Genomic DNA, 113,403 nt, shown 5'->3' with positions numbered 1-113,403 from the left:
TATCGACGATGATATCCGCCTGGCCGGCGGCCGGCGCGCCTTCCGTGGCGCCGAGGCTTTCGACGATACGGTAGAGCTGGATGCCATGCTGGCTCGAAAAGAACTGCTGGGTGAGTCGCCAGTATTTGGTGGCGATGGCCAGCCGCCGGCCATGGCGGGCGCGAAAGTCCGCCGCCACGTCGCCAAGGTCGGCCATGGTTTCGACGTCGAGCCAGATTTCCGGCACGGCGACGACCACATCCGCGTGGCCGAAGCCGAGGCGGGCGCAGAATTCGACCCGTCCGTCGGCACCGGCCATGCCTTCGCGCACCAGGTCTTCGCCGGTGACGCCGAAATCGACGGCGCCGCTCGCAAGCTCGCGGGCAATCTCCGAGGCCGAGAGATAGGCGATCTCGACGCCTTCCATTCCCTCGATACGGCCGCGATAGGAACGGTCGTTGCCGACCGCGGAAATGGCAAGCCCGGCACGCTCGAAGATCTCGGCTGTCTCTTCCTTGATACGGCCCTTGGAGGGCAGAGCGATGGTGATCGTGCTCATCTGGATGCCCTCGCAGCTTCGATCCGGTCGAGCCAGAGCGAGAAACCGACCGCCGGAATATGCTCCCTGGCGCCGAGCAGGGTCAGCAGCCGGTCGAAGCGGCCGCCGCCGGCAAGCACCGCCGACGAACCCGCCTCGGTCACTTCGAAAACGAGGCCGGTATAATAATCGAGCGGACGGCCGAAGGCGGCGCGGTAGGTCATGGCGGAGAGATCGGCGCCGGCATTGGCGAGCGCTGCCAGCCGGGCGTCGAAGCGGGAAACCGCCGCGCCGAGCTTCAGGCCGGCGGCATCGGCAAAGCCGGCCAAGGCGGCGGGCGCTTCGGCGAGCGGCAATTGCAGCGTCAGGAATTCGCGCAGCAGCAGCAGCGCGGTGCCGTCGAGCCGCGTCTCGGCCAATTCCAGCTTCTCCTTCAGCCTTCTCGCGATCTCGGTCGGTGAACGGCTGGCATTGGTGGAATAACCGGTTTCCTGCATGGTGCGGTCGATGCGGGCGACGAGATCCGTCTCGTTGTCCGAAGCGATAAGTTCGGCGATCTGCGGATCGAGGCCGGTGACCGGCTGCGGCCTGGCGAGCCGTTCCAGCAGAGCTTCGAGATGCGCCATGTCGCCAAACGCATGGATCAGCCGCCGCTGCCAGCCGAACGGCAGGCCGAGCGCCTTGACCACCGCCTCGAACACCGCCTGGTCGCCGAGCGTGAGCGAGAGCTTGCGACCGGGCAGCAGCGCTTTCAGGATGCCGGTGGCATCGCCGATGGCGCGGGCGTCGGAGCTGGCGATATCCTTATTCCCGAGATCCTCGATGCCGGCCTGATAGAATTCGTGGGAACCCTCACGGCGCTGGCGGAACACTTCGCCGAGATAGGAATACCGTTTTGGCGTGCCGGTCGCCGTTTCGATATGGCGCAGGCAGACGGGAATGGTGAATTCCGGCCGCAGGCAGAGATTGGCGCCGGTCTCGCTTTCGGTGAGGAAAATCCGGCGGCGCAGATCCTCCCCGGCCATATCGAGGAACGGTTCGGCCGGCTGGATGACCGGCGTGTTGACCCGCTCGGTGCGGCGGGCGGCGAATTCGGCGAGGAGGTCGCTGGAGAAATCGGGCATGTCGATCAGGGGCATGGGACCGCTCCCCAGGAATACCCCCCTCTGCCCTGCCGGGCATCTCCCCCACAAGGGGGGAGATCACAAGCGGCATGACCGACGCCCCCGAAGGAGCGCTGCAAAGGACGCGACGTTAGATAGGGAGTGGTGAGCAGGAGCCCAGCCAATCTCCCCCCTTGTGGGGGAGATGTCCGGCAGGACAGAGGGGGGTAGCACTCAAGCATTGCCCGCCCTTTTCCGATCCTCCGCCTGAGCCGCGAGAATCTCCTTCACCTTGGCGACCAAGTCCGCCTCGGGAACGGTTTCCTGCGCTACACGCGCCTCGCGCCAGCTCGCATTATCCTCGATCTCGCCGGAAAGGCGCTTGCCCTCGATCAGGTCCTTCAACTGCACCACGCCCTGCGCCCGCTCGTCGCCGCCCTGGATGATGGCGATCGGGCAGCCGCGGCGGTCGGCGTATTTCAGCTGGTTGCCGAACTTCTTCCAGTTGCCCTGGTACATCTCGGCGCGGATGCCCTCGTTGCGCAGCGCCTGGGTGAAGCGCTGGTACCGGCCCATGCTCTCGACATCGCCATCCATGACGGTGATCAGAACCGGAGCGATCACCTCGTCCTGGCCAAGCTTGCCGAGGTTTTTCAGCGCCGTCATCAGGCGCGAAACGCCGATCGAGAAGCCGGTCGCCGGAACCGGCTGGCCCATGAAGCGCGACACGAGGCCATCATAACGCCCGCCGCCGCCGACCGAGCCGAACACGACCTTTTCGCCTTTTTCATTGGTGACGTCGAAGAGAAGTTCGGCTTCGAAAACCGGACCGGTGTAATATTCGAGGCCGCGGACGCAAGACGGGTCAATTTTGACCCGGCCGTCACTATAGCCAGCCTCTGTGATAAGCGACTCTATCAGCTTGAGTTCGGCAAAGCCTTCCGTGGCGGCAGTACTTGCTTGAAGGCGGACATTTATTTCGTCAATTTTGGGTTTCGAACCTAACCCCAGCAAAAAGGGTTGGCTGGTAACGACCGCGATTACAAACTCAATAGTTTCATCGTCCAATCCGACCCCTTTGGTGAAGTCGCCGGATTCATCCTTGCGGCCAGAACCGAGCAGAAGCTCGACGCCCTTAGGACCAAACTTGTCGAGCTTGTCGATCGCCCGCAGCACATTCAACCGCTGTCCAGCCTTATCCTCGCCGCCAAGCCCGATCGCCTCCATGACGCCGTCCAGAACCTTGCGGTTGTTGACGCGGATCACGTAGTCGCCGCGCTTGATGCCAAGCGCTTCCATCGTATCGGCCATCATCATGCACATTTCGGCATCCGCCTGGACGCCCGGTGCGCCGACCGTATCGGCGTCGAACTGCATGAACTGGCGGAAACGGCCCGGACCCGGCTTTTCGTTGCGGAAGACGTAGCCGGCGCGATAGGTGCGGAACGGCAGCTGGATTTCGTTGAAATTTTCCGCGACATGGCGGGCGAGCGGCGCCGTCAGGTCATAGCGCAGGCTCATCCATTGGTCGTCGTCGTCCTGCAGCGAGAAAACGCCCTCGTTCGGACGGTCGCTGTCGGGCAGGAATTTTCCAAGCGCATCTGTGTACTCGAACAGCGGCGTCTCGACCGGGTCGAAACCGTAGCGCTCATAGACTTCGCGGATCTTCGCGGTCATCTCGTTGGTGGCGTGGATATCGGCGGCAGAACGATCGACGAAGCCGCGCGGCAGGCGGGCTTTCAGTTTCTGAGGTTTTTTGCTCTTGTCGTTCATGATCGGAATTCCATTGCCAAGGCCCCGGAGAGGCCGGATTTGTGTGCGGTTTCTTAGAGGATAGAGGCCGGAGCGGCAAGGGCGGCGTCATGCCGGATACTGGAAGGTGCGGACATAAAGTGCTATACGGACGAAGTCCCCGCTACAAAGGAATGCGCCGTGGGTAAGCACGCTCCCATTGAGCTCCCTGATGAGACGATCGAACGGCTCGAAGCATTGGCTGAGCGGACCGGAAAAGATCCTTCTGTTTATGTCACCGAGGCTGTGGAGCAGTTGTTGGAAGATATGGAAGATCTGCGTCTGGCCGAAGAGGCTACGCTCAGAATCCAGCGCGGAGAATCCGAACTGATCAGCAGCGAGGAGTTCTGGCGTGGCTTGGTCGATTGAATTCGACAAGCTGGTCCGAAAACAAGTCGAAAAGCTCGATCCTCAAGTCCAAAAACGTATCCATTCCTTTCTTTATAACCGTCTGGCAAAGCTCGATAACCCGCGCCAGGCAGGCGAAGCCTTACACGGATCCGAACTGGGCAAGTTCTGGCGCTACAAGGTCGGCGATTACCGCATCATTTGCGACATCCAGGACCACAAGCTCGTCGTGCTGGTGATCGAGATCGGCCACCGCAGCAAGGTCTATCGCTAATTCATGCTCACCGAAGCTCTCCAATACGCAGCGACCTCACTGGTCACGCCGAAGAAATTCCGTCCCTTCATCCATTCATCGGTCAGCCTATGGTCGCGGGCCGGGCGGTGTGCGAAGGATTGGGCGGCGCATGAAGAGAATTGCAAAGCGTTCATTCGCGAGACGGTGGCCGGAATGAAGCAGCGGCGGACCTGCGTCGTGCTGGGTTCGGGCTTGCTGCGGGACGTGCCGATCGACGATCTCTCGGCGAAATTCGATACGGTGGTGCTGGTCGATCTCGTGCATCTGGCGAGCGTGCAGATGAGGCTGAAGGCGAAGCGGTTCGCGAATGTCCGGCTGATTTCTCGCGACCTCTCCGGCTTCGACGATGCGGTCGCAGCCAAAAATCCCGAGCCGCTGTCGTTCCTGCGGCAGGTGCCGTATCTCGATCTCGTCGTCTCGGCCAATATCCTGTCGCAGATCGGGGTGGGATCGAAACGCCGGCTGGAGGCCGAGAACAATCCCGCGCGCGACGAGATCCTGCAGCGACTGGTCCGGACGCATCTCGACGGCCTCACCGCACTGCCCTGCAAGACGGCTCTGATCACCGATACCGCCTATCGCGTCGCCGATCGGGAGGGCCAGGTGCTGGAAGAGTCCGACCTGCTCTGCGGCGTGCCGGCGCCGGCGGCGAAACGGGCTTGGACCTGGCCGGTCGCGCCTTATGGCGAACTCAGCAAGGTGTATCAGGCGGTGCACGACGTGATCGCCTTGTGATCTCGGCGCGGTTGATTTCCGCAAAGACGACCGTAGATTCGGAACCATGCCGCGCCGCTGACGCCCCTCCCCGCGCGTGACGTCATCATCAAAACTCGGTCGGACACGGAAAGGAAAACCTATGTCTGCAAAAATCATTCTCATGACCGCCGCCCTCTCCGCTCTCATGACCGGCCCGCTCGCAGCGCAGGAGACGAAGGGGATGGACCATTCCAAGATGAGCATGCCGACGGGCGGCAGCCCCTCCACCAAGGCATTCGAAGATGCGAACGCCAAAATGCACAAGGACATGGCGATCCAGTATTCCGGTGATACGGATGCGGATTTCGTGCGCAGCATGATCCCGCATCACCAGGGCGCAATCGGCATGGCCAAGGTCGAGCTTGCGTATGGCAAGGATCCGGAAATCCGCAAGCTCGCTGAAGCCGTCATCAAGGCGCAGGAGGCGGAAATCGCCGAGATGCAGGCCTGGCTGAAGGCGCACGGCAAGTAACAACCCTTGATGCAGACCGGCGCCGGGCAGGCTTTCATCTTGCCCGGCGCCCTCTTTTTCGCCATATCAGCGGATGGAGGCAGATCCATGCGCCCGATTACCGCCATCGGCTTCGATGCCGACGATACGCTCTGGCAGAACGAACAGTATTACCGGCTGACGGAGGAACACTTCGCCAAGCTGCTCGGCGGGTTCGCCGAAGGCACGCATATTGCCGAGCGGCTGCTGGAAGCGGAAAAGCGCAATCTTTCCCATTACGGTTTCGGCATCAAAGGGTTCACCCTGTCGATGATCGAGACGGCGATCGAGATCACCAACGGCAAGGTGCCGACCAGGACGATCACCGAGATCCTCGATATCGGCCGCGACCTGCTGCGCCATCCGGTCGAAACCCTGCCGCATGTAGAAGAGACGCTGGAGGCCCTGAACGGCGAATATCTGCTGGTGCTGATCACCAAGGGCGACCTGTTCGACCAGGAGCGCAAGCTCGCCCAGTCGGGCCTCGGCGATTTCTTCGATGCGGTGGAGATCGTCAGCGAGAAGAACGCCACCACCTATCGCCGCATCTTCTCGAAGGTCGCGGACGGACCTGAACGGGCGATGATGGTCGGCAATTCGCTGAAATCCGACATCGTGCCGGCAATCGCGGCCGGGAGCTACGGCGTATTCGTGCCGCATGCGCTGACCTGGGTTCTGGAACATGTGGACGCGCCGACCGACGCGCCGCGCTTCCGCCAGATCGAACATCTGGGCGAACTGGAATCGGTGCTGTCGGAAATTACGGGCGCCTAAACTTCAGCCTGAGTTCATCGACTTCGCGCTGGCAGAAACAGCCGTCGAGATGGTCGTTGACCATGCCCATCGCCTGCATGAAAGCGTAGACGGTGGTCGGCCCAACGAAGGTCCAGCCGCGTTTTTTCAGGGCTTTGGACAACGTCACCGACACCGGCGTGGTGGGGTTGGCCCTGAGCGTCGCAAGATCCATCACCTCCGGACGCTGGTGCGGACCCGGCTCGAAACTCCAGAAGAACTTTGCGAGCGAACCGAACTCGCGCTTCAGTTCGATGGCGCGGGCGGCATTGTTAATGGTCGAGACGATCTTGCCGCGATGGCGGATGATGCCGGCGTCGGCGAGGCAGCGGGCGATATCCTCCTCACCGAATTGCGCGATTTTCTCGAAATCGAAACCGGCAAAGGCGGCGCGGAAATTCTCGCGCTTCCTCAGGATCGTCAGCCAGGACAGGCCGGACTGGAAACCTTCCAGGCAAATCTTCTCGAACAGGCGGATATCGTCCGTCACCGGCCGGCCCCATTCCTCGTCGTGATAACGCCGGTAGTCTTCGAGACCGCCATGCCAGGCGCAACGCCCCTTGCCGTCTTCGCCGACGATGATTCCCGCCTTTTCCATTCCCGATTCCTTTTGGCCCAGTCCCCTTGGTTAAAGGGCTTTGGCCGGCTTTAACATTGGTCAACCATGTTTCAAAACCGGGCGGTAACCCTGCCAAAAGGTTTATAGGCTGGCCGGCTTGGAATGTTCCACCCGTTTACCATTCGCTTTCACCTCGCGGTCACCATGTTCGTCAACACCGACGCCAAATTATCCAAAAGTTTGAGGGGCGTCCGGTCGGTGATTTGTAACGTATGGATCCGATCATGAAGAAAACCCTTTTCCTGGCCTTCGGCCTTGCCGCCGCCTTTTCCAGTTCCGCCACGCTTGCCCAGGACCGCTATCGCGAGCGTCCGCCCGTGGTCGTCAGCCCCGATCTCGCAGCCCCATGGGTGATGCAGCTCGCCGGACCGAACGGCCGCCCGGTCGTCTATCCGCGCCAGGCCGCCCAGCAGCGCGCCATCTATCAGCAGCGCGAGCAGCAGCCGGTGGTTCGCCGCGGCATCTTCGACCGCTCCACCGTGCAGCCGGTGGCGATGCGGCCGCAGCCGATCCGCAGCCGGATCGAACCGCAGTTCCTCCCCCAGACGGTCGCCTACGACAGCAAGGAAAAGGCCGGCACCATCATCATTGATACCAACAACCGTTTCCTCTATCTGGTCACGGGCAACGGCCAGGCACGCCGTTATGGCGTCGGCGTCGGCAAGCCCGGCTTCGAATGGGCAGGGGAGCACCGGGTGACCCGCAAGGCAGAGTGGCCGGACTGGACGCCACCTTCCGAAATGATCAGCCGCGAAGCCGCCAAGGGCCATTACCTGCCGGCCCGCATGGAAGGCGGACCCGAAAATCCGCTCGGCGCCCGCGCCATGTATCTCGGCTCGACGCTCTATCGCATCCACGGCACCAATGCCCCCTGGTCGATCGGCAGCGCCGTCTCTTCCGGCTGCATTCGCATGCGTAACGAAGATGTCACCGACCTCTACGAGCGGGTGAACATCGGCACCAAAGTCGTCGTCATGTAACGCCGGCAAATGCCAAAGGTGAGGCGGCGGAGACACAGTACCGCCGTCTTTTTGCCATCACATCTTCTTTATTACATCTATCCCCGCTTGCTTTGATGCCCGAGTCGGTTAGCCTCCGCCGTTCAACAGAGCGGAGAGGATTTGGGAATGAAGACAGGGGGAATGGGGGCAGGCAAGACCTTCGCGATGGCCGTGGGAATGGCTGGCGCGATCTTCTTTACCGCCGGACAAGCTAGCGCAATCAACCCGGCGGCAGCGCCTATCGAGCGCCCCGCGGGCGACGTGACGCTTGTCGCGATGCCACGGGAAGTTCCGGAACAATTCAAGCGCCGCGTGGTGCGCTTCTCGACGACCGAGAAACCCGGCACGATCATCGTCGATACCAACAACAAGTTCCTCTACTATATCGAAGGTCCCAACCGGGCGACCCGCTACGGCATCGGCGTCGGGCGCGAAGGGTTCGGCTGGTCGGGCGTGGTCAATGTCGGCCGCAAGGCGGAGTGGCCCTCCTGGACGCCGCCGGCCGAGATGCGCGTTCGCGAACGTCGCGCCGGCCGCATTCTGCCGGCCGTGCAGGAAGGCGGCATCGACAACCCGCTCGGCGCCCGCGCCATGTATCTCTACAAGGGCGGCCGCGACACGATCTTCCGCATCCACGGCACCAACCAGCCCTGGACGATCGGCCTCAACATGTCGTCAGGCTGCATCCGGATGATGAACAAGGATGTCGAGCATCTTTATTCGCGCGCCGACATCGGCACGAAGGTGATCGTCATCGGCCCCGGCAACCGGCAGGGCAACGTCGACTTCAAGGATCGCGGCATCGATATTTTCGGCACAATTTTCGGCGGCTGAGACACCCCGCCAAAGGTCAAAAAGGGCAGCAAAAGCTGCCCTTTTTGGGGGTTTAGACTTCGTTAACCATAAATCGCCTAGCTTCGTCGGCGACTGATGCAGAAAAAGCACAGACCGCCGATGCATCCGCCGCTAAACATTCAGTCATCAAAAGCCAACGTTCCTCCCTGCAGGCTGATTCATGCGCAAAATTCTTTCTTTCGCTTTCGCTTCCACGCTTCTCACCGCTGGTCTTGCTTATATTGCTCCGGCTCAAGCGGCCGACATGACACCAGTGACCCAGGCCTATGTGGCTCCGGTTCACACCGGCGGATTTGAAATCTCCGGTTACGGCGGTTACCAGTTCGCGCCGCACTCCGATGTCGACGTCTCGGACGGACCTGATTTCGCAGCAGGCTGGGATACCAAGCCCTTCGCGATGCCGCCCTACTGGGGCGTCCGCGGCACCTACTGGTTCGACGGCGGCGCCCTCACGAACTGGGGTGTTTCGCTCGATTACACCCACGCCAAGGTCTACGCCGACGACGAAACCATGGCCAAGGCCGGCGGCTGGAGCGTCTTCGAATTCACCGACGGCCTGAACCTGCTGACGCTCAACGCGCTCTACAAGTTCCCGATCGAAGGCAGCAAGTGGACGCCTTATGTCGGCGCCGGTGTCGGTATCAACGTGCCGCATGTCGAAGTGACCCGCGCTTCCGGTCGCACCTTCGAATATCAGTTCGGTGGCGCGACGATCCAGGCCCAGGCCGGTGTGAAATACCAGCTGACCGAAAAGTGGTCGATGTTCGCCGAATACAAGGGCAATTACTCGTTCGTGGATGTGGATATCGACAGCGGCGCTTCGCTGAAGACCAACATCCTGACGCACGCCATCAACCTCGGCGTCTCCTACAAGTTCTAAGGCTTCAGGCCTTTGACGAAAAAAGCCGGCGATTTCGCCGGCTTTTTTATTGAGCAGAATTTTATCCGGCCGGGATCTTTTCCGGCTTCGGGCCTCCATAGGCCCAGTCCAGAAGCTCCACCGTGTGCAGGATCGGGATCGCCGTGCCGGAGGCGATCTGGGTGATGCAACCGATATTGCCGGTGGCGATCATATCGGCCTTGGTAGCTTCGATATTCTTCACCTTGCGGGCCTTCAACTGCGCCGAGATGTCCGGCTGCAGGATATTGTAGGTGCCGGCCGAACCGCAGCACAGATGCCCTTCGCCCGGATCGCGGACGGTAAAGCCGGCCGCCTTCAGCAGGTTCTTCGGCGCCAGGGTGATCTTCTGGCCGTGCTGCATCGAACAGGCGGAGTGATAGGCAACGTTCAGCCGTTTCGGTTCGAGCCTCGGCAGGTCAAGCACCGACAGATATTCGGTAATGTCCTTGGCGAGGCTCGAGACCTTGGCCGCCTTGTCCGCATAGGCCGGGTCGAGCCTCAGCATGTGGCCGTAATCCTTGATCGTCGTGCCGCAGCCCGACGCGGTGATGATGATCGCATCGAGGCCGCCCTTGTCGATCTCGCGCATCCAGACATCGACATTGCGGCGGGCGAAATCGAGCGCCTGCTCTTCACGGCCCATATGGTGGACGAGCGCGCCGCAGCAGCCCTCGCCTTCCGGCACCACGACTTCGATCCCGAGCCGGGCGAGAAGCCGGAGCGCGGCTTCGTTGATGCCCGGATCGAGCACCGGCTGGGCGCAGCCTGACAGGATCGCAACGCGGCCGCGCTTCTCGGTCTCGGGCGCATGCGTGACGGGGATCGCCGATTGGGAAATCCTGGCTGCGGATTTCGGCGCGAGATCCAGCATCGCCCCCAGCGGCTTCAGCGCGGGAATACGCTTCAGGAGCGGCGCGAAGGGGCGACCGAGTTTGGCGAAACCGAGTGCCGTGCGGAAGCGGGCGGGATAGGGCAGAACGGCGGCGAGCAGGTCGCGGATCAGCCGGTCGATCAGCGGGCGCCGGTAGGTATTCTCGATATGGATGCGGGCATGGTCGACGAGGTGCATATAATCGACGCCGGATGGACAGGTGGTGACGCATGCTAGGCAGGAGAGACAGCGGTCGATATGGGTGACCACTTCCTCGTCCGCAGGCCGGCCGTTTTCCAGCATGTCCTTGATCAGATAGATGCGGCCGCGCGGGCTGTCGAGTTCGTTGCCGAGGGTGACGTAGGTGGGACAGGTGGCGGTGCAGAACCCGCAATGGACGCAGCGGCGGAGGATCTTTTCCGATTCGGCCACATGCGGATCGGCGAGTTGGGCGAGAGTGAAGTTGGTTTGCATTTATTGAGTATCCCTCGCGGAGGCTGCGTGTCGATCGAGAGCGCTGCGCCCTGAAGCACACCCCCCTCTGGCCTGCCGGCCATCTCCCCCACAAGGGGGGAGATCGAATCGCGGCAACGTCTCGCCAATTTCGACAGCGGTGATGGAGGCTGTGTCAGCGCGCCCAGCCGATCTCCCCACCTGTGGGGGAGATGGCCGGCAGGCCAGAGGGGGGCGACCGGGTGAAGGCGACGACATATTCATCACCCCATCTTCCCCGGGCAGAAAATGCCGGCCGGGTCGAGCTTCTGTTTTACGCGCGCCGAAAGGGCCGCCACCGCATCCGGCAGCGGCTCGAAAGCCTGCGTCCCCGCGCGCACCGCATCCGATGCCCGCAGCAGCGTCGCGTGGCCGCCGCCGAGAGCGCGGATATAGCGGCGCAGCAAATCCGCTTCCGGGTCTGCCTCCATGCGCATCCAGACCAACCCGCCTTGCCAGTCGTAGAAGGCATCGACGCCGGTTTCGAGCCGGAGGGCGGCGACGAGCTGATGGCCCGCGGATGGGGCGATCGAGACGCGCCATACGGGTTTCAGGGTCCCATCCGAATAGGGATAGACATCGCGGATCTGGCGCCAGAGCGTTTGGCTCTCCTCCAGGCCGAGCCGGGAAACCGGACCGAATGCCTCCATGACGGCCGCGAGCTTTTCGGCGCGCACGGAAACCGACGCGGCAAGGCCTTCAAGGCGCAGGACGGTCGCCTCCCCGCTCGGCAATGCGCCACCGAGGAAACGGAACCGGACTGTCTGCGGCAGGTGGGCGGCGCCCGATACTTCGACGGGCAGCGCCATCGCCGCCGCCATCGCCTTTGCGGCCGCCGCGTCGTCAAGGCCGGAGATGACGATGGTCTCAACCGTCTGCGGCACCGGCAGCACCCGAAACGTCACCTCGGTCAGGAAACCGAGCGTGCCGTGCGAGCCGGCGAGCAGCTTGACGAGATCGAGGCCGGTGACGTTCTTCATCACCCGGCCGCCGGCGCGGATCACCTCGCCCCGGCCGTTGATGAACCGGATGCCGAGCAGGCTGTCGCGGGCAGCACCCGAGACGAAACGGCGCGGGCCGGAGACATTGGCGGCAAACACGCCGCCGATCGTCGGCTCGCCGAGCGTGCCCATGATGCCGCGATGATCCATCGGCTCGAAAGCCATCATCTGCCGGTTGGCGGCAAGCGTCGCCTCAATCTCGGCGACCGGGGTACCGGCTTTGACCGTCATCACCATTTCCGCCGGCTCGTAGTCGACAATGCCGGAAAGGCCGGTCGAGTTCATCATTTCGGCAGGCTCGGCGGAGTTGCCGAAACCGGCGCGGGTGTTGCCGCCGCACAGCGCAAGCTTCTTGCCGTCACCGGCGGCATTGCGGATGATATAGGCGGCGTCCGTTTCGGAATTCGGTATCAGGGTCATGCGGCAGGCCGTCCATCCAGCGGAAAGACCTTGGACGGGTTGAGTATCCAGCCTTCGTCGAAGGCGTAGCGCACCGCCATCTGCTGGTTGAGGTCAGCTTCCGAATACTGGTGGCGCATCAGGTCGCGTTTCTCGATGCCGACACCATGCTCGCCGGTCAGGCAGCCGCCGGCATCGACGCAGAGTTTCAGGATCTCGTTGCCTGCCTCCTCGGCCTTGGCCGCATCCTCGGGGTCGTTGGCATTGAACAGGATCAGCGGATGCATGTTGCCGTCGCCGGCATGAAAGACGTTGGCGACCCGAAGCCCAAAGCGATCGACGATCTCGGAGGTCTTGTTGAGCACATAGGAGAGCTTGCCGAGCGGCACCGTGCCGTCCATGCAGATATAATCGGCAATGCGCCCGGTGGCGCCGAATGCGGACTTGCGGCCTTTCCAGATCAGCGCCGCCTCGGTTGCCGACTGGCTTTCGCGCACGGTCTTGACGCCGTGGCGTCCGGCGATCTCGACGATCGCCTTCAGCATCGCCTCCATCTCGGCCTCGGAACCCTCGACTTCGACGATCAGCAGCGCTTCCACGTCGAGCGGATAACCCGCATGGGCGAACGCCTCGCAGATCTCGATTGCCGGCTTGTCCATGAATTCGATGGCGACGGGGATGATGCCGGAGCCGATGATATGGGCGACGCAGGCGCCTGCATGCTCCGACGTATCGAAGCCGAACAGGACGGGACGAGCGCCTTCCGGCTTGGCGATCAGCCGAACCACGGCCTCGGTGACGATGCCTAGCTGGCCTTCCGAACCGCAGACGAGGCCGAGCAGGTCGTAACCCGCCGCATCCAGATGTTTGCCGCCAAGCTCGATCACCGTGCCGTCGACTAGCACCATCTTCACGCCGAGCAGGTTATTGGTGGTGACGCCGTATTTCAGACAGTGGGCGCCGCCGGAGTTCATGCCGATATTGCCGCCGATGGTGCAGGCGAGCTGCGAGCTCGGGTCCGGCGCATAGAAAAAGCCGTCGATGCCGACCGCTTCGGAAATGTTGAGGTTGGTGACGCCGGCCTGCACGGTGGCGGTGCGGTTGGCGTAGTCGACTTCCAGGATGCGCGACATCTTGGACAAGCCGAGCACGACCGCATCCTCCTGCGGGATGGCGCCGCCGGAAAGCGAGGTGCCGGCCCCGCGCGGCACGACCGGAATGCCATAACGATGACAATATTTCATCACCGCGGCCACCTGCGCCGTGGTCTTCGGCAGGGCGACGGCGAGCGGCAGGCGGCGGTAGGAGACGAACGCGTCCGTCTCGAAAGGCACCAGCTCCCGCGCCTCATGCACCAGGCATTCGGGCGGCAGAAGCTCGGTCAGGTCGGCAATGATCGCCGCCCGGCGCGATAGCACCGCCTCGCGAGGCTTCAGAAAACTGATCGTGTCGGCCACCGGCTCCTCCTAAAGACATTCAACTGGTATACTTTTTTTACCAGTGATACAAGAAGCCCGAACGCCCGGCTGGCATCACCCGATTGGAGACGGCAAAGTTGACGCATGAGCTTTTCGCGCCGGTGCCGCATGGTCGAACTGCGGACGAGGTCATCCTGCAGATCGAGAGCCTGATCCTGAACGGCGTGCTGCGCGACGGCGATCGCCTGCCGGGCGAACGCGAACTGGCGCAGAGGTTTAACGTTTCCCGGCCGATCCTGCGGGAAGCGCTGAAAGAGCTGGAGGCGCGCGGGCTGCTCACCAGCCAGCATGGCGGCGGCACTTACGTGGCCGATATCGTCGGCCAGATCTTCTCGCCGCCGCTGGTCGCCCTGATCCGCCGGCACCAGCGGGCGGTTCACGACTATCTGGAATATCGTCGCCAGCTCGAAGGCATGACGGCGGAACTTGCCGCCGAACGCGCGACGGACACCGACAAGCAACTCATCGAGCGCATTCTGGAGACGATGCGCAGCGCGCATCGGGAGGGGCGTTTTGAGGACGAGCTGACCTCCGACGTCGAATTCCACAATGCAATCGGCGATGCGGCGCATAACATCATTCTGATGCACACCCTGCGTGCCTGCTACCGGCTGCTCAGCGACGGGATCTTTTACAACCGCCGCATCATCTTCAATGTCGGCACCGCCCATGATGCGGTGATGACGCAACACGAGGCGATCGGCCAGGCAATATTGGACGGTGATCCTGCCAAGGCCCGAAAGGCTGCGGAGGACCATATCGACTTCATCTCCAAGGTCACCCACGAGGCCGAACGCACGGGAGAATGGAGCCGAATCGCGCAACTCAGGATGATCCAGACCACGATCTGAGGCCCCTCCTGCAGAGGACCGCACGTCATGCACAGCTACAATTGAACACCTGTGCAAATTTCTATTGACGTGAAACTAAGTGGCCTCACAATGGTTATCGCTTCCGTAGTGGTTATCCACCGTGATTCTTCTCAAAAGGAGCCGCTGAGGGTCGTTAATCCTCGCGCAAGCATTATATTAGTAAATTACCATTTGCTGGAGGACTAAACAGAAATTGGGCTTGATGGATCGGGTTACGAGCAATCTCAGGTTGATGCTGCAGCGGCCGCCGCGGCAGCAATATGCTGCGCTTTGCTACCGGATAAAAAAGAAGCCGGGACAACTCGAGGTTCTTGTTGCGACCAGCCGCGATACCGGCCGCTGGGTCGTGCCCAAGGGCTGGCCGATGACCGACAAGAAAGCTCACCAGGTCGCCGAGCGCGAAGCGTTCGAAGAGGTTGGCGTCAAGGGCAAGGTGGAGAAGGAACCGCTCGGTTTCTATCACTACCGCAAAACCCTCGATAACGGCCTCAAGATCCCTGTGCGGGTGCAGGTCCACGCGCTCGAAGTGGACGAATGCCTGAAAAGCTATCCGGAAAAGGGCTCCCGAACACTGGAATGGGTTTCCTGTGAAGAGGCCGCGATGCGCGTCAATGAACCGGAACTGAAGATTCTCTTCCTGCAGTTCGCCGAACGAATGCAGCCGCGCGTTCCGCAGCTTGCAATCAAGGCTGCAAGTTAGAGCGCTTCGAAGCACCTTCACAATTCCGCAATATTGCCTTCGCCTGCGCGCGCTATTAAGCGATAGGCCTTGATTTCTTCCGGGAGGCGGAGACGGCAGGCAGTTCCGTTCTCGCGCCTCACTTTTCACCCAAGGATGGAGATATGGGCCAGAAAAGGCCGCGCCTGGCGAAGCCGACGCTCGACAAGGATCTGGAGAAATTCTCCTCGGTGGAGGAAGCTACCCGGCAGATGTCGCGCGGGCTTGCCGCACCGGGAACGGCATTGCTGTTCATCATCCTCGTCGCCATCTTTGCCGCCGCCTACGTCACGGGCAAACCCGGAGCCGTCGTCGTCATCGCCGCCTCCGGCCTTGCCGCCTACATGGCGATGAACATCGGCGCCAACGACGTCACCAACAATATCGGCGCGGCTGTCGGCGCACGCGCCATGACCATGACCTTCGGCCTGGGGCTCGCGGCCGTCTTCGAAGTGGCAGGTGCCGTCATCGCCGGCCGGGGCGTCGCCAACACGATCGCCAACGGCATCATGCAGGGCGGCATGGTCACCAGCCCCGACGTGCTGATATGGGCGATGATGGCGGCACTCCTCTCGGCCGCGGTGCTGATCAACGTCGCGACCTGGCTCGGCACACCGATTTCCACCACTCATTCGATCGTCGGCGGGGTCATGGGCGCCGGGATAGCCGCCGCAGGACTTTCCGCAGTCAGGTGGGGAACGATTGCGGGCATCACCGCAAGCTGGGTCTTTTCGCCGATCCTCGGCGCCGTCATTGCCGCCTCCTTCCTGTTCTTCGTCAAGGAAACCATCATCTACCGCGAGGACAAGATCGCCGCGGCGAAGAAGTGGGTGCCGGTGCTGATCGGCGTGATGACTGGCGCCTTTGCAGGCTATCTGGCGCTGCTCGGGCTGGGAGAACTGGTGGACGTGTCGGCGCCGGTTGCCACGCTCGTCGCTCTCCTGACCGGCCTCGCTGCCTGGCGCCTGCTGATCCCGGTGATCGCCCGGCAAGCCGAGGGGCTCGAGAACCGCAATCAGTCGCTTCGCACGCTCTTCCGTATTCCGCTCATCCTTTCTGCGGCCCTGCTCTCTTTCGCGCATGGCGCCAACGACGTTTCCAACGCCATCGGTCCACTTGCGGCGATCGTTTCTGCGGCCCAACGGGGCATTTCGACCGGCATACGCATCCCGCTCTGGGAACTGATCATCGGCGGCCTCGGAATCTCGCTCGGCCTGCTGCTCTATGGCCCGAAGCTGGTTCGGTTGGTCGGCGCCGAGATCACCAAGCTCAATCCGATGCGCGCCTATTGCGTCTCGCTGTCGACGGCGCTGACCGTGATCGTTGCCTCCTGGATCGGGCTGCCGGTCTCCTCGACCCATATTGCCGTCGGTGCGGTGTTCGGCGTCGGCTTTTTCCGCGAATGGTATACCCGCCATTCCCGCCGCCGCTTCGAATACATGCGGGTACGGGCCGGCAAGGACCTCGACACCACCGAACCCTTCGAGCGCAATGACGACGAGCTGAAACGGCGTTACCTGGTGCGGCGCTCGCATTTCTTGAGCATCATCGCAGCGTGGATGATCACCCTTCCGGCGGCCGCAACCCTTGCGGCGCTGATCGCCACGGCTATGTTCGCGCTGTTCGTCTAGCTTCGAGGTTTCCATGCGCGCCAATTTCCGGATGCAGAGGCTGTTCATCGAGGCGCCGCTCGGCGCCGGTGCCCGCCATGAGGTGTCATCGGAGCAGTTCAACTATCTCGCCAACGTGCTGAGGATGGAGGAAGGTTCGGCAATCCTGCTCTTCAACGGCCGCGACGGCGAATGGAGGGCCAGGATCACCTATCCGACCCGCAAGAAGATCGTGCTGGAGGCGATCGAGGAAACCCGGCCGCAGCCGCCGGCCTCCGACCTGCATTATCTGTTCGCGCCGCTGAAGGTCGGTCGTCTCGACTATCTGGTGCAGAAGGCGGTCGAGATGGGTGCAGGGGTCATCCAGCCGGTCATGACCCAGCATGTGCAAGGCAAGATCACCAGCATGGACCGGCTTCAGGCGAATGTGGTGGAGGCCGCCGAGCAGTGCGGCATTTTGTCGGTGCCGGAGGTCTCGCCGCCGAAGAAACTCGGCGACCTGCTCGATATCTGGCCCCACGATCGGCGCATCATCTTCTGCGACGAAGGCGACGAGGGCCAGAACCCGCTGCCGATCCTCTCTGCGATCAAAGAGAGCAAGCTGGCGCTGCTGGTCGGCCCGGAAGGCGGATTTTCGGACGAGGAAAGGGAAAGGCTGCGTTCGCTTTCCTTCGTCACCGCGATACCGCTCGGGCCCCGGATATTAAGGGCGGATACGGCCGCGGTGGCGGCGCTTGCGGTCATCCAGGCGGCGGTCGGCGACTGGCGTTGACCCGCTTGACATGACGGCCTCGAAAATTCTGAATCTATCTTGAAAGAAATTCACTTGCAGCGCACATCAATCCGGTCCAATCAGCCGGCTATCTGTCCAGATAAGGCATTCCGAGCAAGGTAATTTTCATGGCCCGCGATACGACCGACCAGACACCGCTTACCTCGGTGTCCGAGCTTTCCGCCTACCTGGCGCAGGGACCGCGGCCGAAAGAAGATTTCCGCATCGGCACGGAGCATGAGAAATTCGCCTTTTTCCGGGCGGACAACAGCCCGGTTCCCTATTTCGGCGACGCCAGCATTTCCGCGCTGCTGAAAGGCATGGAAAAGAAGCTCGGCTGGGAGCCGATCATGGACGGTGAGAACATCATCGGGCTTGCCGAACATTCCGGCATGGGCGCGATCTCGATCGAACCCGGCGGCCAGTTCGAGCTTTCCGGTGCGCCGGTCGAGAACATCCATCAGACCTGTCGGGAGTCCAACCAGCATCTCGCCGTTCTGCGCGAGATCGCCGAACCGATGGGCATCCGTTTTCTCGGCATCGGCGGCAGCCCGAAATGGACGCTCGCGGAAACCCCGCGCATGCCGAAATCCCGCTACGACATCATGACGCGTTACATGCCGAAGGTCGGTTCCAAGGGCCTCGACATGATGTACCGCACCTGCACGATCCAGGTGAACCTCGACTTCTCCTCGGAGGAGGACATGGCCGCCAAGATGCGGGTGTCGATGAAGCTGCAGTCGATCGCGACCGCGCTGTTTGCGTCCTCCCCGTTCACCGAAGGCAAGCCGAACGGGCTGGTCTCCTGGCGCGGGGACATCTGGCGCGACACCGACAACCAGCGCTCCGGCGTGCTGCCCTTCGTGTTCAGGCCAGATTTCGGCTTTGCCGACTATGTGGAATGGGCGCTCGACGTGCCGATGTATTTCATCGTCCGCGACGGCAAATACCATGACTGCACGCATGTCACCTTCCGCCAGTTCATGAACGGCGCCCTGAAAGGCGAGGTCAAGGACTGGGAACCGACGATGGGCGACTGGACCAACCACCTTTCCACCCTCTTCCCCGATGTCCGCCTGAAGCGTTTCCTCGAAATGCGCGGCGCCGATGGTGGCCCGTGGCGGCGGATCTGCGCGCTGCCGGCCTTCTGGGTCGGCCTGCTCTACGACGACACGGCGCTTGCCGACGCCGAGACGCTGACGGCCGACTGGACGGTCGAGGACGTCATCGCCATGCGCGATGCCGTGCCGGCGAAGGGCCTGAAGGCCGAAATCAAGGGCAAGTCGGTGCTCGACGTCGCACGCGAGGCGGTAGCGATCTCCAAGGCGGGTTTGAAGGCGCGGGCGCGGCTCAACGGCGAAGGACAGGACGAAAGCATCTTCCTGCAACCGCTTGACGAAGTGCTCGCCAAGAAGACGACCATGGCGGACGACCTGCTGTCTCTCTATCACGGCCGCTGGAACGGCTCGGTCGAGCCGGTGTTCGAGGAATACCAATACTGACCAGATTGAGATCGGTTCTAAAAACCGGTTTCCGTCCAGCACTTTCCGGATATAGTGGTGTATCACACAACCGGAAAGGATTCTCCATGCTGCCACTGTTCGACATGATGCTCAGGGCTCAGAACGGCGCAGGCATGGAGGCGATCGCCAAGCAGTTCAACCTGGCTCAGGAGCAGGCCACCCAGGCCATGGCGGCGCTGATGCCCGCTTTTTCCTCCGGGTTCAAGCGCACCAGCGCCAATCCCTATGATCTCACCTCGCTGATGAGCAGCATGGTGTCCGGCGCCTATGGCAAATATTTCGAGGACCTGACCAAGGCCTTCACGCCGCAGGGCACGATGGACGGCAACGCGGTGCTCGAAAAGCTGTTCGGCTCCAAGGAAGTCTCCCGCGCGATCGCGGCGCAGGCCGAACAACTCACAGGGATCGGCCAGGAAGTCTTCAAGAAGATGATGCCGGCCATGGCCGACACATTGATGGGCGGGCTGTTCAAGCAGATGAGCGGTCAGATGACCGGCGCCAACGAAGCGTTCGCCGCCTCCCCCATCGGCCAGATGCAGCAGCAATGGCTGGAAAGTATGGGCCTGCAGCCGAAGGCTAAGTCCCAGGCCGCTGCCAATCCCTTCGACAATCCCTTCGCCCAGGCGATGCGTTCCATGTGGGGGCTCGACAAGCCGGAACAGCCGCAGCCTTCGAGCGGCAACCCGTTCGCAGACAATCCCTTCGCCAAGGCTTTCCAGGACATGATGGGCGGCGCCTTCGCAAGTCCCAGCCCGGCGGCAGCCCCGACGCCCGAGAAATCCAAGGAAGCGCCGGCGGACGAACCCAATCCCTATCGCGACGTGCTGAACAACATGTTCGACAGCGGGCTGGAAGTACAGAAGAGCTACCAGAAGAACATGGAAGCGATCTTCGACACCTATCTGCGCAATGGAACGGGCGGCAATGACGAAGTGGCGGCCACGCCTGCAGCTCCAAAGTCTTCCAAATAAAAAAAGCCCGGCGCGGATCGACCGGCCGGGCAAGCAGCAGGGCTATTGGCTATCACCCTGCGGGGAAAAGGTCAGGCAAGATCAGCGATTGGCCGGTCTTGCAAAGCGGTGCCGCGCACGCTCGCGAGCGGAGCGAGACAGAAGCAGCGACGGATCATCCAGCACGCCGGACCGATCGAGCGCCATCACCACATCATGCCGTGTGATGCCGATATCGTTGAGCTGGCGGTCGTCGAGATCATGGAGGCGATTGCTCGCCAAACGATTGCGAAAGGCACGCCATACGGATTTCGTTCGCAGCATCACGACAGCCAGACGGCCTTGCGTGCCGCGCTCCTCGTGAACCAGATCGAGTTCAGTTCCGCAGTCGGTCGTGCTCATTGGTCTATCCTTTCGCAGGCACGAGAAAGGCCGTCCCTTCCGTGGAGGTCCGACGGAAAGGCTGCCCGGATTGGGTGCTCAGGGAAGAAGCACCCTTCGATTTTGATTTGCGATCTCCTTATCGCGTAAAACCTATTGATCAGTCCAACGAATGTTTCTAATGATTAGCATCAACCTCTCTGATGGATCATTCTCATGTCCGCACCGCTCGATATCGATCAGTTGCATACCTTTATTTCCATCGTCGACACCGGCAGTTTCACCAAAGCCGCCGATAGGGTGTTCAAAACCCAGTCCGCCGTGTCGATGCAGATGCGCCGTCTCGAGGAACGGATCGGCAAACAGCTGTTCGCCAAGGACGGCCGCGGCAACCGGTTGACGGCGGAGGGCGAGAAGCTCCTGAACTATGCACGGCGCATCATCCGCCTGAACAACGAGGCGATCGCCGCCTTCGACGACAACCGTCTCGAAGGCACGCTCCGGATCGGCACGCCGGACGACTACGCCGACCGGTACATGCCCGAGATCATCGGCCGTTTCGCCAAGACCCATCCAAATGTCGAACTCTATATCGTCTGCGAGCCCTCGGTCAGCCTTGCCGAGAAGATGGCGCGCGGCGAGCTGGATATCGCGCTCGTCACCCACAACCCGCGCCAGCGGATTTCCGACGTGATGCGCACGGAGCCGCTCTGCTGGGTCGCCTCGGCCAACCATCCACTGAAGGACGATGCGCCGGTGCCGCTCGCGGTCGGCCGCCGCGATTGCCTCTGGCGGCAGCTTGCCTGCTCGGCGCTCGATGCGGACGGGCGCGAATACCAGGTCCTCTTCACCAGCTGGTCCTCGACCGTCGTCGCAGCCGCGGTGCTTGCTGGCATGGCCGTCTCGGTGCTGCCGGAGTCGGCGCTTCGCACCGGCATGAAGGTGCTGTCGTCCGCCGACGGCTTCCCGCCGCTGCCGCCGGTGCAGATCGGCCTGATGAAGCGGCCCGGGCTTTCACCGTCGCTGATGAACGCCATCACCGACCACATCACCGCCTGCCTCGACAACATCTCGCCAGCCGTGATGCCCGACGATCTCGACGGCGACGTGAAAGCGTTCCAGCGCATGCCGCGATCCCGGGCGACACAGGTGATGCCGGGGTGGTGAGACGAATAGCCGCCAAACGTTTGGCGGCTATCAGGAATGTTTATGGGCGTTGACGTAGGCACGAAGGACGTTCTGCATCTTCGTGAGGTGCCCCTTGCCATTCGCCTCTTGAAAGAAGAAATCAAAAACTTCCGGATCGATCTTCAAATGTACTGAGCGGGGTTTCGCGGGGCTTTTTACGTCAGCCTTGGCCCAAAACTCCGCGCCAAGGTTTTCTGTGTCCGGCGCCTTAGGGTCATGAAAAAGCTCCCCCGCCTCCCTCATTTTCCTCAGCTCTGTGAGCGATGCTCTTCTGATATTCTGATCGGTCATGCCGACCTCCTTTCCACGCTGTTATCAGCCGGATCACGTCGCCGCGCTCGGTAAAAACGACGACGAAACACTCTCCCTCGACCATTCCCAGCGCGATCTTTCGGACCTCACCATAGTCGGCCCGATCATCTATGCGCGTTAGAATGGCCCCTTCGAAAATTCCGGCGGCATACAAAAAATCGACGCCACGTTCCTTGATCACCTGCTGCCGCTTCACCTCGTCCCATTCGAATTCCATGGTGATTTCCCCGGCATCTGGCGAGATCATACACAAATAGTGTACATTTTGATAGGGCAAAAAAGCCGGGCAAACCCGGCTTTCTAACTTCGCAATATGGGAGGTGGCGATTAAGCCAAATTTTTCTTGAAAAACGCCACCGAGCGGCTCCAGGCGAGATCGGCGGCGGCCTTGTCGTAGCGGGCCGACGAGGTATCGTTGTTGAAGGCGTGGTTGGCGCCGTCGTAGACGAAGATCTCGAAGGTCTTGCCGCCTTTTTCAAGCGCCGCCTTGAAGGCCGGGATGCCGGCATTGATGCGCTCGTCGAGACCGCCGTAATGCAGCATCAGCGGCGCCTTGATGGCAGGCACGTCCTCGGCCTTCGGCTGGGCGCCGTAATAGGCGACGCCGGCGTTGAGGCTGGGGGACTTCACAGCAAGATTGTTGACCGCACCGCCGCCCCAGCAGAAGCCGATCGCACCGACCTTGCCGTTCGCACCGCTGATGCCCGCGAGATGGGCGCGGCTTGCTTCGCCATTGGCCGAAATCTCTTCAGGCTTCAGCGAGGAGAACATCTGCCGGGCCTGCTCTTCATCCGCCGGCGTGCCGCCCTGGGGCGACAGGAAATCGACGGCGAGTGCATTGAAGCCCTCGAGCGCCATACGGCGGGCGACGTCCTTGATATGGGCGTTGAGGCCGCGGTTCTCATGGATGACGAGGACGCCGCCGCGCGTGCCGGAAGCATTCTTGGGTTTTACGAGATAACCCTTCATCGTCACGCCGTTGGCGCCCGGATAGGTAACGTCCTCCGTGGTCAGCCGTTCGTCATTGGCGGGAATGATCTCCGCCATGGCGGAACTCGCGCCGATCAGGGGCGCAATTGCCGCGGCGGCCGCACCGGAGCCAGCGAGCTGGGTCAGCTTCTCCATGAAGCGACGGCGGTCCAAAGTCAGATGGGTGTATTCATCATAGGCGTCGATCATCGCCTGGGTGATCTTCGGTGTCTCGTTGTCCATGGCTATTCCTCCGTAGCAGACCGTATGACGGGGAAATCTATACCGAGGACCTGCAGCTTGCAGATGAAACACTGAGTGATCCAAGTGCCCGATATTACACTTGTTCGTGAGGTCGGTCGATCGGCCGCTCCGCCGGAATTGTAGCGGAAGCCGCAAGCGCCCATCCTGACGCGGCCAGGCTAGTTCAAAACCAGCCAGGCCGCGAGCCACGCCCACATTGCCATCACCGCAAAAAAACCGACGATGAAGATCGGGCGGCGATAGCGGAGCCGGTTGCTGGTGAGATGCACGTAGGAATGCGTATAGCGGGAAAGCACGAATATCCAGGCAAGGACAACCGTGCCCCAATTGTCTGCAGTCGATACATAAAGAACGAGGCAAACGGCGTAAAACAGGACCGGTAGCTCGAACTGGTTCTTGAGGTTGTTGTGGACAACCAGGCTTTCGCGCGGCTCCTCCCGGTTTTCACGGAACTGACCGGCCGCAGCGCTGCCGGACTTCACAGCAATGTACCGTTTCCTCGACAGGAGCCAGTAGAGAAAGAAGACTAGCGCGGCATGCGCTATCATCGGCCAGAGCGTCGCGTCGGTGGAAAGCATCGGTTCTCCTCATTCGTCAGAGGAACCCAATAACACGGGTTCGCCGATGCACAATGGCGTGCCGTCCGAGCGACGCCACATGGTCTCACCACTGCCTGTGGACTACCCGACTTTGCAATGAGGCAAGGTCGCAGGCATCCAACCAACTATTTCCGAGACTTGAGGAGGAGGCAACGGCCTCCTCCGATCAGAAACGTCAGGCGCCAGAGCCCGGATAGTTGGGGCTCTCGCGGGTGATCGTCACGTCATGCGCGTGGCTTTCGCGCAGGCCTGCGCCGGAGATGCGCACGAAGGTGGCGCGCTCCTGGAATTCCTTGAGATTGGCGCCGCCGACATAACCCATGGCCGCCTTCAGGCCGCCGCCAAGCTGATGCAGCACACCCGAGACCGGACCCTTGTAGGGAACCTGGCCTTCGATGCCTTCGGGAACCAGCTTCAGCGTATCACGCACTTCCGCCTGGAAATAACGGTCGGCGGAACCGCGGGCCATGGCGCCTACAGAGCCCATGCCGCGATAGGCTTTGAACGAGCGACCCTGGTAGAGATAGACTTCGCCCGGGCTTTCGTCGGTGCCGGCCAGCAGCGAGCCGATCATCACGGCGGATGCGCCGGCGGCGATCGCCTTGGCAAGGTCGCCCGAGAACTTGATGCCGCCGTCGGCGATGACGGGAATGTCCTGCGCCCGTGCCGCTTCGACGGCCGACATGATCGCGGCAAGCTGCGGCACGCCGACGCCGGCGACGATACGGGTGGTGCAGATCGAGCCCGGACCGATGCCGACCTTGACAGCATCCGCGCCGGCATCGATCAGCGCCTTGGTGCCGTCCGAGGTGGCGACATTGCCGGCCATGACGCGTACGTGGTTGGAGATGCGCTTGACGCGGGTGACGGCGTCGAGCACGCGCTGCGAGTGGCCGTGAGCCGTATCGACGACCAGAAGATCGACGCCGGCCTCGATGAGACGTTCGGCGCGCTCGAAACCATCGTCGCCGACGCTGATCGCGGCCGCAGCGCGCAGCCGCCCTTGAGCGTCCTTGGAGGCGTTCGGGTTGAGCTGGGACTTCTCGATGTCCTTGACGGTGATCAGGCCGACGCAACGACCTTCGCCATCCACCACCAGCAGCTTCTCGATGCGGTGCTTGTGCAGCAGGCGCTTGGCTTCCGTCTGATCGACGCTGCTTTCCTTGACCGTGATGAGGTTCTCACGGGTCATCAGTTCGTAGATCTTCTGAGCCGGATCGGAAGCAAAACGGACGTCACGGTTGGTGAGAATGCCGACCAGCCGGCCCGGAACGTGACCGCCGCCGTTCTCGACCACCGGAATGCCGGAAATGCTGTAGGACTTCATCAGCGACAGCGCATCGGCCAGCGTCGCGTCCGGGCCGATCGTCACCGGGTTGACGACCATGCCGCTTTCGAACTTCTTGACCTGGCGGACCTGTTCGGCCTGTTCGATCGGGGTGAGGTTACGGTGGATGACGCCGATGCCGCCTGCCTGCGCCATGGCGATGGCAAGCCGGCTTTCCGTCACCGTATCCATGGCCGAGGAAATGATCGGCAGATTAAGCTCGATATCCTGGGCGATCCTCGTCGCGATATTCGTCTGGCCCGGCATGACTTCGGAATGGCCGGGCTGCAGGAGCACGTCGTCGAAGGTAAGCGCATCTGCGCCGGTTGCGGTTTCAATGATGCGTGCCATTGCCAAATTCCTTCGATCTAGAAAATGCGGGATGCGCTCAGGAACGACTCGATACGTCCCGACGCTCCGGCAACAATTGCTTGGAAGTTGGCGAGGGCTGGTAACACGTTCATGACAAGAAGGGAATAGCAAAAACCCGAGAGCGGCTTCTCCCGGGTTTCGGTTGCTTTTCAACAACAATCAGATGTCGAACTGATAGCTCTTCGGCACGAACCGGTAGCCGGTATCCTGCTTTTCGACGAAGCCGACCGCCGGGAAGGGCATGTGATAGCCGAGGAAGGCGACCTTGTCCGTGGCGATCATGTCGAGGACCTTCTTGCGGGTGGCCGCCCCCTGCGCCTTGTCCATGTCGAAACGCACCTCCCATTCGGGCCGCTGAAGCGACAGGACGTAGTGGTTGACCGTATCGGCGGCGAGGATCAGGCGCTTGCCTTGCGATTCGATATTGAAATTCAGCATGCCGGGCGTATGGCCCGGCGCCAACATGGCGGTGATGCCGGAAACCACTTCGCCGCCATCCTTCAGGAAGGTCATCTTTTCGGCAAGCGGCTTCACATTGGCGAGCACGCTCTTCTGGTTGCCCTCTGCAGGCGTGCCGGCGCGGGCGGCATCGGTCCAGAAGTCGTATTCCACCTGGCCAGTGATGTAACGGGCTTTCGGGAAAGCCGGCTTGCCGTCTTCCATGAGCCCACCGATATGGTCGCCATGCATATGGGTGATGACGACGATCGAGATATCCTCCGGCATGTAACCAGCGGCTGCCAATCCTTCGATCAGGCGTCCGACGCCCTGGGCGCGGCCCGGTTTGCCGAGGCCGGTATCGAACAGGATCACGTTGCTGCCGGTATCGATCAGCGTCGGTGAGAAGCTGTTGACGAACTGGTCCGTCGGCAGAAAATTCTCAGTGAGCAGCGCTGCGAGCGTTTCGGGTGGCTGCTTGAGGCCGAAGGTTTCGCCGGGAGCACCGGAGGGGCGGGCGCCGTCCTTTACCGCCAGAACCTGGAAACCACCGAGCTTGAATTTGTGGATATCCGGCGGGGTCACATGATCGATAGCCAATTTCTGCTTCTCCTGGGCAAAAGCCCCGGCATTGATGATCGCCGGAGCGGCGAGAATGCCCAAACCGGCCGTGCCGATAAGGGTGCGCCGTCCGATACCTGAATTCGTCATGATGTCGCTGCCTCCTGGAATTGCGCCGGACCGTCAAAATCGTGTCCTATCCGGGGAAACATAACCGCGCTCCCTGCCGAGGAAATCCGATCTCACGCAGACGTGACCCAAAATCGGAAATGGTGAGATTCCGCAATTGGCAGACGGGAACAAGAGGTCTATGGACGGGCCAATTCCCGCCATTGCAGGCACCCCATGAACCGCATCGTTCCGCTCATTCTCGCCGTCGCCCTTTTCATGGAGCAGATGGACTCCACCGTCATTGCGACAGCACTTCCCGCGATCGCCGCCGACCTCAATGTAGGGCCGATCACGCTCAAACTGGCGCTGACTTCCTACATGGTGGCGCTCGCCATGTTTATCCCGATCAGCGGCTGGATGGCGGACCGCTTCGGCGCCAAGAAGATCTTTCGCGTCGCGATCTTCGTCTTTGTCGTCGGCTCGATCTGCTGCGCGTTCTCCTCCGACCTCCTGCAGTTCGTGCTTTCGCGCTTTCTGCAGGGCATGGGCGGAGCGATGATGACGCCGGTCGCTCGCCTGGTTCTCTTGCGCACCACGAAACGCAGCGAGCTCGTTTCGGCCATGGCGCTGCTTACCATTCCGGCACTGGTCGGCCCCCTCACCGGCCCGCCGATTGGCGGTTTCATCACCACCTATTTCACCTGGCACTGGATCTTCCTGATCAACGTGCCGGTCGGCCTGCTCGGCATCTATCTCGCAACAATCTTCCTGCCGGAAATCGAGACCACCAATCCTCCCTCGATCGACTGGTGGGGGTTCTTCCTGACCTCTGTCACCGCCGCCGGCACGGTCTTCGGGCTTTCCGTCGTCGGCCTTCCGGCGCTACCGCCGGCCGTCGGCATCACGGCGACGGCTTTGGGGCTCGCGGCCGGCGTTGCCTATGTCGTCCATGCGCGCAGCCACCCCGCGCCGATCCTCAACCTGCGGCTCTTCAAGGACGATGCGTTCCGGGCCGCCAGCAGCAGCGGTACGCTGTTCCGCATCTCGACAGGTGCCATTCCATTCCTGATGCCGCTGATGCTGCAGCTCGGTTTCGGCCTCAACCCCTTCCAGTCGGGCCTCATCACGTTTGCGGGCGCGCTCGGCGCGCTGATCGTGAAGTTCGTCGCCCGCCGCGTCTTCGCGATGACCGGGTTCAAGATGACGCTGATCGTCGCAGGCGTGCTCGGCGCGGCAACCACGGCGGCAAACGGCTTTTTCACGCCGGAAACCTCCCACGCGCTGATCGTCGCTTTCCTGCTGATGTCGGGTGTCTGCCGTTCCTTCTTCTTCACCGGCTCGAATGCACTCAGCTATTCCGAGATCAGCGACGAACAGGCGAGCCAGGCGACCTCGATCGCCTCCGTCATGCAGCAGATCAGCATGGCGCTGGGCGTCGCCTTTGCAGCCTTCATCCTCGAGGCCTCGGCGGCCGTCACCGGCACGCATCTGCAGCTCTTCGACTTCCACCTGGCTTTCTTCCTGGTGGCCGCCCTTTCGCTTCTGGCGATCATGCCCCTGCTGAGACTGGACCCGATGACGGGGGCTGCCGTTTCCGGCCACGGAGCCGCCAAGATCCAACCGGAAGCCGGCGAGTAGTCAGGTCCGATCGTCCAGGTCGCGGTCTTCGGCTTCAGCGTATTCCACGTCCGCATCCTCCACCTCGGGTTCCTCCATGTCGGACTCCGGGGCAGTCTCGCCTGCCCTGCGGCCCTTGAAATGCTTGGCGAGCAGGAACATCTCCACCGATTCCTGGCGCGATGCGCCCGGCTTGACGTGGATGACCTGCTTGAAATTCTGCTTCAGCATGTTGAGCAGGTCGCGTTCGGTGCCTCCCTGGAAGGTCTTGGCCAGGAAATGGCCGCCCTCGCCCAGCACCTCGACCGCGAAATGCGCCGCCACCTCGCACAGATGCATGGTGCGCAGATGATCGGTCTTCTGGTGGCCGGTGGTCGGCGCCGCCATGTCCGAGATGACCACGTCCGGCGTGCCGCCGATCGCTTCCATCAACAGGCGCGGTGCTTCCGGATCGAGGAAGTCGAGCTGCAGGATCTTGACGCCGGCGAGCGGCGCCATTTCCAGGAAATCGATCGCCGCGACGCGGATATCATCGTCGGTCGAACCGGTGACATTTGCGGCGATCTGCGACCAGCTTCCCGGTGCAGCACCCAGATCGATGATGCGGCGGGCGCCTTTGAGGATCTGATGTTTCTCGTCGATCTCCAGAAGCTTGAAGGCCGCGCGGGCGCGATATCCTTCGAGCTTGGCGCGCTGGACGTAGGGGTCGTTGATATGACGCTCGAGCCAGCGCCGCGACGACGCCTTGAGCTTGCCCTTCTTGACCTTCTGGCCGAGCTTGCGGCCGGTGCGATTGCCGCTGCCCGGGGATTTGGAGGGTGGTTTCGTCATCGCCTTGCTCCAGCCTCATCCTGTCCGCCGGCACCTGAATTGCCCGCCTGATTGCCCCCTGGGCGGCGCGGCCGCACCCGGCGCCACACGCCGTCGTCGGCCATCATGTCCGTCAACAGGCCCTCGCGCAGCCCTCGGTCAGCCACCCGCATGCGCTGGCTCGGCCAGCGGCGGCGAATCGCCTCCAGAATGGCGCAACCGGCCAGCACCAGATCGGCCCGGTCCGGGCCGATGCAGGGATTGGCGGCACGGCCGGCAAAATCCCAGGAGAGCAGCTTTGCCTGCATGGCGGAGACTTCCGCATCCGACAGCCACAGGCCATCAACCTTGCGGCGGTCGTAGCGCGGCAGGTCGAGATGCACGCCCGCAAGCGTGGTGACCGTGCCCGACGTGCCGATCAGGTGGAAATCCTCGGCGCCCTGGCGGCGGAAGGCGGCAAGCGGCGGGCAATCGAAACCGGCCAGCATGCCTTCGACTTCCATTACCATCGCATCGAAAACCTCGGGCGTCACATCGCGTCCGCCATGCCGTTCCGACAGCGTCACGACGCCGACCGGAAGCGAGGTCCAATGGGTGATGTGATTGGCAAGCCGGCTCGAGCGGCTGTCATCGATACGGATGACGGCGATTTCGGACGAACCGCCGCCGATATCGAAGAGAACGACAGACCGCGCCTCGCGGCCGACCAGCGACGAGCAGCCCGACACGGCAAGCCGCGCCTCGGTCTCGCGATCGATGATTTCCAGTTCCAGCCCGGTTTCCAAGATCACCCGCGCCAGAAATTCCTCGCCGTTTTCGGCGGCCCGGCAGGCTTCGGTTGCGATCAGCCGCATCCGGCGGATCGGCCGGTTGGCGAGCTTTGTGGCGCAGATGCGTAACGCCTCGACCGCGCGGTCCATGGCATCCTGCGACAGACGGCGGCTGGTGCCGAGCCCTTCGCCGAGACGGACGATCCGCGAAAACGCATCGACGACGCGAAACTGGCCCGGCCTTGTCGGCTGGGCGATCAGCAGGCGGCAATTGTTGGTGCCGAGGTCGAGCGCCGCATAGAGATCGTTGACGTAGGAGAATTTTTCGCCGCGCTGCTCAGCACCCGGGCTTTCAGCTCCGGCCCTGCCGCGGACATCCTTGGAGGAAACCTGGCCCGGGCCGGCAGGCGCTGGAGCCTTGGCCACACCGGGCGCCGCCTTGGCAGGTGTCAGCGGCCGGCCCTGCAGGCCGCGGCCGCCTCTATTCTTCTTGCGCCGATTACGGGACGACGACTTGGCCGAGTGCGGCTGTTGACCGCCCTCGGCACGAACCGGAACCTGCTGTGCTGCGGGTGCGATGTTCGCCCCCTGTACCGGCTGCTGGGCGCCCGCGGATTTCGCGCGGCGCCGCTTGCGCTTGCGCGCCGACGGGTTGGGTTCCTGGCTGTTGGGACGTCCGGCAGAGGCGGCCGAATCGACCGCTTCCGAATTGGTTACAGGCGCCGCGTCACGACGTTTGCCGTTCCGCTTCGCCTTCCGACGCCTCGAGGATTTACCCTCTCCGCGCGGTACCGCCGACGCCCCGCCTTCCGGCGGCTTTGCGCCGCTATCGGGGTCCATCACTGTTAAGTCCATCTCGCCGCGCAAAGCCTCTTGAAGGTATGCCGCTGGCGTCTGATTGTTTCGTTGGTGCGAAGATAACAGGCGGGGGCGATTTCGCCAACGGCTTTTTGCCGACCATGTCATCGCCCTGTCATCAGCCCGCTTTCGAGCTTTTCCGCGCCTGAGAAGAGAAAGCCTCCGCAGCGTCGATTTTTTTCGAAATCGGTATTTGCAATCCGCCCGCTTTTGTTTATAAGCGCCGCACACCGGCCCGGGCATTCACCGGCGCGCCCTGCTGGGGAATAGTTCAACGGTAGAACGACGGACTCTGACTCCGTTAATCTTGGTTCGAATCCAGGTTCCCCAGCCAAACTTTTCTTGGACATTTTCAGTTGCTTGCGCAAGAAGCGTTCCGACCTGAACGCTTTCATGTTGCGTCTTGTTGCGCGCTAATTCCCTTGAATTCCGGGCATTTCCCGGCACACTTGGCAAATCCATGCAACATGGCTGGCCGTGCCGAGGGCAAGCCATCGACCGAAAGTGGAGAAGACATGAGCCAAGATGGATATTTTCGCGAAAAACTGAGCGCCGGCGTCTCTTGCCTTGTAGGCCTCGGTTCGATCAAAGATCGACTCGCCAACGCCTTTATATCGATGATCACAGTCAGCCCAGGGGGCTTTTCCGATCCTGAGATGGGGAATCGCTATGCGGAAATTTATGCTCGTGTGACGGCCCAGGACGCCGTTTCCGACGAAGGAAAGATCATGGCCACGTTGGGCAGTATCAGCGACGAGGAAGCGGCCGAAATTGCGCACGATGTGTTTGAACTTCACACCGCGATGCAACGCGCGGCCGACAAGGTCTAAACCTGTCTAGACCTTAAGCGTCGTAACGAGACGACGCTCGTTCGCCAAGCCAACGTCCGAGCGCGCCACACGGCGAAGCTGACCGCTCTGCACGGCTATGCGGAACTAGACGCGGCCGTAGCGGTCGGCGACATATTTTGAGCCTGCGGAAAGGAAATCCAAGCGAGACTCGGCGTACGCTCTGTAGGCCTCCACCCCGCCTTCATTCAGTGATTCAATTTCATTTTTCAGACGCTTTAAGCCGGCATTCCCCATCCAGATCAAGTAATGGTCTGACTTCAGGTTGAGGATTTGCATTTTTTCCATCAACTCTGGAAAATGGATCAAGGCGATTGACACCGCTTTATATATCGGCTCCGGAGGTAGGTCTTTGACTTCGCCAAATACAACGACGTTCCTCTTTTCAGTTAGCCAGTGGTCATGCTCGTACACCGCCTCGATTATTTTTTCGAAACTCTCATTTCGTTTTTGTTGCTTCGATGCCCGCGATGTCAGTAGGTGAGCTAAGAATGGCCCGATTGCTCCGCCGATAGCCGCGATGACACCGCCTATGATGACAGGCAGAAGCACAGTCCAGGTCGAAGTTGATGCCGCCGAATCCACGTTGCGCCCCCGCCTATCGTTGCACTCGACTCACAACATACCAGTTCCTCGCGAACTCGGCGAAATTCTGCGCAAGGTGGGGAATTTCCCCACCCATCCGCCAGAACCTTCTAGCGACTGCACCGGACAACCTGTCTGCCGTTCCAAAATCGGATCTCGCGAAGCAACGTGGTCTCACAATGATCCGCTGACGCATGACGATTAGGCAGAACAATAGAAGAACGAATTTGCTTGTGGATTAAAGATCGCAAAATCCCCAATCGGGAGCATTTTCCCACATAATGCGGGCGTAGCCGAGGTTGCGGACGCGCTAACGACGCACGGAAGCCCGCTTCCCCGACTACTGGCTCCCCGGAGGGAGGGAACGGTTACCGCCGTTTCCTCCCGACACGGGCACCACGCATTGTGCCGCCTTATGCTCCTGAGTGCAAAGCCTCAACGTAAAATACATTGCCTTTTTCCACAGCCACACTTCGCCCATTATATCGCGGAGGAAGCGGACAAGCGCGCTTATTCCGCCGCCGCCTTCGCGCCATCCTTGCGGCTTTCCCATTCCTGCGGAGTCAGCGTCTTGATGTCGAACTGGTCGCGGGTCCGGGCATAGGTGTGCCCGCCCATGCGCCCCACCGCGTCCATGAGCTGCTGGTCGATATGCAGGTTCGACGGGTTGACCGCGTCGCTGCGGACATAGACGCCGAGCACCTCGCCTAAGATGATTTCCCGCGCCGGGCCGACCTGCAGGGTCGTATGCCGGCGGCATTCCAGCGCTGCCGGTGCCGCGAGAATGCGCGGGCTGCGCACCATCTGGCCGGGGACGGTCGCAAGGCCTGCCTCCTCCATCTCGTCGACCTCGGGGCCGAACTTGATGGCGCAGACCTCCATCTGGTCGACCAGCGCGTTATCGCAGATGTGGACCGTGAACTCTCCGGTCTCGCGGATGTTTCGCGCCGTGTCCTTGAAACGCATGTCCGAATAGTTCTCGACGCCGATGGCGATGATGGCCGGATCATGGGTCAGCACATTGAAGAAGCTGAACGGACCGGCATTGGGCTGCCCTTGCCTGCTGACCGTCGTCACCAGGGCGATGGGGCGCGGGATCACGGTGCCGATCAGAAGCTTGTAGCGTTCCCGCTCGTTGAGCTTGGCGAAATCGAAATGGGTGTGGTCGGTCATGTGTCAGGCCTCGGCAGCGATACGATGGGTTTCAAGCGGGGTGTGGCGGGAGAGGTTCTCGAACCCGTCCTTGGTCACGACATACATGTCGCCGACATTGCAGCCGGCGGAGAGCGGTTCCAGCCACTGGGTGTGCAGCACGAACACCATGCCTTCCTCCATCCGGTCGTAGTTGTGGGAGGAGATGTTGAAACTGTTTTGGCTCCCGGCCATGCCGACGGAATGGCCGAGATTGGGGTTATGCGGGCCTTCCGTCGCCGGATAGACATGCATGAGCTTGCGGCCCTGCGCCTCCCAGTCGATGTTCTTCACATACTGGCGCGGGATCAGCCGTGCGCTGCCGTCATCCATCGGCGCCCAGTTATAGGGCATGGTGCGCGCCTCCGAGGAAGTCAGCATGCCGCGCTCGATCATCGGCCCGAAGGCGGCATTGTTGACGTCGCGCATCAGCGCACCCGGCCGGATCAGTTTTTCGGCGCGCTTGACGCCCTCGATGCAGGCAGCAAGCACCTCTTCCTGCCGCTTGGTGATCTTGCCGACGGCGATCATGCGGGCGGTCTGGGCCGTGTAGCCGCGGTAGGTGATGTTGGAGACATAGAGATTGATCAGGTCACCCGGACGCACGACATGGCCGTAGGGTTTGCCGCAATGGGTGCCGAACTCGTTGATGCCGATCTGATAGCCGTCACCAGTCTCGCCTCCAAAGGAAAGCTGGGCCTGCGTGAAGGCGGCATAGATCTCGTGGTCGGTCACGCCGGGCCTGGCGACGTGATAGGCGGCCTGCGTCGCGATGCTGACCAGTTGCGCGGCTGCCCGGAACATCTCGATCTCGCGCGGTGAACGCAGCTTCTGCATCCGGTCGAGAAGAGCGTTGTCGGCGATGAACTTGCTCTTCGGCATCAGTTCGTCGAGCGCCGCCCAGCAGGTCAGCGAGGTGCGGTCGCCGATCCGGCCGATCTGGGCCTTTGCGAGCCCGAGGCTGGCCAGCACTTCGGCGCATTTCTCGGCAGTCTTGATCACGGAGTCGCCCGGACGATCGGCATATTCGCGGCCGATCGGGCCAATCTGCCAGATATCCTCGACCAGCACCGGTTCACCGCCCGGCGGCAGCAGCACGGACTGGGTGAAGAAGGACAGAAGCGTCAGCGGCTTGTCGGTGTCTGTCGGGATGATCAGCACACCTTCGCGCATCCAGTCGCAGATATAGCGGAGATAGTGGTTCGATGTGTGAAACCAGCCGACTCCGCCGGTGTGGACGATCAGCGCGTCATGCCCCGCTTCGACCGCCTGACGGCGGATGCGACGCAGGCGATCCTCGAACTCCTCGACCGGCAGCGGCAGTGGTGCGGAAAAATCGAAGTCCGGCTGGAAATCGGCGAGCAGCGATCCGACACGATAAGAGCCCGCCTTGGTTGCGCGCATGTTCATTGGGTATTCCTTCCAGAATTCTAAAAATGGGTCAGGCCTGCTTCTGCGGTGCCAGCACCCGTCTTGCGACAAGCAGCACCACGAGCGTGAGAGCGATCAAAACTCCCGACATCGCGGCAACGCGGACGTCGAGCGACTCTTCGATGAGAGCGAACATCCTAAGCGGCAGCACCGTCGTTCGGGCATCGGCGAGGAAGAGCGAGACGGACACGTTGTCGAGCGACTGGATGAAGACGAGAAACGCACCGGCAAGGATGCCCGGCAGCAGGAGCGGCAAGGTTACGCGCCTCAGCGTCGTGAACCACGTCGCCCCCATCACCGTCGAGGCCTCCGCCAGCGATGGATTGATCCCCTGGGCAACAACGGATGCGGCTCTGTACATCAGCGGTCCGAAGACGACCACATGGCCGGTCACTGTCAGCCAGAGCGAAGGCTGGAAGCCGACGAAGTTGGCGACGATCAGCGCCGCGAGACCGTAGACCAAGCTTGGCAGGACCAGCGGCGCGAGCAGGAGAGGCTCGATGGAACTCACAGTGCTGCGTTTCATCCGCGCCATGCCGATGGTGGCGGGAACTGCAAAGAGCAGCGACCCGAGAACCGCAAGAGCGGCAATCTTCAACGAATTGCCGGCCGCGATGTGCTCGGTTCCCGAACGGATCGGATCGAACAAGGCCTCGTACCAGCGGATCGAAAAGCCCTGCGGCGGGTATTTCAGGGTCTGCCCTGATGTAAACGACATGGTGATCGCGATGATGATCGGGGCGACCAGATAGATCAGGCTGAGACCGCCGAAGCCGAAGACGAATGCCTTGTAGAGGAAAGCGGGGATCGGATTTTCACGCTTGTTACGCATGGCCCACGAGCCTCCTGTGGCGGGAAATCATTGTCATTGCGACGAGCAGAATTCCGGTCGACAGCAGCAGGACGACGGCAATCGCCGATGCCATGGACCAGTCGAACAGCGTGCCGACCTCGCGATAGATGAGTTGCGGAACGTAGACGTTGCGGGCGCCGCCGATGACCGCCTGGGTCACGAAGGAACTGCTGGTACTCGCAAAGACGAGGATCCAACCTGCCAGCAGGCCCGGCAGCATCATCGGCAGAAGTACGGTCACGAAAATTCGCCATGGCCCGGCCCCGGAGACCTGCGCGGCCTCAGTGAACTGGACGGGTGTCCGCGACAGGATCGCGATCAGCGGCAGGATGATAAGGGGCAGATCGATCTGGCACATGGCCAATACCAATCCGAGTTCAGTGGACATCAGCGAGAACGGTTGTCCTGCAAGACCGAGAGCCACGAAGGTCTCGCTGATCGGCCCCTGCCGCCCGAGAATGACGATCCAGGCAAAGGTTCGCACCACGTTGCTGGTCAGCATCGGGATGAGCGTCAGAAAAATGATGACCTGTCGCGCAGTCTTGCCGCTGTGCCAGTACAGGAGCGCGATCGGAATGCCGAGCAAGGTCGTGCTCGCCACGGTTTGCAGACCGAGCTTGGCGGTGTTCATCAGCACGCGATAATTGAACGCATCGCCGAGGAAGCGTCCATAATTGTTGAGTGTCAGTCCGTCCGGACCGATGAAACTGAACCCGATGAGAACGGCGAGCGGCGTCGCAAAGAACGCCACCGACAAGAGGAGCATCGGGATAACGTATGGGAAGCCGCTCGCCTTCATTGTCTTATCTCAGCCAGCAACGAGGGCGTCGAACTTGCGGATCCATTCCGCACGGTTCTTGTTGATCGAAGCCCAGTCCGGATAGATCATGCTGGCAAGCTGGTCGCGCTTGACAAAAGCCTCGATGCCGGGCGTCAGGGTGACTTGCCCATTGGTCGGGAACATCTCGCGTGGCGGCATCTTCAACTGATCCTGTGCCGCCTTGGAGATCGCCGCATCCATGTAAGCATAGGCGGCCTCGACGTTCTTCGAACCCTTGGTCAGGTGGATGTTGACGGGGGCTGCGGGAGAGCCGGTTTCCGGCTGAACGAACTCGGCCTTGAGGCCCATGCTCTTCAGGCGCGCGACGTTGCCGGTCGAGCACATGAAGACCGCGATCTCGCCCTGCTGGAACAGCGTCATCTGGTGGTTGGTGCTGGCGACGACGCCCTTGATCTGCTCCGGATTGTCCTTGAACAGCTTGAAGACGGCGTCCATGTCCGTGGCGCTGGTCCCGAAGATCTTGGCGATCTGGCTATAGGCCATGACGCCGGTGTTCGAACCGAAGCCGGTCCAGGATACCTTGCCCTTGTAGGCGGGATTTTCGAACAGATCGCGATAGCCCTTGGGAGCCGGCACGAGATCGGGATTGTAGGCGATGCCGTTGACTTCGATCGTCACGGTCGGGCCGTATTCGCCCTGGAAGGCCGGGTCGAGCATGCTCCAGTTCTTGAGCTTGCTCGGATCGATCTTCTGGATCAGATCGTTGTCGATGGCGGTCGCCATCTGGCCGGGCGACATCAGCAGCGTGTCGTAAGGCGGGTTGCCGGGGCTCGCCATCACCTTGGCGAGCTGGTCCTGCGCCAGTGCCGGGGCGACCGTCAGATCGAAACCGGCTTGCTTGACGAGCGGCGTCAGAACCGTGCGGTAGCCATCTTCCCAGTTGCCGGGGAAGGTTGCGGCGACGACGCTGCCGCCGGCGGCGCGGGCGGAAAACGGCATGGTTGCGGCTGCGGCCGCACCGGCAGCGAGCAGGCCAAAATTACGGCGGGTCATATTGAAGTTGGTCATGCGATCACCTCTGTTGGTTATTGATTGACGGCTTTCATTCACTGGCTTCATTCACCGGGAGACTTCCGGTTCACCCGGAAAGACATGGGCTCGTGCGGTGTCGATCTCGGCAAAAACCTGCGTCCCGGTTTCGGGAACGAAGGTCGAAGGGCCGCGAACCTCGGACGCACGCAGATTGGTGCCGTCGTCGAGGACGAGGTCGTGGACGAGCGTCGGGCCGAGCGGCACGGATACGGTCACGCGTGCCGCAAGCGAATTTTCGCCTGGCTGGCTTGTCAGCCGAACCTCCTCGGGCCGGAAGGTGACGGTGACCTTCGATCCGGCAGTAAAGTTCAGGCGGCGCGGCAGGCGAAGAGCCTTGTCACCGGGCAAGCCGATCAACGTGGCTTCAGGATCCAGATGCGCGACCGTTCCGCGGAGAATATTGGCCTGCCCGATGAAGGTGTTGACGAACAGCGTGTTCGGCCGGTCGTAAACGGCCATCGGCGTATCGATCTGCTCGACATTACCCTTGCTCATCAAGACAAGACGGTTTGCCAGGCTCTGGGCCTCTTCCTGGTCGTGGGTGACGATCAGCGTTGTGATCCCGAGCGTTTTCTGAAGATGCAGAAGCTCGACCTGCAGGTCGAAGCGAAGCGCCCGGTCCAGTGCGCCGAACGGCTCGTCGAGCAGAAGCAGCGAAGGGCGCCCTGCTATGGCGCGGGCAACCGCGACACGCTGCTGCTGGCCGCCGGACAGTTCGCGTGGGAGCCGATTGCCGTAACCGTTGAGGCGAACGAGGGACAACATTTCCTCGACGCGTGCCTTTCGTACGGCACGCGGAACCTGCTGGCAGGCGAGTGGATAGGCGATGTTCTCGGCCACGGTCAGATGCGGGAACAGCGCATAATTCTGGAAGACCATGCCGATGCCACGAGCTCGGGCTGATATGTTGGCAAGGTCGGCCCCACCGAGCACCATTCGGCCAGACTTTGGGTGGATCAAGCCTGCAATAGCCCGGAGCACCGTAGACTTGCCGCAGCCGCTTGGCCCGAGGAGTGCGACGATTTCTCCAGCGTTGACCTCAAAGGACACATCGCTGACGGCATTCTGTCCGCCATAACTGTGCGTGAGGTCTTTGACACTGAGCTGCTTTCCTTCGATCGAGTTCGCAATATGAGGCATGCAAATTCCCCCATGATCTGCCGCAACGATGGGACGCGAGTAGCGACCGGGAGCTAAGCGGATATCTCGTTGGCTAAAAAATCTGGTTTCGGTCTGGTTCATGCCAATCGAATTGCAAGCACCGTGCCAGTTCCAAACTGCCAACCGAAGAATCGAAGCAAGGCAATGTTTTAAATATGTTATTTTTGTCGAAGTGAAATTCGCAAGTTTATTATCATAGAGTTTTGAATCTGAATAAATCAGTGTGACTGCATATAATTTGGTCTCGATAGTTTAGTTCTTGAGCAGAAACTTGGTATCCGGCCGGGAGAATTCACGCCACTTTTCACCGGAAACTTGCCCATTGCAGAGTTTTCGTCTTCAAAATCAGGCAAATATTCCTATAATTGGAGCTAAATTGGATTGGGCGCGGCGTTTCCCCTGACAACAACGTTGAGATCGATGAAAATTTATGCATTCATATTCGTATGAATACGCGAAACTAATTTCGAAACATTATACGAATGTCGACGATAGAAATATCTAGCTTTCTTCTCAATAACTTAGGAATCAGCCCGTCAACTTGGCACGGCGATTGCTTCAAAATCCCCGAGAATTCAAACACAGCAAAACAACGAAAGGGGATCCCATGAACAGCATCAACGGAATTCTGAGAAGCGGACTTGCCGGCACATTCGCAGCCTTGCTCTCCCTGTCGGCACAGGCAGCCGAAGGCCCAGCGGTAAAGATGATACCGGAGGCGGACGTGGCGAAGCTGCCGGGCATAGCATTCAACCAGAAACTTGCGGACGGCCTGCCGCCTGCCATCAAGGCGTCGAAGGTCCTCAAGGTCGCAACCGACCTCACCCCGCCGATCAGCTTCCGCGCAGAGGATGGAAAGCTGATCGGCATCGATGCCGATATCGCGGCCGCGCTTGGCGTTGTTCTCGGCATCGACGTGCAGATGACCGATGTCGGCGCTGGGGCTGCAATCGTTCCTGCGATCCTGTCGAAGCGTTTCGACATGACCGTCTCCGGCATCAACGATGATCCGGAACTGGAAAAGCAGGTCGATGTCATCGACTACATGTATGACGCGACCACGATCATGACCATCAAGGACAACCCGCTCGGCATCAAGAGCATGGCGGATCTCTGCGGCAAGAAGGTCGCGGTGCCGGTCGGCACTTTCCAGGGGCGCATGGTGGAGGCCGCGTCGGCCAAGTGCGCCACGCCGATCAACATCATGTCCATCCCGAAAATGCCCGACGTATTGCAGGCAGTGCGCACCGGCCGCGCCGATGCGACCGTCAACGGTTATGCCACGAGCGTCTACACCACGGCAAACCAGACCGGCAGAGGCGTCGGCCTGCAGGCTCTTCCGGATGTCCGCCTCGCAGTCGGATATCTCGGCATGCTGGTATCCAAGGACAACCCACAGCTTCGCAACACGGTCGTGGCAAGCCTTCAACATATGGTCGATAGCGGCGCCTATGAAGCCATCATGAAAAAATGGAGCCTTGGCCCGCTGGCCGTGAAGACGGTCAAGGTCAACGACGCCGCCAGCATGCCGGTGGATTGAGCCCATGTCCCTTTTTGCTCAACCCGTCAGCATCGCCATGGCACCTCCCGTCGGCAAGCCGATACGGTGGGGGCAAATCACAACCGGCACCAGCGCGATCCTCGCGCTGGCTCTCCTTATGATGATCATCGGCCGTAGCCAGAGCGTTCAATGGAGCGAAATCCCTCGTTTCATGATCGATCCGATGATCCTGGGCGGCGTCGTCCTGACGCTCCAACTGACGGCAGGCGCGATGCTGGCCGGGATCGCCGTCGGCTGCATCGTCGCCATCATGGCCACCAGCCAGAACATCGTGCTGAAAACAATGGCCGTCGGCTTCGTATGGTGGTTTCGGGGCGTGCCGCTGATCGTCCAGATCTTCTTCTGGTTCAACATTGCGCTTTTCATCCCCGAGGTCGGTCTCGGCGCCTATACAATATCGATCAATGATCTGGTCACTCCCGCGGTCGCCGGGTTCCTGGCGCTCGGTCTGCACGAGGCCGCCAATATGAGCGAGATCATTCGCGGCGGCCTGACGGCGGTGGATCGCGGACAGCGTGAAGCGGCATCGTCCCTGGGCTTGAGGCCACTGCAAACCTTGCGGACGGTCGTTCTGCCGCAGGCGGTCCGCCTCATCGTTCCACCGACCGGGAACCAGGCGATCGGCATGCTGAAGGCCAGCGCCATCGTCTCCGTCATCGGCATGCAGGATCTGCTGACCCAGGCGCAGGCCATCTATGCGCGCAACTTTCTCGTCATCGAACTGCTGTGCGTTGCGTCGCTCTGGTATCTCGCGATCACCACGGTCGCCTCGATCGGTCAGCATTTCCTGGAGCAGCAGCTCGCACCCAAGGGCCGGTCTGGCGGCTCGCAAAAGGAGACCCGGCGACGGACGTGACAGCCCGACGCCATCGTTCAATCCAACCAAGCAAGGATCGCCAGCGCAGCGTATCCGATCAGGAAACCCCAAGGAGCAGACCATGAGACTGGGCATTGATGCACAGAAACTTCCCGAGGCCACAAAGCGTGGGCCGCTTGCAAGCCTAGACCATGTCAAGGACCTCGGCCTCGGTGGCCTTTTCTTCACCACGGTTCTCGATATGAGCCCGACGCTGGACAAGGGCGAACTGCGCGACATCAGGGCGAAGGCCGACGAACTCGGCCTTTATCTCGAAAGCGGCGTCGGCAAGATCAATCCCTATTGCAGCGCCGAGGCGCCGGAGTTCAGGGCAATCGGCGACGGCGACATCATTCTCGGCTTCACCCGGATGATCGAGGCCGGCGCTGCCATCGACTGCCGTGAACTCTGGGTATCGCCCGGCAATTTCAAATCGGAGTATCGCGGCAGGTTGGCGAATGACCGGTTCCGGACCGACGTCACCTGGGAAGAGCAGTTGCTCGCCATCGAAAAGGTTCTGCTGAAGCTGGCACCTGTCGCCCGTGCCAACGGCGTTCACCTCAACATGGAGACCCATGACGAGATCACCTCCTTCGAAATTCTTCGGCTGATCGAAAAGGTCGGCGAGGATTGCATGGGCGTGGTCTTCGACACGGCCAACGGTCTGCAGCGCGCAGAACATCCGGTCTTTGCCGCAAAACGCGTCGCGCCCTATGTCCGCCAGACCCACGTGAAGGACGCCTATGTCGGACGGGCACCCGGTGGCCTGGATTTCCAGACCCGCCCGGTCGGCGGCGGCATCGTCGATTTCGGCTCGATCCTTCCCATCCTCGCAAGAGCGAACCCAGATCTGAATTTTTCGCTGGAAGTTGCCGCTTCCGTCGAAGACAAGCCCCGAAAAGCCAATCCACGCCAGTGCATCCAGATCGACGACCCGATCTGGCGCGCTGGCCACCCGGATCTCAACACCGAAGAGCTGGATGCTTATATCGCCATGGTGGACGCATACGAAAAGCGCGTCACATCTGGTGAAATTCCGGATTGGGAAGCGTACGAAGCCAGCCAGTACGGCTACCCCACCTATGAGGAGCAGTCCTACGGCTACAAGGAAGCTGTGACCTTCATCAAGGACTCAGCTCGCTACGTCGAAAGGATTTGCGCGGAAAACGGTATCTCTCTTTCTTCGTCGGTGACAAAGCGGCAGGCTGCCTGAACGATCAGTCCATCAGCATCGGCGGCATGAGCTGCCGATGCCCTTTAAAATCATGGGAAAGTCTGGCTTTTTGTCGAGATCGGCATATACGCAGGAATATTCTCATGGAAAAAATAATGCTGCCGTAAGGGCATTTGGAGCAGGAAATGAAAAGGACGCGCCGTCAAAGCGCCAAGGCCACGCCGAACGCAAATAATACAGCGGATACGGCCGAAACCAACAATGACGATGTTTCTGAGCGTATCAGGACCACGCTCGCCGCGGCCATTGGCGAAGGTGCACTGAAGCCGGGCACCAAGATTCTCGAGGATGCGATAGCCGAACATTTCGGCGTCAGCAGAACGGTCGTCCGAGGAGCGCTCGGCGTTCTGGAAAGCGACCACCTTCTGGAGCGAAAGAAAAATCGCGGCACTTTCGTTGCAGAACCCGGCATCGAAGAAGCCAGGGCTCTTTTCGAATCACGCCGGAAACTGGAGCACGTCATCCTCGAACTCGTCATGAACCGCGCCGAAGCGGAGCAACTGGACGCTCTCGAAAAGCTGACGGACGAGGAAGAACATATCCATCATCACGGCGACGAAAAGTCGAAAACGGTCCTGTCCGGCAAGTTTCACATCGTGCTCGCCCAACTCGGCGGCAACGCGGTCATGACCGAAATGTTGTCGAAGATCGTTGCCCGCCTCTCGCTGGTGATGGCCCTCTACGAGGAAGAGAAGCAGGACGACTGCGGCGCCGATCACCATCGCCTGATCGTGACTGCGCTGAAAGCCAAGGACCTGGTGAAGGCGCAGCAGTTGATGGACCATCATCTTGCTGACATCGAAGGCCGCGTGCGGCTCACCGAGGGCCAGGGCGACCGGCATACGTTCATGGCTGTGCTGGAGAACTTTTCGTAAACTGGATCGACTCCCAACGTAAAAAAGCGTGTGACGCCCTCCATATTCCGGGGATGCCTGGATCTGTGTGAAAGACGACTGGGGACCCCGTTCGACTGCTCAGACAAGCCGTGACAAATGACAGTGTCATAGCCGGAAGCGCACGGTCTGAGGAACGGTTTCCATCGCTTCCGAAGCCGATGGTTTGGCTTTGCAACAACTCCTCAAGACGGACTATCTCCTCCTCTGGCTCGTTCAGAGGATGGAAATGAATAGCACTTGCAGCGCAGTCTTTGCCGAGGACATTCTCGCCAATTTTCAATCTGGCAAATACTTTTCGACGTTTAGCCACTTTGGATCGGCTACGCCTTTCGCCCATCCTTCGATGTGCTGGCATGACATGGCGGAGTGATCGGTTCATCGTCACGAAAGTCATGTCTCAAGCAAAGGAGGAATGCTGTGATGTCAACGAAGTTGCTGCAGATTATCACTCTAAGCGCGGGGATGGTCCTTGCCGGGACGGGTTTCTCGGCGAGTTATGCGTGCGGAGCCGGCGAGTGTGAACCGCCGCCTGAAACCTCCAAAGGCAACAACGGCTGGGGACAGGAAAAGAACCAAGGAACGAACGACGGGACCAACGCCGGTAGTGACAATGGTGGCACCGCCGCTTCCAAGACCGCGAGCACCGACAGGTAAACCCGCGACTGCTTCGGCGGCGTAGCGATACTACGCCGCCGATTCCATCTGACCCAGGCGGACAGATTCTCCGGGAACAACATGGAGCAGATAATTCAACTCTGATGCAGCGACCAAGACACGCAGCCACGTTGACGGATATCAATGGCCGGCAAACACCGGCGGTTATCCTCCTCGATCGAGCGCCTCTCGTTTGCCGACAAGGGCGCAGTTTGATCTGGAGCGCCGATGCCTGCAAATTCAGTCCTCGTCCAATCCGAGCGCGAAGAGAACAATGCGGCTTCCGAAGGGCTGAGCAGCACCGAAGCGGCGGAGCGTCTGGCGCGGTTCGGCCTGAACCGCCTTCCCGAACCCCGGGCCTCGTCCCTGTTCCTGATCTTCCTTGCGCAATTCCGCAGCCCGCTGATCTATATCCTGCTGATCGCGGCGGCAGTTTCGCTTCTGGTCAGCGAGGCGGAAGATGCCGTTTTCATCGGCATCGTGCTGGTGTTGAACGGTGTGATCGGCGGCATCCAGGAATATTCCGCCGGCCGTGCGGCGGCGGCTTTGCGCAATCTCGAACAACCGTTTGCGACGGTCGTCCGCGACGGGATCGCGCAGGAGATCGAGGCGCGCCTGCTGGTTCCGGGCGATCTCGTGCGGATCGAGGCGGGCGGGCGCATCCCCGCCGATATCGAACTTTTCGAGGCCAACGACCTGCTCTGCGACGAGTCGCTTCTGACTGGCGAATCCGCGCCGGCGCGCAAGACGGTGACCATCGTCGGCGCACCGCCCGAAAACAAAAAATCCGGCCTTGCATTTGCGGGCAGCCTCGTCACGCGCGGGCGCGGTGCCGGCCTGGTGGTTGCGACCGGTCTTTCGACCGAAATCGGCAGGATCGCCGCCGAGATCGGCAAGGCGTCTGCCACTCAGCCGCCGCTGCTGATCCGGCTCAAGCATTTTTCGAACATGATCGCCTGGAGCGTCGGGCTCGCTTCCGTCGTCCTCGTCGCCGCTGGCCTGTTCCGCGGGCTTGCCTGGGACGACCTGTTCATGATGTCGGTCGGGCTTGCGGTCAGCGCCATCCCGGAGGGCCTGCCGATCGCCATCTCGATCGCGCTGGCGATCAGCATGCGCCGCATGGCCAGGCGTAACGTCATCGTCCGCCGCATGCCGGCGGTCGAGTCGCTCGGTTCCTGCACAATGATCGCCACCGACAAGACCGGAACGCTGACCCTCAACGAGCTGACCGTCACCGATATCCGTCTTCCCGACGGCAGCGAACTCATGCTCGATGCCGGCATGGATCTCGATACCTGCGAGATCCGCGGGTCGAACCTCAGCGCTGCGGAGGCGCGTGATCGTGCCGGGAGACTGCTGAAGGCGGCCGTTCTGCCCAATGAGGGTGGTCTGACCCGCCAGGCGGATGGCTGGAAAGGTGTCGGCGATACGGTCGATATCGCTCTCCTGGCTGCAGCCCGCAAGGCCGGGCTCGAGCAGGAAGCGATGAAGGACGATTACCCGCTGATCGCGCGCATTCCCTATGAGCCGGACCTCAAATATGCCGCCTCCTTCCATCGCCGGAGCGGGCGGGTACGCATCTTCGTCAAGGGGGCGGCGGAAACCCTGATCGACATGGCGGACCGGATGGACGGCGGCAACGGCGTCATGCCGATCGATCGCGAGATACTTCTCCGACAGAAGGAGGAGATGGCAGAGCGCGGCCTCAGAGTGCTCGCGTTCGCGGAAGGGGAAATCCGCAGCGGCTCGGAGGAGACCTTCGGTTACCATCACCTGGTCGACCTGGTGTTTCTCGGCCTTGCCGGCATGCAGGATCCGATCCGCCCGGAAATTCCGCAAGCGATCCAGGACTGTTACTCGGCCGGCGTGACGGTGGTGATGGTGACCGGCGACGACCCGAAGACCGCTGCCGCCATCGCCGCGGAGGCCGGGTTACGGTTCCTGCCCGATCAGATCACCAGCGGTGCCGATGTCGGCAAGGCCGAGGAAGCCGGTCCGGATGCGCTCGACGAGCTGACCGGGCGGGCGCGAATCTATGCCCGGGTGGCACCGGCGCAGAAGCTTGCGATCGTGCTGTCGCTCGCCCGCAACGGCCACTTCGTGGCCGTCACCGGCGACGGGATAAACGACGCCCCCGCCCTGAAACACGCCCATGTGGGGGTGGCGATGGGCCGCAAGGGAACGGAAGTCGCCAAGGAAAGCGCCGATATCGTCGTCACCGACGACAATTTCGCGTCCATCGTCAGCGGCATCCGCGAAGGCCGCACCGCTTATTCCAATATCCGCAAGGTGATCCTCATGCTCACCGCGACGGGTGCTGCCGAAATGCTGCTTTTCCTGCTGGCAATCCCGCTCGGGCTACCCATGCCGTTGCTTCCGGTGCAGCTGCTCTGGCTCAATCTCGTCACCAACGGCATTCAGGATGTCGCGCTTGCCGGCGAGAAACCTGAAGGCGACGAACTGGCACGACCGCCGCGCCGCCCGAAGGAGCCGATCTTCGACCGGTTGATGATCCAACGGATCGTCCAGTCGACGCTGGTCATCGGCGGCGGCGGTTTCGCGATCTTCTCCTATCTGCTCTATCAGGGCTACGAGATTTCGCAGGCGCGCAACCTGCTGCTGCTGCTTTTCGTGCTGTTCGAAAACGTCCAGACCTTCACCAGCCGCTCGGAGCGCCGATCGGTCTTCTCGTTGAATTTTTTCGGCAACCCGCTGCTGATCCTGACTGTCATCGCGGCCCAGGCCATCCATATTTCGGCAATGTATATCCCCTGGTTCCGCGAAACCCTCGATCTCGCGCCGATCTCGTTTGCCGAGTGGGCGTTGATGATGCTTGCCGCCTCCTCGATCCTGGTCGTCACCGAACTGGACAAATGGCGCCTCCGTAGAACGAACCTGGCCTGAAGGCCGCCCGCGCTCAGATTGCGCTAGGTCAAGGTCGGCGCGGGTACGATGCGGGAAGCTCAGGGCAAGCGACGGATGATCGCAACCACAGGAGCACAGGATGCTTGCCAAAGATTTGATGACGACCAGGGTGGTTCACATCAGCCCCGGAGCCAGCCTCAGACACGCGATCCGCATGATGATCGACAACGACATCAGCGGCCTGCCCGTGATCGACGACGGTGGGGCATTGTGCGGAATGCTTACCGAGGGAGACATTCTGAAACGGCATGAATTCAACTTTGCGCCGAAGGCCGCTCCTGACGCCGGCGATCCCGCATTCTTCAGAAACTACGTCAAGACGCACGGGTTGAAGGTCGAGGACTGCATGAGCCGCAAGATCGTCAGTGTGGCGCCGGAAGCCAGCGTCGCCGAGATCGTCGCACTGATGCGCCTCCATTCCGTCAAGCGGATTCCTGTCCTCGACAACGGCATGCTCGTCGGGATCGTCAGCCGCCGCGATGTCCTCAAGCTCGACATCGGCATGCCTGACGTGATCGCACGTGGCGACGATGCGCTGCAGCTGGCCGTCGCGACGCGGCTCCTGGCAGAACTGGGACTGGGCAAGGACAAGGTCGAAGTCAGGGTGCGCAACTCGGTCGTGGAGATCGTTGGCAAGATCGCCTCCGATGCGGAGGAAGCGATACGAATCCTGGCCGCAAGCATTGCCGACGTCGGCGGCGTCGTGATCCGAACGCCGCCGATGCAATCCGCTCGATAGGCAGAAGGTAACGCGATCTGACCCGCCCTCCTGGTTTCAGTCCCGTGGGGTGGGTCTTGCGTCAGGGATCAAATAACGTCCCCTCCCTGTCGCTGCACTTTACGCGCACAAAAACCCGCCTCCCGCGGACTGACAGGAGGCAGGTCAGGAGGTTTTACCGGGCGATCAGCACCGGGAACCTGCTTTCCTCCAGAATCGAAGCGGTCACCCCGCCAAAAATCCGCTCTCGCAGCCGCGAGTGTCCGTAGGCGCCCATGACGATGAGGTCGGCGTTGATTTCCAGCGCATGTCTTTCGAGCACGTCCTCCACCAGCCGGTCGCCGCTCAGCAGCTGTTCGACGACGACGTTGATGCCGTGGCGGGCGAGATAGACGGCCACGTCGGCGCCGGGTTCGCCGCCGCTGACCCAATAGGAGGTGTCCGGATCCACGAGCACCACATGCACTTCTTCCGCCCAGGTCATCATATCAAGAGCCTCGCGCGCGGCCTGGGAGGCCTCCGTGCGGGAATTCCAGGCGAGCAGGATCCGACGCGGTTTCAGCGTCGTCTTGCGGCCCTTCGGAACCAGCAGGAGGGGACGCCGCGCTTCGAACACGCCACCATCCACGATCCGCCTTGTGAGCATGCTGTCGGCGCGCACGCCGTCTCCGATCACCAGCACATCGGCATAAAGAGCGCGGCGATGAATTTCCTCACTGACGAAACCGCCATCCGCATAAACGACATCGACGTCGAACGAGAGGCCATTCGCCTCGCAGGCGCCGGCTGCCTTTTCCTGGATGCCGTCGAGCAATCTCAGGTCCTGGTCCCGCTGGTCGAGCCATACGGTGCCGGCCGGAAAATCTCCCATGGTTGCCGGAACCGCGAGGCCGATGACCATCACGGAAAGATGTGCCTCGAGTTCGGTCGCGATCTCCATGGCACGGGCGAGATCAGCGGCGGGTTCCATATTGCCGATCATTGCGAGCACTGTCTTGAACGACATTGTCTGTCTCCTCTGCACGAGGCCTTGATCGGCCCTATGGAGGAAAGTCTAGGATCGGCACCGGCCCGAGCCATGATCTTCGTCAATCGGAGCGGATAATTCGAAACTGCTGGCGCCGCCCGCCGATCGGCTAGAATTGAAAATGGATTCCGTCGTCATGGGGAAGGCTTTTGTGTAGCCGAAACGCAGCAGCCATGAGAACGCAATCGTGCCTTCTGCCTTCGAAGAAACGGGAGTAGGATCATCCGGTTCGACCAACCAGGGAGATCGAAAATGGGAACGAGAAAAGAGGCGCCTTCGCCCGGAACGTCCGCCAAGGATATCGCCAAGGAACAGGACGACTACCTGGAAGAGTCGCTCGAAGAGACTTTTCCGGCAAGCGATCCCATCGCACCGGGCCATCCCCAGAAACCGGAGAAAGGGCCGGTCGCTCCCAAGCGCAAGTGATCCAAATTCCCCGCGCCGACGGCGCGATCGCCGGCATGGAGTTGGAAGACGTGGGGCCTACTCGGAACGGACAAATCCGATCCGCGAGAACGGGCCGAAGTACCCCTCGGCCCACATCATCGGATAGTTAGCTCTTGCCGCCGGGCTTGCGGCCCTTGTCGGCCTTGCCCTTGGCGGAAGAGGTCTTGGCGTCGTAGCCCTGACCGTGGTTGGTGCCGCCGAGATGGCCGCCGCCGCTGGTATTGATCACCTGGCGCTGGGCACGCTTTACCTGCTGTTCTGCATCTGTCTTTTTCATGGAAATTCTTTCATTATTCAATAACAAAAGGCCGAGAGAAACCGTGCCTGGCGACCGCTTACGGTCCACGCCAGTACATCCGTGGCCGGAGCCCGAAGTTGGTTTTGGCTTTAAGCGATCTGCAGATTTTCAGCTGCATTCTTGCCGGTGCGGTTGTCGCGCACGACATCGAAACTCACCTTCTGGCCTTCAGCCAGATAGGTCATCCCCGAGCGCTCGACGGCCGAGATGTGGACGAACACGTCCGTCGATCCGTCGGCGGGCTGGATAAAGCCGAAACCCTTGGAGGTATTGAAAAATTTTACGATTCCGCTGCTCATGAAGATGATCCTTCCGATCGAACACAGGTCGCCGTCCGGCAAGATGCCGGCGACAAAAGAGATCGATTTTGAAGGGAAAGATCAGCTCGAACGCAAAAGGCGTGAAAACGAAGCTCGACAACCAATTTCGATGGTTACCACTACCGGTCAACTATGTCTTGAGCAAGGCATTTCTCACAACCCGCACATTGCGTTTGGCGCAAGTCCGGCGCATGATGGCAGCTTCAGCAGCGATATAAAGGGCACTGCTGCTTCAGGATTCCCACGCCCTGGCCCCAATGAAAGGAGGACGCCATGTCTTCCGAATTCTCTCAGTCCACCTCCCGCAATCTGGTCCGCGTCAGCGGTCCCGGATACCGGGAGAATATCGAACTTCATCAATTCGGTGAGCATACGCAGCCAAGCGACATACTTGTCGCCGACCGGATCGGCGCAACGGGGGCTGCCCTCATGCTTGCCCGTTTTGGCGATCATCCCGAAAAGAGCTTTGGGGCCGCAATATCGGCTTCGTTGAGCAAACACAGAGATACCGTGCTACCGCAGCTTTGATGCTTCGGCTGGCAAAGGCAGGTTTTGCAAATCCGTCATTTCACGCCTAGCATGCCTGTCGCCGAACATGATTTCACTCTCGACATTCGATCGCCGCCCAAGGAGGACAAAATGGCTAAAGGCCAGGTACGAAGTAATCGCGAAACTCGCAAACCGAAAAAAGACAAGGCCGCCGCAGCAACCGCCGCGCCCGCAGGCGCACAGGTCAAGCTCGCCGGCAGCGGCCTTACCTTGGGCAAGAAGCCGAAATAATATTCGAGCAGGAGGCGCCGTACCACGGCGCCTCTGACGCAGTCTTTATCCTTGATCGTGTAAAGATCGCATCGCCTGGATTTTCCGGTGACGCATGCCGGACTGTCTTTTCCGAGAAGGCCGAAACTGATCTAAATTAGTTGGACCCGGGGCGTTTTTTTGAAACTCGGGCGGCACGGATGCCCTCAAGCCAAATCTCCGAACCGGTCAGCGGCGGCCCCTGAATCAGCATATCCCGGAAAATCGCACGCAGGGCCGGGCCGTCCGGACAGGTTTCTGCGGCTTGCTCCGGCTGGCTGTTGGTCAGCATCTTCTGAAAATAGAGCTGGAAATTCGGATGCGAGGATCGTGAAGACATCGCGCCCCTCCTTTTTCGTCGGGGCTAGGGCTCGGGTCCCTCAGGCGGCTGCGCCCTTACCAGTTGCAGCCGACCAGCCACGATGGGCCTCATTTCCGCCGATGGCAAGCGCCGCCTATCCGTATTTGAGACAAGTCTTGAAAGTGACGCATTATATCGCCATATATGATTCACGTTTTCAGCCTTTTCGGCTACCTGATCCTTCCGGCCCTGCCGGTTGTTTGGCGACACCCTTGATTTTGCGAACGTCGAACTCCGCCCTGTCGGCTGGAGAATTCTTGCGTTGGCCGTCGTCACGTCCCGCAGTCTACCCTTTAAGGTTACATCAATGATCGATACTGTCCGCAATGCCGCCCAGAATCTGTTTCGCAAACCCGATGCAGAAGAAGGCTCCAATGCCGCCAAGCTCCAGGAATTCCGCCATAGGCAGGCCCTGAGAAGCCGCGAGCTCAAGCTCGCCCAGAAGCAGGAACGCCTCCAGAGGCGCGCGTCGCAACTGCAGCCGGCCTGACACGGGACCGCTCCGACGAGGCCGCTCGCTCGGACCATCCCCTCGCACCTATCCTCGACCACAAGGACACCACCATGGCCGCCTTCAACTACAACGCCGGCGCGGGGCTCTACCCGTGCAAGAACTGGAAGAGAACGAGCAGGCTCGGCTACAAGAGGTTCGACACCGTGGCCGAGGCTCTGCGCTTCGCAATCGAGGTGATGCCCGCATCCCTGTTGCGCGGGTCCATTCTCGAGGTCGAAGAAGCCCGTTTCGACAGCACCCAGATACAGAGGCTCTACGACGCCGGCGATTATCCGCTGCAGCGCCGGGACCAGTGAGGCAGCGCCGATCCGGCGTTCCGATGCCGCGTTCGGAGCTATCGTATTTTACCGGCTGCGGCCGGTTTTTCCTGTCGCCGCCGCATGGCGCCTGCTATAGCGGTGATCCATGCAGGGTTGGATAAGGCGCGCCCCGCGCCAGCGCATCCCGTCCTCAATGCTTTTGCGGTGATTGGATGACGATATTTTCCGTCCGGCATGTCACCTCCTACCGGTATACGAGGCCGGTAGAGTTCGGCGAACACAGGCTGATGTTCAGGCCGCGGGACAGTTTTGACCAGACTTTGCTGAGTTCCCATCTCAACGTTTTTCCAAAACCGGACTATGTCCGGTGGATCCACGATGTCTTCGGCAATTGCGTCGCGCTCGTCGGCATATCCAAACCCTCATCCGAACTGCGGTTCGAAACGATCATCCGTCTCGACCACACACCTCAGGCGGCGATGGACTTCCAGATCGACGAAGAGGCCCTCACCTACCCTTTCGCATACGATCCCGAAGAAGTCTTTGATCTGGAGCGGACGATCCAGCGCCACTATCCCGATCCAGAAGACCGGGTCGGCAAATGGGCACGGCAATTCATCAAGGTCGGCCACCCCACCGAAACCGGCCACCTGCTGATGACCATGTGTTTTGCGCTCCACGAGGGTTTCATCTACGCCCGGCGCTCGGAACACGGGACGCAACCACCGCTCGAAACCCTGCAACTGCGCCGCGGCACCTGCCGCGATTTCGCGCTGCTGATGATGGAGGCGGCGCGATCGCTCGGATTGGCGGCACGTTTCGTCACCGGCTATATCTACGTGCCCGACCGCGACGGATCGATAACGCTCGGCGGCGGATCGACCCACGCCTGGTGCCAGGTCTATCTTCCCGGCGCCGGCTGGGTAGAATTCGATCCCACCAATGGCATCGTCGGCAACCGTGACCTGATCCGCGTCGGTGTCGCGCGCGATCCGCGGCAGGCTGTCCCGCTATCGGGAAGTTACGATGGCGACGAGACCGATTTCGACAGCATGTCCGTGCAGGTTAACGTGACGACCGACGACCAAAGCGTGAAACTGCATGGGTGACCGGAACACCCGGATTATTCGGGCGTTGCCGCTGAACTGCCATTCCGGCGAGAGTTTTTCCATAGGGATACGACCATGAAGATACGCGCAGGGTTTCGCATAGGGTATGAATGCCAGCACGATACGGCGATGCTGCTGGTCCTCAATATCCATCCCTCGCGTCGGGCGGACCTTTTGAGCGACCAGGTACTGAGCTTCGACCGGCCGATCGAGGCCTGGAGCTATCTCGACAGCTTCGGAAACGCCTGCAGCAGGATCGTCGCGCCGGCGGGGCTGACGACGATCTCGACGGAATTCGAAATCTACGACGACGGCATGCCCGATCCCGTGCCGCAGAATGCCTTCCAGCACGAGATCAAGGACCTGCCGGACGACGTGCTGGTCTTCCTGCTCGGCAGCCGCTACTGCGACACCGACCGCCTGGCGGATTTCGCCTGGAAGACATTCTCCTCGACCCCTCTCGGCTGGCCGCGGGTGCAGGCGATCCTCGACTTCGCCCACAACCACATCACCTTCAACTATCAGAACGCCGATCCGCTTCGCACAGCCTTCGGAGGATTTACCGATCGCACCGGCGTCTGCCGCGATTTCGCGCATCTCGCCATCACGCTTTGCCGCTGCATGAACATCCCGGCGCGTTACTGCACCGGCTATCTCGGCGATATCGGCGTCCCGGTGGATGTCAATCCGATGGATTTCAGCGCCTGGTTCCAGGTCTATCTCGGCGGTCGCTGGAATACGGTCGACGCCCGCCACAATAAACCGCGCATCGGACGCATCCTGATGGCGACGGGGCGGGATGCCACGGACGTGGCGCTTTCAACCGCCTTCGGCCCGGCAATCCTGTCTTCTTTCGAAGTGACGACCGAAGAAATACCGGCCTCCGCCTAGATCTTCAAGCTGTCGGACCGCCGACCCGCGAGACCTTGATGCGGGTACCGCTGATATTCGTTCGCCCGCCAGAAAAGCTACTCATGGTTGCGTATTTCGCGAATTTCAAAACAAAAAGTTGACACTTCAATCCCGATACGGTAGATAGAGGACATCGATACTTTGTTTGCCGATCTTTGTTTTTGCTGCGCTTTGCGCTTCTTGACGAACTTTCCCTCTCAAAAGTCGAAACACCCGCCGTGCGTCGCCCGGCGGTTTATTAATGTTGCTATGAAAGGGTTCGTTATGGCCACTGGCACAGTTAAATGGTTCAATGCCACCAAGGGCTTCGGCTTCATTCAGCCTGACGACGGCAGCGCCGACGTCTTCGTTCACATCTCTGCCGTCGAACGCGCTGGCATGAGCTCGATCGTTGAAGGCCAGAAGCTTGGCTTTGAACTCGAGCGTGACCGCAAGTCGGGCAAGATGTCCGCAGGCCAGCTCCAGGCTGCCTAAAACTTTAGCCTCCCATGACCACGGACGTACTGGCATGGCGGCAAAGATATGTGAAGGCCAGGCGTATGTCTGGCCTTTTTCCGTTGAGGCATCTGGCTGACGCGAATATCTGCATGGCCTCCCGTTAGGCGCGATATTGGCCTCGGCCACAAGATTTCAAATCTAACAAGTTCAAATCTGACAAGGACGATACATTGAGACACCCGAACGACAACAGCTTTGCCGAGCGCCGCAAGACCGCAGCGGATGCTAAGCGCGAGCTTTTGGCAAAGTTTGCGACCGCCCCTAAGCCGACAGATCCTGCCGTGCAGGAACGTCGCGCCGAGCGCGAAGCCATTGCGGCCGCGAGGGAAGCCCGCCGCGCCGAGCGCGAGGCCCAGAAGGCTGCCGAGAACGAGCGCCAGCTCCAGGAAGCGGCCGCATTGGCCGCCGCTGCGGAAGCCGATGAAAAGGCCGAGGCTGAGGCTCGGCAAGCGGAAACCAACGACCGGGTTGCCCGGGTCATCGCCGATGAAGCCGCCCGCAAGGCGGAGCGCGATCGTCGTTACGCTGCACGCAAGGCCCGTCAGGGCTGATATTTGAGGCATGTGCCTGAAGACGTGCAGGCACATCCCGCTTCGGGCGCGCCGCATGCCGAGGCCAAAAAGGTGGATCGATATCCATGAACGCCACAGCCCATGCGATTGCGCCCGTTGCCGAAGACGATATCGGCGCCTGGCTCAAGATTCTTTCGAAATACCGGCAGCCCCGTTTCGGACGCAGCACCTTCGAGCTGCTCGTCACGGTACTGCCGTTTGCAGCCTTCTCGGCTGCAGCTTATGTTTCCGTATTCCTCGGCTACCCGATCGGGCTGATCCTCGTCCTTCCGGCCGCGGCCTTTCTTTTGCGGCTGTTCATGATCCAGCACGACTGCGGCCACGGCTCGTTCTTCGCGCGCCGGCGCCTCGACAACTGGACCGGACGAGTGCTCGGGGTGCTGACCCTGACGCCCTACGATTACTGGCGCCGGGCGCACGCCGCCCATCACGCCTCGGCCGGCAACCTCGATGAGCGCGGCGTCGGCGACATCACCACGCTGACGATCGACGAATATCAGGCCCTGCCCTGGTCGCGCCGGCTTGCCTACCGGCTTTATCGCCACCCGCTGGTGATGTTCGGCATCGGACCCGCCTGGCTCTTCCTCTTCAAGCAGCGCCTGCCGTTCGGAATGATGAAGTCGGGCTCCCTGCCCTGGATTTCGACGATGGCGACCAATCTCGCGGTCGCCATTCTGGCGGCACTGATGATTTGGGCGATCGGTATCGTGCCCTTCCTGCTGGTCCATCTGCCGATCGTGCTGATCGCAGGGGCCGCCGGCGTCTGGCTCTTCTACGTCCAGCATCAGTTCGAGGAAACCCATTGGTCGAAGACCGAGGAATGGCAGTTTCCGGAGGCCGCCCTTCACGGCGCGTCCCACTACGATCTGCCGCTGGCGCTGCGGTGGCTGACCGGCAATATCGGCATCCACCACGTACATCACCTGTCGAGCCGGATCCCCTATTACCGGCTGCCCGAGGTGCTGCGCGATCATCCCGAGCTCGCCGGCATCGGCCGCATAACGCTTTGGCAGAGCATCCAATGCGTCAAGCTCGTGCTTTGGGACGAAAAGAGCAAAAGGCTCCTGTCGTTTCGCGACGCCGCCAAGGCGAGAAAGACTTCTTAACCCATGCAATCTGCCAGGCTGGGACCTCCGCCTGCGCAGCGAATGCACAAAGACTACCTCCGTACCGATCAAGGACCGTACATTGAACACGACCGAGAACACCAAAACAACCGCCACCCCGACGCCTGCGGCGCACGCGCTGACCGTCGAGCTGACGCCGACCCAGATCAGGGGCCTGAAGCTCGCCAAGGATGGTGACCTGTTTCCGCAGGAAGCCAAGAAATGGACCCATCTGAATGCGGTCGTGACCTATGCGCGGAACGACCGGTTCAAGGAACGGCCCCAGAAGATCAAGTTCCTGACCACCACGACCTTGAACGAACTGCGGGAATACGGCCTTCTGCGCACCCTCAACGAGGACGTTCCGGCGGAGGAATCCGCGCATGGCATCACCATGGCCGGCAAAATCTGGCTTCTGAAGAACAAGTAGCCGACAACGCTACCCCGCCCAACAACAGGCAGCCGGATCGCATGAAATGCGGCTGCGCCGGATCTCTCAACTCTTGAGGAGCGGAGAGACCTCCCCTTGTATTTGTCCGCGTTCGACCCATATTGAGCGTAGGTAGCAGATTCAGAACCGGGCGCTGCGATCAAGGGCGTGAGCCCTGGCCCCAACGAGGAGGACGACATGTCTTCCATCAGGCGAATCCAACCTTCTTCCCAGACAGGCCCGCAATTACATCGGGCAGGCTATGGCAGCCTGTTCCGCATGGCCGTGCCGGGGATATCCATGGCATTCATTCTCTACATCCTGCTTCGCGATCTGTTCTGACACGGCAATACGCATCATCAGAAACCCCGGAATGCCGTTTCCAAAAGAAATGCCTTCCATCTCGAACTGAAACCATCATGACCCTGATATTTCCGAACAGAAGCCGCAGTTTCGACGAAGCGCGCAAGGTCGTTCGTTTCCTGGGCTATGACGGCATGTTCGAGGTCAGGTTTTTCGTGGAAGCCAAGGCACTCACCCATAACACTGCGACGGGCATGTCCGAGGCCGATTACCTGAGGGCTTTCGATGCCGCCCGGTCCAGTATCCAGGATGCGGCAATGAAGGCCTATCGTCCTAGTCGGGGCACTACCTATACTCTGACGGCGGCCGACCTCGGCTGATCCGGTGTGCCTATTGCACCCTTAACCGCCAGCCCCGTCAGTGAACGGTGCCGCGGTCGGTGCCCAGATCATAGATCAATCCATCGTCCCAGGGGCCTGCCTCCCGAAGTGTATCGAGGCTGTAACAATCCTTCGATGCGGAAGACCAGAAATGGACCTTTTCGCACCCGTCCAGTTTTGCGCGCAGTTTGGCGAATTCGAAAAGACGTTTCGCGACACTCTGGTCATCGATGAGGCCAATGGACGCAAAAACCGGAATTTCGAGCTGGCGTCCGTAAACCGGATGCTCGCGGGCAAAGACGTGGCAAAGGCCGCGGACATATCCCTGCGCGTCGGTAACGGCCAGCCAATCGCGACGCAACGAGGCCGATGCGGTCAGCCGTTCCCAGGTCTGCAGATCCAGGCCTGACATCACAAGCTGGACGACCGCGAAAGCGCGGTAGACATCTGCCGCGTCCAGGACACCCACGTCGTAATCTGTCTCCATATCCTCTCTCCGCCACAAGGCCCGTGAAGTCACGTCGGGCCGGCGCCCCAAGACCTCAAGTTTTAGCGTCGTCACCGCCAGCGACATTGACGCGCGTCAACGGGCGCGGGGCGGAGCCCATCTGTCTTCGCCTGCGCCGGATCAATGAAAACAGTCGGGTTCTCAAGCCTGCAGGATCGCGGCGGAGATCGCCTCGGGCGCTTTCGATGCATCGAGTTTCCGCCAGGTTATATCGCTGGGTTTGCGGGCCAATTGGCCGGAAAGCACGTCCGTGGTGGCATCAGACGGGCCGCCTGCCCGCTCCCGAACCCGCTGCCAGAGCAGTTCCCGATCGGCCTCGAGCCAGATGCCCCGGAAGCCTGCCCCGGTCCTCGTGGCCACATCCTCGATGAGGCGCCGGTTGACGGGATCGTCGAAGACAGCATCGGCAACGACCGATCCACCCTGGGCAAGGATCAGCTCCGCATGCCTTGCCATCTCGCAATAGACCTTTTCCGATACATCGGGTTGATAGGCGGAAACCGGGAGCCTCGTCTCGGCAGGAACACCATGCAGCGCCTTACGGATTCGGTCGCTTTCGATGATCCTGGCGCCTGGAGGCGCGCCTACCTTCGCTGCCAGATGATCCGCGACCGTCGTCTTGCCGGAACCGCTGAGGCCGCCGATCGCGATGAGGCGCGGCGGCACCTCCCTCAGGAGAGCATGGGCGAGATCGAAATAGGACCTTGCCTCCTGCGCCAGCCCGGCGACATTCTGCCCAGGTTCTTCCGCCTGCGTCGCCGTCACATGCGCGCGGACCGCCGCCCTGATCGCCATCAGGAAGGGCAGGAGGCAGAACCCGTCCTCGTCATCGGCTTCATCCAAGTACCGGTTCACCACCAGATTGGCGAGGTCGGGAAAACCGCGATGCCAGAGATCCATCAGCAGGAAGGCGAGGTCGTAGAGGACATCGACGGTGGCGATCCCGAGATTGAATTCGATGCAATCGAACAGGCATGGCTTGCCGTCCAGCAGGCAGATATTGCGCAAATGAAGATCACCGTGGCAACGACGGACCTTGCCCGCCAGCGCCCGCCGGTCGAGAAGTTCGCTGTGCCGCACGAGCCGGGACCGAAAGCTCTCGCTAACTTTGACCAGCTCCGCCGGGCCGAAGACACGGCTGGTGGCAAATCCGGCGTCGTTGATATCGAGAACGGCCCCGATGTTGGCCGCCCCGCCTCCCTTTGAGACAACCGGCGCCCGGCGGTGGTAAAATGCGATCATCCGAGCGGTCTGCGTCATCAGCTCCGGCGTCAGCCGGCCCGCAGCCGCCATCTGGTCGAAGAGCTGGCCCTGTTCGAACCGGCTCATCTCGACGACGGCATCAACGAGCGGTCCGTCACCGTCGAACTCCAAAGTGCAGGTGTCCGAGCGGGTGATCCGCCGCAGGCCGATATAGAGACCGGGCGCGGTCTCGCTGTTCAGCGCGACTTCCTTGCGGCAGGCGCCCTCTCGGATCGCGGCCGTCGAGAAATCGACATAAGGCAGTTTCAGCGCCTTCTTCAGCTTGTAGACCCGATCGCCGACGAGGAAAATCATAGAGATATGCGTCTCCATGCGCTCGACGGGGACGGCGAGCCCATAGGATGCCGGCTTGGCCAGAAAGACTACCGTCGCGCTCTGATCGTCTGTCATCATCTGCTGCACCTTATATTGAACGGCACCGGTTCGACAGTTCGCTGATCGCTGCGTCGGCACATTGAGCTGCGTCAAGGAAAGCGACGCCGTTCCGGGCGACACAGATCGCAGGCGCCCCCTCATGCGCACCCTGCGAGAGGAACAGGTCGATCCCGTGGATATCATGCTCAGACATCACGGCCGTTGCGAGGCCATCATCCGCCAAGCGATTTCACTGCGGACGCTCATTTATTTCGCCCGTACCGACGCTGCGGGACTGGTCCTCGGCGCCGGGGTTCCTATCATACTGACAAGCCGCGCAGTCCCGGCCAAGGCGTCGGCCGCTCTTGCGATGCCCATTGCTGCGAAACGACTTGAAGCAAGGATGCCTCCATGACGGACAACCTTCTCCTGACGTTCAACGCCGGCTCTTCGACGGTGAAGATCGGCATCTTTGAGGTGGTCGACGACAGGCCGGAACGGATCGGCAAGGCAGTCGTCGATTTCGCAACCTATCCGCTGACGCTGCATCTGAAGGAAGGTCCGGAGCAGTTCGAGCTGCCGCTGAAGGGCGAGGCTGGCGACGATCTGGCCGAGTTGATGGACGAGGTGTTCCGGGAACTCGGCAAGCACTTCGACCTGAACGCCGTCACGTCCGCCGGCCATCGGATCGTCCATGGCGGCGACGTCTTCGACGGCCCGGTGGACCTGACGGCCGAGACGATTGCCAAGGTCCAGTCGTTGACGGAACTGGCGCCGCTTCACCAACCGCAGGCGCTGCGGATGATCAGGGCCGTCAGGCACCTGCGGCCGGCGCTTTTCCAGACAGGCTCCTTCGACACCACCTTCCATGCCACGCAGGCGGATCTCGTACGGCGTCTCGCCATTCCCCGCGCCTATCACGACCAAGGTATCAAACGCTACGGCTTCCATGGGCTTTCCTACCGATACGTGGCCGGCGCACTTGCCAGGACCGCGCCTGATATCGCCGACGGCAAAGTCGTCATCGCCCATCTCGGCAGCGGCGCCAGCCTCTGCGCCATCGAGAACGGAGAGAGCCGCGATTCCAGCATGGGGTTCTCGACGCTCGACGGCATTCCGATGGCGACGAGGCCGGGCTGGCTCGATCCCGGCGTGCTCTTGCATTTCCTGGGTCCCCTCGGAAAATCGCTCGAGGAGGTGGAGGACATGCTCTACCACAAATCCGGCCTCCTCGGCGTCTCGGGCCTCAGCGGCGATACCCGCGAACTGATCGGGGACGGCGGCGGCCAGGCCCAGGAGGCGATCGACCTCTTCGCGCTCCGGATCGCCGGCGAGGTCGGGAGACTTGCCTCGACGCTCGGCGGTCTCGATGCGCTGGTCTTCACCGCCGGCATAGGCGAGAACCAGCCGGAGGTAAGGAAGCGCATCGCCGACCGCCTGCGCTGGCTCGGCGTCGAACTGGATACGGCGACCAACGACAGCAACGCCCTGAAGATCAGCACGCCCGCAGCCCGCATCGCAGTTTATGTCATTCCGACCGACGAGGAGCGGATGATCGCGGAGGAATGCCTCGCCATCCTCAATGCGCAGCCTTGATCCATGTCATGAGCCCGGGCGGAAGCCCGCGGTAGATGTGGTCGACCTATCGAAGGAGAATGAGATGCAACTCAAGACCATCGAGCCGGAAAACCATGAGACGACGGCAGCGGAACTGGCGCTGATCGACCGCTACTGGCGGGCGGCGAACTATCTCTCCGTCGGGCAGATCTATCTGCTCGACAACCCGCTCTTGAGGGAGCCGCTGAAGCCGGAGCATATCAAGCCCCGATTGCTTGGCCATTGGGGCACCACGCCCGGGCTCAACTTCATCTACGCGCATCTCAACCGGATCATCCGCAACCGCGATCTCAGCATGATCTATGTCTGCGGGCCGGGCCATGGCGGGCCGGGCATGGTCGCCAGCACCTATCTCGAAGGCACCTATAGCGAGATTTATCCCGAGATCGGCGAGGATGCTGCCGGTATGCGAAAACTGTTCCGGCAGTTCTCGTTCCCAGGCGGCATTCCGAGCCATGCGGCGCCGGAAACGCCGGGCTCCATCCATGAAGGCGGCGAACTCGGCTATGCGCTGGTGCATGCCTATGGTGCGGCCTTCGACAATCCGGACCTGGTGGTCGCCTGCGTCGTCGGCGACGGCGAGGCAGAGACCGGGCCGCTCGCCGCCAGCTGGCATTCGAACAAGTTCCTGAACCCCGCCCGCGACGGCGCCGTGCTGCCGATCCTGCATCTCAACGGCTACAAGATCGCCAACCCGACTTTGCTTGGCCGCATGGCCGACGAGGATATCGACCATCTTTTCCGCGGTTATGGATATGAGCCGTTCTTCGTGGAAGGTCACGAACCGGACAAGATGCACCGGCAGATGGCCGCCACCCTGGACAAGGTCTTCGACCGTATCCGCGCGATCCAGACGGACGCCCGCGCCGGCAAGGCGCCTGAAGCCTGCCCGCGCTGGCCGATGATCGTGCTGCGCAGCCCCAAAGGCTGGACAGGGCCGAAGGAAGTCGACGGCAAGAAGGTTGAGGACTTCTGGCGTGCCCACCAGGTGCCGGTCTCCGGCTGCCGCGAGAACGACGCCCACCGCAAGATCCTCGAGGACTGGATGCGGAGCTACGATCCGGAAGACCTCTTCGACGGCAACGGCCGGCTGAAGGAGGAGTTGCGCGCACTTTCGCCCGGAGGCGAACGCCGCATGGGGGCCAATCCGCATGCCAATGGCGGCCTCCTGCGCAAGGAACTCGCCGTGCCCGACATCCGCGACTATGCGGTGCCGGTGACGGCGCCGGGGAGCGAAATGGTCCAGACGACGGAGATACTCGGCAGATACCTGCGCGACGTGCTGAAGCTCAACGACATGAATTCCAACTTCAGGATCTTCGGCCCTGACGAAACGGAATCGAACCGGCTGGGCAAGGTCTTCGAGGTCACCGGCCGTGTCTGGATGGAGCGGATCGAGTCCTATGACGTGCACCTGTCGCGCGACGGCCGGGTGATGGAGGTGCTTTCCGAGCATCTCTGCCAGGGCTGGCTGGAAGGTTATCTGCTCACCGGCCGCCACGGTTTCTTCTCATGCTACGAAGCCTTCATCCACATCGTCGATTCGATGTTCAACCAGCACGCCAAGTGGCTGAAAGTGTCGCGCGAGCTGGCGTGGCGCAAGCCCGTTTCCTCGCTCAACTACCTGCTGACCTCACATGTCTGGCGGCAGGATCATAACGGCTTCTCCCACCAGGACCCCGGCTTCGTGGACCTCGTCGCCAACAAGAAGGCGGATATCGTGCGCATCTACCTGCCGCCGGATGCCAATACGTTGCTCTGGATCGGCGACCACTGCCTGAAGACCTGGGACCGTGTCAACGTCATCGTCGCCGGCAAACAGCCCGAGCCGCAATGGCTGACGATGGACGAGGCGACCCGGCATTGCGAGGCCGGTATCGGGATCTGGGAGTGGGCAAGCAACGAGAGCGGCACGCTCGAGCCGGACGTGGTGATGGCCTGCGCCGGCGACGTGCCGACCCTGGAGACGCTTGCCGCGGTTTCCCTGCTGCGCGAGGCGATCCCCGACCTGAGGATCCGCGTCGTCAACGTCGTCGACCTGCTTGCCCTGCAGTCTCAGGACCAGCATCCGCACGGCCTGCCCGACGAGGAATTCGACCGGCTGTTCACCACCGACCGGCCAGTGATCTTCGCCTATCACGGCTATCCCTACCTCATCCACCGGCTGACCTACAAACGCACCAACCACCAGAACATCCATGTGCGCGGCTTCATCGAGGAGGGCACGACGACGACGCCCTTCGACATGACGGTGCTGAACGAACTCGACCGGTTCCACCTCGCCATCGAGGCGATCGAGCGCGTTCCCGGACTGAAGGAAAAGGCGGCCGGCGTGATCGACATGCTGAAGGGCAAGCTTGACGAACATACCCGTTATGTCCGCGAACATGGCGAGGACATGCCGGAAATCCAGAACTGGAAATGGCCGGCGCGGTGATGCCGTATCCATGAAGGTTCCCGGCCTCCGGGTCGGGAACCCGGCTTCGACGTGAGATCACATTTCGGTGTTTCGCGTCGATGTGTGTAACCGATCACGCGCCTCTTCCGTAATCATGCAGAGCAGATTATGGATCCGGGAGGCTCCACCATGATGAACAGACGCATATTCCTGGCCGGCGGCGCCCTGACGCTCGCCGTAGTCCCTCTGGCCGTGGGCATCCGCCCGGCGCTCGCGACCGCCGGCACTTTCCCCGTCAGCCATACCGAAGACGAATGGCGCAAGCTGCTGACGCCGGAGCAGTACAATATCCTGCGCAAGGAAGGTACCGAATATCCCGGCAGCAGCGCGCTCCTCAATGAGCATCGCAAAGGCACGTTCGCCTGCGTCGGCTGTGACCAGGCGCTTTTCTCGTCGGAAACGAAATTCGAAAGCGGCACCGGCTGGCCGAGCTTCTGGGCGCCGCTCGACAATGCCGTCGGCACGGTGCGCGACACGACGCTCGGTATGGTCCGCGTCGCCGTTCATTGCGCCCGCTGCGGCGGCCATCTCGGCCATGTCTTCGACGACGGACCGAAGCCGACCGGCCTGCGCTACTGCATGAACGGCGCAGCCTTGAAGTTCCGTCCGGTATCGGCCTGATCCGCCGCCCTATCCTTCATTCACTTCGGTTGAGGAGACCGCCATGAAAAACAGAGCGAAAACACCCTATACCCTCACCGCCTTTGCCGGCACGGCGCTGGTTCTGGCTGGCCTGACGTTTGGCGCGACCACCAGCGCCACGGCCGAGGAGGGAATTGCCATCCCCGCCCCCGCGATTGACCAGGCAGCGAGCACGGCTGCGACCGAAACCGCCGTCTTCGCCGGCGGCTGTTTCTGGGGCGTCCAGGGCGTGTTCCAGCATGTCGAGGGCGTCAAAAACGCCGTTTCCGGTTATGCCGGCGGCGCCAAGGAGACCGCCGTCTACGAGACGGTCGGTTACGGCAAGACCGGCCATGCGGAAGCGGTTCGCGTGACATTCGATCCGAAGAAGGTCACCTACGGGCATCTGCTGCAGATCTATTTCTCGGTCGCCCATGACCCGACCCAGCTCAACCGCCAGGGTCCGGATACCGGCACCCAGTACCGCTCGACCATCTTCCCGACGAGCGAGGAACAAGCCCACGTCGCCAAGGCCTATATCGGCCAGCTCGACAAGGCCAAGGTCTTCCACGCGCCGATTGCCACGACCATCGAGCCCGGCAAGGCCTTCTATCCAGCGGAAGCCTACCATCAGGATTTCCTGACCCAGAACCCGACCTATCCCTATATCGTCTATAACGACCTGCCGAAGATCGAGAACCTCAAGAAGCTGTTCCCGAGCGATTACCGCGACAAGCCGGTACTGGTCGCGCAGGCTGGCATCGGCAACTGAGGCTTAGGGGATGCAATTCCGCTATCGCCGCCCGTCCGGCGATAGCCGCGTCTCGAAACCTCAGCTTTCCTGCACTGCCTCGGTGCGCTTCGTCACACCGGGCACGCAGAGGCAGGCGACGATGATGAGGGCGGTGATCAGGAACATCGCGATGAAGGTCATGTGCAGCGCGTGCTGGAGCGCAGACCGGATGGGCGAATCCGCCGCAAGTCCGCCGCCGACGCCCTGCAGCAGATCGCGCAACTGATCGGACGTGATCGGCCCCGCGACGGAATTGGCAAGCCCGTAGGTCAGGACGGCGCCGAGAAGTGCTGCGCCGAGCGTGCTGCCGAGATTGCGGGAAAAGACGTTGGAGGCCGTCGCGCTGCCGCGTTCCGACCAGCCGACATTGTCCTGGATGATCACCAAGCCGGAGATATTGAGCAGGCCCATGCCGAAGCCCATCAGGAGCGAGCCGGTGCCTGCCTGGACGGGCGAGCTTTCCGGCGTCAGCAGAACCAGGAGAAACGCCCCGACCGGAACGAAGACGCTGCCGGCGATCATCAGCGGCCGCAGCCCGAAGCGCGGGAACATCCGCGAGGCGAAGGTTCCGCCGCTCGGCCAGCCGACCAGCAGCATCGTCAGCGTGAAACCGGCCACCAGCGGAGATCGGTTGAGCACCGTCTGCACGTACATGGGCAGGAAGGTCGTCAGCCCCATGATCGCCATGCTGGAGAGAAAGACCGCCGTATTGGCAAAAGCGATCGGCCGCTTCAGCCAGAGTTCCAGGGAAACCATCGGGGCCGATGCGCGCCGTTCCTGCCAGATGAACAGCACGAAGCTGACGAGGAAGATCGCCAGCGAAACGAACAGATAGCCGCTGCCACCTTCGGTTTCGGTGAGTGCGATCATCAGCGCCGAAATGGCAACCGCGAAGAGGCCCGCTCCCAGAAAGTCGATCGATGCCGTCCGGGTCTGTTTTTCTTCGTGCAGGTACACGATGAAGCCGACCGCCGACATGATGCCGATCGGCACGTTGATCCAGAACACCCAGGCCCAGGGCAGGCTGTGGACGATGATGCTGCCAAGCAGCGGTCCGACGACAGCAGAAAGCGCCCAGACGCTGGCGAGATATCCCTGGACCTTGCCACGTTCCGCCCCCGGATACAGATCACCGACGACGGTCATGATGACCGGCTGGATCGCACCGGCACCGATGCCCTGCAACAGCCGGAAGGCGATCATCGACGGCATCGACCAGGCGAAACCTGCGAGCACCGAGGCGATCAGGAAGACCGCCGTGCCGAACAGGATGATCGGCTTGCGGCCATAGATATCGGAGAGCTTGCCGAACACCACGGTCATAGCCGTCTGCGCCAACAGGAAGGACGAGAACACCCAGCTATAGAGGTTCAGCTGTCCGAGCTGGGCGGCGATCTGCGGCATGGCCGTCGAAACGATGGTCGCCTCGATTGCGATCATCGCCATGCTTGCCATGACGGCCGCAATGACGAGCGCCCGGTTGGAGCTTGGATTGGTCATGGATTCACCTCGGAACGCCGCGCGGCGAACACGCTGGGGATGGATGTTCGGCGGTCAAACGGCCGTCGGCGGGGGATGTTTCTTAGTATTCCCCTGCGGGCCGGCGTCAAGGGCGAAATCTGGCATTTATCAAGGATATAACGGTGCCGTGACCGCGGGCATGCGGTCAGACGGACTTGATTTCCGACCGGAGGGTTGGCCTCATCGCCTCGTCCCCGCCAGCCGCGACCTGATTGCGGCCGTTGTTCTTCGCCCGGTAAAGCGCATGGTCGGCGCGCTCGAACAGTTCCGCAGTCGTCAGCTTGGCGCCCGCTGCGGGATAGAAGGTCGCGGTACCGATGCTGATCGTCACGTGACCCCAGGGAAGGTTCTTCTCATGCGGCAAATGAAGCCCGGCGACGCGCTGGCGGATGTTTTCCGCCGCCTTCAACGCACCGGCACCATTCGTATCCGGCAGGAGGACGGCGAATTCCTCGCCGCCATGACGGGCGGCGAGATCCTTCGACCGGCGGATCGAGCCGCGCACGACATTCGCAACCGCACGCAGACAGTCGTCGCCGGCGGCGTGGCCATAGGTATCGTTGAAGAATTTGAAGCGGTCCGCGTCGATCATCAGAATGGAGAGCGGCGTGCGCTGCTGGGCGGCCTGCAGCACCATGTCCTCGAAATGAATGTTGAACGAGCGGCGATTGGCGAGTTGGGTAAGTTCGTCGGTGTTGGCGAGCGCGTCCAGCTCTTCCTGGAGGTTCTTCTGGCGCGTGACGTCGCGTGTGACGGCCACGATGCGGATATCATCGCCGCCGGTGCCGCCCGGCAGCCTGTTCAACGTAGTTTCGAGCCAGATCTGCTTGCCGTCGGCCCGCTTGCGTCGGACGATCATGTTTTCCCGGGGCGACCCTTCCCGCAGCCGGATCATGACCTGGTTGACGGCGTCGTGGTCATCTTCATGCAGGTTCTCGAGGATATGTGTGCCAAGCATCGTCTCGGCGTCGACACCGAATATCTCCCTAACGGACGGCGACAGGTATTCCCTGATCCCATGGCCATTGAAGCGCTGGATCAGGTCGGCTGAACCTTCCGCCAGCAGGCGGAATTCCGCTTCGCGCGCCACCAGCAGCGCTTCGCTCGCCCGCCGCAACATTACCTGCCGCCGCCAGCGCCAAACCAGGAAGCCGGTGATCGCCACCAGGATAAGGCAGGCGACCCATCGTATCCGCGCGCCCTTCATCCAGGTCGCCAGCGCTTCGGACTGGGATACGGCAGCAAGTCCGACCAGGCCGCTGCGCTCGCTCTGATAAAAGCCGCCTATGCGTTGCAGGCCATCAATCGGGGAGATGTAGTGATAGGAGCCGGAATGCCGCTGACGGAGATGGTCCGTGAACAGATCGTAGGACGAGATGCTCGATCCCAGCAGCGTCTGGAGGAATGGCGCACGCGCCAGCACGACGCCGTCGCGGCGAACCAACAGGAACGAACCCTCGCTGCCCAGGCTGAAACCCTGAAAGAAGTTGGTCAATTCTGTGAGGATGAATGCCGCCAGCGCAACGCCGCCGAAACTTCCGTCCGGGTTGCTGATCCTCTGCGTGACCGGCAATATCCACTGACCGTTCAACTTGTTCTTCAACGGCCTGCCCAACACGGGTTCCCGCATGTCGGAGGCTTGGTGGAATACAAAATACTCCCTATCCGAAAAATTCATGCCGCTGGCGTCGATCGACGACGATGTCGCGACCATTCTGCCATCGGCATCGAAGACGGCGAGGGCGTCGAGCCAAGGGGTGGTATCGACCTGGCGCTTCATCACCTGGGTGATCTTTGCCGGCAGGTCCGCCACGTCGCGTTCCTGCTCGATCCGGGTGATCAGGGCCGCCAGCGGAAACCTCGCCATGTCGACCGTATCGTCGGCATGTTGCACCAGCGCCTTGGCTGTCTGGGCCAGGCCCGCCTCGATGCCGGCGACCTGGGATTTCCAGCTGGAATATTCTCCCCAGGCGATCAGTCCTACAAAGCCGAAAACGGCAAATGCGACAGCAACGAACGTCCTGGCCGGCAGGTATTTGATTGCACCAGTCATCTCTCTCTCCCAAACCGACGCAATAGGGCGGCTCAGGAGTCGCGATCCGCCAGCCAGGGACGTTAGGGAAAAGTTGTTTACGTTCGCCTAAGCCAACATACCTGCATTTTAATCATGCATTTACGGGGCAGAGCCGCGAATAGACATCCTGCGGCGTCGTCGCACGACGTATGGCTGCAGCAGTCTCCTCATCGCGCACGCACCGCGCGATACAGGCGAGGACATTCAGGTGGTCCGGGCGGCCTTCCGGCGTGAGGAGCAGGAACACGAGATCGACCGGTTCGTCGTCTACCGCGTCGAAATCGATCGGATCTGCAAGCCGGGCGAACAGGCAGAAATGCCGGTCGATGCCGCTGATGCCCGCATGCGGGATGGCAATTCCGGCGCCGATGCCGGTCGATCCCAGATTTTCCCGATTGGTCAGCACCCGGGCGAGATCGCCGGCATCCAGCGCCAGCCGCTCGGCGGCGAGCCTGGAAAGCTGCTTGATCAGGATCGCCTTGGACGGCGGTGCCAGATCGAGCACGATGTTCTCCGGCGGGAGGTAGTCACGCAGTTTCATGGGTCATGTCCATTGATCCGGTCTTGGCCTACTGGCCTTCCTGCAGCCGATAACCGACGCCGGTCTCGGTCAGGATGTATTGCGGCTGGTCCGGCGCCTTTTCGATCTTCTGGCGAAGCTGGCGCACGTAGACGCGCAGGTACTGCACGTCGGTCAGGCCGTCCCATACGTGTTCGAGAAGGAAACGATGGGTGAGGACCTTGCCCGCATGCTGCACCAGGATACGCAGGATATCGTATTCCTTGGGCGACAGCTTGACCTCCTTGTCTGCCACCTTGACGATGCGCTTGACGAGGTCGACCGAAAGCTCGCCGGTCTGGAAGATCGGTTTTTCGCCCTGGGTCTGGAGCCGGTGGCGAAGCGCCACGCGGATGCGGGCGACGAGTTCGTTCATGCCGAAGGGCTTGGTCACATAGTCGTCGGCGCCGAGTTCGAGCGCCTTGACGATGCCAGCCTCATCGGTGCGGCTCGACAGGATGACGATCGGCAGATCGAGCCCCTCGCCGCGCCATCTGGCGAGCAGATCGTGGCCCGCCATATCCGGCAGGCCGAGATCGAGAATGATCAGGTCCGGCTTCTCGGACTTGACGAGATCGATCGCGACCCTGGCATTCATCGCTTCGCTGACGGCGTAGTCCTGGGTGGAGAGGCCGACGCGCAAGAGCTTGCGGATCGGGGGCTCGTCATCGACGATCAGGACGCGCACGGCGGTATTGGTCATTCCTGTTCTCCCAGAATGGGCATTCCGGCCGGCACCGGCGTGCGGATCGTAAAGATCGCGCCGGCACGGTCGGAGCGGTTGGCGGCCCTGATCGTGCCGCCCATGGCCTCGATGAAGCCGCGGCATATGGAAAGGCCAAGCCCGGTGCCGGCCCGCACATGGTCACCTTTCCGAACCCGGTAGAAACTGTCGAAGATGCGCTCCAGATCGTCGCGCGGGATGCCCGGTCCTTCATCCATCACCGAGATAAGAACTGAATCGCCATCCTGCCAGCCGCGGATGTCGATGACGGTCTCGTCGGGGGCGTACTTGGCGGCATTGTCGATGAGGTTGAACAGGACCTGTTCGAACAGGACCGGATCGACCTTGAGCATCGGCAAATCCGCCGGAATGTTGACGCTGAACCTGTGCCGGTTGGCGATCTTCGCTGCCCGGCTCAAGGCCGTGCCGACGATATCGCCGGCGAAATGGAAGGCGTAGTTCGGCTCCATGGCGCCGGAGCCGATGCGAGTCATATCGAGCAGGTTGGAAATGAAGCGGTTCAGCCGTTCCGACTCATCGACGACGCTGGTCAGCAGTTCGGCACGCGCTTCTTCCGGGATATCGGCGCCGAAATCCTTGAGCGTGCCGGCCGATCCCATGATCGCGGCGAGCGGCGTCTTCAGGTCGTGCGAGATGGATGTGAGCAGCGCGGTGCGCAGGCGGTCGGTCTCGGCGGCGAGCTTGGCCTTGTCGACATCCGATACGAGCTGGATGCGCTCGATCGCCAACGCCGCCTGATCGGCCAGCGCATCGAAGAGCCGCTGCTGTTCGGGTGTCAGCAACGGCCCCTGCTTGTCGTTGTCGAGGCCGATGACGCCGACCGCCTCGCGGCCGGTCCGCATCGGCAGGTAGAGGCGTTTGGCGCCCGGCAGCGTATCGGCGGCGCGGCCGGCCGGGCGATTGTGCTCCCAGGCCCATTTGGCGGCGGCGATATCGGCATCCACCAGCGTGTCGTCCGGCGGGTAACCGGCCTTGACGGCGATCGATCCGTTTTCCGGCAGCAGGATGACGACGCGGACCTTCAACATCGAGGCTATCTGGAAGGCAGTCGCCCAGAGCACATCGTCCAGCGTGCCGGTGCCGGCGAGTTTTTTCGAGAAAAGGTAAAGGTCTTCGGTGGTGCGGGCCCGCTGACGGGCAGCGGCTGCCTGGCGCTGGACGGCCGCCGTCAGGTTGGAAGCGACGACCGCGACGCCAAGATAAAAGAGCAGCGCCACCAGGCTTTCCGGATCCCGGACCGTAAACGTGTAGCGCGGCTCGAGAAAAAAGAAATTGAAGGAGAGCGCGCCAGCCACGGAGGCGAACAGGCCCGGTCCCAGCCCGCCGCGCACCGCTGCCGCCAGCACCGCCATCAGGAAAACGAGGGCAAGGTTGCGGACGTCGAGCGTCTGGTCGAGCGCGGCACCGGCGATGATCGCGAGAGCCACAAAGATCGTACTCTTGACGTAGGGCTTGAAGCGGAAGGCCTTGGGCAGCTGCGCCGCCTTCAGGCCGCGTTTCGGTTCGCCTTCCTTGGTGTCGCCGGAGATGACATGGACGCTGATATCGCCCGCGTAACGGATCAGGTCATAGGTGACCGAGCCCTGCAAGATCTGCTGCCAGCGTGGTCTGGCCGGGCGTCCGACGACAATATGGGTGAAGTTGTTGGCGTTGGCATAGGCGATGATCTCGCGCGACGGCTGCAGCGCCGGCAGCGTCACGGTCTCACCGCCGAGCTGTTCGGCCAGCCGCATGTTGGCCGCCAGCCGATCCTTGTCCTGTTCGGGCAGATTGACCGATTGCGGCGTTTCGAGATGCAGCGCCGCCCATGGCGCCCGCAGGCGATCGGCCTGGCGGCGCGCGTACCGCACCAGGCTGGCGCCGTTCCTGCCGTGGTCGAGGCAGACCAGCACCCGATCGCCAGCCGCCCAGGGGCCGGAAATGGCATGCGCCTGCATATGGTTCAAAAGCTGCTCGTCAACCCGCTGGGCAGTGCGGCGGAGCGCCAGTTCGCGCAGTGCCGTCAGGTTGCCGGGGGAAAAGTAGTTCTCGATGGCACGCCGCGCCGTCTGCGGCACATAGACCTTGCCGTCGTTCAGCCGCTTGATGAGATCGTCGGGGGTGATGTCGATGATCTCGACGTCGTCGGCCCGGTCGATGATGCTGTCCGGCACCGTCTCACGCACGCGGACACGGGTGATCTGTGCCACCACGTCGTTCAGGCTCTCGACATGTTGGATGTTGAGCGTCGAATAGACGTCGATACCCTGGCCGAGGATTTCCTGCACATCCATGTAGCGTTTCGGATGGCGGCTGCCGGCGGCGTTGGTATGGGCAAGTTCATCGACCAGGACCAGAGCCGGACGGCGCGCGAGAATGGCGTCGAGGTCCATTTCATCGAGCTGCTGGCCGCGATAGTCGATCGCCTTGCGCGGCACGATCTCGAAGCCCTCGACCAGGGCCTCGGTTTCCTGGCGGCCGTGGGTTTCGACCACACCGATCACCACGTCGAGACCATCGACTTTCCGGGCGCGGCCGGACATCAGCATCTCGTAGGTCTTGCCGACGCCAGGCGCCGCCCCCAGAAAAATCTTCAGCCGCCCGCGCGCCTCACGCTCGGCATGCTCCAGAAGCGCATCCGGCGAAGGTCTGTTCTCACTCTCGCGACTGTCGTCGGGCATGCCTGGTCTTTCCTAATGGCGGAGTGCAGCCCCCTCACCCGGCCTCCGCTTTGCTCGGCCACCCTCTCCCCGAGGGGAGAGGAGGAACGGCGACGCCGCGGCATATATCTTCTCCCCTCGGGGAGAAGGTGCCGGCAGGCGGATGAGGGGGCGACGCAGCTCGCTACTTCACCGAGTCATAGGAGCATCAAGCGCCATATTCAACGCAAGCACATTGACCACAGGTTCGCCGAGGAACCCGAGTTCACGGCTTTCGACATGCTGGTCCACAAGCGAGCGAACCGCTGCCTCGTCCATTTGCCGTGCCTTGGCGACGCGCGGTACCTGGAAGTAGGCGGCTTCCGGCGAGACATGCGGGTCGAGGCCGCTGCCGGATGCGGTGACGAGGTCGATCGGCACGTCCGCGTTCGGGTTGGTGGCCTTCGCGGCTTCGTAGTCCGTCTTCACCCGGTCGATCAGCTTGGCGCTGGTCGGGCCGAGGTTGGAGCCGGAGGACGAGGCGGCGTTGTAGCCGTCGCCGGCGGCCGACGGGCGACCGTGGAAATACTGGTCACCGGCAAATGCCTGGCCGATCAGGGCCGAACCGACAACGGTTCCGTCCTTCTCGATCAGGCTGCCATTTGCCTGGACGGGGAAAACGGCCTGGGCGATGCCGGTCATGGCGAAGGGGTAGATCAGGCCGGTAATGGCCGTGGTGGCGACGATCATGACGATCGCGGGGCGAAGTTGCTTGAACATTGTCATTTCTCCGAAAAGCGTTTTCAAGCGAAGTGGATGCCGGTTCGCGTGAAGAAAACGCGTAAAATTTAAGCGAGACCGATCGCGGTGATGATCATGTCGATCGCCTTGATGCCGACGAAGGGAACGAGGATGCCGCCGAGACCATAGATGAGCAGATTGCGGGAAAGCAGTGCGCCGGCGCCGATGGCGCGGTATTTGACGCCCTTCAGCGACAGCGGGATCAACGCGATGATGATCAGTGCGTTGAAGATGATCGCCGACAGGATGGCGCTTTGCGGCGTGGCCAGCCCCATGATGTTCAGCACGCCGAGCTGCGGGTAGAAGGTCAGGAACATCGCCGGGATGATGGCGAAATACTTGGCGATATCGTTGGCGATCGAGAAAGTTGTCAGGGCGCCGCGGGTCATCAGTAGCTGCTTGCCGATCTCGACGATCTCGATGAGCTTGGTCGGATCGCTGTCGAGATCGACCATGTTGCCCGCCTCGCGGGCGGCGACCGTGCCGGTGTTCATGGCGACGCCGACATCGGCCTGGGCGAGCGCCGGGGCGTCGTTGGTGCCGTCGCCGCACATGGCGACGAGCTTGCCCTTGGCCTGTTCCTCGCGGATCAGCGTCAGCTTGTTCTCAGGCGTCGCCTGGGCGAGAAAGTCGTCGACGCCGGCTTCGGCGGCAATCGCCGCCGCGGTCATCGGGTTGTCGCCGGTGATCATCACGGTGCGGATGCCCATGCGGCGCAGTTCCGCAAAACGCTCGCGGATACCGCCCTTGACGATGTCCTTCAGCTGCACGACGCCGAGCAGCCTGCCGTCACGGGCAACGGCAAGCGGCGTGCCGCCGGCCTTGGCGATTTCATCGGCGATCGCCTGCAGTTCGCGCACGATATCGGATTGCGGGCTGGCGGCGATTGCCGCATTGCCGGAGACCGGCATTGGGCCCGAGCCGACATAGGCGAGCACCGCATCGACGGCACCCTTGCGGATCTGAGAGCCTTCGAGATCGACGCCACTCATGCGGGTCTGGGCGGTGAAGGGGACGAAAGTTGCCTTGAGGCTCGCCATATCACGGCCACGGATCGCGTACTTTTCCTTGGCAAGCACAACGATGGAACGGCCTTCCGGCGTTTCGTCGGCAAGCGAAGCGAGCTGGGCCGCATCGGCAAGATCCTGTTCGGAGACGCCGCGGACGGGGCGGAACGAAGTGGCCTGGCGGTTGCCGAGCGTGATCGTCCCGGTCTTGTCGAGCAACAGCGTATCGACGTCGCCGGCGGCCTCCACGGCGCGACCTGACATCGCGAGCACATTGAAGCGGACGAGGCGGTCCATGCCCGCAATGCCGATCGCCGACAGCAGCGCGCCGATCGTGGTCGGGATCAGCGTCACGAACAGCGCGACGAGAACGATGATCGAGATCGAGCCGCCGGCATAGATCGCAAAGCTCGGGATCGTCGCCGTGGCGAGCACGAAGATCAGCGTCATGCCGGCAAGAAGGATGTTGAGGGCAATCTCGTTCGGCGTCTTCTGGCGCTCGGCGCCCTCGACGAGCGAGATCATCCGGTCGAGGAAGGTCGAGCCGGCAGCGGCCGTGATACGGACGCGGATCCAGTCGGAAAGAACTTGCGTGCCGCCGGTCACAGCCGAGCGGTCGCCACCGGATTCGCGGATGACGGGCGCGGATTCGCCGGTGATCGCCGCTTCGTTCACAGAGGCGACACCCTCGATGACTTCGCCATCTGACGGAATGATGTCGCCCGGTTCGACGAGCACGACGTCACCGACCTTGAGGCTCGTACCGGCGACCATCTTGTACTGGGTGCGGTCGCTGCCCGAGAGCAGCTTGGCCTGGGTTTCGGTGCGGGCCTTGCGCAGCGAATCCGCCTGCGCCTTGCCGCGGCCTTCGGCGACCGCTTCGGCGAAGTTGGCGAACAGCACGGTGAACCAGAGCCAGAGATTGATCTGGAAGGAGAAGCCGAGATTGCCGTTACCGGCCGCGAGGTCGCGGAGGAAGAGGACGGTCGTCAGGACCGAGACCGTGGCCACGACGAACATGACCGGGTTCCGGGCAAGGGTCCGCGGGTTGAGCTTCTTGAAAGCATCGCCTGCGGCCGGAATGAGGATGCGAGTATCCATGATGCTCGCGGATTTTGCCTGGCTCATAAGAGACTCCAGCTTTGAAAATGAGTTGGCTTGTCAATCGAGGCGGCGAAGGGTCGATCAGCCGCGCAAGACTTCGATCACGAGGACAACGGCAAGAATGACCGCCGTCATGATAAAAATTGCATAGGATCCGTAGGGGCTCTGTCCACCCTTGCCCCGCTTTTGCGAGGCAAGGGTGGACTGTCTGCGGAGGGCTTTGCGGATGCTCATGGCATTGCTCCCCTTGGTACCTCAAAACGTCTGGCCGGCGATCATGACCAGGTGTTCGACGACCGGACCGAGCGCCAGGGCGGGCATGAAGGTGAGGCCGCCGACGATCAGGATCGTGCCGACGAGCAGGCCGACGAAGAGCGGGCCATCTGTCGGGAAGGTACCTGCCGAGGCCGGAACCGTCTTCTTGGCGACCAGCGAGCCTGCGATGGCGAGCGCCGGAATGATGACCAGGAAGCGGCCCATCAGCATGCCGATGCCAAGCGTCACGTTGTACCAGGGCGTGTTGCCCGTCAGTCCGCCGAAAGCCGAGCCGTTGTTGGCCGCAGCCGACGTATAGGCGTAGAGGATTTCGGAGAAGCCGTGCGGGCCGGCGGTGCCGATCGAGGCGACGGCGGACGGCGTCACCGTGGCGATCGCCGTGAACACCAGCATGGCAAGCGGCAGGCAGAGGATGGCGAGCACGGCCATCTTCATCTCCTTCGCCTCGATCTTCTTGCCGAGATACTCTGGCGTACGTCCGACCATGAGGCCTGCCACGAAGACGGCGACGATGATGAAGAGGATGATGCCGTAGAAACCCGCGCCGACGCCGCCGACGATGACTTCGCCGAGCTGCATGTTGACGAGCGGGATCAGGCCGCCGAGCGCGGTGAACGAGCCGTGCATGGCATTGACCGCGCCGCAGGAGGCCGCCGTGGTGATGACCGCAAACAGCGACGACAAGGTGATGCCGAAGCGGACTTCCTTGCCTTCCATGTTGCCACCTTCAAGACCGAAGGCATGCATCAGCGGATTTCCGGCCGCTTCCGCCCAGTAGGTGATGCCGACGCCGGCGATGAACAGGATGCCCATCGAGGCGAGGATCGCCCAGCCCTGGCGCTGGTTGCCGACCATGCGGCCGAAAACGTTGGTGAAGGCAGCCCCGATCGCGAAGATCGACAGCATCTGGATGAGGTTGGAGATCGCATCCGGGTTTTCGAACGGATGGGCGGAGTTGGCGTTGAAGAAACCGCCGCCATTGGTGCCGAGCATCTTGATGGCAAGCTGCGAGGCGACCGGGCCGAGCGCGATGGTCTGCTTGGCGCCTTCCAGCGTCGTCGCTTCGACATAGGGCCCGAGCGTCTGCGGCACGCCGAGATAGACGTAAACCAGCGTCAGCACGATGCAGATCGGCAGCAGGATATAGAGTATGGCGCGGGTCATATCGACCCAGAAATTGCCGATCGCCTTACCCGATGCGCGCGAGAAGGCGCGGATGAGACCGACGGCGATCGCCATGCCTGTCGCGGCGGACAGGAAGTTCTGCACGTTGAGGCCGACCATCTGGGTGAGATACGACATGGTGCTTTCGCCGCCATAGTTCTGCCAGTTGGTATTGCTGACGAAACTGACGGCGGTGTTGAAGGAAAGCTCGGGCGGAACGGCACCCATGCCCGCCGGATTATAAGGCAGGCCGGCCTGCAGGCGCATTATCGCGTAAAGCACGACAACGCCGAAGAGGTTGAACATCAGCAGCGAGACGGCATAGGAAGCCCAATGCTGTTCTTCGCGTTCGCTGGTGCCGGCCATGGCATACAGTCCCCGTTCGATCGGAACGAGGACGGGTGACAGAAACGTGCGCTCGCCTGAAAAGATACGCGTCATGTAACCGCCGAGCGGTTTGACGAGCGCGATGATGATCCCGCAGTAAAGCAGGATCTGAAGCCATCCGTTGAGGGTCATTTGGAGTTAACTTTCAATACCCGGCTGCTTGGCTGGAAGCGCCAGTTCTTTTCAAAAGCGTTCTTTTTCAGAAGCGTTCGGGGCGAATGAGAGCGTAGGTGAGGTAGACGGTGAGGAACACCGTCACGGCACCGCTCAGGACATAATCGAGGATCATCGGTATTTCTCCCTTCAAAGCCTGTCGCAGGCGCGGGTATAGGCAAAGCAGAGACCGAAGAAGACGACTGCGGTGCCGAGTAGAATGACGTCCAACATTGATCTGGACTCCTGTTGTTAAGGCGAGGCCGGACAGGACAAGGGTGCCATCCCTTGAAGACGGCACCTTGAGTGCTTTCGGCTTGGAAACGATCTTTTGCGATCTCCCGGACGCTAATATGCGGCGCGACCGCATAGGGGTTCGAGACGGAGCGCAGAGGAAAGAAATAAAAATCCTATAGGAATTTCGTTCTTTCCGGCGGCGATTGCCCTCAGGAAGCGGCCGCAAAGGTTATGGCATAGGCGAAAACGAGCACCATCAGCATCACCGCGAGCATGCCGAGAATGATGCTCGATGCACGCAGATAGTCCGGATTCCCGAAATTCCGGGAGCGCGGATAGACAACTCCGCGCACATGGTGAACGGCCTTGGACATCGGCATTCTCCTCATCCCCGTCCGACGATCTTCATGCGGGGATCGATCGCCCTGGGGACCCTGACCGGGGTCTCAAAAATTGGCCCGAGGCTCAAGGTCACGTCTTCCGGCACGCAGCAGACGGCACCCGGCGTGCGATCACTTTCGAACATGGCGAAATGCACCGCCGACGCCCGATCGGTGAACAATCCGCCGACGAGGCCATCGCGGTCGGAGACAATCCAGCGGCCGCCGGCATCGCGGCCGACCGTGAAACGCACTCCACGCGAGGGAGGTTCGACTTTCGACATTGCCTTGCTCATCGTGCTTCTCCTCAAGCCACCATCATGGAAACGAGGCCGGCGACGCAGAGGCCGAGACCGATGACGCCGAGGAGCCTCAGGAAGACCCCGAGATTCGCATCGACCGGGCGATCTGGCTGCGACAGCCGGCGCTGCCGGGCCTTGGCTTCAGCAAGATGCAGGAAGTAGACGCTCCCCAGACGACCAAACATTTCAGTCACTCCTTGTTGGGATCGGCCCGCGGCATTGTCCGCGCGGAGCCCGCATCGAAACCGATGCACGATCCGAAAGGTAGCGACGGCCCCATAGGCTTTCGATTGGAGGTGCCATGCGAAGAAATAGGGAATCCATATAAGCAACCGTGATTTTTCGTTTGCGCCGCAGCATTCCGGGCGGCATGTTGAAATCCTCGAACGATAAAAGACTTGGGAAATGGAATTCAGATCATGACAGCAGATGCGATCGTGCTGGGAGCCGGCATTGTCGGCGTTTCGACGGCATTGCAGCTCGCCCGGCGCGGCAAATCGGTGGTGCTTGTCGATCGGAAAGAACCCGGCATGGAGACCTCCTATGGCAATGCCGGCCTGATCCAGCGCGAGGGCGTCGTGCCCTATGGCTTCCCCCAGCAATTCGGTCTGATCCTGCGCTACGCCCTGAACAACCGCATCGATGCGCACTTCCACTGGAAAGCCATCCCCTCGGTCACCTCGTTCCTGGCGAAATACTGGTGGCATTCCAACCTGACCCGCCATCAGCTGATCGCCCGCGCCTACGCGCCGCTGATCGAGCACTCGATCGCGACCCATAACGAGCTGATCGAGGAAGCTGGAGCTCAAGACCTGATCGCCAAGAACGGCTGGACGGAGGTGTTCCGCACCCGCGGCAAGCATGATGGCGAGATCGGCGAGGCCGAGCGGCTTCGCAAGGAGTATGGTGTCGCCTTCAAGGAACTTTCGCCTGCCGATATCGCCGAGCAGGAGCCCAATCTGTCCAACGATTTCGTCGGTGGCCTGCGATGGGAAGACCCTTGGTCAGTCAAGGACCCGCTGGCGCTGACGCGCGCCTATGTGGCGCTGTTCGAAAAGCTCGGCGGCCGCGTGCTGAAGGGTGATGCCAAGAGCCTGTCGCAGACCAAGACCGGCTGGCGGATCGTCGCGGGCGAAGGCACGGTGGAAGCCAAGGATGTGGTGGTGGCGCTCGGCCCCTGGTCCGATACGGTTACCAAACCGCTCGGCTACAATTTCCTGGTCGGCGTCAAGCGCGGCTATCACATGCACTATTCGGCCAAGGGCAATGCCAAGCTCAACGGCTGGACCATGGATGCGGAACGCGGTTATTTCCTGGCCCCTATGAACCAGGGCATCCGATTGACGACAGGCGCCGAATTCGCCCGCCGCGATGCGCCGAAGACGCCTGTTCAGCTGGAACGCGCAGAAGCGGTGGCGCGGAGCATCTTCCCGCTCGCAGAGCGGCTCGACATAGAGCCCTGGATGGGTGCCCGCCCCTGCACGCCGGACATGATGCCGGTGATCGGCAAGGCGCCGCGCCACGACGGCCTGTGGTTCGCCTTCGGTCACGCGCATCACGGCCTGACGCTGGGCCCGGTGACCGGCCAGGTGATTGCCGAGGCGATCACGGGGCAGAAGACATTGATCGACATCTCGGCCTACAGGCCGGAGCGTTTCAACGCCTAGTTCTGCTCGAGTGAGTGGGGCGGCCTGCGAGCAGCGGGAACTGTCGGAACATGCCCTGCGCGTGACCGACGTCGAATGCGAAGCCTTTTCGGACGGTGTGAGATGGCCTTTAGACCGGCAAACAATCCAGGCCATACGAATTCATGGTATGCGGCGTCCGCGAAGGACAAGCAGGTCCGCCCTGCCCTCGACGGGGCGATAGAGGCGGATGTCTGCGTTATCGGTGCCGGCTTCACCGGCATTTCCGCGGCGCTCGAACTTGCCGAACGCGGATATTCCGTCGTGGTGCTGGAAGCGGAGCGCATCGGCTTCGGCGCATCGGGCCGCAATGGCGGTCAGATCGTCAACGGCTACAGCCGTGATCTCGAAACCATTGCCGGCCGTTACGGGCGCGACAAGGCGGTGAAGCTCGGCGCCATGTCGCTCGAAGGCGGCGAGATCATCCGCAGCCGCGTCGCGAAATATGGGATCGACTGCGACCTGGTGCATGGCGGCTTCTTCGCAGCCTTCACGGACAAGCAGATCCGCGAAATGGAGCACCACAACGCTGATTGGGAACGATACGGCCATGGCGGGCTGGAGATGGTCTCCAAGGCGGATGTCGGCAAATACGTGAAGACCGATCGATATGCCGGCGGCATGATCGACAAGCTCGGCGGCCACATCCACCCCCTCAACCTCGTGCTTGGGGAAGCTGCGGCGTTCGAAAGCCTTGGCGGACGCATCTTCGAAGCCTCGCGCGTGACCGGCCTCGACATGGGCGGAAAACCGGTGGTGCGGACAGAAAGGGGTTCGGTGAAGGCCTCGTATGTGCTCGTCTGCGGCAATGCCTATCTCTCTCCGCAGTTTCCGGAGATCAGCGGCCGGATGATGCCGGTTTCCAGCCAGGTGATGGCGACGGAACCGCTCGACGCGGCGCTGATCGAGAGCCTGCTGCCCGCCAATTACTGCGTCGAGGACGCCAATTACATCCTCGACTACTACCGGCGCACTGCGGACAACCGGCTGCTTTACGGCGGCGGCATCGGTTACGGCGGACACGACCCGAGCGACCTCACGGGCGTCATCCGGCCCAATATGCTGAAGACGTTTCCGCAATTGAAGGACGTGAAGATCGACTATGCCTGGAGCGGCAATTTCGCGCTCACCCTGACGCGTATCCCGCATATGGGGAAACTGTCGGACAAGGTCTATTTCTCGCACGGCGACAGCGGCCACGGGGTGACTACCACCCATCTGCTCGGCAAGATTCTCGGCGAGGCGGTCGCCGGCCACGCGGAACGCTTCGACATCTGGTCGTCGCTCCCCAACCTGCCCTTCCCGGGCGGCCGCACCTTCCGGGTACCGCTCACCGTGCTCGGCGCCTGGTGGTATGGGTTGCGCGACCGACTGGGTATCTGATCAAGGGATCAGAGAGAAACCGGGAAGCTGCCTGTAAGGTAGTAGGTCGCTTGCGCCCGAACGATGGACTTGAACTGCGCCACGGTTCCGGCGGCTTCGTCTTCCGGAATCATGAGAGCCAGCCGCAGGGTGGCGCCGGCCATGTGAAACATCACCAGAAGCGTCTGCGCATAACTTTCTCGCAGCGGCTGTTCAACGAAAGGTTCGGTCGCCTTGTAAAAGACGTCGGCCTGGAAGCGGGTCTCGGCGATATCGAGGTCCGCAAGCGCCTTGTCCGCCTGGATGGCATTCAGGAGATCCTGGGTCGCGGGCCTTTCCCGCATATTGTAGTAGTACAAATCGAAAAGCTCGGCCGGTGCCTGCAGAGCTTCTTCTGCCGTGGTGATCCTTCCGATCTGCTCCGTCACCAGGGTACGGACCTCTTCGGCGTAACTCTCGTAGAGCGTGGCGATGATGGCGGACTTGTTGGGGAAATACTGATAGACCGATGCGATAGGCCCGCCGGAGAGGGCGGCTATCTCCTTCATGGTCACTGCGTCGATGCCCTTCTGGCCGATCAGTTCCATGGATACTTTCAGGATTTCATCGATGCGCTCGCGGCTCCGCTCCTGTTTCGGCACCCGGCGAAGGGAACCCCGCCCTGGTCCTTGCGTCGAATCTGGCATCCGCAAACCGTCTCCTCAAACACCTGCCAACCGCTGCCTTCGTTGCCGGTGAGGTTTTCCGGTAGCCGAGGGCAGAATTGCTTGAACACAAACTGTTTGTTTATACGACGCCCGAAGAGCATCGGATCACGAAGGCCGGTAATTTTTAGAATACTTTCCACGCCGATGCACAAGACAGAACATCGAAGAAAACGGTAGCTTAAATCCTATTATCTATGCTCCAGTGAGCGCGGTAATACCTTCGAAAGCCTTATCGACAATGGTATCGACACTTGCGTCGATGTCGACAGTTACCACTCCGGCCTCATGCTCCGGGCTTTCCAGGGTTGCAAGCTGGCTCTGAAGCAGTGACGCCGGCATGAAATGGCCGGTACGCGCGCCCATCCGTTGCCCAAGCACCTTGGGGTCGCCGGTGAGGAAGACAAAATAGAGCGTGCCGCCGCTCTCCCGCCGCAACCGGTCCCGATAGGTTTGTTTCAAGGACGAGCACGACACCACCACGCTTTCGCCCCGTCCCCTCGCCTCGGCCAGTTGGTTGCCGATCAGATCGAGCCATGGCCAGCGGTCGTCGTCGGTCAGCGGAATCCCCTTCGCCATCTTGGCGACGTTCGCCTCCGGATGCAGACGGTCACCCTCCACGAAAGCGCAGCCGAGACGCGCGGCGAGGTGCTCGCCCACCGATGTCTTCCCCGACCCGCTGACACCCATGACGACGACGGCAAGAGGGGACGTGAGTTCGATTGCGGGCATAACTGACTTCCATTTGATAACGCGTTCAGGAGGCGGCAAGGCCGAATTGTGGAGATCGCAGTTAACCTCGGGTTTTCCAATTCTCTTACGGGAACCTTAGAGAGACTACGATAAAAGGACCCACCTTCAACCGAATTCCGCCCTCCAAATCCAACTCGAGATCCACGATCATGCGGCGACTCATCAATATTATTGCGCCTCGCGTTTATCACATCCTGCGCGATACGGGCGGCAATTTTGCGATAGCGACTGCTCTCGCGCTGCCGGTTCTCCTGACGACCGCCGGCGGGGCGGTTGATTTCACCCAGGCCTCGTTCGAACGCAGCCGGCTGCAGGGTGCGCTCGATGCGGCTGTGCTCAGCGCCGTTGCAAAACCTGATATCGCCAGTCAGCGCCGGGAAGCGCTGCGCTTTCTGACCGATACGGTTCCGGAAGAGACCGACCTCGACACCGCGCTTGTCGTTGCCGCGAATAGCGACGGCAGCCTGACGGGTACCTATGCCCAAGGTGTCCCCACCAATTTCCTCGGCCTGCTCGGTATCCACACCATCGACGTCAAGGTCCGATCCACCGCCATCGCGAACAAGAATGCGAAGCCTTCAGGCGCATGCATCTACGTGCTCGGCAACGTGTCACAGGCGGTTCTGATCAATTCAGGCGCCAACGTGCAGTCGGAGAAATGCGGCGTGGAGGTCAGTTCGACCCAGAACCCGGCCTTCATCATGAACGGCGGGGCGACGATCGATACGGTCAGCTTCTGCGTTGCCGGCACCCAGTACATCAAGAACGGCGGGACGCTCAGCAACCTGAAGCCGGGCTGCAAGGTTTCCGGAGATCCCTATGCCGGCAGCATTGCCGAGCCTACCGTCTCCTCCACCTGCACGACCAGTGGCACCAAGGACGGAGCGGTGCAGGAAATGGCTCCAGGCGTCCATTGCGGCACCACCTTCAACGGATCGCCGAAGATCACGTTCAAGCCCGGGCTCCATATCATCAAGGGCCGGATGATCATCAATTCCGGTTCGACGGTCGTCGCAGAGGGCGTGACCTTCTATTTTCCCGACACCGACAGCGAAATCCGCGCCAATGGCAACTTGAGCTTCACGGCGTCGGCACCGACCAGCGGCACCTACAAGGGCATCCTGATGTTCGAAAAGACCAGCGATACCGCCAACAATGCCCGCAAGCAGCAATACATCTTCAACGGTTCCAATGGCGAAACGCTCAAGGGAGTGATCCATCTTCCAAACCGCGACGTCACCTACAATTCGACGACGAACCAGACGAACCTCATCACGCTGGTGGTCAACACCATGATCATGAACTCGTCCAACTGGAAGATCGAACCCTATACGGGCGCAGCCGGTGGAAGCGGCTCCGAGATTACCTCGGTGCGCCTCGTCAACTGACGCTCAACGCTGCCGGGCGTCCTTGCCGAGCACGATTGGCATCAGCACCGACAGGAACATCAGCCGCAACACGTGGTGGGCGCCGACATAGGTCGGATCGGCATGCAGCATGACAGCCATCGCCGACATTGTTTCGAGCCCACCCGGCGCAAAGGCGATCAGCGCCGCATCGAGCGGCACGCCGGTCAGATATGAAACCCCGCCGGCAATCGCCGCCGCAAGCACGATGACGACCACGGTCACCACGCCGCCGGCCACGAAAGCGGTGCGCAAATCGGTAATCGACACGCCGCAGAAGCGCGTGCCGATGACCGAACCGAGGATGACGTAAGTCGGAACCAGCAGCCAGTCCGGAACGCCGCCGCTGACGAACCCCGTCACGTGCGTGGCGATCGACACCACGACGCCGCCCAGCAGCAGGGCTGCCGGAAAATTCCAGCGCATGAACAGCAGGCCGAACAGCGCTGAGACCGCAAGCATGACCAGGAGAACGGGTGTGCTCATCGCCAGAGGCACCAGAACCGGATCGGTGCCGACCAGATCGAAGATCTCCACGATCAACGGAACCGTAACCGTCAGTGCCAGCACGCGCACGCTCTGGCCGACACTGACGGCGCGCAGGTCGCAACGGGTTTCGGCGGCGAGGCTGAGCACGTAACTCAGATGGCCGGGGGAAGAGGCGAGAAGCGCGGTGATCCGGTCATAGTGGAAGAACCGCTGCAGCACCCACGAGCTTGCATAAAGCAGGATCACCACCGCCACGAGCACCATGACGAAACTCAGAGGCCAGGTGCGCGCCGCGACGATCACCTCCGGCGTGACAGTCGCCCCCATCGACACACCGACGACGATGAAACAGACGTTGCGGACCTTCGCCGGCACCGCCAGGTTCAGCCCGGCAAGCCCTGCAACGGTGATCGCGATTGCCGGACCGATGAGGTAAGGAGCCGGAAAGGCAATGAGAATTGCGATCAGCGCACCGGCAGTACCGATCAGCGCAGTCAGCGCGAAGGTGCGCAATTCCGAAAGGGGCATGGCTTAATCCTGAAGGCGCCACAGGAAAGAAAACTGACAAAAGCCAGAAAAACGCCTAGTCCCCTTCTATTGCAAATGGGCGGGAGGTCAACCTCTTCTGCCGCATACGGGGACAGCAAAAAGGCGCCGGCCTCAACGGCGGCGCCTTCAAGAAGCAGGAACGGGCAGGATCAAGCGGCCGGCGCGATGACCTTCGGGATGGCCTTTGGCAGATGCAGCATATCGATGCCCAGCAGAAAATTGATCTGCGGACGCGCCTTGACGAGGTCGTCGATCGTGTATTCGGCGAGCACGTCGAAGAAAGCGTTGAGCGCCTTGCGAAGCGCAGCATTCAGGCCGCAGCTGTCAACAAGCGGGCATTCCGCGACTCCCTCTTCGAAGCACTCCGCCATGGCAAAGCTGTCTTCAGTCACCTTGATGACATCGAAAAGGGTGATGCGATCGGCAGCGCGGCCAAGCCTTACGCCACCGTTGCGACCGCGCACGGTTTCCACCAGGCCGGCCTTCGTGAGCGGCTGGAGGATCTTGAAGAGGAAGAGTTCGGAAACACCGTATGCTCTTGCGATCTCGGGGATCCGGCTGAGGTGGCCTTCGTTGGCGGCACAATACATCAGCATCCGTACTGCGTAATTCGTCTGTTTGGTCAAGCGCATGCTGGTCTCCCGAGACTCGTACCCGCCCTATATAATGGCTCCGCTAGTTTTGAACAATTCCAAAATAAGAAAATTGTCATCAAGTTTTCGCGCTGCGCCAGCTTGCCTTCATCGGCGCGGAATTCAAGCGACGAATTGTTCGTCCACAATCGAAGACCGGAAAGCCGAATTCACGCTGGATCAGGGGGATAGGCAGACCTCCGGGCGGGCTCTCCCGGGAAGACCTCGCTTTATTATGGGTCGATTTCCCGCAGCCTCAGTTCGCTATTCCGGATCCGCGGCGGCGCCGGAAAAGTTTCGGCTCGCATCAACTGGTCATCGCGATCGCCACCCAGGCCGGGACAGCTACCACCACCATTGCAGCCAGCAGGCTAAGGCCGATCTTCGCCAGATACGCGCGGCGGGCACGCTTCGCATCCCACTCGTACACCATGGACATACATCCCCACTCCTACTCCGCGGACTAAATTAGGATAGTCTGCGGAAACGTCAATGGAGGCTATCGATCACGGCTACCTTGCCTGAAGCCTACCTTCCAGTTCAGCGGCATAATTGCGGATGTCCTGCTGGCGCTGCGGGGTGCCCGGATGGCTCGAGAGAATGTTTGCGTCTTCATGATCTCCAAGCTTGTCTTCGAGGACCGCGAAGAAGCGGGCCAGTGCTGCCGGGTCGTAGCCGGCTGCACGCATCAGCTCGACAGACCGGCGGTCCGCCTCCGCTTCCGCGGCCCGGGAATAGGACAGCGCCACCAGTGCGCCGCCCTGTGTGAGGATGTCCTCGACGCCCGAGCCGACATCGCCGGCAATCAGCATGACCAGCGCGGCGACGCCTGCGGCGCGGTAGAGCTGCCGCAGGCTGTGCTCGCCTTCGACGTGGGCGATCTCGTGGCCGAGCACGCCAAGAACCATTTCTCGGTCGCCGCCGGCGAGCTTCACCAGATCGTCAGTGAGGATCAGGCTGCCGTCCGGCAGCGCGAAGGCGTTCGGGCCGATCACGCCGCCATCCCGGAAGTAGAGATGATAGGCCTTTTGCCCCCCCTTCGAATGGACGGCGAGTTTTGCGAAGCCGTCGGAAATCGCCTGCCGTTCGCCTTCCGGCAATTCGGACGGTTTCAGGATAGTCCGATCGAGGGATGCCAGCGTGCCGGAGCCGATCAGTTCCGGCACGAAGGGCGGCGTTACCAGGACGGCGACCTCGACCAGCACGGGGACTGCAAACCGATAGATCGAGACGGCAAGCAGCATGACGGCAATCGTCATGACGATCAGTCGCGGATGGAACTGCTCCAGCCGGTGGATCAAGCCGCCGCCGGCGCCGCGCTTGCCGTGGAGATAGGTGTCGATCCCGTCGTTGTCGCGCGTCTCGAACACGGAACCGTCCGGGAAACTCACCCGCCGCGGGATCGAGCCGACCCGCGCGCTGATCTCGGCCCGCTCCGGCACAGCCGATGCGAGAACCCGCCCCTCTTCCGCTGCGACGAGGAGAGTGCCGTCCTCGCGCAGGACGGCCTCGATTGCGCGGCTGGAATTGGCTGGATGCCATTCGCCTTTCGCGATGACCGCTCCGTCAGAAACCAAAGTCGAACCCTTCCATATCCATGTATTCGGCGCTGATCGCAGCACCGCTCGCCTCGATCGAGGCGAGGATTTCGCCCGGGTCGCCGTTGATGCGGATACCGGTGTGTTCGTTGACATACCGCGCCATCCGGACCGCCGCCCAGGGGCGCATCAGCCCGAGCGTCAGCACGGTGACGATCACATTGCTGATTGCGATCCAGGCATAACGCGGCCGGGAGATATCGCTGACCAGCTGATGGCGGCCGTCGAGCTCCGCCGCCGACCAGGCGACGTTGCGCGCACCCGCCCGGTAGAAGAGACCAGCAATACCGTAGAGGATGAAATAGATGAAGAGACCGGCGTAGAGACCGACGATGCTCAGCACGGTCATCTGCGTGTTCGTCAATTCGGCGCTCTCGCGCATGACGGTCGCGGCACCCATGATCGCGATGAAGGCAATGAACCCGAAGATGATGCTGCCCAGGAACACGATCAATGCCGGCAGGATCCAGACGCCATAAAGCCGGCCAAGCTGGGGGTCGCTGGAAAACGGCCGGTCGCCGTAACGCAGATTGTTGAAGAGGTATCGCCAGGTCCAGCGGCTCGCAAGCGGCGCCAGGATGCCGAAGGAAATGAAGGCTACCAAGCTGCCGAGCATGATCGCAACGAAGGCGCCGCCTGCCGTGCCGACGAAATCGAAACGCACGTTGCGATAGCTCGTCACCCGGGCGTTGAAGCGCAGGCTGCGCTTGATGAGCCACGGCAGAGCGATCAGGATCAGGATCGGGGTCACGATGCCGACTGGCGGAAAGATCGCCGTGCCGATGTTGAGCACGATCACGAACGCGGTGACGATCAGCCGGCCGATAAAGATCTGCTTGCCGGTCGCGTGATATTCGAAGGCACGGTCGAGAACGACCGTGTTGCCGTAGAAATATCGCATGCGCCGCACCTTCGCCCAGGCCGAATAGATGCTGAGGGTGATGATCGTCAGCAGAACGTTGACGATCCAGATGCCGAAATATTCGCTGGCGCTGCCGGTGAAGGATGCGCGTTCAAAAGACTGTCCTTCCGCCGCCCGAGGCGCCGTCTCTGCCATTGCCATGATGTCGTGTCCCCTTGCCGAATACCGTCGAGACGGCCGCCTGCCCGATTCTTCGCCTCATTGTAAGGCCGCGACATGCCATTTCAATCACTGCTCTACATCGCGACGAAGCTTTCAACCGCCAAAATAAAAACGGGCCTCCGAAGAGGCCCGCCTGATGCTCTGTCCTGATTGTCGTTCTACTTCATCGTCGGCATGACGAATTCCGCACCGTCCTTGATGCCGGACGGCCAGCGGGCGGTGATCGTCTTGGTCTTGGTCCAGAACTTGATCGAATCCGTGCCATGCTGGTTCAGATCGCCGAAGCTGGAGGCCTTCCAGCCGCCGAAGGAATGGTAGGCAAGCGGAACCGGGATCGGCACGTTGATGCCGATCATGCCGATATTGATGCGGCTGGCAAAATCGCGGGCGGCATCGCCATCGCGGGTGTAGATCGCAACGCCGTTGCCGTATTCGTGCTTCATCGGCAGATCGAGCGCTTCCTCATAGTTGTGGGCGCGGACGACCGAAAGGACCGGACCGAAGATTTCCTGCTTGTAGATGTCCATCTCGGGCGTGACGTTGTCGAACAGCGTGCCACCGACGAAATAGCCGTTCTCGTAACCCTGCAGCTTGAAGCCCCGGCCATCGACCAGAAGCTTGGCGCCTTCCTCGACGCCGCGGTCGATCAGGCCGTTGATGCGGGCATGAGCTTCCTTGGTGACGACCGGGCCCATGTCGGCCTTGTCGTCCGTATAGGGACCGATACGCAGGGACTCGATCTTCGGGATCAGCTTTTCGACGAGACGGTTGGCGGTTTCCTCGCCGACCGGGACAGCAACCGAAACAGCCATGCAGCGCTCGCCGGCCGAGCCGTAGCCCGCGCCCATCAGCGCGTTGACGGCCTGGTCGAGATCGGCATCCGGCATGATGATCATGTGGTTCTTGGCACCGCCGAAGCACTGCGCACGCTTGCCGTTCATGGCAGCCGTACCATAGACGTAGCGGGCGATCGGGGTCGAGCCGACGAAGGAGATGGCGCCGATATCCGGATCGGTGAGGATCGCGTCGACGGCCGCCTTGTCGCCGTTGACGACGTTCAGGATGCCGGCAGGCAGGCCCGCTTCGATCATCAGTTCGGCAAGGCGGATCGGAAGTGACGGGTCACGCTCCGACGGCTTGAGGATAAAGGCATTGCCGCAGGCGATCGCCGGCGCGAACATCCACATCGGGATCATGCCCGGGAAATTGAACGGGGTGATGCCGGCGCCGATGCCGACCGGCTGGCGCATCGAATACATGTCGATCTGGGGACCGGCGCCTTCGGTAAACTCGCCCTTCGACAGGTGCGGGATGCCGATCACGAATTCGCAGACTTCCAGGCCGCGGATGACGTCGCCCTTGGAATCCTCGATCGTCTTGCCGTGTTCGCGGGACAGCATTTCGGCGAGCTCGTCCATGTTCTGGTTGAGCAGGTCGACGAATTTCATGAACACGCGGGCGCGGCGCTGCGGATTGGTGGCAGCCCATTTCGGCTGGGCCTGCTTGGCGTTTTCGACGGCAGCGCGGATTTCCGAAACGCTGGCGAGCGAAACCTTCGCCTGGACTTCGCCGGTTGCCGGATTGAAGACGTCAGCCGCGCGGCCGCTGGTGCCGGCGACATGCTTGCCGCCGATGAAATGCCCGATCTCACGCATGGGTATGCTCCTCCTGCCTTTTGTGGCGATCTTTTTTGAATAGCCGAGGATACTCTCAGATTTGCACAAGGCAACGCCGTAGTTTACGCATCCGTTGTGCAAATTTCGACATTGGAGCCTCTGATGAACTGGGACGATGTGCGTATGTTTCTGGCGGTCGCCCGCACCGGCCAGATCCTGTCTGCTTCGCGGCGGCTCGGTGTCAACCATGCGACGCTCGGGCGAAGAGTGACGGCACTGGAGGAGGATTTGCGCACCCGCCTGCTCATCCGCCGCACAAATGGCTGCGAGCTGACCGCCGAGGGCGAGGTGTTCTTCCGGGCCGCCGAGCGGATGGAAACGGAGATGCTGGCGGCGCAGGCGAGCACCGGGCGGATCGACGCGGCGATCGCCGGCACGGTCAGGATCGGTGCGCCCGACGGTTTTGGGGTCTCCTTCCTTGCCTCGCGGCTCGGGCGGCTGACGCGCCGGCATCCGGAACTCAAGCTGCAGCTGGTGCCCGTGCCGCGATCCTTCTCGCTCTCCCAGCGGGAGGCGGATATCGCCATCACCATCGAACGTCCGGAACAGGGCCGGCTCGTCTCTTCGAAACTGACCGATTATACGCTGGGCCTCTATGCCTCGAAGTCCTATCTCGATCAGGCCGGAACCCCGCGGACGGTCGAGGCGCTGAAAAGCCATCCGCGCATCGGTTACGTCGAGGACCTGATCTTTTCGCCGTCCCTGAATTTTACAGGCGAGGTGATGCGGGACTGGGATGCGAGCTTCGAGATTTCAAGCGCCATCGGCCAGACCGAGGCGGTGCGTTCCGGGGCCGGCATCGGAATCCTGCACGACTATGTGGCGCGGCAATATCCGGAACTGGTGCGCGTGCTGCCCGAGACCATCATCCGGAGGTCCTACTGGACCACTTATCATGAAACGACGCGCGACCTGATGCGGCTGAGGACGGTGGTGGAGTTCCTGAAGGAACTGGTCGACGGGGAAAGCTACATCTTTGTGTGACGGACAGGACGGCCTTCAAGAGGAAAAAGAAGAAGACCCAAAACAGGGTCCGGCCGCCGAAGCGGCCGGAAAACCTTGTATCAAGAAGGCAGGAAGGTCGTAACCGGAACCTTGAGTGCCGCGGCAATGCGCTTCAGCTTGGCCGGGTCGGCATCGGTGCCGTTTTCAATGCGAACGATCTCGTCGTTGACGAGGCCGGTCGTGATGGCAAGCTCTTCGATGCTGTAGCCGACAGAACGTCGCGTTTCGGCGACGGCTGAGGCAATGTGCTGCGGAGAAAGCTTCGCTCCATTGGCGGATGCGAAATTATTGATCGAAATTGTCATTGTATGCTCCTTCTGGAATGGCCTGCCGAAAACCGGTCAGGTGAAGGGGGACGAACGCCCTAGACGCAGGAGTCTAAAAAATTAGGCACCGGCTGCCGCAAACATAGGCATGCTAACGGCCGAGACAAGGGCGATTACTGCAGTGCACAAAAATGTGTTCGCTTTCGGGTCGAAAGAAGGCGGCGTCTCTTTACCCGGCGCTGTCAAAATGGCCGGAATCGGGCATTTTTGCCTTAAATCGAGCTGAAAAAACATGAATGGCACCGCTTTTGCGGTGCCACATTAAATTTTCTTAACTTTCAAAAAAACGCATCAGGCCGACTGAATCGACTTGATCCTGTCGATGCCTCCGACGATCGCGGCAAAATCCTGCCAGACGCCTTGAGCGCCCTTCTGCCATTCCTCAAAGGCTTCCGGCTTCAGCAATTTGCCGCCATTCTTGAGCGACACGGCAACGGATGCCGCCTCGTCGTCGACGATGAGCTGGTTGAAATAGGCGGCCCCTTCCTTCGACGCCTCCTGGAAGACCGCCTTCTGCTCGGCGTTCAACTGGTTCCAGAAGCTGGCGGAATAATAGATGACGCCGGACGCCCAGATATGGCCGGTTTCGGTCATGCAGGGGACGACTTCATAAAGCTTGAAGCCGGCATAGGCGGATTTGGTGAGATCCATGGCGTCGGCGACGCCGGTCGCCAGCGCATTGTAGGTTTCGGTGATCGGAATGCCGACCGGGGCGGTACCGAAGGCGGCCCACAGCTTGGTGTGCAGCGGGCTCTGGATGACGCGGATCTTCTTGCCCTTCAGCTGTTCCGGGCGGGTGACCGGCTCCTTGGTCAAGAGATGGCGGGCGCCGTAGTTGATGAAATCGCCGATCACGAAATTCTGGGCGGCGAGCTTCTGCTTGAGATCTGCACCGACATTGCCGTCGACCGTCTTGCGGACATGGGCTGCGTCGCGGAACAGGAACGGCAGATCGAGGACCTGCAGCTCCGGTACCCAGCCGGACAGTGACGAGACGGTGGAAAGGCTTGCCTGCACGGAACCGAGGCGGGCGCCTTCTGCCACTTCCTTCTCGCCACCGAGCGCACCGTTCTTGACGACGTTGAACTTGAACTGGCCGGGCAGCCTGGCTTCCACCAGCTCGCCGAGCTTCACCCAGATCTTCGATTCCGGCTTGTCGTCGCCAAGCAGCGAGGCGGTGGTGATCGTCGTCGTGCGAGCGGCCGCGCTGCGCACGAAAACCGGAGCGGCGAGCGCCGCGCCGGTTGCTGCGGCAGTCTTCAGAAGGGTTCGGCGGTTGATGTTGTCCATGTCTCAGGTTCCCGGAATTATGGAAGAATCAGAAGATGATCGCCCAGGCGCAAAGGATCGCCAGGGAAACCAGAAGTGCAAGCAGATAGGGCACGACCGCCTTGAACAGCGCGGTCGCGGGAATGCGGGTGACGCCGCTGACCACAAAGATCAGCATGCCGAGCGGCGGGGTCAGGCCGTGGATCATCAGATTGACGACGATGATGACGCCGAAATGGATCGGATCGATGCCTGCGGCGACGGCTGCCGGCAACAGGATCGGACCGAACAGCAGGATCGCCGCGCCGATATCGAGCACCAGTCCGACGACCAGAAGGATGACGTTGGAGAGGATGAGGACCGCGAGCGCACTGCCGCCGAAAATCGTCACGAGTTCCGAGACGAGGCCGGAAACGTTGTCGACCGCGAGCAGGAAGGCGAAAGGCCCGGCCGTGCCGATCAGCAGGCCGATCGCAGCGGACTCCGTCGCCGCCTGCCGGAACGAGGCGAGCAGCGAACCTGCTCCGACCCTGCCCCAGACGGCGAGGATGATCGTATAGAGGGCCGCGAGAGCCGCAGCCTCGGTCGTAGTGACGATGCCGATGCGGATGCCGACCACGACGATGATGCCGAGACCGAAGGCGGGAATGGCGGAGATCGCCGCCTGCCCGCGCTCGCGACCCGAGGCGCGCGGCAAGGCAACTTGCTCTCTGACGGACAGATGGATGGCCACGGCGAGGCAAACCGCCATCAGGCCGCCGGCGAAAAAGCCGCCGACCAGCAGCGAACCGACCGACAGATTGGTGGCCGTCGCAAGGATCAGGAAGGCGATCGACGGCGGGATGACGTTGTCGAGCACCGAGGTGGCGGCGATGATCGCGCCTGCCTGTGCCGGTGGGTAACCGTGCTTCACCAGTTCCGGCTGGAAGGTGGAGGCGCCGAAGGCGGCATTCGCAACGGACGAACCCGATGCGCCGGAAAACAGCACGCTGGTCAGAAGCGTCGTCTGCGCTAGTCCCGCCCGGCGATGGCCGACCATGGATGCCGCGAACCGGACGAGCTGGTTGGCGACGCCGGAAGAGGTCAGCAGCCCGCCGGCCAGCAAGAAGAACGGAATGGCGAGCAGCAGGAATTTCGACATGCCGGCCACCGTCGAAGAGACGATCGCCGGTTCCGGCAGGCTGCTGCCGAAGGCGATCGCCACATAGGCTGCCGCCAGGAACGCATGCGCCAGCGGGGCGGCCAGGACCAGACCGAGTGCTGCCACCAGCGCCAGGAACAGGCTCGGCGGCAGCTCGCTGTCGATAAAGATTTCGGGAACGCCAAAATAGAGCGCGGCCCCGAGGACGAGCGATATCAGCACCGGCAGCGCCCTGCCCTCGGCAAGCCTTTGCAGGAGGAGCACGACGAGGATCAGCACGCCGCCGACACCTAAGAAACCGAAGCGGATCCACTCCGGAACGCCGAGCGCCGGAGAAATGCCACCGAGCATGGACATGATTTCGGAACCGCCGAAGAGCAGGATCATGGCGGCCAGCACGGTGAACACGTCGGCCAGAACGTGGGTCGCCGGCACCAGTCGGATGGGAGCCAAACGCACGAAGGCATCGAGCCGCATGGCCAGCGCACTGTTGAGGCTGAGGGGGGCGCCGATCGAGATCAGCGCCACATGCAGCCATATCCCGAGGTCTTCGGCACCGATGAAGCCGGTACTGAAGAAATAGCGCAGGCAGACGCTGACCAGCACGACCATCAGCAGAAAGGCGAGGATGAGCGCTGCAATGGTGCCGAGCGCGGCCTCGACGCCCTTCAGCACCCGCGCCGCAAGGCTATCGCCCCGGACTGCCGTCTGCTCTAGAAAGTCGGATGGGCTGGCTGCCAAGGGCTCTTACCTTTGCCGGAGAATCAGGCGGTCCTGACCGTGGAAAGATCACGATCGAAGAGCGTCTACCAGGTGAATGACGCGATGCCGACATCTCGCGTGAGACATCGAGACGCGGCAATACCTTTTCGCCGAAGCGGTGGGCTTCCTCAAGCAGTGGCAGGCCCGAAAGGAGAAAAGTTTTCGGCGCCCGGCCTTCCGCACGGCCGCAGGTCAAGCGCCGCTTGAGAGGTTCCGCCTTTTACGGCGACCATCCCCACGCCGCAACGGCCTCGATCCGAGGTTAAGACCAAAATCTCGACCTCGCTGCATCTTTTTGCGAGACATACTTGGTTTTGAGTGAATTAATGGATTCGCGGAAATGCAGGGGCAACCCTTGCGTGACAATCGGGGGATGTGTCCGTGGGCGATATCGAACAAGAAAAGAAATCTCAGGATCTCTTCGAATTTCATCCAGAGCCCGCCGCCCAGACAGGGGCTTCGCCCGACCAGTTCCAAACGGAGATGAGGGATTTCACCATCTTGAGCGTCGATGACGACGAGATGTTCCAGAACTCCCTCAGGCTCTCGCTTTCTGGCTTCACCTATCGCGGCATCGCGCCGCGGATACTGATGGCCTCTTCTGCCAACGAGGCGGCCAAGCTTCTGCTCGAAACGCCTTCGGTCGCGGTCCTGCTGCTCGATGTCGTGATGGAGACGGACGATGCGGGGCTCAGGCTGGTTCGCACGATCCGCGAGGTGCTCGGCAACTCGCAGCTGCGTATCGTGCTTCTCACGGGGCAACCGGGCATCGCGCCGATGCAATCGTCGCTCGAGACCTATGATATTGCCGATTACTGGCTGAAGACCGACCTGACCAATGAGCGGCTTCACAGCATTCTCACTGCGAATCTCAGGACCTTCGAGCAGATCGACGTGCTGAACCGCGCGCGCCGGGGCCTCCAGAGCATTGTGGAGGCGAGCAATAGCCTGGCGAGGTCGTCAGGATTCGAGGACTTCTCCCGCCGGATGATCCACGAACTGGCCGCACTTCTCGGCGTCAGCGAGGATGGCATCGTCTGCGTCCGCGGGCGTGACCGCGAACAGCCACCGAAGATCATCGGCTCGGCAGGGCGGTTCGCTTCGGTCCTCAACCAGACCCTCGATACCATCCAAGACGAATCCATTCGCGACCTGATCCAGCGCTCGCTCGACGAGCAGGCGAGTATCGAAACCGCGAAAGCACAGGTTCTGTTTTTCCAGGGCCAGGCGGTCGCACCTCCTGCAGCGGCGTACATCGCCACAAACAGGCGAATCGACGACACGGAGCGGGAATTGCTGCGGGTCTTCGCGACCAATATCGGCACCGGCCTGATCAATGTGGCGCTGACCAGCCAACTCGACCGCACCGCCTATGAAGACGGCCTGCTCGAGATCGCGAACGGCAACGCGCTGAAGCGCGGCATTCAAGCGGCGCTCGAGGTTCCCCCGCCGCGCAGACGGAAGGTCCTGTTCATCGAACTGAACCAGTATGCGAGAAGCTGCGTCTCGCTCGGGGTCGAACAGGGCGATCATCTGCTGCGCGCTTTCGTGAAGCGTCTGGCAGCGGCCTTTCCGCCGCCCTGCATGATCGCGCGTCTGCACGAAGACGTATTTGCCGTGCTCGGACCGGAATATCTCGTGCGGATCGACTATGTAAATCGTCTCGAAGCGGGCGCCCATTCGCCCGAAGCCCTGTTCTTCGGCGCGGAAGCGGCCTCCCTCGATCTCAATCACTTCACGTCGGCTCAAACCGTCATCGCGACCGGGCTTCTGCTCCTGAAGAAGGCGGGACTGAAGGGGACGAGCGGGCAACTCATCGAATACGACCCCAATGTCGAAGACGAGACGCGCCGTCGGTTCGCTCTTTCGCAGCAGCTTTACAAGGCGCTGCTCAACCGGGAAATCAGCGTCGTATTCCAGCCGCAGATCGACCTCGCCGACAATCGGATCGTCGGCGCCGAAATCCTGGCGCGCTGGACGCGTCCGGACGGTTCGGTCGTATTTCCGGCAGATTTCATTCCGCTCGCAGAGGCGAACGGGCTGATCGTGCCCCTGGGTCAGCAAATCCTGGAACAGGCATGCAGCGCGCTACGGTCCATGAGCGAAGCAGGATTCCCAAGCGTCACGATCGCCGTCAATGTCTCGCCGATACAGCTTGGGCGAAAGGAATTCATAGACGAACTGATCGCCACCACGCGCCGTTATGGCCTGTCCCCGGATCGGCTGGAACTGGAAATTACCGAGACTGTCGCGATGGAAGAGCACCAGCACGCCAACAACATGCTCTCCATTCTCAGAAGCGAAGGTTTCGCGATCGCCATCGACGATTTCGGCACCGGCTATTCTTCGCTGACGAAGCTCCGGTCGTTCGAGGCAGCCACGCTCAAGATCGACCCGTCGTTCATTGCCGGTCTCGGAGAGTCCAGCCAGAGTGACCTGATCGTCGAGATGATCATTCGGCTTGGCGAGCGCATGAACATGCGTGTCCTCGCCGAAGGTGTCGAGACCGAGCAGCAGGCGGAATGGCTGCGGGCAAGAAAATGCATCCTGGCGCAGGGTTATTTCTACGCTCGCCCGGAGCCCTTCGAGAAATTCCTGGCGCGGTTGCAAAACTCGCTGGTCAAGACGGTGTAGCGGCCGATGATCCCCGCGTCTCCACTCCGCATGTTTCCGTCTCTCCGGGCCATTTATCGCCATCGCAGGCGACTTGCCGTCTTCGTGATACCCTGGATGGTGGGACTTGGCATCGGCGTTCCATTGCTCTGGCATCAGATCGGCGCGAACGCGCGGGAACCCCAGATTCGCAACAGGGAGGAGACCCTGTCGCAAGGCTATGACATTCTCGGCCGGGCTCTGGACCGGCTTGGCCGCGACGCCCTGTTTCTCGCCGACCTGCAATCGCGCTTCGGTGAAACGACCACTCGGCCTGCTCCGCTGAGCGCCGAGATCTTCCAGAGTTTCGCCGCCAGCTCGCCGGATTACGATCAGGTACGGTGGCTGGATAATGACGGCAATGAACGGCTGCGCGTCAACCGCCGCAGCGGCGCGGAACCGGTCGTCGTGAGCAGCGAGCAGCTGCAGAACAAGGCGGACCAACCCTATTTTCGCGATACGATTCCGCTGCCGCTGAACGGTCTCTATTTCTCTGCCCTCGATCTGAATATCGACAACGGCGTGGTCGAGGTCCCCCATCTGCCGACGTTGCGCGTAGCAAGCCCCGTCTTCCGCAATGGGATCAAGCAGGGCATCATCGTCATCAACTACCGCGCCACGCGATTGCTTGAACGCCTGAAGCGGCTCGACAGGAGCGTCGAGCTCTATCTGATGAACCAGGCCGGATACTGGCTCCAAGGTCCAAATGCGGATGCGAACTGGGGCTGGCAGCTTGGGGCCTCAACGCCCGGCCCGGCTGAGGCGGAGATGTTGCGGGCGATCGGCAAGGGGGACAGAGGGCTTTTCGGCAGCAGGGACGGCGTTTGGAACTACCGCCGCTTCCAGCCCGTTGCGAGCTTACTGGCAACAGGCGAAGTCACGGAAAGACGTGCCGCGGGTGCCGACCTCTATCTGCTCGCCCGTGACTCGGCGGCCGCGATCAACGATCAGGAAACGAGGGGGAAACTCATTCTCGGCGCGGTCGCGGCAATCCTCGCCATGGTGGCGCTGGCGGTAACCGGCCGCCTGGCCAACGGCATGGAGGCCGAGGCGGAATGGGCGCGGCAGATGGAAGACACGAACAAGGCGCTGCGCGACACCAATGAAAAACTGAACGTGACCCAGCGGGAGCTTGCGCGAGCCGAACGGCTGTCGTCGCTGGGCCTGATGGTTGCCGGCGTCGCCCATGAGATGAACACGCCGCTTGGAAGTGCGGCACTCGTGCTCAGCAAGGCCGCCAAGGATCTCAGGCTTTTCAAGGAACGGATTGCAGCGGGGCTGCGCCGCTCGGATCTCGACCTCTATGTCGCAGACAGCGATACCAGCCTCGATCTGGTGCGCGACGCTATCCACCGGTGCACCGCGCTGGTTCAGCGTTTCAAACAGGTTGCGGTCGACCGCGCGACGCTGGAGCGGCGGGATATCGATCTCGCCGCATTCATTCCCGATGCCGATCCGCGCCTGCGCAAATGGGACGCCAGCGCCGGCGTCAGCATGGCGTTGAACGTGCCCGCTGATCTGGCGATCACCACCTATCCGGGACCGTTTGCCCAGGTCCTGTCGAACCTTCTCAACAATTCGCTGCTGCATGCCTTCGATGCCGGCAAACCTGGCATGATCAGTATCGATGTCCGCAGACTGGCAGACCAGGTCCTCATCGAATTCACCGACGACGGTCGCGGGATAAACGAGACGGACATCCAGAAGATATTTGAACCCTTCTTTTCCACGGCCCGTCACAGCGGCGGTACGGGTCTCGGGCTGCATATCGTCCACCAGATCGTCACCGAAGTTCTCGGCGGATCGATCGCCGTCGAGAGCCCGCCCGCCAGCAAGGCCCGCGGCACCCGGTTCATCATCCGGCTTCCGAGAGTTGCTCCGGCACAGGCGGGAACTTAAAGCCTCGTCAGATCCCGGCATACCATTCGTAGCCGCGATCCTCCCAGAAACCGCCGTTGCCGCCATAAAGGCGACCGAGATCGGCCACCGCCTCGATGCGGGTCAGATATTTTGCGTGCTTGTAGCCGAGTTGGCGCTCGACACGCAGCCGTAGCGGCGCGCCATGCGCGACTTCGAGGTCCCGGCCGTTCATCGTGTGGGCGAGAATGGTCTGGGGATGGAAGGCATCCACCAGGTCGATGCTCTCGTAGTACCAGCCGCTGCCATCGAGCGACTTTTCGTATTCGTCGGCGCAATGGAAGACGATGTAGCGGGCTTCGGGCTTCAGGCCGACCGTCTTGAGCAGAGCGCCGAGCGGCACGCCGGTCCATTTGCCGATGGCGCTCCAGCCTTCGACGCAGTCGTGCCGGGTAATCTGGGTGCGGGCCGGCAGGGCCCTCAATTCAGCAAGCGACAGCTGCATCGGCTTTTCGACCAGGCCGCCGACCTCCAGCTTCCACGTCGAGAACTGCCGGCTCATCCAGTCGAGATATTGCGGATTGTCCGGCATGCTGGTGCCGTTGGCGCGGAAGACCGGGGACAGGTCCGCCTCCGTGAACTCGCGCGCCAGCGCGTTGTCGCCGAGCAGGAAGCGCTGGGTTTTCATCGAAAGCCCCTCGGCGATCTTGAGGACCGATTTCGTCCGGTCGCTTTCGACAAGCGCGTCGCAGCCGTTCAAACCGAGCGCCGAAGCCGTCATGGTCGCGCCGATCAGAAAGCGGCGGCGGGTGAGGATGCTGGTCATTGCTTGCCTCCCTTAATGTCCCCTTGGTCGATCGCGTAATAGCCGGTGATCATCGAACGCAGATTGTTGAAGACGCCCGACAGGATCACCATCGCGACGTGGACCACCACGAAGGCGACCAGCGAAAACGCGGTGAGAAAATGGATCGTGCGGGCCGACTGCCGGCCGCCGAAGACATCGAGCAGCCAGGGTGCCACGGCATTAAAGCCGGGCGACATGGTGAGCCCCGTCAGGATCATCAGCGGCAGGAGCAGGATGATCACCGCGACATAGCTGAGCTTCTGCAGCGTGTTGTAATGCCGCGCCTCCGGCCCTTTCGCAAACCGCAGCCGGGCGTGATTGACGATTTCGTGGCCGATATGGGCGGGCGTCAGTTCGTCCCGGGCCGGCAGGAGATCGCGGCGGAAATGACGGCTCACCAATCCATAGGCGAGATAGATGAAGCCGTTGATGACGAACAGCCACGCAAAGAAGAAATGCCAGCGCCGGCCGCTTGCGAGATCCTGATAGCTCGGGATCGTCAGCCAATCGGGGAACCCTCGTGCGGTCGCCTCGCCGTCCACGTCGGAAACGCCGAGAAATCCGGTCGTGTCGAAGGTGAGCGAACCGATATGCGTGAGGCCCTTCGCCTTGTCGCCATCCTCGACCGCCTCCATGGAAATGAAGGAAGGATCGTTATTCGCACCGTATTGGCCCCAGTACAGCGCCGGATGGGCATTGAATATCTGCAGGCCGCTGAACAGCAGCACGGTCATGCAGAGCACATTCACCCAGTGCGACAAGCGCACCAGCAGGCTGTGGCGGTAGATGACCGTCCGGCCGGTCGCAGCGCCGGCATCGATCGTGGCCATGGTGTTTCCTCCGAATGCGGGAATCGGGCTCCAGAAGATAGACGCGGCCGCCGGGCAGAAAGTTTCAGCGGCCGCGGTCAAATCATTTCATCGCGTCGCAGGCCTTCATCATCTCGGACTTTTTCATCGCGTCCTTTTCCATGCCGGCCTTGTGTATGCAGTCGGTCTTGGTGCTGCCGGTCGCCATCGAGTCCTTCTTCATAGCATCCGGTTTCATGGCGTCGGTCTTCATGGAGTCCTTCTTCATCGCGTCGGAGTTCATGCTGCTCTGGGCGTTCGCCGCGCCGGCAAGCGAAAGACCGACAACGAAGATGCAGGCTGCGAGGCTGGAAAGAAGCTTGGTCATGGGTGCCCTCCTGGGATCAATCGATGTGTCCGCCGGCTGCGGGCCGAGGGCTCACAGCCATCAATTCGACCCACGCAGAAAGTCGTTACAGCGTCACGGTTATGTGATAGGCCGAAAGCATCCGGATTATTTTCCATTCCGGATGTAACCGTTTATGTGCTTCTCCGAATAATCATTTGAACAGCATGACGAGCACCCATTCGGAAGAAGCCCTGAAGGCCTTGATGCTTCTGTCTCTTGATGGGGACGAGGCCGCCTATCGGCGTTTGCTCAACGCAGTGCGCGTCCTGCTTGTCGGATATTACAGCCGCCGAATGGCTGCTGCGACGAAAGCGGACATGGAAGACCTCGTCCAGGAAACATTGCTGGCGCTGCATTCCCGCCGGGAAACCTATGATCGCGAGCGGCCGTTTACCGCATGGTTCTTCTCGATCGCCCGCTACAAGCTGATCGACCACCATCGCGGCCGCGGCAGCCGGATGATGGCGGAAACGGAGCTCGGCGAGGAATTCGAGAGCGACTACAACGAGGAAGGCCTGACGGCGCGCATGGATGTCGAACGGCTTCTGGATGGCCTGCCGGCGAAACAGCGGGAATTGATCCGCCAGGTGAAGCTCGAGGGCCAATCCGTCGCGGATACGGCAAGCCGGACCGGCCAATCGGAATCGGCCGTCAAGGTCGGCATTCATAGAGGGATCAAGGCACTGGCGGAGAAATTGCGAGGCGGACAGTGAGAAAGACGGACGACATCATCGACAGCCTGGTGGGTGAATTGAAGCCTGTGCCGCGCCATGCGCTGGCGCGGCGCTTCGTGGCCGGCGTACTGCCGGCGCTCGCCGTGTCGCTGGTGCTGATGCTGGCGGTCCTCGGCCTGCGCCTAGACATGGCGGAAGCTCTGATGTTGCCGGTGTTCTGGATCAAGTCCGCCTATAACGTGCTGCTGGCGATCGCCGCGTTCCTCGCCGCCTACCATCTGGCACGGCCAGATGGTTCCAGGGGGCGGTTCTTCCAGGTCGCGGCGGCGATCGTCGCGATCATGGCTCTGGTTGCGGTCAGCCAGCTGATGATGTCGCCGGCTGAGACCTATCGCTCCTTGATCATCGGATCGTCAGCGCTGCATTGCCCTCTGCTGATCTTCCTCTTCGCGCTTCCGGTGCTTGCCGGGAACGTGTGGGTGCTTCGCCGCGGCGCGCCGACAGACCTGAGGCTCACCGGCTTCATCGCCGGGATTGCGGCCGGCGCTGCCGGCGCCTGGGTCTATTCCTGGTTCTGCACCGAGAACGGCATGCCTTTCGTGCTCATCTGGTATTCGCTCGGCATCCTGCTGACCGGCATTCTCGGCGCACTTCTGGGACCCCGGCTGCTGCGCTGGTGAGATGGAAGGGAAGACGGCCTTGCTCGATAATCTTATCGGGCAACCGACCCGTCCGCGACAATCCAAGGTGCGGAATTCAGCGGCAGACCTAGTCGATTCCACGGTGCACGAGTGCCTAAACACTCGGAGTGCCATCCGTCCCGACAAAACTCTTGATCTGGAAGAAATGGTACGGTTGGGGGGTCTCGAACCTCCGACCTCAGGTGCCACAAACCTGCGCTCTAACCAACTGAGCTACAACCGCACAAGCGCCCTTGGGCGCCGTTGGGGGGTCACATACGGCGATCGGACTTTTTTTGCAAGTCCTATCCCGCAAATAGAAAGTCCTTTCCCGCAAATAGAAGAGGCCGGAGCATGCTCCGGCCTTCTCCTTAAAATGAAGCTGAGGAATTAGGCAGCCTTGAAGGTCGTCATGACCTTTTCAGCGGCTTCCTTGCCCGGCTTCGTCACGTCTTCGACGATCTTGCGGGCGGTGTCCTGCATGGACTTGGCCTGCTCAACCGTGATTTCAGCCTGCTTGCGGATGAAACCGGTCTGCAGTTCGATCAGTTCGGCAAAGGACTTCACGCCGAGCAGCGATTCCATATGGGTCAGCGAGTTTTCGGCGTTGGTGCGCAGAGCGTCGATCGCCTTGAGGCCAAGTTCGACAGAACCAGCCTGGGCCGACTGCATTGTGGATTCCACCGTCTTGGTGGCTTCCTCGGCAGCGGTTTTCATCTTAGCATAGGCTTCGCGAGACTGGGTGGCACCCTTTTCGGCGAAGTCGCGGAAGCCTTCGGTCATCTTGGACGGATCGAAAGCGGAGAAGGAAAAGATATCGTCGGTCTTGTATGCCATCGTTTCAGGTCCTCGTTGGCGATTTCTTCGGCAGAACCGAAGATGTCATGCCTCTTATATAGACCATCTCGTTGTGCATTGCAATATGATTGTGCGCCGCACAATAAAATGAGTCCTGGAATTAACCCTATCGGAGGTTTGGACAGCGCCGCTCTCGACCCGAAGGCAGGGGGAGGTTATTAACAATCCGTTAAACTACGTAGAAATCCGGTCACAAACGCCCTGTAGGTTTTGCCTATGTCCGCAGTTCAATACCCGTTCATCGACATTGCCGTGCACGAGCGCGTCCGCGATCGTTTTGCGGCAGGCGAAGCGATCGTGCTGTTTTCTCCGGACATGCAAAGCCCCCTCTGGGCGAACGGGCGCGGCGCCGATCTTTTCGGTTTCGGCTCCATCTACGATTTCCTCGACCAGGGTCCCAACCGCGTCGATATCGCCTTCCGTCAGATCGAAGCGGCCGCGCGCCAGCTCGGCGAAGTCGGCGATATCCGCAACCTGACGATCGGCGTCGCCTCCGGTTTCCAGCGCATTCCCGTGCAGGCAATCTGCGAGCTCGTCCAGGTCCAGGGCGAAACGGCCGTGCTGTTCAGCGCGCCGGTGGAACGGGGCAGGCTCGCGCCTTCGGCCTCCGCGGCCCGGATGATTGAAGGATTCGACGATCCCGATACGCATATGGCGGTGATCGACGAAAACGGTGAGGTGCTTGCCGCCTCGGCCGAATTCGCGGGGCTCGGCGTTTCCGTGCAGACGGCCAAGATGATGGCGACCATGGCGGGCGCCGATCCGAGCCGCCTCGTCAAGCGCCCGATCCCGACCTCCAAGGGCTACCTGCCGGCTGCGATCGGCAAGCTTTCCAACGAACCGGCCCTGCATCTCCTGTTCACGGTCGAGACGGAACAGGGCCGCGCCGCCGTCGCTAACGGCTATGAGGCCCCGACACTCTCCGAAGACGATCAGGTGAATGCCGAGATCGGCGAGGAAATTACGGAATCCGTTGTGAGCGACGACACCAAGGACTTCACGGTCGAGGCCGAGCCGGTCGACGATTTTGCCGAGGTGATCGCCGCTGTATCCGAAATCGAGGATACGGAAGAGCCGGAAGAAGAAATTTCGCTTGAAGCCGGCGGGGATGTCGCGCCGGTTCAGTCCGCTGCCTTCGAGGAACCGGCGGAAGAGGTCGCGCCTGAAAAGGACGTGCTGGCCGCAGACGTCGAGGCCCTTTCCTCCGATGACGCGGTCGAGACGGCCGAGGAGCTGGTTTCGCCAACCGCGATCGAGGAAACATCGGCTGCCCAGCTCGAGACAGTGGACGTTGCGCCTCCAATCGAACCCGCAGCCGCCGAAACGGCCGCGCTGGAACCGGCTGGTTTCGTCTTCCGCGGCGACGGGCGCGCCACGCGCTTCGTCTGGAAGATCGATGCGGAAGGCCGGTTCAGGGAAGTTTCGAGCGAATTTGCCGATGCCGTCGGCCCCCACGCCGCCGATATCAACGGCATGGCCTTTACCGATCTCGCCGCCCTCTTCCATCTCGATCCCGAGGGCAAGATCACCGAGCTGCTCCAGAAGCGCGATACCTGGTCCGGCAAGACGATCTGGTGGCCGATCGAGGGCACGTCGCTGATGGTGCCGGTCGATCTCGCCGCGCTGCCGACCTATACCCGCACCCGCGAGTTCGACGGTTTTCGCGGCTTCGGCATCGTGCGCATCGGCGATGCAGCCGAGGATCCGAATGCCGTCGGCCTGACCCTGACCCGAGCGGTGCCGGAGGATGTGGCCGAGCCGGAAGCTGAGACTGTTTTCGAAAGCTACGCGGTTCCCGCCGATGCACCGGAAATGGTGGCAGACGACGGTCTGCAGGGCGAAGCCGAGGATGCCATTGCTGGAAGTTCCGAGTATGACGAACCGGCTGCCGAGGCTTCGGTGATCGAAGAGCTGGAAGTCGCTGAAGACGCCGAGCAGCCGGCTGGCGCCGAAGACATATCCGCCGATGCGACGCCATCCGAAGACCTGCTGCCGGAGCCGGAGCCAGAGGACGCGCCGCAGGCGTCCAAGTCGGGCCGGCAGATCCCTTCGCTGCTCGATTGGCCGGCCGGCGAACGCCCGGCACTGCGGATCGTCGACAATGCCGGTCGCCGCCATTCCGACAAGGTCATCCAGCTGGAAGAGCGCCGCTCCAACCGCCGCGACGGACTGACCCCCGTCGAACAGGCGGCTTTCCGCGAAATCGCCCGACAGCTCGACAATTTCGTCGGTCGCCGCAACGAGGAAAAGACGCCGGAGGCCCCGACTGAGGCCGAGGTACCTGTTGTCGAACAGAACGAGCCGAGCGCGATAGAGCCGGCACAGCTCGAGCATGAGGCGGTGCACGAGGAACCTGTCGCGCCCGTTTCGGAAGAGATTTCTGAGGAAGAGGCGATCGCCTTCGCCGAAGACGCGAACCAGGCTTTTGCCGACGGACCGATCGAGCCCAGCGAAGAGACGGAAACCGCTGTGGAGGCTCCGGCCGACCCGCATCCGGAGCTTTCAGACCGCGAACTGTTGAGCCAGATGATACCGGTTCGCGAGCGTATCGGCCTTTCCGCGGAGATCGTCGACCAGATGCCGGTGGCGCTTCTCGTCCACAGCGGCGACACCTTGATCTACGGCAATCCGGAATTCCTGCGGCTGACCGGTTATGCCTCGATCGACGAGCTGGCGGAAGTCGGCGGTCTCGATGCGCTGCTGCAGCGCCAGGACCTCGAAGGCAAGACAACGGAAGCCGGCGGCATGGTCGTGGTGCGCGCCGACGATGTGCTGGTGCCGGTGACGGCGCGTCTGCAGTCCGTCCGCTGGGACAATTCGACCGTTCTGATGTTGGCGCTGATGCCGGTCGTGGCCGAGACCCAGGGCTCCACCGAGGATGGCGAAGCGGCGGCGGTCATTCCCCTGCGCGCGCCTCGCGCCGCCGACCAGCTCGCCAAGCTGCAGGTCGAGGTAACCGAACTGCGCGCCATCCTGGAAACGGCCACCGACGGCGTGGTGATCATCGGCGCCGATGGCGACATCCGCTCCCTGAACCGGGCGGCAAGCGCGCTCTTCAACTACGACAATGAAGAGATCAACGGCAAACCTTTCGTCACCCTGTTCGCCCATGAAAGCCAGCGGGCGATCCTCGATTATCTCGCCGGACTTGCCGGCCATGGCGTGGCGAGCGTTCTCAACGACGGCCGCGAAGTCATCGGCCGCGAGGCTTCCGGCGGCTTCCTGCCGCTGTTCATGACGATCGGCAAGTTGACCTCCTCGAACGGTTATTGCGCGGTCATCCGCGACATCACCCAGTGGAAGCGCACCGAAGACGAGCTGCGCACGGCCAAGCGTGCTGCCGAGACGGCGAATGCCCACAAGAGCGAGTTCCTCGCCCATGTGAGCCACGAAATCCGCACACCGCTCAACGCGATCATCGGCTTTGCCGACATGATGGCGAGCGAACGTTTCGGCCAGATCGGCCATGCGCGTTACGTGGAATATGCCAATGACATCAGCCGCTCCGGCCGGCATGTGCTCGATATCGTCAACGACCTCCTCGACATTTCCAAGATCGAGGCCGGCGAGATGGAGCTTGATTTCGTCGCGGTCGGCCTGAACGAGGCGGTGTCGGAAGCCGTCTCGCTGGTGCAGCCGCAGGCAAACGGCCAGCGGGTGATCATCCGCACGGCCCTCTCGCATGCCGTGCCGCAGGTGGTCGCCGATCCGCGCTCGATCAAGCAGATCGTGCTGAACATCCTGTCGAACGCCATCCGCTTCACGCCCTCCGGCGGCCAGATCGTCGTGTCCACCGCCTACGAGACCAACGGCAACGTGGTCCTTCGCGTCCGCGATACCGGCATCGGCATGACCCGCTCGGAGCTGGAGCTTGCGATGAAGCCGTTCCGCCAGGTTGCGAGCGCCTCCCGCAAGCGCGGCGACGGCACGGGCCTCGGTCTGCCGCTGACCAAGGCGATGGTCGATGCAAACCGCGCCGCCTTCGCGATCACCTCTGCACCGAACGAGGGCACGCTGGTGGAAATCACCTTCCCCTCACCGCGGGTGCTGGCGAACTGATCCAGGAGACTGCGATTGGTTTTCGCATTCTCGTGGCTCGGCTTGTGATAGTAGCGGGCACACTGATGGTTGTGGCGAAACTTGTGGCGCCCCTGGGTTGCTTCAGACATTAAAAGAAAGGCAGCCGAAGCTGCCTTTGAAATTTAATGCTGTCCAACGAGGGTCGGTGGAGACGTCATGTCTATGAAAGCTCGCGGCTAGGCGTAGTTCATACACGAGACGAAACCATGTTGCTCCACTTTTGATCAAAGCGGCTTAATGGGTCGTTAACGCCGGCCCATTTCTGGAATTTATGCTGAAGATGTGCCATATCGATGCATGTCGCCTCGTTGGGGATACAAGGCGATTCAGCTTTTCAACTCGACGAGGCCGTCGAACAGATCGAGCGCTTCCGGATTGGCGAGCGTCTCCTTGTTCCTGACCGCCCGGCCGTGCACGACGTCGCGCACCGCCAGCTCGACGATCTTGCCGGACTTGGTGCGCGGGATATCGGCGACCTGTATGACCTTTGCCGGTACGTGGCGCGGCGAAGCGCCGGTGCGGATGCGGGCCTTGATCGCCTTGGTAAGATCGTCGTCGAGCTTAAGGTTGCCGGTGAGGCGGACGAACAGGATGACGCGGACGTCGTCGTCCCAGTCCTGGCCGATGCAGATGGCTTCCGCAACCTCCTCCATCTGCTCCACCTGATTGTAGATCTCGGCGGTACCGATCCGCACCCCGCCCGGATTGAGTGTCGCGTCCGAACGGCCATGGATGACGATGCCGTCATGTTCGGTCCATTCGGCGAAATCGCCATGGCACCAGACACTCTCGAAGCGCTCGAAATAGGCCGCCCGGTATTTCTGACCTTCGGGATCGTTCCAGAACATGAGCGGCATGCACGGGAAGGCCTTGGGGCAGACGAGTTCGCCCTTTTCCCGGCGTACCGGCTTGCCGTCGTCGTTCCAGACGTCGACGGCAAGCCCCAGACCCGGCCCCTGGATCTCGCCACGCCAGACCGGCTTCAGCGGATTGCCGAGCACGAAGGTGGAAACGATGTCGGTGCCGCCTGAAATCGAGGCGAGATGCACGTCGGATTTGATGCCTTCATAGACGAAGGAAAAACCTTCCGGCGAGAGCGGCGAACCGGTGGAGATGATGAGCCTGAGCGCAGCCAGATCGTGGCTCTCCTTCGGCACGATGCCGCCCTTGCGGAGCGCGTCGATATATTTCGCCGAGGTGCCGAACACCGCGAACTTTTCAGCTTCGGCATAATCGAACAGGACATTGCCGTCCGGCGAGAAGGGCGACCCGTCGAACAGGCAGAGCGTGGCGCCGACCGCGAGGCCTGACGCCAGCCAGTTCCACATCATCCAGCCGCAGGTGGTGAAATAGAACATCCTTTCGCCAGGCTCGAGGCTGCAATGGAAGCGATGTTCCTTGAGATGTTGCAACAGCGTGCCGCCGGCCGAATGGACGATGCATTTCGGCACCCCGGTCGTGCCGGACGAAAAGAGAATGTAGAGCGGGTGGGAGAACGGCAGGGGCTCGAACTCGACTGCCTTCGCTTCATAAGGCGCCGTGAAATCGGCAAGTGTACGGCCATCGGCAAGCGATGCGGCGAGTGCGGGAGCGTCGCCCGCATAGGGCACCACCAAAACCGGTGTCTTAAGGACCTCCGAGACCGCCCTCACCTTGGGGGCGACGTCCTGGAGCTTGCCGTTGTACCAGTAGCCGTCGCAGGTGATGAACAGCTTTGGGTCGATCTGGCTGAAACGGTCGAGCACGCCCTGTTCGCCAAAATCAGGTGAACAGGAAGACCAGATGGCACCGATCGAGGCGGTGGCCAGCATGCAGGCAATGGTTTCCGGCATATTCGGCATCATCGCAGCAATGCGGTCGCCCTTCTCGATACCGAGCACCCTGAAGGCCTGCTGCAGACGAGAGACTTCGGCGCGGAGTTTATCCCAGGACCAGCGATAGCCCACCTTGTCCTCGCCGCGGAAGATCAGCGCGTCTCCGGCGCCTGTTCCGGAGAGTAGATTTTCGGCGAAATTCAGCGTCGCATCAGGGAAGAAACGGGCGGCGAGCATGTCTTCGCCGTTGATCAGCGCGCGTTCGCCGCGCTCGCCCTTGACGCCGCAGAAATCCCAGACCGCCGACCAGAATTCGGCGCGCTCGCTGATCGACCACGCGTAGAACGCATCATAGTCGGGAAAGCTTTTGCCAAAACGCTCGGCGCACCAATTGATGAAATGATAAAGCGGGGTTTTCTGCTGTACTTCCTTCGAGGGCTCCCAGAGCGGCTGTTCATTGCCCATTCCCATTCCTCCACCCTCGGAGAACCCCGCCCCGACATCGGAAACCAGGGTTCTGCCTCGTCTCCATCACGCCAGACCCTGCGAGCTCGCAGCGTATCGGCTTTTATAGCATGTTGCACCGCATTATAAAGGAGACAGCCGGGGATGTTTCCCGGATTTGCACGGGGCCGGCATTTCCTATATGCGCGTGATGATCATGCTCACCAATCCGATCGGAAATCTGCGGAAGAACCTGGGCCGCCCGCTGGGCCGGCGGTCGCGCCGCGTTCTGATCGGTGCCATCGTCGCTCTCTGCCTGTTCGCGCTTTTCCAGGTTATCGCACCGTTCCTCGTTTCATCGGCCGTCGTGCGCGAAAGCATGGAGCGGGCGGTCGCCGAATGGACCGGCCATGACGTGGAGATCGAGGGAACACCGGATATCCGCTTCTGGCCCGAGCCTCGGGTCACGCTCAGGGACATCACCATCCGCAAGCAGGCGGAAGACGGCGAGCGCGTACTCGGCCGGGTCTCGCGGCTTTCGGCCTCCTTCGATCTCGTGCAGGCCCTAGTCGGCCAGCCCGAGTTCAAGGACTTTCGGCTCACGGATCCGGAAATCTACGTCATCCGGGAGGTCGACGGCAGGCTCGACTGGGCGAATGACGGGTTGCTCAGCCGTGCAGTGCGCGATGCACGGCCGGACGGCAGCGGCCAGGCGCTGACGGCGGATGACGATGCACGCATGGGCGATGTCGGCATCACCAACGGAACACTCGAAATCTCCGACCTCGCCAGCGGCCGCGTCACACGGTTCCAATCGATCGACGGAACGCTCGACTGGCCCTGGCTTTCTCGCGGCCTGGAGCTGAAGGCGGATGCCGAGCTCAACGGCCGGGCGCTGACGCTGGACATAAGCTCGACCCAACCCCTACTGCTGCTCTCGGGCAAAAGCGGCGATATCTCGGGCACGATGGCGTCCTCCCTCTTTCGGGGCCAGTTCCGAGGCGTCGCCGACCTTGCGGCGCAGGCATTTCTTTCCGGCGATGCCGAACTGACGGTCCCCGACCTTGCGGCGGCAATGAGCTGGGCCGGCCTGAACTTTTCCGGCACGGAACGCTTGAAAAGCTTCTCTTTGACGACCCACCTCGTTACCAACGACAACGTCCTGCGCTTCGACAACCTCTCCCTCAGCCTGAACGACGCCAAGGCGACGGGCGTACTCGATCTGCTGCTGCCCGCGGACAAACCGCCGAGACTGACCGGCACGCTCGCCTTCGACCAGATAGATTTTTCCGCGGCGCTTGTCGCCATTAAGCCACGCACCATGGGAGACGCCAGCGAGAGCGATGGCCAGCTCGCCGATCTGGAACTCGACCTGAGGCTTTCCGCCCAGCAGGCGACACTCGGACCTTTCCAGCTTTCGGAGGCCGCCGTGAGCGTGATGAACACCGGCGAGCAATCCCGTATCGACATTGCCGACAGCGATTTCGAGACGGGCCGGCTGACCGGCCGGGTCGCCACCGTAAAAGGCGGCGTGGCCGGGGCTGTCGCCTTGCGCCTTGCTGTCCAGGACGCCGATTTCGGGAATATCGTCAGGGAACTCGGCCTCGCCGGGCCACTTCCGGCAGCACGCGGATCGTTGGACCTGGCGCTCGACGTCGACCGGCCGCTGGAGCCGGACGCCTGGCGCAACGCCAAGGGTACCTTGCGCTTCCGCGCGGACCGCGGTTCGTTTTCAGGCGTCAATATTGCCGGCATCCGGCAGCTCGCGGCACAAAAACCCTATTTTCCCCTGAGCGATGCCGGCGCCGGCAGCCTGGAATTCGACCATATCGACATATCCGCCAATCTTGCGGAGGGTTCGGCCGATATCCGCGAGGGGAAGATCACCGGCGCCGCGGAAACGCTGACGCTTTCGGGCGTCATTCCTTATATCAACAACAGCCTCGCGCTCTCGGCGATCGTCGAAACGATCCCGCAGGGTGCCAATACCGTGCCGTTGATGGTCTTCATCGGCGGGTCCTGGCCCAATCCGGTCATCTGGCCTGTTTCGCAAACTCCGGCGAAACCCCTACAATGAACCGAATCAACCGGATGGGGGTAATCTGGTGGCGCGGTTCCTGATCAATCTATGCAAGGCGCTGCTCGCCTGTCTCATCATGGGCGCGGTCTTAAGCTTTTTCGGCATCACCATGCCGTCGCTGCTGGCGCTCCTGCACCTGACGCCGGACGATATCCGGATCGGGCTCGAGAACGCCTATGTCTGGTCGGTACCGCGCGTCGTGCTCGGCGCCGTCATCGTGCTGCCGGCCTGGCTGCTCATCTACATCTTCATGCCGCCGCGCGGAGGCGAGTGAGCCTCAGGTCGTGCCACGGGCTGCGACGTGCTCGTCGCGAATACGCCGCATCTCGGCCTGCTTGGTGGTGATCGAGGTGATAATGACGCCGATGGTGACAAGCCCGATCAGGATGGTGCAGATCGCGTTGATTTCCGGCGTGACGCCCAGGCGAACCTGGCTGTAGATCTTGATCGGCAATGTGGTGGCGCCGGGACCTGTGGTGAAGCTCGCAATCACCAGGTCGTCCAGCGACAGCGTGAACGCCAGCATCCAGCCGGCGATGACCGCCGGAAAGATCAGCGGCAGGGTGATCTTGAAGAAGGTCTTGACCGGCGGGCAACCGAGATCGAGGGCCGCCTCCTCCAGGCTCCGGTCGAAGGTCAGCAGCCGCGACTGCACGACGATCGCCACATAGCACATCGTGAAGGTCGTATGGGCGATGATGACAGTCCAGAAACCGCGATCGATGCCGACGGCGACGAACAGGAGCAGCATCGACAGGCCGGTGATCACTTCCGGCATGACGAGCGGTGCATAGATCATCCCGGAAAACAGCATCCGACCCGGAAAGCGCGTGAAGCGCACGAGTGAAAGGGCAGCGAGCGTGCCGAGCACGGTACCGATCGTGGCGCTGATGACGCCGACGCGCGCCGTTATCCAGGCGGCGTCCATAAGACCCTGGTTCGACCACATCGTGCGATACCATTGCAGCGAAAAGCCGCCCCAGACCGTGACGAGCTTGGAGGCATTGAACGAATAGACCACCAGGATGATGATCGGGATGTAAAGGAAGGCGAAACCGAGGGTCAGGACGGTGGCATCGAAGCGGGATGATTTCATCTCAAGCCACCTTCTTCTGCTGGTTCTGGAAAATCATGATCGGCACGACCAGCATGATCAGCAGGATGACCGCCACGGCCGATGCCAGCGGCCAGTCGCGGTTGCCGAAAAATTCCGTCCACAGCGTCTTGCCGATCATCAGCGTGTCGGCACCGCCGAGCAGATCCGGGATGACGAATTCGCCGGTGATCGGGATGAAGCAGATCATCGAACCGGCGATCACGCCCGGCAGCGACAAGGGGAAGGTGATCTTCCAGAATGCCTTCCAGGGCGGGCAGCCGAGATCGCTCGCGGCTTCAAGCAGAGTGTTGTCCATCTTTTCCAAAGCCGCATAGAGCGGCAGCACCATGAACGGCAGGTAGGAATAGACGATGCCAATGAAGACCGCGTAGTCGGTGCGGAAGACCTGGACCTGCTCATCTGCGCCGAGAAGGCCGACAGACTGGAAAAGCAGCGTCAACAGGCCATCGGGCTTCAGGATGCCTATCCAGGCGTAAACGCGGATCAGGAAGGACGTCCAGAACGGCAGGATGACCAGCATGACGAGCGTCGGCCGCAGCATGGTCGGCGCGCGGGCCATGGCCAGCGCCATGGGATACCCGATCAGCAGCAGCAGGAAGGTGGAGATTACCGCGATGCGCAGCGAAGAGAGATAGGCCTCTATGTAGAGAGGATCGTCGGTCAGGAAGAGATAGTTGTCGAGGTCCAGTTCGGAGACGAAATCGCCGAATGCGCCGAACCCTTCAAAGAGCGGCGTGTAGGGCGGCATGGCGATCGCCGTCTCGGAGAGCGAGATCTTGAAGATGATCAGGAAAGGGGCGACGAAGAACAGCAGCAGCCAGAGATAGGGTACCGCGACCACCAGCCAGCGGGCGGGGTTGGGTTTGTT

Annotated in this window: 112 protein-coding genes, 2 tRNA genes and 1 pseudogene (1 of these 115 only partly in view); 53 read left to right on the top strand and 62 right to left on the bottom strand. The window is 61.6% G+C overall.

Annotated elements, in window-relative coordinates; all coding sequences use genetic code 11:
- The 3 genes from hisG to hisS all read right to left on the bottom strand — a co-directional run.
- On the bottom strand, positions 1 to 538 hold the 5' portion of the coding sequence (hisG, locus tag C5J24_RS13835; RefSeq protein WP_105418592.1) for an ATP phosphoribosyltransferase. 161 nt of this gene lie to the left of the window's left edge; the window shows 538 of its 699 coding nt (coding positions 1–538); it begins with the start codon at positions 536 to 538; the stop codon falls past the left edge of the window.
- The gene (locus C5J24_RS13830) at positions 535 to 1,656 is read right to left on the bottom strand and encodes an ATP phosphoribosyltransferase regulatory subunit (RefSeq protein WP_105418590.1); all 1,122 of its coding nucleotides are present in this window, start codon (positions 1,654 to 1,656) and stop codon (positions 535 to 537) included. The genes hisG and C5J24_RS13830 overlap by 4 nt, the downstream gene beginning before the upstream one ends.
- Positions 1,657 to 1,854: 198 nt before the next feature.
- Positions 1,855 to 3,393, bottom strand: coding sequence for a histidine--tRNA ligase (hisS, locus tag C5J24_RS13820; RefSeq protein WP_105418588.1), 1,539 nt, complete (start codon positions 3,391 to 3,393; stop codon positions 1,855 to 1,857).
- A 159-nt stretch (positions 3,394 to 3,552) separates the two neighbouring features.
- Here hisS and C5J24_RS13815 point away from each other — a divergent pair, with 159 nt between their 5' ends.
- The 5 genes from C5J24_RS13815 (at position 3,553) to C5J24_RS13795 (ending at position 6,074) form a co-directional block, all read left to right on the top strand.
- On the top strand, positions 3,553 to 3,780 hold the full coding sequence (locus tag C5J24_RS13815; protein ID WP_105418586.1) for a ribbon-helix-helix domain-containing protein: 228 nt from the start codon (positions 3,553 to 3,555) through the stop codon (positions 3,778 to 3,780).
- Entirely contained in the window at positions 3,764 to 4,033 is a 270-nt protein-coding gene (locus C5J24_RS13810; protein ID WP_105418584.1) for a type II toxin-antitoxin system RelE/ParE family toxin, read from the top strand. Before C5J24_RS13815 ends, C5J24_RS13810 begins: the two co-directional genes overlap by 17 nt.
- A gap of 3 nt (positions 4,034 to 4,036) precedes the next feature.
- Positions 4,037 to 4,789: a hypothetical protein gene (locus C5J24_RS13805; RefSeq protein WP_105418582.1), complete on the top strand. Its 753-nt coding sequence runs from the start codon at positions 4,037 to 4,039 to the stop codon at positions 4,787 to 4,789.
- A gap of 121 nt (positions 4,790 to 4,910) precedes the next feature.
- Positions 4,911 to 5,282, top strand: a complete 372-nt coding sequence (locus C5J24_RS13800) for a DUF305 domain-containing protein (RefSeq protein ID WP_105418580.1) — start codon at positions 4,911 to 4,913, stop codon at positions 5,280 to 5,282.
- 87 nt (positions 5,283 to 5,369) lie between these two features.
- Positions 5,370 to 6,074 carry an HAD family hydrolase gene (locus C5J24_RS13795; RefSeq protein ID WP_105419057.1) on the top strand — a complete coding sequence of 235 codons (705 nt, stop codon included), beginning with the start codon at positions 5,370 to 5,372 and terminating at the stop codon, positions 6,072 to 6,074.
- Here the strand turns inward: C5J24_RS13795 and C5J24_RS13790 are convergent.
- On the bottom strand, positions 6,061 to 6,690 hold the full coding sequence (locus C5J24_RS13790) for a DNA-3-methyladenine glycosylase I (protein WP_105418578.1): 630 nt from the start codon (positions 6,688 to 6,690) through the stop codon (positions 6,061 to 6,063). The genes C5J24_RS13795 and C5J24_RS13790 overlap by 14 nt on opposite strands.
- A gap of 245 nt (positions 6,691 to 6,935) precedes the next feature.
- On the opposite strand from C5J24_RS13790, the gene C5J24_RS13785 reads away from it, so the two are divergent.
- The 3 genes from C5J24_RS13785 (at position 6,936) to C5J24_RS13775 (ending at position 9,447) form a co-directional block, all read left to right on the top strand.
- Positions 6,936 to 7,691, top strand: coding sequence for a L,D-transpeptidase (locus C5J24_RS13785; RefSeq protein ID WP_371674290.1), 756 nt, complete (start codon positions 6,936 to 6,938; stop codon positions 7,689 to 7,691).
- Positions 7,692 to 7,853: 162 nt separating this feature from the next.
- The gene (locus C5J24_RS13780) at positions 7,854 to 8,546 is read left to right on the top strand and encodes a L,D-transpeptidase (protein ID WP_105402092.1); all 693 of its coding nucleotides are present in this window, start codon (positions 7,854 to 7,856) and stop codon (positions 8,544 to 8,546) included.
- 181 nt (positions 8,547 to 8,727) lie between these two features.
- Positions 8,728 to 9,447, top strand: a complete 720-nt coding sequence (locus C5J24_RS13775; protein ID WP_105418576.1) for an outer membrane protein — start codon at positions 8,728 to 8,730, stop codon at positions 9,445 to 9,447.
- Positions 9,448 to 9,508: 61 nt separating this feature from the next.
- Here the strand turns inward: C5J24_RS13775 and glcF are convergent, their stop codons facing one another.
- The 3 genes from glcF to C5J24_RS13755 all read right to left on the bottom strand — a co-directional run bounded on the left by glcF (position 9,509) and on the right by C5J24_RS13755 (position 13,688).
- Positions 9,509 to 10,813: a glycolate oxidase subunit GlcF gene (glcF, locus tag C5J24_RS13770; protein ID WP_105418574.1), complete on the bottom strand. Its 1,305-nt coding sequence runs from the start codon at positions 10,811 to 10,813 to the stop codon at positions 9,509 to 9,511.
- A 242-nt stretch (positions 10,814 to 11,055) separates the two neighbouring features.
- Complete coding sequence (locus tag C5J24_RS13760; RefSeq protein WP_105418572.1) at positions 11,056 to 12,252, bottom strand: FAD-binding protein; 1,197 nt, start codon at positions 12,250 to 12,252, stop codon at positions 11,056 to 11,058.
- Complete coding sequence (locus tag C5J24_RS13755) at positions 12,249 to 13,688, bottom strand: FAD-linked oxidase C-terminal domain-containing protein (RefSeq protein WP_105418570.1); 1,440 nt, start codon at positions 13,686 to 13,688, stop codon at positions 12,249 to 12,251. Before C5J24_RS13755 ends, C5J24_RS13760 begins: the two co-directional genes overlap by 4 nt.
- Positions 13,689 to 13,786: 98 nt before the next feature.
- On the opposite strand from C5J24_RS13755, the gene C5J24_RS13750 reads away from it, so the two are divergent.
- The 6 genes from C5J24_RS13750 (at position 13,787) to C5J24_RS13725 (ending at position 20,175) form a co-directional block, all read left to right on the top strand.
- The gene (locus C5J24_RS13750; RefSeq protein WP_105418568.1) at positions 13,787 to 14,560 is read left to right on the top strand and encodes a FadR/GntR family transcriptional regulator; all 774 of its coding nucleotides are present in this window, start codon (positions 13,787 to 13,789) and stop codon (positions 14,558 to 14,560) included.
- 214 nt (positions 14,561 to 14,774) lie between these two features.
- Positions 14,775 to 15,281, top strand: a complete 507-nt coding sequence (locus C5J24_RS13745; protein WP_105418566.1) for an NUDIX hydrolase — start codon at positions 14,775 to 14,777, stop codon at positions 15,279 to 15,281.
- A 143-nt stretch (positions 15,282 to 15,424) separates the two neighbouring features.
- Positions 15,425 to 16,930, top strand: a complete 1,506-nt coding sequence (locus tag C5J24_RS13740) for an inorganic phosphate transporter (protein ID WP_105418564.1) — start codon at positions 15,425 to 15,427, stop codon at positions 16,928 to 16,930.
- Between the two features lie 13 nt (positions 16,931 to 16,943).
- Complete coding sequence (locus C5J24_RS13735; RefSeq protein ID WP_105418562.1) at positions 16,944 to 17,681, top strand: 16S rRNA (uracil(1498)-N(3))-methyltransferase; 738 nt, start codon at positions 16,944 to 16,946, stop codon at positions 17,679 to 17,681.
- Between the two features lie 128 nt (positions 17,682 to 17,809).
- Entirely contained in the window at positions 17,810 to 19,183 is a 1,374-nt protein-coding gene (locus C5J24_RS13730; protein ID WP_105418559.1) for a glutamate--cysteine ligase, read from the top strand.
- Positions 19,184 to 19,269: 86 nt separating this feature from the next.
- On the top strand, positions 19,270 to 20,175 hold the full coding sequence (locus C5J24_RS13725; protein ID WP_105418557.1) for a DUF937 domain-containing protein: 906 nt from the start codon (positions 19,270 to 19,272) through the stop codon (positions 20,173 to 20,175).
- Positions 20,176 to 20,256: 81 nt separating this feature from the next.
- Here the strand turns inward: C5J24_RS13725 and C5J24_RS13720 are convergent, their stop codons facing one another.
- Entirely contained in the window at positions 20,257 to 20,556 is a 300-nt protein-coding gene (locus C5J24_RS13720; RefSeq protein WP_105402102.1) for a DUF1127 domain-containing protein, read from the bottom strand.
- Between the two features lie 195 nt (positions 20,557 to 20,751).
- On the opposite strand from C5J24_RS13720, the gene C5J24_RS13715 reads away from it, so the two are divergent.
- Positions 20,752 to 21,702, top strand: coding sequence for a LysR substrate-binding domain-containing protein (locus C5J24_RS13715; RefSeq protein ID WP_105418555.1), 951 nt, complete (start codon positions 20,752 to 20,754; stop codon positions 21,700 to 21,702).
- Positions 21,703 to 21,732: 30 nt separating this feature from the next.
- On the opposite strand, the gene C5J24_RS13710 is transcribed toward C5J24_RS13715, so the two are convergent.
- The 6 genes from C5J24_RS13710 to C5J24_RS13685 form a co-directional block, all read right to left on the bottom strand.
- A complete protein-coding gene (locus C5J24_RS13710) occupies positions 21,733 to 22,014 on the bottom strand; it encodes a hypothetical protein (protein ID WP_205836946.1) in 282 nt (93 codons plus the stop codon).
- A complete protein-coding gene (locus C5J24_RS13705; protein WP_046630889.1) occupies positions 21,938 to 22,252 on the bottom strand; it encodes a BrnT family toxin in 315 nt (104 codons plus the stop codon). Before C5J24_RS13705 ends, C5J24_RS13710 begins: the two co-directional genes overlap by 77 nt.
- Positions 22,253 to 22,362: 110 nt before the next feature.
- On the bottom strand, positions 22,363 to 23,247 hold the full coding sequence (locus C5J24_RS13700) for a dienelactone hydrolase family protein (protein ID WP_105418553.1): 885 nt from the start codon (positions 23,245 to 23,247) through the stop codon (positions 22,363 to 22,365).
- Between the two features lie 179 nt (positions 23,248 to 23,426).
- Positions 23,427 to 23,846 (bottom strand): MAPEG family protein, encoded by a 420-nt coding sequence (locus C5J24_RS13695; RefSeq protein WP_105418551.1) that lies wholly within the window; start codon positions 23,844 to 23,846, stop codon positions 23,427 to 23,429.
- Between the two features lie 196 nt (positions 23,847 to 24,042).
- Positions 24,043 to 25,545: an IMP dehydrogenase gene (guaB, locus tag C5J24_RS13690; protein ID WP_105402106.1), complete on the bottom strand. Its 1,503-nt coding sequence runs from the start codon at positions 25,543 to 25,545 to the stop codon at positions 24,043 to 24,045.
- 180 nt (positions 25,546 to 25,725) lie between these two features.
- Positions 25,726 to 26,715: an MBL fold metallo-hydrolase gene (locus tag C5J24_RS13685; protein WP_172723973.1), complete on the bottom strand. Its 990-nt coding sequence runs from the start codon at positions 26,713 to 26,715 to the stop codon at positions 25,726 to 25,728.
- 195 nt (positions 26,716 to 26,910) lie between these two features.
- Here C5J24_RS13685 and C5J24_RS13680 point away from each other — a divergent pair, with 195 nt between their 5' ends.
- Positions 26,911 to 28,314, top strand: a complete 1,404-nt coding sequence (locus C5J24_RS13680; protein ID WP_105418547.1) for a DHA2 family efflux MFS transporter permease subunit — start codon at positions 26,911 to 26,913, stop codon at positions 28,312 to 28,314.
- Here the strand turns inward: C5J24_RS13680 and C5J24_RS13675 are convergent, their stop codons facing one another.
- Positions 28,315 to 29,124 (bottom strand): RlmE family RNA methyltransferase, encoded by an 810-nt coding sequence (locus C5J24_RS13675; protein ID WP_105418545.1) that lies wholly within the window; start codon positions 29,122 to 29,124, stop codon positions 28,315 to 28,317. It abuts the gene before it with no gap.
- Positions 29,121 to 30,716, bottom strand: coding sequence for a Ppx/GppA phosphatase family protein (locus C5J24_RS13670; RefSeq protein ID WP_105418543.1), 1,596 nt, complete (start codon positions 30,714 to 30,716; stop codon positions 29,121 to 29,123). Before C5J24_RS13670 ends, C5J24_RS13675 begins: the two co-directional genes overlap by 4 nt.
- A gap of 275 nt (positions 30,717 to 30,991) precedes the next feature.
- Between C5J24_RS13670 and C5J24_RS13665 the strand changes: the two genes are divergently transcribed.
- Together C5J24_RS13665 and C5J24_RS13660 are read left to right on the top strand one after the other, a co-directional pair.
- Positions 30,992 to 31,065 (top strand) — tRNA-Gln (locus tag C5J24_RS13665).
- Positions 31,066 to 31,246: 181 nt separating this feature from the next.
- The gene (locus C5J24_RS13660) at positions 31,247 to 31,561 is read left to right on the top strand and encodes a hypothetical protein (RefSeq protein ID WP_105418541.1); all 315 of its coding nucleotides are present in this window, start codon (positions 31,247 to 31,249) and stop codon (positions 31,559 to 31,561) included.
- 105 nt (positions 31,562 to 31,666) lie between these two features.
- On the opposite strand, the gene C5J24_RS13655 is transcribed toward C5J24_RS13660, so the two are convergent.
- The 7 genes from C5J24_RS13655 to C5J24_RS13625 form a co-directional block, all read right to left on the bottom strand.
- A complete protein-coding gene (locus C5J24_RS13655; protein ID WP_172723972.1) occupies positions 31,667 to 32,164 on the bottom strand; it encodes a hypothetical protein in 498 nt (165 codons plus the stop codon).
- A gap of 510 nt (positions 32,165 to 32,674) precedes the next feature.
- Entirely contained in the window at positions 32,675 to 33,337 is a 663-nt protein-coding gene (locus tag C5J24_RS13650) for a flavin reductase family protein (protein ID WP_105418537.1), read from the bottom strand.
- Positions 33,338 to 33,340: 3 nt separating this feature from the next.
- On the bottom strand, positions 33,341 to 34,765 hold the full coding sequence (locus tag C5J24_RS13645; protein WP_105418535.1) for a Xaa-Pro peptidase family protein: 1,425 nt from the start codon (positions 34,763 to 34,765) through the stop codon (positions 33,341 to 33,343).
- 31 nt (positions 34,766 to 34,796) lie between these two features.
- Positions 34,797 to 35,618 carry an ABC transporter permease gene (locus tag C5J24_RS13640; protein WP_046632060.1) on the bottom strand — a complete coding sequence of 274 codons (822 nt, stop codon included), beginning with the start codon at positions 35,616 to 35,618 and terminating at the stop codon, positions 34,797 to 34,799.
- Positions 35,611 to 36,438 (bottom strand): ABC transporter permease, encoded by an 828-nt coding sequence (locus tag C5J24_RS13635; protein ID WP_105402114.1) that lies wholly within the window; start codon positions 36,436 to 36,438, stop codon positions 35,611 to 35,613. Before C5J24_RS13635 ends, C5J24_RS13640 begins: the two co-directional genes overlap by 8 nt.
- Before the next feature lie 9 nt (positions 36,439 to 36,447).
- Complete coding sequence (locus C5J24_RS13630) at positions 36,448 to 37,488, bottom strand: extracellular solute-binding protein (protein WP_105418533.1); 1,041 nt, start codon at positions 37,486 to 37,488, stop codon at positions 36,448 to 36,450.
- A gap of 51 nt (positions 37,489 to 37,539) precedes the next feature.
- Positions 37,540 to 38,652 (bottom strand): ABC transporter ATP-binding protein, encoded by a 1,113-nt coding sequence (locus C5J24_RS13625; protein WP_371674281.1) that lies wholly within the window; start codon positions 38,650 to 38,652, stop codon positions 37,540 to 37,542.
- Positions 38,653 to 39,280: 628 nt separating this feature from the next.
- On the opposite strand from C5J24_RS13625, the gene C5J24_RS13620 reads away from it, so the two are divergent.
- The 7 genes from C5J24_RS13620 (at position 39,281) to C5J24_RS13585 (ending at position 47,538) form a co-directional block, all read left to right on the top strand.
- On the top strand, positions 39,281 to 40,213 hold the full coding sequence (locus C5J24_RS13620; RefSeq protein WP_105402117.1) for an ABC transporter substrate-binding protein: 933 nt from the start codon (positions 39,281 to 39,283) through the stop codon (positions 40,211 to 40,213).
- Positions 40,214 to 40,217: 4 nt separating this feature from the next.
- A complete protein-coding gene (locus C5J24_RS13615; RefSeq protein WP_105418529.1) occupies positions 40,218 to 41,090 on the top strand; it encodes an amino acid ABC transporter permease in 873 nt (290 codons plus the stop codon).
- Positions 41,091 to 41,172: 82 nt separating this feature from the next.
- Complete coding sequence (locus tag C5J24_RS13610; protein WP_105418527.1) at positions 41,173 to 42,303, top strand: sugar phosphate isomerase/epimerase family protein; 1,131 nt, start codon at positions 41,173 to 41,175, stop codon at positions 42,301 to 42,303.
- A 146-nt stretch (positions 42,304 to 42,449) separates the two neighbouring features.
- Entirely contained in the window at positions 42,450 to 43,199 is a 750-nt protein-coding gene (locus C5J24_RS13605) for a GntR family transcriptional regulator (RefSeq protein ID WP_105402204.1), read from the top strand.
- A gap of 441 nt (positions 43,200 to 43,640) precedes the next feature.
- Positions 43,641 to 43,874: a hypothetical protein gene (locus C5J24_RS13595; RefSeq protein WP_105402121.1), complete on the top strand. Its 234-nt coding sequence runs from the start codon at positions 43,641 to 43,643 to the stop codon at positions 43,872 to 43,874.
- A 228-nt stretch (positions 43,875 to 44,102) separates the two neighbouring features.
- Positions 44,103 to 46,778 carry an HAD-IC family P-type ATPase gene (locus tag C5J24_RS13590; protein WP_105418523.1) on the top strand — a complete coding sequence of 892 codons (2,676 nt, stop codon included), beginning with the start codon at positions 44,103 to 44,105 and terminating at the stop codon, positions 46,776 to 46,778.
- A gap of 100 nt (positions 46,779 to 46,878) precedes the next feature.
- Complete coding sequence (locus tag C5J24_RS13585; protein ID WP_105418521.1) at positions 46,879 to 47,538, top strand: CBS domain-containing protein; 660 nt, start codon at positions 46,879 to 46,881, stop codon at positions 47,536 to 47,538.
- Between the two features lie 154 nt (positions 47,539 to 47,692).
- Here C5J24_RS13585 and C5J24_RS13580 read toward each other — a convergent pair whose 3' ends face one another.
- A complete protein-coding gene (locus tag C5J24_RS13580; RefSeq protein ID WP_105418519.1) occupies positions 47,693 to 48,523 on the bottom strand; it encodes a universal stress protein in 831 nt (276 codons plus the stop codon).
- 273 nt (positions 48,524 to 48,796) lie between these two features.
- Between C5J24_RS13580 and C5J24_RS31860 the strand changes: the two genes are divergently transcribed.
- Positions 48,797 to 48,970, top strand: a complete 174-nt coding sequence (locus tag C5J24_RS31860; RefSeq protein WP_172723971.1) for a hypothetical protein — start codon at positions 48,797 to 48,799, stop codon at positions 48,968 to 48,970.
- A gap of 127 nt (positions 48,971 to 49,097) precedes the next feature.
- Here C5J24_RS31860 and C5J24_RS31855 read toward each other — a convergent pair whose 3' ends face one another.
- Entirely contained in the window at positions 49,098 to 49,268 is a 171-nt protein-coding gene (locus C5J24_RS31855; protein WP_172723970.1) for a hypothetical protein, read from the bottom strand.
- A gap of 110 nt (positions 49,269 to 49,378) precedes the next feature.
- Entirely contained in the window at positions 49,379 to 49,588 is a 210-nt protein-coding gene (locus tag C5J24_RS13575; protein ID WP_038548738.1) for a cold-shock protein, read from the bottom strand.
- Positions 49,589 to 49,882: 294 nt separating this feature from the next.
- Here C5J24_RS13575 and C5J24_RS13570 point away from each other — a divergent pair, with 294 nt between their 5' ends.
- A complete protein-coding gene (locus C5J24_RS13570) occupies positions 49,883 to 50,137 on the top strand; it encodes a hypothetical protein (protein WP_105418517.1) in 255 nt (84 codons plus the stop codon).
- Positions 50,138 to 50,248: 111 nt separating this feature from the next.
- On the top strand, positions 50,249 to 50,389 hold the full coding sequence (locus C5J24_RS13565; RefSeq protein WP_172716950.1) for a hypothetical protein: 141 nt from the start codon (positions 50,249 to 50,251) through the stop codon (positions 50,387 to 50,389).
- Positions 50,390 to 50,525: 136 nt separating this feature from the next.
- Here the strand turns inward: C5J24_RS13565 and C5J24_RS13560 are convergent, their stop codons facing one another.
- Positions 50,526 to 50,747: a hypothetical protein gene (locus C5J24_RS13560; protein ID WP_105418515.1), complete on the bottom strand. Its 222-nt coding sequence runs from the start codon at positions 50,745 to 50,747 to the stop codon at positions 50,526 to 50,528.
- Between the two features lie 328 nt (positions 50,748 to 51,075).
- Here C5J24_RS13560 and C5J24_RS13555 point away from each other — a divergent pair, with 328 nt between their 5' ends.
- From C5J24_RS13555 to C5J24_RS13515, 10 genes are all read left to right on the top strand, one after another.
- On the top strand, positions 51,076 to 51,258 hold the full coding sequence (locus C5J24_RS13555) for a hypothetical protein (protein WP_105402128.1): 183 nt from the start codon (positions 51,076 to 51,078) through the stop codon (positions 51,256 to 51,258).
- Between the two features lie 74 nt (positions 51,259 to 51,332).
- Entirely contained in the window at positions 51,333 to 51,578 is a 246-nt protein-coding gene (locus C5J24_RS13550) for a hypothetical protein (protein ID WP_046603327.1), read from the top strand.
- A gap of 176 nt (positions 51,579 to 51,754) precedes the next feature.
- The gene (locus tag C5J24_RS13545; RefSeq protein WP_105418513.1) at positions 51,755 to 52,651 is read left to right on the top strand and encodes a transglutaminase family protein; all 897 of its coding nucleotides are present in this window, start codon (positions 51,755 to 51,757) and stop codon (positions 52,649 to 52,651) included.
- A 75-nt stretch (positions 52,652 to 52,726) separates the two neighbouring features.
- Complete coding sequence (locus C5J24_RS13540; protein ID WP_105402129.1) at positions 52,727 to 53,542, top strand: transglutaminase family protein; 816 nt, start codon at positions 52,727 to 52,729, stop codon at positions 53,540 to 53,542.
- Positions 53,543 to 53,827: 285 nt separating this feature from the next.
- Entirely contained in the window at positions 53,828 to 54,037 is a 210-nt protein-coding gene (locus C5J24_RS13535) for a cold-shock protein (RefSeq protein WP_037085395.1), read from the top strand.
- A 194-nt stretch (positions 54,038 to 54,231) separates the two neighbouring features.
- Positions 54,232 to 54,612: a DUF6481 family protein gene (locus C5J24_RS13530; RefSeq protein WP_105402130.1), complete on the top strand. Its 381-nt coding sequence runs from the start codon at positions 54,232 to 54,234 to the stop codon at positions 54,610 to 54,612.
- 86 nt (positions 54,613 to 54,698) lie between these two features.
- Entirely contained in the window at positions 54,699 to 55,739 is a 1,041-nt protein-coding gene (locus C5J24_RS13525; RefSeq protein ID WP_105402131.1) for a fatty acid desaturase, read from the top strand.
- Positions 55,740 to 55,878: 139 nt separating this feature from the next.
- A complete protein-coding gene (locus C5J24_RS13520) occupies positions 55,879 to 56,169 on the top strand; it encodes a hypothetical protein (RefSeq protein ID WP_105402205.1) in 291 nt (96 codons plus the stop codon).
- Positions 56,170 to 56,367: 198 nt separating this feature from the next.
- A complete protein-coding gene (locus C5J24_RS31850; RefSeq protein WP_172723969.1) occupies positions 56,368 to 56,511 on the top strand; it encodes a hypothetical protein in 144 nt (47 codons plus the stop codon).
- A gap of 77 nt (positions 56,512 to 56,588) precedes the next feature.
- Entirely contained in the window at positions 56,589 to 56,852 is a 264-nt protein-coding gene (locus C5J24_RS13515; RefSeq protein WP_105418511.1) for a DUF1488 domain-containing protein, read from the top strand.
- Between the two features lie 37 nt (positions 56,853 to 56,889).
- On the opposite strand, the gene C5J24_RS13510 is transcribed toward C5J24_RS13515, so the two are convergent.
- Positions 56,890 to 57,339 (bottom strand): hypothetical protein, encoded by a 450-nt coding sequence (locus C5J24_RS13510; protein WP_105418509.1) that lies wholly within the window; start codon positions 57,337 to 57,339, stop codon positions 56,890 to 56,892.
- Between the two features lie 162 nt (positions 57,340 to 57,501).
- Complete coding sequence (locus tag C5J24_RS13505) at positions 57,502 to 59,016, bottom strand: bifunctional aminoglycoside phosphotransferase/ATP-binding protein (RefSeq protein ID WP_105418507.1); 1,515 nt, start codon at positions 59,014 to 59,016, stop codon at positions 57,502 to 57,504.
- Between the two features lie 372 nt (positions 59,017 to 59,388).
- On the opposite strand from C5J24_RS13505, the gene C5J24_RS13495 reads away from it, so the two are divergent.
- From C5J24_RS13495 to msrA, 4 genes are all read left to right on the top strand, one after another.
- Positions 59,389 to 60,573: an acetate/propionate family kinase gene (locus C5J24_RS13495; RefSeq protein WP_105418505.1), complete on the top strand. Its 1,185-nt coding sequence runs from the start codon at positions 59,389 to 59,391 to the stop codon at positions 60,571 to 60,573.
- A 64-nt stretch (positions 60,574 to 60,637) separates the two neighbouring features.
- Positions 60,638 to 63,031, top strand: coding sequence for a phosphoketolase (locus C5J24_RS13490; RefSeq protein ID WP_105418503.1), 2,394 nt, complete (start codon positions 60,638 to 60,640; stop codon positions 63,029 to 63,031).
- 150 nt (positions 63,032 to 63,181) lie between these two features.
- Positions 63,182 to 63,673 carry a peptide-methionine (R)-S-oxide reductase MsrB gene (gene msrB, locus C5J24_RS13485; protein WP_105418501.1) on the top strand — a complete coding sequence of 164 codons (492 nt, stop codon included), beginning with the start codon at positions 63,182 to 63,184 and terminating at the stop codon, positions 63,671 to 63,673.
- A 43-nt stretch (positions 63,674 to 63,716) separates the two neighbouring features.
- Complete coding sequence (gene msrA, locus C5J24_RS13480) at positions 63,717 to 64,445, top strand: peptide-methionine (S)-S-oxide reductase MsrA (protein WP_105418499.1); 729 nt, start codon at positions 63,717 to 63,719, stop codon at positions 64,443 to 64,445.
- Between the two features lie 60 nt (positions 64,446 to 64,505).
- Here msrA and C5J24_RS13475 read toward each other — a convergent pair whose 3' ends face one another.
- From C5J24_RS13475 to C5J24_RS13425, 13 genes are all read right to left on the bottom strand, one after another.
- A complete protein-coding gene (locus C5J24_RS13475) occupies positions 64,506 to 65,966 on the bottom strand; it encodes an MDR family MFS transporter (protein ID WP_105418497.1) in 1,461 nt (486 codons plus the stop codon).
- A gap of 166 nt (positions 65,967 to 66,132) precedes the next feature.
- Entirely contained in the window at positions 66,133 to 68,040 is a 1,908-nt protein-coding gene (locus C5J24_RS13470) for a diguanylate cyclase (protein ID WP_105418495.1), read from the bottom strand.
- A 112-nt stretch (positions 68,041 to 68,152) separates the two neighbouring features.
- A complete protein-coding gene (locus C5J24_RS13465; protein WP_105418493.1) occupies positions 68,153 to 68,602 on the bottom strand; it encodes a PTS sugar transporter subunit IIA in 450 nt (149 codons plus the stop codon).
- 28 nt (positions 68,603 to 68,630) lie between these two features.
- On the bottom strand, positions 68,631 to 69,323 hold the full coding sequence (locus C5J24_RS13460; RefSeq protein WP_105402142.1) for a response regulator transcription factor: 693 nt from the start codon (positions 69,321 to 69,323) through the stop codon (positions 68,631 to 68,633).
- Positions 69,320 to 72,025, bottom strand: coding sequence for a sensor histidine kinase KdpD (locus tag C5J24_RS13455; protein WP_105418491.1), 2,706 nt, complete (start codon positions 72,023 to 72,025; stop codon positions 69,320 to 69,322). The genes C5J24_RS13460 and C5J24_RS13455 overlap by 4 nt, the downstream gene beginning before the upstream one ends.
- A 168-nt stretch (positions 72,026 to 72,193) precedes the next feature.
- Positions 72,194 to 72,763 (bottom strand): potassium-transporting ATPase subunit KdpC, encoded by a 570-nt coding sequence (kdpC, locus tag C5J24_RS13450; RefSeq protein ID WP_105418489.1) that lies wholly within the window; start codon positions 72,761 to 72,763, stop codon positions 72,194 to 72,196.
- Between the two features lie 68 nt (positions 72,764 to 72,831).
- Positions 72,832 to 74,919, bottom strand: a complete 2,088-nt coding sequence (gene kdpB / locus C5J24_RS13445) for a potassium-transporting ATPase subunit KdpB (protein WP_105418488.1) — start codon at positions 74,917 to 74,919, stop codon at positions 72,832 to 72,834.
- Between the two features lie 57 nt (positions 74,920 to 74,976).
- Positions 74,977 to 75,129, bottom strand: coding sequence for a hypothetical protein (locus C5J24_RS31845; RefSeq protein ID WP_172723968.1), 153 nt, complete (start codon positions 75,127 to 75,129; stop codon positions 74,977 to 74,979).
- Positions 75,130 to 75,150: 21 nt separating this feature from the next.
- A complete protein-coding gene (gene kdpA, locus C5J24_RS13440; RefSeq protein ID WP_105418486.1) occupies positions 75,151 to 76,854 on the bottom strand; it encodes a potassium-transporting ATPase subunit KdpA in 1,704 nt (567 codons plus the stop codon).
- Positions 76,855 to 76,921: 67 nt separating this feature from the next.
- On the bottom strand, positions 76,922 to 77,011 hold the full coding sequence (locus C5J24_RS13435; RefSeq protein ID WP_007760774.1) for a K(+)-transporting ATPase subunit F: 90 nt from the start codon (positions 77,009 to 77,011) through the stop codon (positions 76,922 to 76,924).
- A gap of 310 nt (positions 77,012 to 77,321) precedes the next feature.
- On the bottom strand, positions 77,322 to 77,486 hold the full coding sequence (locus C5J24_RS31840) for a hypothetical protein (protein WP_172723967.1): 165 nt from the start codon (positions 77,484 to 77,486) through the stop codon (positions 77,322 to 77,324).
- 11 nt (positions 77,487 to 77,497) lie between these two features.
- Positions 77,498 to 77,788 carry a hypothetical protein gene (locus C5J24_RS13430; RefSeq protein ID WP_105418484.1) on the bottom strand — a complete coding sequence of 97 codons (291 nt, stop codon included), beginning with the start codon at positions 77,786 to 77,788 and terminating at the stop codon, positions 77,498 to 77,500.
- Positions 77,789 to 77,799: 11 nt separating this feature from the next.
- On the bottom strand, positions 77,800 to 77,979 hold the full coding sequence (locus C5J24_RS13425) for a hypothetical protein (protein WP_105418482.1): 180 nt from the start codon (positions 77,977 to 77,979) through the stop codon (positions 77,800 to 77,802).
- Positions 77,980 to 78,213: 234 nt separating this feature from the next.
- Here C5J24_RS13425 and C5J24_RS13420 point away from each other — a divergent pair, with 234 nt between their 5' ends.
- Positions 78,214 to 79,461, top strand: a complete 1,248-nt coding sequence (locus C5J24_RS13420; RefSeq protein WP_105418480.1) for an FAD-binding oxidoreductase — start codon at positions 78,214 to 78,216, stop codon at positions 79,459 to 79,461.
- A 102-nt stretch (positions 79,462 to 79,563) separates the two neighbouring features.
- Entirely contained in the window at positions 79,564 to 80,862 is a 1,299-nt protein-coding gene (locus tag C5J24_RS13415; protein ID WP_172723966.1) for an FAD-binding oxidoreductase, read from the top strand.
- 8 nt (positions 80,863 to 80,870) lie between these two features.
- Here C5J24_RS13415 and C5J24_RS13410 read toward each other — a convergent pair whose 3' ends face one another.
- Both C5J24_RS13410 and C5J24_RS13405 read right to left on the bottom strand, forming a co-directional pair.
- On the bottom strand, positions 80,871 to 81,527 hold the full coding sequence (locus C5J24_RS13410) for a TetR/AcrR family transcriptional regulator (protein ID WP_105402151.1): 657 nt from the start codon (positions 81,525 to 81,527) through the stop codon (positions 80,871 to 80,873).
- Positions 81,528 to 81,740: 213 nt separating this feature from the next.
- Entirely contained in the window at positions 81,741 to 82,277 is a 537-nt protein-coding gene (locus C5J24_RS13405) for a gluconokinase (protein ID WP_105418476.1), read from the bottom strand.
- Between the two features lie 170 nt (positions 82,278 to 82,447).
- Here C5J24_RS13405 and C5J24_RS13400 point away from each other — a divergent pair, with 170 nt between their 5' ends.
- Positions 82,448 to 83,686, top strand: coding sequence for a TadE/TadG family type IV pilus assembly protein (locus C5J24_RS13400; RefSeq protein ID WP_105402153.1), 1,239 nt, complete (start codon positions 82,448 to 82,450; stop codon positions 83,684 to 83,686).
- Positions 83,687 to 83,689: 3 nt separating this feature from the next.
- Here C5J24_RS13400 and C5J24_RS13395 read toward each other — a convergent pair whose 3' ends face one another.
- The 6 genes from C5J24_RS13395 to C5J24_RS13375 all read right to left on the bottom strand — a co-directional run bounded on the left by C5J24_RS13395 (position 83,690) and on the right by C5J24_RS13375 (position 89,711).
- Entirely contained in the window at positions 83,690 to 84,721 is a 1,032-nt protein-coding gene (locus C5J24_RS13395) for an AbrB family transcriptional regulator (protein ID WP_105418474.1), read from the bottom strand.
- 170 nt (positions 84,722 to 84,891) lie between these two features.
- Complete coding sequence (gene rirA, locus C5J24_RS13390) at positions 84,892 to 85,374, bottom strand: iron-responsive transcriptional regulator RirA (protein WP_046664702.1); 483 nt, start codon at positions 85,372 to 85,374, stop codon at positions 84,892 to 84,894.
- Positions 85,375 to 85,681: 307 nt separating this feature from the next.
- Positions 85,682 to 85,807, bottom strand: coding sequence for a hypothetical protein (locus tag C5J24_RS32555; protein ID WP_256427172.1), 126 nt, complete (start codon positions 85,805 to 85,807; stop codon positions 85,682 to 85,684).
- 79 nt (positions 85,808 to 85,886) lie between these two features.
- Positions 85,887 to 86,951 (bottom strand): M48 family metallopeptidase, encoded by a 1,065-nt coding sequence (locus C5J24_RS13385; protein ID WP_105418472.1) that lies wholly within the window; start codon positions 86,949 to 86,951, stop codon positions 85,887 to 85,889.
- Complete coding sequence (locus C5J24_RS13380; RefSeq protein WP_105418470.1) at positions 86,941 to 88,035, bottom strand: YjgN family protein; 1,095 nt, start codon at positions 88,033 to 88,035, stop codon at positions 86,941 to 86,943. Before C5J24_RS13380 ends, C5J24_RS13385 begins: the two co-directional genes overlap by 11 nt.
- A 179-nt stretch (positions 88,036 to 88,214) precedes the next feature.
- On the bottom strand, positions 88,215 to 89,711 hold the full coding sequence (locus C5J24_RS13375) for a CoA-acylating methylmalonate-semialdehyde dehydrogenase (RefSeq protein ID WP_105418468.1): 1,497 nt from the start codon (positions 89,709 to 89,711) through the stop codon (positions 88,215 to 88,217).
- Between the two features lie 123 nt (positions 89,712 to 89,834).
- Here C5J24_RS13375 and C5J24_RS13370 point away from each other — a divergent pair, with 123 nt between their 5' ends.
- Entirely contained in the window at positions 89,835 to 90,716 is an 882-nt protein-coding gene (locus C5J24_RS13370; protein ID WP_105418466.1) for a LysR family transcriptional regulator, read from the top strand.
- 80 nt (positions 90,717 to 90,796) lie between these two features.
- Here C5J24_RS13370 and C5J24_RS13365 read toward each other — a convergent pair whose 3' ends face one another.
- From C5J24_RS13365 to C5J24_RS32365, 4 genes and pseudogenes are all read right to left on the bottom strand, one after another.
- Positions 90,797 to 91,042, bottom strand: a complete 246-nt coding sequence (locus C5J24_RS13365) for a helix-turn-helix domain-containing protein (protein WP_038539927.1) — start codon at positions 91,040 to 91,042, stop codon at positions 90,797 to 90,799.
- A 312-nt stretch (positions 91,043 to 91,354) separates the two neighbouring features.
- Positions 91,355 to 92,353, bottom strand: coding sequence for a TRAP transporter substrate-binding protein (locus C5J24_RS13360; protein WP_105418464.1), 999 nt, complete (start codon positions 92,351 to 92,353; stop codon positions 91,355 to 91,357).
- Between the two features lie 28 nt (positions 92,354 to 92,381).
- Entirely contained in the window at positions 92,382 to 94,214 is a 1,833-nt protein-coding gene (locus C5J24_RS13355) for a TRAP transporter large permease subunit (protein WP_105418462.1), read from the bottom strand.
- 65 nt (positions 94,215 to 94,279) lie between these two features.
- Positions 94,280 to 94,395 (bottom strand): annotated as a pseudogene (locus C5J24_RS32365) (alkanesulfonate monooxygenase); the annotation flags it as partial.
- 341 nt (positions 94,396 to 94,736) lie between these two features.
- Between C5J24_RS32365 and C5J24_RS13345 the strand changes: the two are divergent.
- Both C5J24_RS13345 and C5J24_RS13340 read left to right on the top strand, forming a co-directional pair.
- Positions 94,737 to 96,869 (top strand): bifunctional diguanylate cyclase/phosphodiesterase, encoded by a 2,133-nt coding sequence (locus tag C5J24_RS13345; RefSeq protein ID WP_172723965.1) that lies wholly within the window; start codon positions 94,737 to 94,739, stop codon positions 96,867 to 96,869.
- Positions 96,870 to 96,965: 96 nt separating this feature from the next.
- A complete protein-coding gene (locus tag C5J24_RS13340) occupies positions 96,966 to 98,786 on the top strand; it encodes a sensor histidine kinase (RefSeq protein WP_172723964.1) in 1,821 nt (606 codons plus the stop codon).
- A gap of 7 nt (positions 98,787 to 98,793) precedes the next feature.
- Here the strand turns inward: C5J24_RS13340 and C5J24_RS13335 are convergent, their stop codons facing one another.
- The 3 genes from C5J24_RS13335 to C5J24_RS13325 all read right to left on the bottom strand — a co-directional run bounded on the left by C5J24_RS13335 (position 98,794) and on the right by C5J24_RS13325 (position 100,767).
- Positions 98,794 to 99,570, bottom strand: coding sequence for a molybdopterin-binding protein (locus C5J24_RS13335; protein ID WP_105402164.1), 777 nt, complete (start codon positions 99,568 to 99,570; stop codon positions 98,794 to 98,796).
- Entirely contained in the window at positions 99,567 to 100,421 is an 855-nt protein-coding gene (locus tag C5J24_RS13330) for a cytochrome b/b6 domain-containing protein (protein ID WP_105418456.1), read from the bottom strand. The genes C5J24_RS13335 and C5J24_RS13330 overlap by 4 nt, the downstream gene beginning before the upstream one ends.
- 82 nt (positions 100,422 to 100,503) lie before the next feature.
- Complete coding sequence (locus tag C5J24_RS13325) at positions 100,504 to 100,767, bottom strand: pentapeptide MXKDX repeat protein (RefSeq protein ID WP_105418454.1); 264 nt, start codon at positions 100,765 to 100,767, stop codon at positions 100,504 to 100,506.
- Between the two features lie 185 nt (positions 100,768 to 100,952).
- On the opposite strand from C5J24_RS13325, the gene C5J24_RS13320 reads away from it, so the two are divergent.
- Together C5J24_RS13320 and C5J24_RS13315 are read left to right on the top strand one after the other, a co-directional pair.
- Positions 100,953 to 101,501 carry a sigma-70 family RNA polymerase sigma factor gene (locus C5J24_RS13320; RefSeq protein WP_105419053.1) on the top strand — a complete coding sequence of 183 codons (549 nt, stop codon included), beginning with the start codon at positions 100,953 to 100,955 and terminating at the stop codon, positions 101,499 to 101,501.
- A complete protein-coding gene (locus C5J24_RS13315; RefSeq protein ID WP_105418452.1) occupies positions 101,498 to 102,142 on the top strand; it encodes an NrsF family protein in 645 nt (214 codons plus the stop codon). Before C5J24_RS13320 ends, C5J24_RS13315 begins: the two co-directional genes overlap by 4 nt.
- 167 nt (positions 102,143 to 102,309) lie before the next feature.
- Here the strand turns inward: C5J24_RS13315 and C5J24_RS13310 are convergent.
- Together C5J24_RS13310 and C5J24_RS13305 are read right to left on the bottom strand one after the other, a co-directional pair.
- A tRNA-His gene (locus C5J24_RS13310) sits at positions 102,310 to 102,386 on the bottom strand.
- 146 nt (positions 102,387 to 102,532) lie between these two features.
- Positions 102,533 to 102,979, bottom strand: a complete 447-nt coding sequence (locus C5J24_RS13305) for a phasin (RefSeq protein WP_105418451.1) — start codon at positions 102,977 to 102,979, stop codon at positions 102,533 to 102,535.
- Positions 102,980 to 103,216: 237 nt separating this feature from the next.
- On the opposite strand from C5J24_RS13305, the gene C5J24_RS13300 reads away from it, so the two are divergent.
- Positions 103,217 to 107,059 (top strand): ATP-binding protein, encoded by a 3,843-nt coding sequence (locus C5J24_RS13300; RefSeq protein ID WP_105418449.1) that lies wholly within the window; start codon positions 103,217 to 103,219, stop codon positions 107,057 to 107,059.
- 347 nt (positions 107,060 to 107,406) lie between these two features.
- On the opposite strand, the gene C5J24_RS13295 is transcribed toward C5J24_RS13300, so the two are convergent.
- Complete coding sequence (locus tag C5J24_RS13295; protein WP_105418447.1) at positions 107,407 to 109,359, bottom strand: acetoacetate--CoA ligase; 1,953 nt, start codon at positions 109,357 to 109,359, stop codon at positions 107,407 to 107,409.
- 181 nt (positions 109,360 to 109,540) lie between these two features.
- Here C5J24_RS13295 and C5J24_RS13290 point away from each other — a divergent pair, with 181 nt between their 5' ends.
- Positions 109,541 to 111,415: an AsmA-like C-terminal region-containing protein gene (locus tag C5J24_RS13290; RefSeq protein WP_172723963.1), complete on the top strand. Its 1,875-nt coding sequence runs from the start codon at positions 109,541 to 109,543 to the stop codon at positions 111,413 to 111,415.
- 28 nt (positions 111,416 to 111,443) lie between these two features.
- Positions 111,444 to 111,692, top strand: a complete 249-nt coding sequence (locus C5J24_RS13285; protein ID WP_105418443.1) for a hypothetical protein — start codon at positions 111,444 to 111,446, stop codon at positions 111,690 to 111,692.
- Between the two features lie 3 nt (positions 111,693 to 111,695).
- On the opposite strand, the gene C5J24_RS13280 is transcribed toward C5J24_RS13285, so the two are convergent.
- On the bottom strand, positions 111,696 to 112,514 hold the full coding sequence (locus tag C5J24_RS13280) for an ABC transporter permease (RefSeq protein ID WP_105418441.1): 819 nt from the start codon (positions 112,512 to 112,514) through the stop codon (positions 111,696 to 111,698).
- Position 112,515: 1 nt separating this feature from the next.
- On the bottom strand, positions 112,516 to 113,403 hold an 888-nt coding region (locus C5J24_RS13275; protein WP_245446633.1), incomplete at its 5' end, for an ABC transporter permease subunit.

It is taken from the genome of Neorhizobium sp. T25_27 (assembly GCF_002968565.1).
Taxonomy (GTDB): Bacteria; Pseudomonadota; Alphaproteobacteria; order Rhizobiales; family Rhizobiaceae; genus Neorhizobium; species Neorhizobium tomejilense.
Note: the sequence above shows the minus strand (reverse complement) of the source record. Positions and strands in the feature narration are given on the sequence as shown.

Coding starts and splice junctions, on each gene's coding strand:
- C5J24_RS13280 (WP_105418441.1), bottom strand. CDS start 112,514: ATGAAATCATCCCGCTTCGATGCCACCGTCCTGACCCTCGGTTTCGCC.
- rirA (WP_046664702.1), bottom strand. CDS start 85,374: ATGCGCTTGACCAAACAGACGAATTACGCAGTACGGATGCTGATGTAT.
- C5J24_RS13830 (WP_105418590.1), bottom strand. CDS start 1,656: ATGCCCCTGATCGACATGCCCGATTTCTCCAGCGACCTCCTCGCCGAA.
- C5J24_RS13430 (WP_105418484.1), bottom strand. CDS start 77,788: ATGAGCAAGGCAATGTCGAAAGTCGAACCTCCCTCGCGTGGAGTGCGT.
- C5J24_RS13635 (WP_105402114.1), bottom strand. CDS start 36,438: ATGAAGGCGAGCGGCTTCCCATACGTTATCCCGATGCTCCTCTTGTCG.
- C5J24_RS13475 (WP_105418497.1), bottom strand. CDS start 65,966: ATGACCAATCCAAGCTCCAACCGGGCGCTCGTCATTGCGGCCGTCATG.
- C5J24_RS13735 (WP_105418562.1), top strand. CDS start 16,944: ATGCGCGCCAATTTCCGGATGCAGAGGCTGTTCATCGAGGCGCCGCTC.
- C5J24_RS13805 (WP_105418582.1), top strand. CDS start 4,037: ATGCTCACCGAAGCTCTCCAATACGCAGCGACCTCACTGGTCACGCCG.
- C5J24_RS13300 (WP_105418449.1), top strand. CDS start 103,217: ATGTCCGCAGTTCAATACCCGTTCATCGACATTGCCGTGCACGAGCGC.
- C5J24_RS13335 (WP_105402164.1), bottom strand. CDS start 99,570: ATGACCAGCATCCTCACCCGCCGCCGCTTTCTGATCGGCGCGACCATG.
- C5J24_RS13330 (WP_105418456.1), bottom strand. CDS start 100,421: ATGGCCACGATCGATGCCGGCGCTGCGACCGGCCGGACGGTCATCTAC.
- C5J24_RS13570 (WP_105418517.1), top strand. CDS start 49,883: ATGTCTTCCGAATTCTCTCAGTCCACCTCCCGCAATCTGGTCCGCGTC.
- C5J24_RS13550 (WP_046603327.1), top strand. CDS start 51,333: ATGGCCGCCTTCAACTACAACGCCGGCGCGGGGCTCTACCCGTGCAAG.
- C5J24_RS13455 (WP_105418491.1), bottom strand. CDS start 72,025: ATGCCCGACGACAGTCGCGAGAGTGAGAACAGACCTTCGCCGGATGCG.
- guaB (WP_105402106.1), bottom strand. CDS start 25,545: ATGGCACGCATCATTGAAACCGCAACCGGCGCAGATGCGCTTACCTTC.
- C5J24_RS13625 (WP_371674281.1), bottom strand. CDS start 38,652: ATGCCTCATATTGCGAACTCGATCGAAGGAAAGCAGCTCAGTGTCAAA.
- C5J24_RS13460 (WP_105402142.1), bottom strand. CDS start 69,323: ATGACCAATACCGCCGTGCGCGTCCTGATCGTCGATGACGAGCCCCCG.
- C5J24_RS13295 (WP_105418447.1), bottom strand. CDS start 109,359: ATGGGCAATGAACAGCCGCTCTGGGAGCCCTCGAAGGAAGTACAGCAG.
- msrA (WP_105418499.1), top strand. CDS start 63,717: ATGAAAAACAGAGCGAAAACACCCTATACCCTCACCGCCTTTGCCGGC.
- C5J24_RS13630 (WP_105418533.1), bottom strand. CDS start 37,488: ATGACCAACTTCAATATGACCCGCCGTAATTTTGGCCTGCTCGCTGCC.
- C5J24_RS13645 (WP_105418535.1), bottom strand. CDS start 34,765: ATGAACATGCGCGCAACCAAGGCGGGCTCTTATCGTGTCGGATCGCTG.
- C5J24_RS13760 (WP_105418572.1), bottom strand. CDS start 12,252: ATGACCCTGATACCGAATTCCGAAACGGACGCCGCCTATATCATCCGC.
- C5J24_RS13725 (WP_105418557.1), top strand. CDS start 19,270: ATGCTGCCACTGTTCGACATGATGCTCAGGGCTCAGAACGGCGCAGGC.
- C5J24_RS13400 (WP_105402153.1), top strand. CDS start 82,448: ATGCGGCGACTCATCAATATTATTGCGCCTCGCGTTTATCACATCCTG.
- C5J24_RS13590 (WP_105418523.1), top strand. CDS start 44,103: ATGCCTGCAAATTCAGTCCTCGTCCAATCCGAGCGCGAAGAGAACAAT.
- C5J24_RS13425 (WP_105418482.1), bottom strand. CDS start 77,979: ATGTTTGGTCGTCTGGGGAGCGTCTACTTCCTGCATCTTGCTGAAGCC.
- C5J24_RS13365 (WP_038539927.1), bottom strand. CDS start 91,042: ATGACAATTTCGATCAATAATTTCGCATCCGCCAATGGAGCGAAGCTT.
- C5J24_RS13710 (WP_205836946.1), bottom strand. CDS start 22,014: ATGACCGATCAGAATATCAGAAGAGCATCGCTCACAGAGCTGAGGAAA.
- C5J24_RS13685 (WP_172723973.1), bottom strand. CDS start 26,715: ATGACGAATTCAGGTATCGGACGGCGCACCCTTATCGGCACGGCCGGT.
- C5J24_RS31845 (WP_172723968.1), bottom strand. CDS start 75,129: ATGAGCATCCGCAAAGCCCTCCGCAGACAGTCCACCCTTGCCTCGCAA.
- C5J24_RS13640 (WP_046632060.1), bottom strand. CDS start 35,618: ATGCGTAACAAGCGTGAAAATCCGATCCCCGCTTTCCTCTACAAGGCA.
- C5J24_RS13785 (WP_371674290.1), top strand. CDS start 6,936: ATGAAGAAAACCCTTTTCCTGGCCTTCGGCCTTGCCGCCGCCTTTTCC.
- C5J24_RS13505 (WP_105418507.1), bottom strand. CDS start 59,016: ATGATGACAGACGATCAGAGCGCGACGGTAGTCTTTCTGGCCAAGCCG.
- C5J24_RS31860 (WP_172723971.1), top strand. CDS start 48,797: ATGGGAACGAGAAAAGAGGCGCCTTCGCCCGGAACGTCCGCCAAGGAT.
- C5J24_RS13545 (WP_105418513.1), top strand. CDS start 51,755: ATGACGATATTTTCCGTCCGGCATGTCACCTCCTACCGGTATACGAGG.
- C5J24_RS13410 (WP_105402151.1), bottom strand. CDS start 81,527: ATGCCAGATTCGACGCAAGGACCAGGGCGGGGTTCCCTTCGCCGGGTG.
- C5J24_RS13415 (WP_172723966.1), top strand. CDS start 79,564: ATGGCCTTTAGACCGGCAAACAATCCAGGCCATACGAATTCATGGTAT.
- C5J24_RS13560 (WP_105418515.1), bottom strand. CDS start 50,747: ATGTCTTCACGATCCTCGCATCCGAATTTCCAGCTCTATTTTCAGAAG.
- C5J24_RS31840 (WP_172723967.1), bottom strand. CDS start 77,486: ATGTCCAAGGCCGTTCACCATGTGCGCGGAGTTGTCTATCCGCGCTCC.
- C5J24_RS13465 (WP_105418493.1), bottom strand. CDS start 68,602: ATGAAACTGCGTGACTACCTCCCGCCGGAGAACATCGTGCTCGATCTG.
- C5J24_RS13555 (WP_105402128.1), top strand. CDS start 51,076: ATGATCGATACTGTCCGCAATGCCGCCCAGAATCTGTTTCGCAAACCC.
- C5J24_RS13535 (WP_037085395.1), top strand. CDS start 53,828: ATGGCCACTGGCACAGTTAAATGGTTCAATGCCACCAAGGGCTTCGGC.
- msrB (WP_105418501.1), top strand. CDS start 63,182: ATGATGAACAGACGCATATTCCTGGCCGGCGGCGCCCTGACGCTCGCC.
- C5J24_RS13510 (WP_105418509.1), bottom strand. CDS start 57,339: ATGGAGACAGATTACGACGTGGGTGTCCTGGACGCGGCAGATGTCTAC.
- C5J24_RS13615 (WP_105418529.1), top strand. CDS start 40,218: ATGTCCCTTTTTGCTCAACCCGTCAGCATCGCCATGGCACCTCCCGTC.
- kdpC (WP_105418489.1), bottom strand. CDS start 72,763: ATGTTCAAGCAACTTCGCCCCGCGATCGTCATGATCGTCGCCACCACG.
- glcF (WP_105418574.1), bottom strand. CDS start 10,813: ATGCAAACCAACTTCACTCTCGCCCAACTCGCCGATCCGCATGTGGCC.
- C5J24_RS13470 (WP_105418495.1), bottom strand. CDS start 68,040: ATGACTGGTGCAATCAAATACCTGCCGGCCAGGACGTTCGTTGCTGTC.
- C5J24_RS13800 (WP_105418580.1), top strand. CDS start 4,911: ATGTCTGCAAAAATCATTCTCATGACCGCCGCCCTCTCCGCTCTCATG.
- C5J24_RS13700 (WP_105418553.1), bottom strand. CDS start 23,247: ATGGACAACGAGACACCGAAGATCACCCAGGCGATGATCGACGCCTAT.
- C5J24_RS32555 (WP_256427172.1), bottom strand. CDS start 85,807: ATGGTGTACGAGTGGGATGCGAAGCGTGCCCGCCGCGCGTATCTGGCG.
- C5J24_RS13515 (WP_105418511.1), top strand. CDS start 56,589: ATGACCCTGATATTTCCGAACAGAAGCCGCAGTTTCGACGAAGCGCGC.
- C5J24_RS13650 (WP_105418537.1), bottom strand. CDS start 33,337: ATGACCGACCACACCCATTTCGATTTCGCCAAGCTCAACGAGCGGGAA.
- C5J24_RS31850 (WP_172723969.1), top strand. CDS start 56,368: ATGTCTTCCATCAGGCGAATCCAACCTTCTTCCCAGACAGGCCCGCAA.
- C5J24_RS13595 (WP_105402121.1), top strand. CDS start 43,641: ATGTCAACGAAGTTGCTGCAGATTATCACTCTAAGCGCGGGGATGGTC.
- C5J24_RS13305 (WP_105418451.1), bottom strand. CDS start 102,979: ATGGCATACAAGACCGACGATATCTTTTCCTTCTCCGCTTTCGATCCG.
- C5J24_RS13575 (WP_038548738.1), bottom strand. CDS start 49,588: ATGAGCAGCGGAATCGTAAAATTTTTCAATACCTCCAAGGGTTTCGGC.
- C5J24_RS13695 (WP_105418551.1), bottom strand. CDS start 23,846: ATGCTTTCCACCGACGCGACGCTCTGGCCGATGATAGCGCATGCCGCG.
- C5J24_RS13610 (WP_105418527.1), top strand. CDS start 41,173: ATGAGACTGGGCATTGATGCACAGAAACTTCCCGAGGCCACAAAGCGT.
- C5J24_RS13420 (WP_105418480.1), top strand. CDS start 78,214: ATGACAGCAGATGCGATCGTGCTGGGAGCCGGCATTGTCGGCGTTTCG.
- C5J24_RS13370 (WP_105418466.1), top strand. CDS start 89,835: ATGAACTGGGACGATGTGCGTATGTTTCTGGCGGTCGCCCGCACCGGC.
- C5J24_RS13320 (WP_105419053.1), top strand. CDS start 100,953: ATGACGAGCACCCATTCGGAAGAAGCCCTGAAGGCCTTGATGCTTCTG.
- C5J24_RS13340 (WP_172723964.1), top strand. CDS start 96,966: ATGGTGGGACTTGGCATCGGCGTTCCATTGCTCTGGCATCAGATCGGC.
- C5J24_RS13405 (WP_105418476.1), bottom strand. CDS start 82,277: ATGCCCGCAATCGAACTCACGTCCCCTCTTGCCGTCGTCGTCATGGGT.
- C5J24_RS13620 (WP_105402117.1), top strand. CDS start 39,281: ATGAACAGCATCAACGGAATTCTGAGAAGCGGACTTGCCGGCACATTC.
- C5J24_RS13380 (WP_105418470.1), bottom strand. CDS start 88,035: ATGGCAATGGCAGAGACGGCGCCTCGGGCGGCGGAAGGACAGTCTTTT.
- C5J24_RS13490 (WP_105418503.1), top strand. CDS start 60,638: ATGCAACTCAAGACCATCGAGCCGGAAAACCATGAGACGACGGCAGCG.
- hisS (WP_105418588.1), bottom strand. CDS start 3,393: ATGAACGACAAGAGCAAAAAACCTCAGAAACTGAAAGCCCGCCTGCCG.
- C5J24_RS13605 (WP_105402204.1), top strand. CDS start 42,450: ATGAAAAGGACGCGCCGTCAAAGCGCCAAGGCCACGCCGAACGCAAAT.
- kdpB (WP_105418488.1), bottom strand. CDS start 74,919: ATGAGCCAGGCAAAATCCGCGAGCATCATGGATACTCGCATCCTCATT.
- C5J24_RS13395 (WP_105418474.1), bottom strand. CDS start 84,721: ATGCCCCTTTCGGAATTGCGCACCTTCGCGCTGACTGCGCTGATCGGT.
- C5J24_RS13290 (WP_172723963.1), top strand. CDS start 109,541: ATGCGCGTGATGATCATGCTCACCAATCCGATCGGAAATCTGCGGAAG.
- C5J24_RS13675 (WP_105418545.1), bottom strand. CDS start 29,124: ATGACGAAACCACCCTCCAAATCCCCGGGCAGCGGCAATCGCACCGGC.
- C5J24_RS13325 (WP_105418454.1), bottom strand. CDS start 100,767: ATGACCAAGCTTCTTTCCAGCCTCGCAGCCTGCATCTTCGTTGTCGGT.
- C5J24_RS13540 (WP_105402129.1), top strand. CDS start 52,727: ATGAAGATACGCGCAGGGTTTCGCATAGGGTATGAATGCCAGCACGAT.
- C5J24_RS13660 (WP_105418541.1), top strand. CDS start 31,247: ATGAGCCAAGATGGATATTTTCGCGAAAAACTGAGCGCCGGCGTCTCT.
- C5J24_RS13705 (WP_046630889.1), bottom strand. CDS start 22,252: ATGGAATTCGAATGGGACGAGGTGAAGCGGCAGCAGGTGATCAAGGAA.
- C5J24_RS13715 (WP_105418555.1), top strand. CDS start 20,752: ATGTCCGCACCGCTCGATATCGATCAGTTGCATACCTTTATTTCCATC.
- C5J24_RS13730 (WP_105418559.1), top strand. CDS start 17,810: ATGGCCCGCGATACGACCGACCAGACACCGCTTACCTCGGTGTCCGAG.
- C5J24_RS31855 (WP_172723970.1), bottom strand. CDS start 49,268: ATGAAAAAGACAGATGCAGAACAGCAGGTAAAGCGTGCCCAGCGCCAG.
- C5J24_RS13375 (WP_105418468.1), bottom strand. CDS start 89,711: ATGCGTGAGATCGGGCATTTCATCGGCGGCAAGCATGTCGCCGGCACC.
- C5J24_RS13775 (WP_105418576.1), top strand. CDS start 8,728: ATGCGCAAAATTCTTTCTTTCGCTTTCGCTTCCACGCTTCTCACCGCT.
- C5J24_RS13720 (WP_105402102.1), bottom strand. CDS start 20,556: ATGAGCACGACCGACTGCGGAACTGAACTCGATCTGGTTCACGAGGAG.
- kdpA (WP_105418486.1), bottom strand. CDS start 76,854: ATGACCCTCAACGGATGGCTTCAGATCCTGCTTTACTGCGGGATCATC.
- C5J24_RS13580 (WP_105418519.1), bottom strand. CDS start 48,523: ATGTCGTTCAAGACAGTGCTCGCAATGATCGGCAATATGGAACCCGCC.
- C5J24_RS13740 (WP_105418564.1), top strand. CDS start 15,425: ATGGGCCAGAAAAGGCCGCGCCTGGCGAAGCCGACGCTCGACAAGGAT.
- C5J24_RS13360 (WP_105418464.1), bottom strand. CDS start 92,353: ATGGACAACATCAACCGCCGAACCCTTCTGAAGACTGCCGCAGCAACC.
- C5J24_RS13435 (WP_007760774.1), bottom strand. CDS start 77,011: ATGATCCTCGATTATGTCCTGAGCGGTGCCGTGACGGTGTTCCTCACC.
- C5J24_RS13790 (WP_105418578.1), bottom strand. CDS start 6,690: ATGGAAAAGGCGGGAATCATCGTCGGCGAAGACGGCAAGGGGCGTTGC.
- C5J24_RS13780 (WP_105402092.1), top strand. CDS start 7,854: ATGGGGGCAGGCAAGACCTTCGCGATGGCCGTGGGAATGGCTGGCGCG.
- C5J24_RS13585 (WP_105418521.1), top strand. CDS start 46,879: ATGCTTGCCAAAGATTTGATGACGACCAGGGTGGTTCACATCAGCCCC.
- C5J24_RS13680 (WP_105418547.1), top strand. CDS start 26,911: ATGAACCGCATCGTTCCGCTCATTCTCGCCGTCGCCCTTTTCATGGAG.
- C5J24_RS13565 (WP_172716950.1), top strand. CDS start 50,249: ATGGCTAAAGGCCAGGTACGAAGTAATCGCGAAACTCGCAAACCGAAA.
- C5J24_RS13525 (WP_105402131.1), top strand. CDS start 54,699: ATGAACGCCACAGCCCATGCGATTGCGCCCGTTGCCGAAGACGATATC.
- C5J24_RS13495 (WP_105418505.1), top strand. CDS start 59,389: ATGACGGACAACCTTCTCCTGACGTTCAACGCCGGCTCTTCGACGGTG.
- C5J24_RS13795 (WP_105419057.1), top strand. CDS start 5,370: ATGCGCCCGATTACCGCCATCGGCTTCGATGCCGACGATACGCTCTGG.